The sequence below is a fragment of the Aureibaculum flavum genome, assembly GCF_016406085.1.
In the GTDB taxonomy this organism is placed as follows: domain Bacteria; phylum Bacteroidota; class Bacteroidia; order Flavobacteriales; family Flavobacteriaceae; genus Aureibaculum; species Aureibaculum flavum.
In genome coordinates this window covers 1-115343 of record NZ_JAEHFJ010000009.1, presented here as the reverse complement: position 1 = coordinate 115343, position 115343 = coordinate 1, and the positions used below count along the sequence as shown (strand labels likewise).

Annotated in this window: 103 protein-coding genes (1 of these 103 running past the window's edge); 59 read left to right on the top strand and 44 right to left on the bottom strand. The window is 31.7% G+C overall.

Annotation, left to right across the window (positions count from 1 at the left end; genetic code table 11):
- Positions 1 to 366, top strand: partial view of a M15 family metallopeptidase gene (locus JBL43_RS16305; protein WP_138949020.1) — the 3' portion only. The gene continues 333 nt to the left of window position 1, outside the view; 366 of the gene's 699 nt are visible here — the last part of the coding sequence; the start codon falls outside the window, past its left edge; its stop codon occupies positions 364 to 366.
- Positions 367 to 430: 64 nt separating this feature from the next.
- On the opposite strand, the gene JBL43_RS16300 is transcribed toward JBL43_RS16305, so the two are convergent.
- Positions 431 to 2680 (bottom strand): FUSC family protein, encoded by a 2250-nt coding sequence (locus JBL43_RS16300; RefSeq protein WP_198842471.1) that lies wholly within the window; start codon positions 2678 to 2680, stop codon positions 431 to 433.
- 282 nt (positions 2681 to 2962) lie between these two features.
- A complete protein-coding gene (htpG, locus tag JBL43_RS16295; RefSeq protein WP_198842470.1) occupies positions 2963 to 4891 on the bottom strand; it encodes a molecular chaperone HtpG in 1929 nt (642 codons plus the stop codon).
- 178 nt (positions 4892 to 5069) lie between these two features.
- Between htpG and JBL43_RS16290 the strand changes: the two genes are divergently transcribed.
- Entirely contained in the window at positions 5070 to 6074 is a 1005-nt protein-coding gene (locus tag JBL43_RS16290; RefSeq protein WP_198842469.1) for a 3-oxoacyl-ACP synthase III family protein, read from the top strand.
- A 103-nt stretch (positions 6075 to 6177) separates the two neighbouring features.
- Positions 6178 to 6576 carry a DUF6090 family protein gene (locus tag JBL43_RS16285; protein ID WP_198842468.1) on the top strand — a complete coding sequence of 133 codons (399 nt, stop codon included), beginning with the start codon at positions 6178 to 6180 and terminating at the stop codon, positions 6574 to 6576.
- A 275-nt stretch (positions 6577 to 6851) separates the two neighbouring features.
- Here JBL43_RS16285 and JBL43_RS16280 read toward each other — a convergent pair whose 3' ends face one another.
- The 4 genes from JBL43_RS16280 to JBL43_RS16265 all read right to left on the bottom strand — a co-directional run bounded on the left by JBL43_RS16280 (position 6852) and on the right by JBL43_RS16265 (position 11665).
- Entirely contained in the window at positions 6852 to 8870 is a 2019-nt protein-coding gene (locus JBL43_RS16280) for a DUF349 domain-containing protein (RefSeq protein WP_198842467.1), read from the bottom strand.
- 132 nt (positions 8871 to 9002) lie between these two features.
- Positions 9003 to 9749 carry a shikimate dehydrogenase family protein gene (locus tag JBL43_RS16275; RefSeq protein ID WP_198842466.1) on the bottom strand — a complete coding sequence of 249 codons (747 nt, stop codon included), beginning with the start codon at positions 9747 to 9749 and terminating at the stop codon, positions 9003 to 9005.
- Entirely contained in the window at positions 9706 to 10737 is a 1032-nt protein-coding gene (locus JBL43_RS16270; RefSeq protein ID WP_198842465.1) for a DUF368 domain-containing protein, read from the bottom strand. The genes JBL43_RS16275 and JBL43_RS16270 overlap by 44 nt, the downstream gene beginning before the upstream one ends.
- A gap of 1 nt (position 10738) precedes the next feature.
- A complete protein-coding gene (locus JBL43_RS16265; protein ID WP_198842464.1) occupies positions 10739 to 11665 on the bottom strand; it encodes a polyprenyl-phosphate transporter in 927 nt (308 codons plus the stop codon).
- 142 nt (positions 11666 to 11807) lie between these two features.
- Between JBL43_RS16265 and JBL43_RS16260 the strand changes: the two genes are divergently transcribed.
- From JBL43_RS16260 to JBL43_RS16250, 3 genes are read left to right on the top strand one after another with little or no spacing between them, the layout of a single operon-like run.
- Positions 11808 to 12530 carry a glycosyltransferase family 2 protein gene (locus JBL43_RS16260; RefSeq protein ID WP_198842463.1) on the top strand — a complete coding sequence of 241 codons (723 nt, stop codon included), beginning with the start codon at positions 11808 to 11810 and terminating at the stop codon, positions 12528 to 12530.
- On the top strand, positions 12527 to 13165 hold the full coding sequence (locus tag JBL43_RS16255) for a lipid-A-disaccharide synthase N-terminal domain-containing protein (RefSeq protein WP_198842462.1): 639 nt from the start codon (positions 12527 to 12529) through the stop codon (positions 13163 to 13165). Before JBL43_RS16260 ends, JBL43_RS16255 begins: the two co-directional genes overlap by 4 nt.
- A 51-nt stretch (positions 13166 to 13216) precedes the next feature.
- On the top strand, positions 13217 to 14845 hold the full coding sequence (locus tag JBL43_RS16250) for an ArnT family glycosyltransferase (protein ID WP_198842461.1): 1629 nt from the start codon (positions 13217 to 13219) through the stop codon (positions 14843 to 14845).
- On the opposite strand, the gene JBL43_RS16245 is transcribed toward JBL43_RS16250, so the two are convergent.
- Positions 14842 to 16227, bottom strand: coding sequence for a tetratricopeptide repeat protein (locus tag JBL43_RS16245; protein ID WP_233098811.1), 1386 nt, complete (start codon positions 16225 to 16227; stop codon positions 14842 to 14844). The two genes, JBL43_RS16250 and JBL43_RS16245, sit on opposite strands and share 4 nt — an antisense overlap.
- 161 nt (positions 16228 to 16388) lie before the next feature.
- Here JBL43_RS16245 and pyrR point away from each other — a divergent pair, with 161 nt between their 5' ends.
- From pyrR to JBL43_RS16220, 5 genes are read left to right on the top strand one after another with little or no spacing between them, the layout of a single operon-like run.
- Positions 16389 to 16931 (top strand): bifunctional pyr operon transcriptional regulator/uracil phosphoribosyltransferase PyrR, encoded by a 543-nt coding sequence (gene pyrR, locus JBL43_RS16240; protein ID WP_117884433.1) that lies wholly within the window; start codon positions 16389 to 16391, stop codon positions 16929 to 16931.
- A 1-nt stretch (position 16932) separates the two neighbouring features.
- Entirely contained in the window at positions 16933 to 17862 is a 930-nt protein-coding gene (locus tag JBL43_RS16235; RefSeq protein WP_198842460.1) for an aspartate carbamoyltransferase catalytic subunit, read from the top strand.
- Positions 17859 to 18191, top strand: a complete 333-nt coding sequence (locus JBL43_RS16230; protein ID WP_198842459.1) for a ribonuclease Z — start codon at positions 17859 to 17861, stop codon at positions 18189 to 18191. The genes JBL43_RS16235 and JBL43_RS16230 overlap by 4 nt, the downstream gene beginning before the upstream one ends.
- 39 nt (positions 18192 to 18230) lie before the next feature.
- Positions 18231 to 18587 carry a T9SS type A sorting domain-containing protein gene (locus tag JBL43_RS16225; protein WP_198842458.1) on the top strand — a complete coding sequence of 119 codons (357 nt, stop codon included), beginning with the start codon at positions 18231 to 18233 and terminating at the stop codon, positions 18585 to 18587.
- A gap of 2 nt (positions 18588 to 18589) precedes the next feature.
- Positions 18590 to 19540 carry a ribonuclease Z gene (locus tag JBL43_RS16220; RefSeq protein ID WP_198842535.1) on the top strand — a complete coding sequence of 317 codons (951 nt, stop codon included), beginning with the start codon at positions 18590 to 18592 and terminating at the stop codon, positions 19538 to 19540.
- Here JBL43_RS16220 and JBL43_RS16215 read toward each other — a convergent pair.
- The 7 genes from JBL43_RS16215 to JBL43_RS16185 all read right to left on the bottom strand — a co-directional run bounded on the left by JBL43_RS16215 (position 19521) and on the right by JBL43_RS16185 (position 26684).
- The gene (locus JBL43_RS16215; protein WP_198842457.1) at positions 19521 to 20156 is read right to left on the bottom strand and encodes a helix-turn-helix domain-containing protein; all 636 of its coding nucleotides are present in this window, start codon (positions 20154 to 20156) and stop codon (positions 19521 to 19523) included. The two genes, JBL43_RS16220 and JBL43_RS16215, sit on opposite strands and share 20 nt — an antisense overlap.
- 710 nt (positions 20157 to 20866) lie before the next feature.
- Positions 20867 to 21802 (bottom strand): T9SS type A sorting domain-containing protein, encoded by a 936-nt coding sequence (locus tag JBL43_RS16210; RefSeq protein WP_198842456.1) that lies wholly within the window; start codon positions 21800 to 21802, stop codon positions 20867 to 20869.
- Positions 21789 to 24110, bottom strand: a complete 2322-nt coding sequence (locus JBL43_RS16205) for a lipase family protein (protein WP_198842455.1) — start codon at positions 24108 to 24110, stop codon at positions 21789 to 21791. The genes JBL43_RS16210 and JBL43_RS16205 overlap by 14 nt, the downstream gene beginning before the upstream one ends.
- A gap of 82 nt (positions 24111 to 24192) precedes the next feature.
- Positions 24193 to 24795: a Riean_0653 family protein gene (locus tag JBL43_RS16200; protein WP_198842454.1), complete on the bottom strand. Its 603-nt coding sequence runs from the start codon at positions 24793 to 24795 to the stop codon at positions 24193 to 24195.
- Between the two features lie 90 nt (positions 24796 to 24885).
- Entirely contained in the window at positions 24886 to 25509 is a 624-nt protein-coding gene (locus JBL43_RS16195; protein WP_198842453.1) for a hypothetical protein, read from the bottom strand.
- On the bottom strand, positions 25506 to 26033 hold the full coding sequence (locus tag JBL43_RS16190) for a DUF481 domain-containing protein (protein WP_198842452.1): 528 nt from the start codon (positions 26031 to 26033) through the stop codon (positions 25506 to 25508). The genes JBL43_RS16195 and JBL43_RS16190 overlap by 4 nt, the downstream gene beginning before the upstream one ends.
- A gap of 288 nt (positions 26034 to 26321) precedes the next feature.
- The gene (locus JBL43_RS16185; RefSeq protein ID WP_198842451.1) at positions 26322 to 26684 is read right to left on the bottom strand and encodes a CoA-binding protein; all 363 of its coding nucleotides are present in this window, start codon (positions 26682 to 26684) and stop codon (positions 26322 to 26324) included.
- Positions 26685 to 26853: 169 nt separating this feature from the next.
- Between JBL43_RS16185 and JBL43_RS16180 the strand changes: the two genes are divergently transcribed.
- From JBL43_RS16180 to JBL43_RS16155, 6 genes are all read left to right on the top strand, one after another.
- Entirely contained in the window at positions 26854 to 28449 is a 1596-nt protein-coding gene (locus JBL43_RS16180) for an alanine/glycine:cation symporter family protein (RefSeq protein ID WP_198842450.1), read from the top strand.
- A gap of 20 nt (positions 28450 to 28469) precedes the next feature.
- Positions 28470 to 29387 carry a ComEA family DNA-binding protein gene (locus JBL43_RS16175; protein ID WP_198842449.1) on the top strand — a complete coding sequence of 306 codons (918 nt, stop codon included), beginning with the start codon at positions 28470 to 28472 and terminating at the stop codon, positions 29385 to 29387.
- Between the two features lie 181 nt (positions 29388 to 29568).
- Positions 29569 to 30393: a hypothetical protein gene (locus JBL43_RS16170; RefSeq protein ID WP_198842448.1), complete on the top strand. Its 825-nt coding sequence runs from the start codon at positions 29569 to 29571 to the stop codon at positions 30391 to 30393.
- A gap of 297 nt (positions 30394 to 30690) precedes the next feature.
- A complete protein-coding gene (locus JBL43_RS16165; RefSeq protein WP_198842447.1) occupies positions 30691 to 31830 on the top strand; it encodes an acyl-CoA dehydrogenase family protein in 1140 nt (379 codons plus the stop codon).
- A gap of 81 nt (positions 31831 to 31911) precedes the next feature.
- The gene (locus JBL43_RS16160) at positions 31912 to 33432 is read left to right on the top strand and encodes a bifunctional GNAT family N-acetyltransferase/carbon-nitrogen hydrolase family protein (RefSeq protein ID WP_198842446.1); all 1521 of its coding nucleotides are present in this window, start codon (positions 31912 to 31914) and stop codon (positions 33430 to 33432) included.
- Between the two features lie 68 nt (positions 33433 to 33500).
- Complete coding sequence (locus JBL43_RS16155; protein WP_198842445.1) at positions 33501 to 34061, top strand: pentapeptide repeat-containing protein; 561 nt, start codon at positions 33501 to 33503, stop codon at positions 34059 to 34061.
- Between the two features lie 44 nt (positions 34062 to 34105).
- Here the strand turns inward: JBL43_RS16155 and JBL43_RS16150 are convergent, their stop codons facing one another.
- The 9 genes from JBL43_RS16150 to JBL43_RS16110 all read right to left on the bottom strand — a co-directional run bounded on the left by JBL43_RS16150 (position 34106) and on the right by JBL43_RS16110 (position 45405).
- Complete coding sequence (locus JBL43_RS16150; RefSeq protein WP_198842444.1) at positions 34106 to 35503, bottom strand: M16 family metallopeptidase; 1398 nt, start codon at positions 35501 to 35503, stop codon at positions 34106 to 34108.
- Between the two features lie 29 nt (positions 35504 to 35532).
- The gene (locus JBL43_RS16145) at positions 35533 to 36843 is read right to left on the bottom strand and encodes a M16 family metallopeptidase (protein ID WP_198842443.1); all 1311 of its coding nucleotides are present in this window, start codon (positions 36841 to 36843) and stop codon (positions 35533 to 35535) included.
- Positions 36844 to 37154: 311 nt separating this feature from the next.
- Complete coding sequence (locus JBL43_RS16140) at positions 37155 to 38810, bottom strand: ArnT family glycosyltransferase (RefSeq protein ID WP_233098810.1); 1656 nt, start codon at positions 38808 to 38810, stop codon at positions 37155 to 37157.
- Between the two features lie 121 nt (positions 38811 to 38931).
- Positions 38932 to 40692, bottom strand: coding sequence for an APC family permease (locus tag JBL43_RS16135; protein WP_198842442.1), 1761 nt, complete (start codon positions 40690 to 40692; stop codon positions 38932 to 38934).
- Positions 40693 to 40721: 29 nt separating this feature from the next.
- Entirely contained in the window at positions 40722 to 42134 is a 1413-nt protein-coding gene (locus tag JBL43_RS16130) for a CCA tRNA nucleotidyltransferase (RefSeq protein WP_198842441.1), read from the bottom strand.
- A 5-nt stretch (positions 42135 to 42139) separates the two neighbouring features.
- Positions 42140 to 42700 carry an L-threonylcarbamoyladenylate synthase gene (locus JBL43_RS16125; protein WP_198842440.1) on the bottom strand — a complete coding sequence of 187 codons (561 nt, stop codon included), beginning with the start codon at positions 42698 to 42700 and terminating at the stop codon, positions 42140 to 42142.
- Entirely contained in the window at positions 42697 to 43596 is a 900-nt protein-coding gene (locus JBL43_RS16120; protein ID WP_198842439.1) for an ATP-grasp fold amidoligase family protein, read from the bottom strand. Before JBL43_RS16120 ends, JBL43_RS16125 begins: the two co-directional genes overlap by 4 nt.
- 5 nt (positions 43597 to 43601) lie before the next feature.
- On the bottom strand, positions 43602 to 44642 hold the full coding sequence (locus JBL43_RS16115) for a CDP-glycerol glycerophosphotransferase family protein (RefSeq protein WP_198842438.1): 1041 nt from the start codon (positions 44640 to 44642) through the stop codon (positions 43602 to 43604).
- Positions 44643 to 44646: 4 nt separating this feature from the next.
- A complete protein-coding gene (locus JBL43_RS16110; protein WP_198842437.1) occupies positions 44647 to 45405 on the bottom strand; it encodes a glycosyltransferase family 2 protein in 759 nt (252 codons plus the stop codon).
- Positions 45406 to 45484: 79 nt separating this feature from the next.
- On the opposite strand from JBL43_RS16110, the gene JBL43_RS16105 reads away from it, so the two are divergent.
- Positions 45485 to 46261: a Kdo domain containing protein gene (locus tag JBL43_RS16105; protein WP_198842436.1), complete on the top strand. Its 777-nt coding sequence runs from the start codon at positions 45485 to 45487 to the stop codon at positions 46259 to 46261.
- Here the strand turns inward: JBL43_RS16105 and JBL43_RS16100 are convergent.
- Positions 46258 to 47073 carry a 2,3,4,5-tetrahydropyridine-2,6-dicarboxylate N-succinyltransferase gene (locus JBL43_RS16100; RefSeq protein ID WP_198842435.1) on the bottom strand — a complete coding sequence of 272 codons (816 nt, stop codon included), beginning with the start codon at positions 47071 to 47073 and terminating at the stop codon, positions 46258 to 46260. The genes JBL43_RS16105 and JBL43_RS16100 overlap by 4 nt on opposite strands.
- A gap of 138 nt (positions 47074 to 47211) precedes the next feature.
- Between JBL43_RS16100 and ruvX the strand changes: the two genes are divergently transcribed.
- From ruvX to mazG, 4 genes are all read left to right on the top strand, one after another.
- Positions 47212 to 47628: a Holliday junction resolvase RuvX gene (gene ruvX, locus JBL43_RS16095; protein ID WP_198842434.1), complete on the top strand. Its 417-nt coding sequence runs from the start codon at positions 47212 to 47214 to the stop codon at positions 47626 to 47628.
- An 8-nt stretch (positions 47629 to 47636) separates the two neighbouring features.
- Entirely contained in the window at positions 47637 to 48215 is a 579-nt protein-coding gene (def, locus tag JBL43_RS16090; protein ID WP_198842433.1) for a peptide deformylase, read from the top strand.
- A gap of 6 nt (positions 48216 to 48221) precedes the next feature.
- Positions 48222 to 48641 carry a DUF5606 family protein gene (locus JBL43_RS16085; protein WP_198842432.1) on the top strand — a complete coding sequence of 140 codons (420 nt, stop codon included), beginning with the start codon at positions 48222 to 48224 and terminating at the stop codon, positions 48639 to 48641.
- A 142-nt stretch (positions 48642 to 48783) separates the two neighbouring features.
- Positions 48784 to 49560, top strand: a complete 777-nt coding sequence (gene mazG / locus JBL43_RS16080; protein WP_198842431.1) for a nucleoside triphosphate pyrophosphohydrolase — start codon at positions 48784 to 48786, stop codon at positions 49558 to 49560.
- A gap of 36 nt (positions 49561 to 49596) precedes the next feature.
- Here the strand turns inward: mazG and JBL43_RS16075 are convergent, their stop codons facing one another.
- Positions 49597 to 50739: a sialidase family protein gene (locus tag JBL43_RS16075; RefSeq protein ID WP_198842430.1), complete on the bottom strand. Its 1143-nt coding sequence runs from the start codon at positions 50737 to 50739 to the stop codon at positions 49597 to 49599.
- A 1-nt stretch (position 50740) separates the two neighbouring features.
- Positions 50741 to 53992 carry a S41 family peptidase gene (locus tag JBL43_RS16070; RefSeq protein ID WP_198842429.1) on the bottom strand — a complete coding sequence of 1084 codons (3252 nt, stop codon included), beginning with the start codon at positions 53990 to 53992 and terminating at the stop codon, positions 50741 to 50743.
- Positions 53993 to 54250: 258 nt separating this feature from the next.
- Between JBL43_RS16070 and JBL43_RS16065 the strand changes: the two genes are divergently transcribed.
- The 3 genes from JBL43_RS16065 (at position 54251) to rluF (ending at position 56936) form a co-directional block, all read left to right on the top strand.
- Entirely contained in the window at positions 54251 to 55345 is a 1095-nt protein-coding gene (locus tag JBL43_RS16065; protein WP_198842428.1) for a Nif3-like dinuclear metal center hexameric protein, read from the top strand.
- Between the two features lie 4 nt (positions 55346 to 55349).
- Positions 55350 to 56120, top strand: coding sequence for a zinc ribbon domain-containing protein (locus JBL43_RS16060; protein ID WP_198842427.1), 771 nt, complete (start codon positions 55350 to 55352; stop codon positions 56118 to 56120).
- A gap of 84 nt (positions 56121 to 56204) precedes the next feature.
- Positions 56205 to 56936 carry a 23S rRNA pseudouridine(2604) synthase RluF gene (gene rluF / locus JBL43_RS16055; protein WP_198842426.1) on the top strand — a complete coding sequence of 244 codons (732 nt, stop codon included), beginning with the start codon at positions 56205 to 56207 and terminating at the stop codon, positions 56934 to 56936.
- Between the two features lie 31 nt (positions 56937 to 56967).
- Here rluF and JBL43_RS16050 read toward each other — a convergent pair whose 3' ends face one another.
- Entirely contained in the window at positions 56968 to 57597 is a 630-nt protein-coding gene (locus JBL43_RS16050; RefSeq protein ID WP_317193460.1) for an RluA family pseudouridine synthase, read from the bottom strand.
- Between the two features lie 34 nt (positions 57598 to 57631).
- On the opposite strand from JBL43_RS16050, the gene JBL43_RS20410 reads away from it, so the two are divergent.
- Positions 57632 to 57874 carry a hypothetical protein gene (locus JBL43_RS20410; RefSeq protein WP_317193459.1) on the top strand — a complete coding sequence of 81 codons (243 nt, stop codon included), beginning with the start codon at positions 57632 to 57634 and terminating at the stop codon, positions 57872 to 57874.
- A gap of 47 nt (positions 57875 to 57921) precedes the next feature.
- Here the strand turns inward: JBL43_RS20410 and JBL43_RS16045 are convergent, their stop codons facing one another.
- Entirely contained in the window at positions 57922 to 58308 is a 387-nt protein-coding gene (locus tag JBL43_RS16045) for a hypothetical protein (protein ID WP_198842425.1), read from the bottom strand.
- 58 nt (positions 58309 to 58366) lie between these two features.
- Positions 58367 to 60994, bottom strand: coding sequence for a valine--tRNA ligase (locus tag JBL43_RS16040; protein ID WP_198842424.1), 2628 nt, complete (start codon positions 60992 to 60994; stop codon positions 58367 to 58369).
- A 114-nt stretch (positions 60995 to 61108) separates the two neighbouring features.
- Here JBL43_RS16040 and JBL43_RS16035 point away from each other — a divergent pair, with 114 nt between their 5' ends.
- Positions 61109 to 61570, top strand: coding sequence for a DUF1573 domain-containing protein (locus JBL43_RS16035; RefSeq protein WP_198842423.1), 462 nt, complete (start codon positions 61109 to 61111; stop codon positions 61568 to 61570).
- 87 nt (positions 61571 to 61657) lie between these two features.
- Here the strand turns inward: JBL43_RS16035 and JBL43_RS16030 are convergent, their stop codons facing one another.
- Complete coding sequence (locus JBL43_RS16030; protein ID WP_198842422.1) at positions 61658 to 62977, bottom strand: aspartyl protease family protein; 1320 nt, start codon at positions 62975 to 62977, stop codon at positions 61658 to 61660.
- A 246-nt stretch (positions 62978 to 63223) separates the two neighbouring features.
- Between JBL43_RS16030 and JBL43_RS16025 the strand changes: the two genes are divergently transcribed.
- From JBL43_RS16025 to JBL43_RS15945, 17 genes are all read left to right on the top strand, one after another.
- Positions 63224 to 64414 carry a pyridoxal phosphate-dependent aminotransferase gene (locus JBL43_RS16025; protein WP_198842421.1) on the top strand — a complete coding sequence of 397 codons (1191 nt, stop codon included), beginning with the start codon at positions 63224 to 63226 and terminating at the stop codon, positions 64412 to 64414.
- Positions 64414 to 65421: a UDP-N-acetylmuramate dehydrogenase gene (gene murB, locus JBL43_RS16020; RefSeq protein WP_198842420.1), complete on the top strand. Its 1008-nt coding sequence runs from the start codon at positions 64414 to 64416 to the stop codon at positions 65419 to 65421. The genes JBL43_RS16025 and murB overlap by 1 nt, the downstream gene beginning before the upstream one ends.
- Before the next feature lie 199 nt (positions 65422 to 65620).
- The gene (locus JBL43_RS16015) at positions 65621 to 66043 is read left to right on the top strand and encodes a hypothetical protein (RefSeq protein WP_198842419.1); all 423 of its coding nucleotides are present in this window, start codon (positions 65621 to 65623) and stop codon (positions 66041 to 66043) included.
- A gap of 126 nt (positions 66044 to 66169) precedes the next feature.
- Positions 66170 to 66691, top strand: coding sequence for a GNAT family N-acetyltransferase (locus JBL43_RS16010; RefSeq protein WP_233098809.1), 522 nt, complete (start codon positions 66170 to 66172; stop codon positions 66689 to 66691).
- Between the two features lie 398 nt (positions 66692 to 67089).
- Positions 67090 to 68394 carry an erythromycin esterase family protein gene (locus JBL43_RS16005; RefSeq protein ID WP_198842418.1) on the top strand — a complete coding sequence of 435 codons (1305 nt, stop codon included), beginning with the start codon at positions 67090 to 67092 and terminating at the stop codon, positions 68392 to 68394.
- Positions 68395 to 68814: 420 nt separating this feature from the next.
- Positions 68815 to 71112 (top strand): S41 family peptidase, encoded by a 2298-nt coding sequence (locus tag JBL43_RS16000; RefSeq protein WP_198842417.1) that lies wholly within the window; start codon positions 68815 to 68817, stop codon positions 71110 to 71112.
- 533 nt (positions 71113 to 71645) lie between these two features.
- Positions 71646 to 71897, top strand: coding sequence for a type II toxin-antitoxin system ParD family antitoxin (locus JBL43_RS15995; protein WP_198842416.1), 252 nt, complete (start codon positions 71646 to 71648; stop codon positions 71895 to 71897).
- The gene (locus tag JBL43_RS15990) at positions 71890 to 72189 is read left to right on the top strand and encodes a type II toxin-antitoxin system RelE/ParE family toxin (RefSeq protein WP_117884343.1); all 300 of its coding nucleotides are present in this window, start codon (positions 71890 to 71892) and stop codon (positions 72187 to 72189) included. Before JBL43_RS15995 ends, JBL43_RS15990 begins: the two co-directional genes overlap by 8 nt.
- 339 nt (positions 72190 to 72528) lie before the next feature.
- Positions 72529 to 72939, top strand: a complete 411-nt coding sequence (locus JBL43_RS15985; RefSeq protein WP_198842415.1) for a hypothetical protein — start codon at positions 72529 to 72531, stop codon at positions 72937 to 72939.
- Positions 72940 to 73108: 169 nt separating this feature from the next.
- Positions 73109 to 74680, top strand: coding sequence for a hypothetical protein (locus tag JBL43_RS15980; protein ID WP_198842414.1), 1572 nt, complete (start codon positions 73109 to 73111; stop codon positions 74678 to 74680).
- A 337-nt stretch (positions 74681 to 75017) separates the two neighbouring features.
- Positions 75018 to 76385: an SWIM zinc finger family protein gene (locus JBL43_RS15975; protein ID WP_198842413.1), complete on the top strand. Its 1368-nt coding sequence runs from the start codon at positions 75018 to 75020 to the stop codon at positions 76383 to 76385.
- Positions 76382 to 79147 (top strand): DUF6493 family protein, encoded by a 2766-nt coding sequence (locus tag JBL43_RS15970; RefSeq protein WP_198842412.1) that lies wholly within the window; start codon positions 76382 to 76384, stop codon positions 79145 to 79147. The genes JBL43_RS15975 and JBL43_RS15970 overlap by 4 nt, the downstream gene beginning before the upstream one ends.
- Before the next feature lie 146 nt (positions 79148 to 79293).
- Entirely contained in the window at positions 79294 to 81138 is a 1845-nt protein-coding gene (locus tag JBL43_RS15965) for a PLP-dependent aminotransferase family protein (RefSeq protein WP_198842411.1), read from the top strand.
- A gap of 102 nt (positions 81139 to 81240) precedes the next feature.
- Complete coding sequence (locus JBL43_RS15960) at positions 81241 to 82428, top strand: BaiN/RdsA family NAD(P)/FAD-dependent oxidoreductase (protein WP_198842410.1); 1188 nt, start codon at positions 81241 to 81243, stop codon at positions 82426 to 82428.
- A gap of 213 nt (positions 82429 to 82641) precedes the next feature.
- Complete coding sequence (locus JBL43_RS15955; protein ID WP_198842409.1) at positions 82642 to 82983, top strand: YciI family protein; 342 nt, start codon at positions 82642 to 82644, stop codon at positions 82981 to 82983.
- Between the two features lie 8 nt (positions 82984 to 82991).
- Positions 82992 to 83450: a DUF1569 domain-containing protein gene (locus JBL43_RS15950; RefSeq protein WP_198842408.1), complete on the top strand. Its 459-nt coding sequence runs from the start codon at positions 82992 to 82994 to the stop codon at positions 83448 to 83450.
- Between the two features lie 6 nt (positions 83451 to 83456).
- Complete coding sequence (locus tag JBL43_RS15945; protein WP_198842407.1) at positions 83457 to 84689, top strand: RNA polymerase sigma factor; 1233 nt, start codon at positions 83457 to 83459, stop codon at positions 84687 to 84689.
- 119 nt (positions 84690 to 84808) lie between these two features.
- Here JBL43_RS15945 and JBL43_RS15940 read toward each other — a convergent pair whose 3' ends face one another.
- From JBL43_RS15940 to JBL43_RS15925, 4 genes are all read right to left on the bottom strand, one after another.
- Positions 84809 to 85192: an HsmA family protein gene (locus tag JBL43_RS15940; protein WP_198842406.1), complete on the bottom strand. Its 384-nt coding sequence runs from the start codon at positions 85190 to 85192 to the stop codon at positions 84809 to 84811.
- An 11-nt stretch (positions 85193 to 85203) separates the two neighbouring features.
- Positions 85204 to 85644, bottom strand: a complete 441-nt coding sequence (locus JBL43_RS15935) for a hypothetical protein (protein ID WP_198842405.1) — start codon at positions 85642 to 85644, stop codon at positions 85204 to 85206.
- Positions 85645 to 85788: 144 nt separating this feature from the next.
- Positions 85789 to 86979: a winged helix-turn-helix domain-containing protein gene (locus tag JBL43_RS15930; RefSeq protein ID WP_198842404.1), complete on the bottom strand. Its 1191-nt coding sequence runs from the start codon at positions 86977 to 86979 to the stop codon at positions 85789 to 85791.
- 10 nt (positions 86980 to 86989) lie between these two features.
- Positions 86990 to 87568: a Crp/Fnr family transcriptional regulator gene (locus tag JBL43_RS15925; protein ID WP_198842403.1), complete on the bottom strand. Its 579-nt coding sequence runs from the start codon at positions 87566 to 87568 to the stop codon at positions 86990 to 86992.
- A 295-nt stretch (positions 87569 to 87863) separates the two neighbouring features.
- Here JBL43_RS15925 and JBL43_RS15920 point away from each other — a divergent pair, with 295 nt between their 5' ends.
- Positions 87864 to 89669, top strand: coding sequence for a glycoside hydrolase family 2 protein (locus JBL43_RS15920; protein ID WP_198842402.1), 1806 nt, complete (start codon positions 87864 to 87866; stop codon positions 89667 to 89669).
- Between the two features lie 63 nt (positions 89670 to 89732).
- Here JBL43_RS15920 and JBL43_RS15915 read toward each other — a convergent pair whose 3' ends face one another.
- Positions 89733 to 90056, bottom strand: a complete 324-nt coding sequence (locus JBL43_RS15915) for a winged helix-turn-helix transcriptional regulator (RefSeq protein ID WP_198842401.1) — start codon at positions 90054 to 90056, stop codon at positions 89733 to 89735.
- Positions 90057 to 90196: 140 nt separating this feature from the next.
- Between JBL43_RS15915 and JBL43_RS15910 the strand changes: the two genes are divergently transcribed.
- The 10 genes from JBL43_RS15910 to JBL43_RS15865 all read left to right on the top strand — a co-directional run bounded on the left by JBL43_RS15910 (position 90197) and on the right by JBL43_RS15865 (position 102279).
- Positions 90197 to 91195, top strand: coding sequence for a YhdH/YhfP family quinone oxidoreductase (locus JBL43_RS15910; protein ID WP_198842400.1), 999 nt, complete (start codon positions 90197 to 90199; stop codon positions 91193 to 91195).
- A gap of 348 nt (positions 91196 to 91543) precedes the next feature.
- Positions 91544 to 91963 carry a DUF1801 domain-containing protein gene (locus tag JBL43_RS15905; RefSeq protein WP_198842399.1) on the top strand — a complete coding sequence of 140 codons (420 nt, stop codon included), beginning with the start codon at positions 91544 to 91546 and terminating at the stop codon, positions 91961 to 91963.
- 358 nt (positions 91964 to 92321) lie between these two features.
- Positions 92322 to 93143 (top strand): CHRD domain-containing protein, encoded by an 822-nt coding sequence (locus JBL43_RS15900; RefSeq protein WP_198842398.1) that lies wholly within the window; start codon positions 92322 to 92324, stop codon positions 93141 to 93143.
- Between the two features lie 116 nt (positions 93144 to 93259).
- Positions 93260 to 94912 (top strand): N-acyl-D-amino-acid deacylase family protein, encoded by a 1653-nt coding sequence (locus tag JBL43_RS15895; protein ID WP_198842397.1) that lies wholly within the window; start codon positions 93260 to 93262, stop codon positions 94910 to 94912.
- A 21-nt stretch (positions 94913 to 94933) separates the two neighbouring features.
- Positions 94934 to 95842, top strand: coding sequence for a serine hydrolase (locus JBL43_RS15890; RefSeq protein ID WP_198842396.1), 909 nt, complete (start codon positions 94934 to 94936; stop codon positions 95840 to 95842).
- 42 nt (positions 95843 to 95884) lie between these two features.
- On the top strand, positions 95885 to 98059 hold the full coding sequence (locus tag JBL43_RS15885; RefSeq protein WP_198842395.1) for an acylase: 2175 nt from the start codon (positions 95885 to 95887) through the stop codon (positions 98057 to 98059).
- Positions 98060 to 98131: 72 nt separating this feature from the next.
- A complete protein-coding gene (locus JBL43_RS15880; RefSeq protein ID WP_198842394.1) occupies positions 98132 to 98746 on the top strand; it encodes a transposase in 615 nt (204 codons plus the stop codon).
- Entirely contained in the window at positions 98727 to 100382 is a 1656-nt protein-coding gene (locus JBL43_RS15875; RefSeq protein WP_198842393.1) for an N-acyl-D-amino-acid deacylase family protein, read from the top strand. The genes JBL43_RS15880 and JBL43_RS15875 overlap by 20 nt, the downstream gene beginning before the upstream one ends.
- A 59-nt stretch (positions 100383 to 100441) precedes the next feature.
- The gene (locus JBL43_RS15870) at positions 100442 to 101299 is read left to right on the top strand and encodes a CE1 family esterase (RefSeq protein ID WP_198842392.1); all 858 of its coding nucleotides are present in this window, start codon (positions 100442 to 100444) and stop codon (positions 101297 to 101299) included.
- 23 nt (positions 101300 to 101322) lie between these two features.
- Positions 101323 to 102279 carry a DUF4240 domain-containing protein gene (locus tag JBL43_RS15865; protein ID WP_198842391.1) on the top strand — a complete coding sequence of 319 codons (957 nt, stop codon included), beginning with the start codon at positions 101323 to 101325 and terminating at the stop codon, positions 102277 to 102279.
- A 10-nt stretch (positions 102280 to 102289) separates the two neighbouring features.
- Here JBL43_RS15865 and JBL43_RS15860 read toward each other — a convergent pair whose 3' ends face one another.
- The 8 genes from JBL43_RS15860 to tpx form a co-directional block, all read right to left on the bottom strand.
- On the bottom strand, positions 102290 to 103102 hold the full coding sequence (locus JBL43_RS15860) for a purine-nucleoside phosphorylase (RefSeq protein ID WP_198842390.1): 813 nt from the start codon (positions 103100 to 103102) through the stop codon (positions 102290 to 102292).
- Positions 103074 to 104117, bottom strand: a complete 1044-nt coding sequence (gene lpxK / locus JBL43_RS15855; RefSeq protein ID WP_198842389.1) for a tetraacyldisaccharide 4'-kinase — start codon at positions 104115 to 104117, stop codon at positions 103074 to 103076. The genes JBL43_RS15860 and lpxK overlap by 29 nt, the downstream gene beginning before the upstream one ends.
- Before the next feature lie 16 nt (positions 104118 to 104133).
- The gene (ribB, locus tag JBL43_RS15850) at positions 104134 to 105279 is read right to left on the bottom strand and encodes a 3,4-dihydroxy-2-butanone-4-phosphate synthase (RefSeq protein WP_198842531.1); all 1146 of its coding nucleotides are present in this window, start codon (positions 105277 to 105279) and stop codon (positions 104134 to 104136) included.
- 7 nt (positions 105280 to 105286) lie between these two features.
- A complete protein-coding gene (locus tag JBL43_RS15845) occupies positions 105287 to 106723 on the bottom strand; it encodes an LptF/LptG family permease (protein ID WP_198842388.1) in 1437 nt (478 codons plus the stop codon).
- Positions 106724 to 106872: 149 nt separating this feature from the next.
- The gene (gene lolA1 / locus JBL43_RS15840) at positions 106873 to 107514 is read right to left on the bottom strand and encodes an outer membrane lipoprotein periplasmic chaperone LolA1 (RefSeq protein WP_198842387.1); all 642 of its coding nucleotides are present in this window, start codon (positions 107512 to 107514) and stop codon (positions 106873 to 106875) included.
- Positions 107515 to 107553: 39 nt separating this feature from the next.
- Positions 107554 to 109956: a DNA translocase FtsK gene (locus JBL43_RS15835; RefSeq protein WP_198842386.1), complete on the bottom strand. Its 2403-nt coding sequence runs from the start codon at positions 109954 to 109956 to the stop codon at positions 107554 to 107556.
- A gap of 121 nt (positions 109957 to 110077) precedes the next feature.
- Positions 110078 to 110449 (bottom strand): diacylglycerol kinase, encoded by a 372-nt coding sequence (locus JBL43_RS15830; RefSeq protein WP_198842385.1) that lies wholly within the window; start codon positions 110447 to 110449, stop codon positions 110078 to 110080.
- A gap of 104 nt (positions 110450 to 110553) precedes the next feature.
- Entirely contained in the window at positions 110554 to 111057 is a 504-nt protein-coding gene (gene tpx, locus JBL43_RS15825) for a thiol peroxidase (protein WP_117884288.1), read from the bottom strand.
- 190 nt (positions 111058 to 111247) lie between these two features.
- Here tpx and JBL43_RS15820 point away from each other — a divergent pair, with 190 nt between their 5' ends.
- The 4 genes from JBL43_RS15820 to JBL43_RS15805 all read left to right on the top strand — a co-directional run bounded on the left by JBL43_RS15820 (position 111248) and on the right by JBL43_RS15805 (position 114013).
- Positions 111248 to 111952: a hypothetical protein gene (locus tag JBL43_RS15820; RefSeq protein WP_198842384.1), complete on the top strand. Its 705-nt coding sequence runs from the start codon at positions 111248 to 111250 to the stop codon at positions 111950 to 111952.
- 106 nt (positions 111953 to 112058) lie between these two features.
- Positions 112059 to 112469, top strand: coding sequence for a hypothetical protein (locus tag JBL43_RS15815; protein WP_198842383.1), 411 nt, complete (start codon positions 112059 to 112061; stop codon positions 112467 to 112469).
- Positions 112470 to 112491: 22 nt separating this feature from the next.
- Complete coding sequence (locus JBL43_RS15810) at positions 112492 to 113229, top strand: zinc-dependent peptidase (RefSeq protein ID WP_262896273.1); 738 nt, start codon at positions 112492 to 112494, stop codon at positions 113227 to 113229.
- Positions 113230 to 113341: 112 nt separating this feature from the next.
- Positions 113342 to 114013, top strand: coding sequence for a hypothetical protein (locus JBL43_RS15805; RefSeq protein WP_198842381.1), 672 nt, complete (start codon positions 113342 to 113344; stop codon positions 114011 to 114013).
- Here JBL43_RS15805 and JBL43_RS15800 read toward each other — a convergent pair.
- On the bottom strand, positions 113938 to 115005 hold the full coding sequence (locus JBL43_RS15800) for a DUF3829 domain-containing protein (RefSeq protein WP_198842380.1): 1068 nt from the start codon (positions 115003 to 115005) through the stop codon (positions 113938 to 113940). The two genes, JBL43_RS15805 and JBL43_RS15800, sit on opposite strands and share 76 nt — an antisense overlap.
- Between the last annotated feature and the right edge of the window lie 338 nt (positions 115006 to 115343).

The window sequence follows — 115343 nt, the reverse complement described above, 5'->3', positions numbered from 1 at the left end:
TGGGCACAAGACACTACAGATACTAAAATGAAAAATCAATATTATCCGAACATAGATAAAAAAGATTTATTTAAAGAGGAATATATTGCTGCTAAATCTGGTCATAGTAGAGGAAGTACGGTAGATTTAACGATTGTATCTTTAAAAACTGGACATATATTAGATTTAGGTAGCGACTTTGATTTATTTGATAAAAAATCTCATGTCAATTTTAAGAACGTAACCAAAAACCAACGGTCTATTCGATTGATGTTGCAACGCAGAATGGTAAAGCATGGATTTAAACCTCATGAAAAAGAATGGTGGCATTTTACATTGGCAAAAGAACCATACCCTGACACTTACTTTGATTTCTCAATAGAATAATAAAATAAAACAGCCGCTTTGTTAAAACGAAGCGGCTTTTTTTTATGACTAGACATAAGTATATTTATTTGACAAGCTCCTTATACTTAAATGTTGCTTTTTTAAGATTATCAGTCAAGTTCCTCAACCAAATTAGTTGATTGTATAATAAATGTGCTTCTTGCAAATTAATGAGCATCTCTTCCTTTACATCAAGTTGACCTGATTTTATTTCTTGATCTCTTTCATTAGCTAGATTTTTATAATTATCTAATAATTCTTCTTTTGCATTTTCAATATTATCGTCCTTATTAATTTTTAGTTTTTTATTCTTATCTAAAATATTACGAGCCTCTTTTAAATTATTACTTATATGTATAATAAAAACATCAAATTGTTCATTTAAAGAGGAAACTTTATGCTTTCGAATAAAACTACCTAAAGATGCAATAGCTGATATAATTGTATGATTTAAAGTAACTATATCATAAATAAGCTGATATTCTTTCTGCTTAGATTTCGGATCTTGTGTTACACGTTGAAATGCAGCATTTAATTCACTCATGGCTAAAAAAGCTTCCTTTCTTGGCATTTTATAATGTGTATTCAGTCCGTTTGTTTTGTTATATAGCTTTTGAGTTGCTAATAAATAATTATTATTTGCTTTTAAAACAGCCAAAATATCCTGATCTAAGTTCTTAAATTCCCAAAGAGGCCAAAGCACATAATTAGCAATAACTGCCAAAATTGCCCCAATTAAAGTATCTAAAACTCGGTAACCAATTACTGCAAATGCATTGGGCTGCAACAATGCATATACAAAAATGACATGGAGTGTAATAAAGGCTGCTCCAACTTTATAACTTTGTTGTATTAATGAGAATGCAAATGTTAATGATAAAACGGCTAATACCCCATAGACTATCATATTTTGGGTAGTGAAAATAATCAAAGCTGCAACAGCCGCTCCAATAATAGTTCCTATAATTCTATTCAAGGAACGCTCTTTGGTCAATCCATAATTAGGACGCATAATTACAATTAGCGTCAGAATTATCCAATACGCATTTTTTATATCTAATAAACTTCCCAATAGATAAGCAGCAACCACCGCTACACTTAACCTTAAGGCATGTCTGAATATGGTAGATTTAAAGCTTAAATGCTCTAAAATGATAGAAAACCGATATTCTTGAAGTGTAATAAACTGGCTTTCTTCTTGTTTTTTTACCGATAATTTAGAGGCGTTTTCTACATTTGCCATTACGCGTCTTATAGCCCTTATTTGATATAGCAGCTGTTGTTGATATGTGTAAATATTACGAAGTGTTAAGGCTCCTTCCCTAGCCTCAGGCAAACCTACTTCTGCAACATAATTATCAATCTCTTTATGTGCATTTGCAAAAACGTTTAGTAATTCGTTTTTTGTAGGTATTTTATCATTATTGATTATCGCTTTAGACAGCATTACTAAATGCTCCCCCATAACCACATTAACATTACTAAAGGTCTCTAAATAATTTTTTTTTGTATTGAATAAATCATCAATCTTCGAGTAATCTAACGTATTAGCAAGTGCCAACTCCAAAATATCTATCAATGAAATAAATATAAGTAGCCTTCTTTCTTCATAATGCGAACGCCCCGTTTTCCTTCTGTTAATTAAAAGAGATTCGCGAAGTGTTTCATGCTTCTCGCTAATTTTAGTCTGAAGTTCCAATATTTTCTTAAACAAATCATCATGTAAATTACGTTCCGTTAATAGTCGGCCTCGTAATTTTAAATATTCGCCTGTTAATTCTAGCGTATCTGATAATAACTTTTTTTGATCTTTTTTTGAAGAAATACGGCTTAATAGTAGCGAAATTACAAGGTACCACAAACCTCCTGTAACTAATAAACCTACATGAAACAAAATATCAATGCCATTTATATCCTTAACAGCCAAGGCCAGCACCATTGCTAACAAACCCGAAAAAGCAATTAACGAACCTCTAAAACCATAAACAGCGATCATGGCACTAAAAAAAGATAAAATTGCCAATGCTATTAATAGTACTAAAAAATAGGGTTTTGCAAATAGAATTAATAAGGTAATAATTGCAGTTAAGGAAATACTGATGAATATACCATTAACTTTTCGCTTTAAACTTCCTGGAATATCACTAGGTGCGTTTACAAAAGTACCAAAGACAATGGGAACTATTATAGCAGTCTGACCAATAGAATAAAGTATAGCGATTGGCAGTGTCACAGCAATAGTTAATACAATACCTCTGTAAAAACTAGCTCCTTTTAAAAATAACTCAATTGATTTTAACAAGTTGCCTACCATAATTAAGTGACACAAAGATAGTTTATTAGAGTGAGGATAGTTATATTCTATTTGCAAGATTGTATGCTTAAATACCCTCTGCTAACAAAATCAAGACTCTGGTTCTTTAATTTTTAATTTAGCCTAGCTACCCATAAAAAAAACCGCCTTCCGATGAATAGGAAAGCGGTTCAATATTTATAGGGTAAAACAATTATTTCATCAATTAGCTACGCTGATTAATTTCCTAAGTTCGTTTTTGTTTACGTTATTTTATTCCGAAAATACCGAACAAAAATCTACTTATTTCATCAATTCAAAACTACGTTTGATAAAACTTGTTAAATCCTTACCTTTTAATAAGTTTTGAGATAATTTTGCCAAATCTAAGGCCTGATTCACATATTCTTCTTTTTTACCTTTAGACTTAATAATCTTCTGCATTAGCTCATTATTGGTATTCACCACCAAATTATACATTTCAGGAAAATTACTCATTCCCATCATACCACCGCCACCAGTTTGGCTCATTTCTTTCATTCTACGTATAAACTCAGGTATGGTAATTATAAAAGGATTCGCATTAGAATCTAACGCTTCTAATTGCACTGTATATTTATCTTTAGGTACAATTCCTTCTACAATCTCTTTTAATTTTGTTTTCTCTTCGTCTGATAATTTTGAAATTTGTTCTTCATCTTTTTTAATCAAATTATCGACAAAATCAGAATCTACTCTTGCAAATTTTATAGGTTGTTTTTCTGCAGACAATTCAGAATTCTCACCTTCAATTTTTTGAATTAAATGAGAAATTATTGGAGAATCTAACAATAATACTTCGTAACCTTTTGCTTTTGCCTCCTCTATATAACCATGCTGCTCATCTACATTAGTAGCATAAAGCAATACAATGTTTTTATCTTTATCTGTTTGTGCTGGTTTTACTTTTTCAACCAACTCCTCAAAAGTAAAATACGTATCATCTACTGTTGGAAATAATGCAAATTTTTGAGCTTTCTCAAAGAATTTAGGCTCTGAAAGCATTCCATATTCAATAACAATTTTAATATCGTTCCATTTTTGCTCAAAACCTTTCCTATCATTTTTAAATAATGATTGTAATTTATCACCTACTTTTTTAGTGATATAGCTTGAAATCTTTTTTACAGCACCATCAGCTTGAAGATAACTACGAGATACATTTAATGGAATATCTGGAGAATCAATAACACCACGTAACATTTGTAAAAACTCAGGAACAATACCTTCTACATTATCCGTTACAAACACCTGATTTTGATACAATTGAATTCTATCTTTTTGCACATCTAAATTGGTAGTCAACTTAGGGAAATACAAAATACCTGTTAAATTAAAAGGATAATCTACGTTTAAATGAATGTGAAACAATGGTTCTTCAAATTGCATTGGATACAACTCTCTGTAAAAAGATTTGTAATCTTCATCTTTTAAATCGGCAGGTTGTTTTGTCCAAGCAGGGTTCGGGTTATTGATAATATTATCAACCGTAATTTGCTTATGTGGTTCAGTTGTTTCTTTACCGTCTTTATCCTTTATTGTTTTAGGTTCAAACGTAGGGTCATTTATTTCTTTGGTACCAAATTTAATTGGTACAGGCATAAACTTATTGTATTTCAATAACAATTCACTAATTCTGTTTTCTTCTAAAAATTCAGTAGAATCATCAGCTATATGCAATATAATTTCTGTTCCTCTGTCTTTTTTCTTAGATTTTGTCAATGTAAATTCAGGAGAACCATCACAAACCCAATGTATAGCACCTTCTTCCTCTACATGTGATTTTGTAATAATTTCTACTTTTTCTGCTACCATAAAAGCAGAATAAAATCCAAGTCCAAAGTGACCTATAATTCCTGAATCTTTGGCAGAATCTTTATATTTTTCTAAGAACTCTTCAGCCCCAGAAAAAGCAACTTGATTTATATACTTTTCAACCTCTTCTTTAGACATTCCCACCCCATGATCGATAATATGTAATTTCTTACCTTCTTTATCAATTTTAACTTCAATTAGCGGGTTATCATAATCAACTTTTGTTTCACCAATTGTAGAAAGGTGCTTAAGTTTTAGAGTTGCATCTGTAGCATTCGATATTAATTCTCGTAAAAATATTTCATGATCAGAATACAAGAATTTTTTAATTAACGGAAATATGTTTTCAACTGAAACATTAATTTTTCCTTTTGCCATAATATGTAAGTTTTAAATTATTTTTATAATAGTAGTTAGCTATAGTCAAAAAAAATACCAAGATCATTAAAATGACAAGATGGCAGGTGAAAAATTATAATTACCTAAATCTCGAATATTAAATAATTAATGATTCAATTAGATTACTTATCTTGCATAGTATTAAAAAACAATAAACATGTACAATTCAAAAATTACAGGACTAGGTTTTTACGTTCCTGAAAATATTGTCACCAATGACGATCTTTCAAAACTAATGGATACAAATGATGAATGGATTCAAGAAAGAACGGGTATAAAAAGAAGACGGTGGATTCCTGAAGACAGTGACCTTACCTCAGCAACAATGGGTGCTAAAGCTGCCAGAATCGCCATTGAACGTGCAGGTTTAACTAAAGATGATATTGATTTTATTGTATTTGCTACGTTAAGTCCTGATTACTATTTTCCTGGTTGTGGAGTTCAAATACAAGATATGCTAGACATGCCTACCATTGGTGCAATTGATATAAGAAATCAATGTTCAGGGTTTGTATATGCTCTATCAACTGCTGATCAGTTTATAAAAACAGGTATGTATAAAAACATATTGGTTATTGGATCTGAATACCATTCTAATGGTTTAGATAAATCTACTCGAGGAAGAGGGGTTTCTGTCATATTTGGAGATGGTGCCGGAGCTTGTGTTTTATCAAGAACAGAAGATAACACTAAAGGTATTTTGTCATCACATTTGCATAGTCAAGGAAAATATGCAGATAAATTAATAGTAAAATCACCGAGTATAAAACATTGGATACCTGAAATTTTAGCTTCTACTGAAGAGGATACTTCCTATTATCCATATATGGATGGTACTTTCGTTTTTAAAAATGCAGTAGTTCGCTTTAGTGAGGTAATTATGGAAGGTTTAACAGCTAACAATTTGACAGCTAAAGATATTGATATGTTTATTCCGCATCAAGCCAATTTACGTATTTCACAGTTTGTTCAGAAAAAATTTGCATTAAGTGATGATCAAGTCTATAACAATATAATGGAATACGGAAATACGACTGCCGCATCTATTATTATCGCCTTAGCTGAAGCCCATGAAAAAGGTAAAATTAAGGATAATGATTTAGTAGTATTAGCTGCCTTTGGTAGCGGGTTTACTTGGGGCAGTGTAATTATAAGATGGTAATAGAAAGTCAAAAATTAAATCTCAAACGACAAATTCCAAAAAATCGAAATACAGTTATTATTAATAAGGTTACCGAATTCTCGGGAATGACATATTAAACATTATGCCTAATTTTTTTAGAAAAAATATTCCAAAAACAATAACCTATGTTTTAGGTGAAATTTTGATAGTGGTACTAGGTATTTTTATAGCTGTTAATTTAAATAACTGGAATGAAAACAGAAAAGAGAAGCAAGAAGTAAATAAGGTTTTAAAGGCAGTTTATAACGATTTACAAACTGAAAAATACATAATGGTAATGTGGAAAAATTATTTAAACCACAGTATCGATTATCTTACTCAAGTTACTACAAAAGAAGCGATTCATTTAGATTCCTTAGCTATTTATCTTGATAGTGAATTCTATCATGCAAAAATGAACTCTGCATACATAAACTTAAAATCAGGTGGCAATTTAAACACTATATCCAGTGACACCTTAAGAAGTGCTCTAACAGGGTGATATGAAGCGGGCTATGATTCTTTCGATGCTTATTCAAAATCACATAAGGCTTTTATTTATAATAACGTTCGCCCTTATATTCTTTCAGAGTTTTTAATAGATAAAAATAATCTAGCAGATACAGTAATTGTAACACAAAAATTAAAAGACAACCTATTATTAAATTTAATAAACTCTCAAATATCTGCTAATCACAAAATAAATAATCAATTATTAGATACTGTTAATATAAGTACCGTCGTAAAATATGTAAAAAAAGAATTAGATAAATCCGATTAATAATCTAGACTGGTTATATAATTTAATTTAGTTTTCCAGATTTCTAATTGCTTGTTCGTATTTTCAATATTATCTTTTACCCCTTTTAAAAGCGGACTGTCAGCATCTGCATTTGCGAAAAAGCCCATGTTATTCTCCAATTGTTGAATTTCTCTAGTAACTTCATCTATTTTCTTTCTTACAAAAAGCTGCTCACTGTCAAGCTTTCTATAATTGTTTGTTTCTACATAACTATTCACCATATTCTTAAACTTTAACATGGCAATCTCTTTCTCATCTAGGTCTAACTTACCATAAAGTGAATTTAATGTTTTATTAAATTTCACTTCAATATGATGCATATTATGTGGTAAACTGTCTAACTTATTCCAATCTTCAATATAAGAGTTAATCACCGCTAAGCTTACTACTTCATTTTCATCGGCTTGACTTTTAAGATTATCAAGCATTTCTTTCTTTTTATTAAAAGCTTCTATTTGCTCTTTATTTGCTTCGTCTTGCTTACCGTGTAATCTGTCAAAATAATGATTACAAGCATCTTTAAATTGTTTCCAGATTTTATCAGAAAATTTTCTTGGTACATGTCCAATCGTTTTCCATTCCGCTTGAATCTCTTTCATAACTTCAGTGGTGGCATCAAAATCTTCACTATCTTTAAATGATTCTGCCTTCGCTACTAAAGCATTCTTTTTTTCTAGGTTACTATTTTGCTCGTTCTTTATATTTTTATAATAGCCATTCTTAAGCTTATTAAATTTTCTAGTTGAATCTTTAAATTCATTCCAAATCTTGTCATTTACATTTCTAGGTACTTTACCAATTTTAAAAAATTGCTGTCTTAGTTCCTCTAATTCTTTTATCTTTTGCTGCCAATACTTATGAGAAGTATTACTACTATCTTCTATTAAATTGGAAATTTTTTCAATAACTTCTCTTTTCTTATCTACATTTTCCTCATACTTAGACTCTAATACCTTCTGATGCTCATGTCTTTTCTCATGAATTTTCTTTGTTGCATTGCTAAAACGATCCCAAATTTCTTCACGATGTTCTCTGGCAACTGGGCCAACTTCTTCTTTCCATAGCCTATGTAATACCTGTAATTCTTTAAAGGCTACATTTAAATCAGTCATTTCTGCTAATTCCTCAGACCTTATCGCTAATTTTAGCTTTTCTTCTAAATTATGCTTAAAATCAAGATCTCTTAAGTCATTACTTAAATGTAATAAATCATAAAACCGCTCAACATGATGTTCATAAGTACGCCAAGTATCATTGTATTGGGCACTAGGAATTCTACCTACACCACGCCATTTTTCTTGAAGCTCCTTAAAATGAGCATACATTGTAGAGGGTTCTGCATTATCAATAAGTTCTTTTAAATCTTCAATTAAAGTCAATCGTTTTGCTAAATTGTCTTTTTGTTCACTCGCCTTATCGGCATAGAACGCTTCTCTTTTTGTTTTATACTCAAAAAGTAAATCATTATAGGCAGATTTTATAGGCGTGCTATAATAGAAATCAATTTCATTACCTCCATCTGCTATAAACGCTTCTTTCTTTTCAGCCAATAGTTGACCAAATTGTTTATTAAAATTCTTTTTTATGGTATCAACATCAGTTTTGATGCTTGTTATATTGTCAGTTTTTAATAGTTTCTGAAGTTCTTTAACCAGTTGCTCTAAATCTAATGTATCAAGACTTACTACTTCTTTTGCCTCTTCCTCTTCCTTATCTTTTGTAGTTTTAGACACCATAACCTCGTCATCTGAAACAGTTTCTTCTTCTAAAGCTTCCGTTTTCACCTCTTCAGATTCAACTTTTTTGTCTTCAATTTCTATTGACTCCGTTTTCTCATCAACAACTGTTGGGCTTTCTATTTTTTCAACTTCCTTTTCAGAAATAGCTTCTACAACTTCTTCTGTTTCCGGATTCTCTACATTTTCTGTAATTGCCTCGGTTTCTTTTTCCGTTGATTTATCGCCTTCTGTACTATTTGATTTATCGTCTAACATTATTTTAATGTTTAAGGGTTCCACTTTTAAAACTAAAAGTTTTTAAAGATAGTAATAGGATTGACAAAATGCAAACCTATTTATATATTTAGATACAATATTTTTTGTTTGGTTGCGTAAAGCACAGTGAACCTATAAGTTCCAGATCTCCCACGCTTTTTCAGCTTGTAATTCTAACATTTTAGATCCATTTACAATTTTAGCTCCTTTTTGCTCTCCTTTTGCTAAAAAAGTAGTTTTATCAGGATTGTAAATTAGGTCAAACAACAGATGCTTGTCGGTAAGGTATTCATAAGGAATATTGGGACATTTATCTACATCAGGAAATGTTCCTAAAGGTGTACTGTTTACGATCACTGTATAATCACGCATTACTTCCTCTGTTATTTGATCATATGAAATCTGACCAGCTACGGGTGTACGAGATACTACTGTATATTCAATATTTAGTTTTTTAAGCACATATAATATGGCTTTTGACGCCCCTCCAGTACCTAATACCAACGCATTTTTATGATGAGATTTTATCCAAGGCTTTATAGACTCTTGAAAGCCATAATAATCCGTATTGAATCCAATCAATTTATGATCATTAGTTATTTTAATAGTATTCACTGCTCCTATTTCTTGAGCTACACCATCAATCCTATCTAAATAAGTTATTATTTTTTCTTTGTAGGGAATTGTCACATTAAAACCTGAAACTCCTTTCAAATTGATTTCAGAAAACTCTTTAATGTTTTGAAAATCAAAATTACCATATTCGTGATTGACTAAATTTAATTCCTTAAATTTTTTAGTAAAATAATGTCTCGAAAAGGAATAGGAAATGTCTTTACCTATCAATCCGAATTTTCTTTTTTTTAGCATTTTTTCCATAAAAATCAATTAATAAAACAATTCCAATTCCTAATAACATAAAAGTAATGGCCAACCATGTTTCTGTTTCTGTAAAGTCTGGAATAAATCGTTTGTAGTTTTCTATTACTTTATGTCCTTTAGAATCAAGTAAAAAATGGCCGTTATCTAACTTATAAACTGCACGTTTCCATGGCCACACTATGCCCAAAGAACCACTAATAAACCCAATAATTACAGCAGTTACTAATTGATGCCATCGTTTTAATACGTACGCCAGTATTTGAGAGGTAAACACTAAGCCAAAGACAGAACCAGCTCCAAAAACGCCAACAATCTTTAAATAACGTATTCTAACTACATCTTTTAAAAATTGAAAATCTCCTTGAAAAATATCAATAATGGTTTTGTATAACATATTAACGGAATCCACCAACAGCAGTACATAGTTCCCTAACAATATTAAAATAAATGAGCCCGACAATCCCGGTAAGGTCATTCCTGTCACACCAATTATCCCACAAAAAAACACAAAAAACAAATTGTCATTTTCTTTTGCAGGGCTCATAAAGCTAATGGCGATACCCACTGAAATTCCGAAAAATATTCCTATGATATTCTTCGTAGACCAATCTTTGAACTGCTTACTGATATAATATATAGAGCCTATTATCATTCCAAAAAAAGAACTCCATACGAACAGCTCGTAATTTTTTATAAAATAATCAAGTACCTGAGAAACTGTAAAATAACTAAAAATACTACCCGAAAAAATTAAGATTAAGAATTGTGCATTGGTATATTTATAAAAACTTTTAAAACGTCCGTTTAACAATAATTTAAACGCTTTTCCATTAACCTTTTGTAATGAATAAATTAACTCTTCATAAAAACCACCGACAAAAGCTACTATACCTCCGGAAACACCTGGTACTTTATTTGCCGCACCCATAGCCAACCCTTTCAAAAAAAGGAAAAACCTATCCGAAATGGTACGCTCTCTAGACATATTATCCGACTTTCACTTTTGAAAATTTTTCTAATCCGTAAATTACTACAACCCCTAAAATTGCCAACAAGCACGCCCAAACAATCTCAGGATTTCCACCATAATTAAATGGTGAAATACTTTCTTCCATAAAAGGAACTTCCTCTCCATGAGAGTTTGTACGCCATGAAAGAATTTCTTTCCAAGGCCAAATTTTATTTAAGGAACCTGCAATAAATCCTGTTAACAACGCCAAAGTAACGTTTCTATATTTATCAAAAAGCCATTTCAATACTCTTGAAAAGGCTAACAAACCAACGATAGCACCTACAGCAACCGTAAATAGCGTTTTGAAGTCTCTTTCATCAATAGCGGTTATTACAGGTTTATAAGCACCGAGTAACAGCAAAATAAAGCCTCCAGAAATACCAGGTAATATCATCGCACATATAGCCAAAGCACCTGACATTAATAAAAACCATGTAGAGGTGTCATGAGCGGCAACAGGTGGCAAAATTGTAATATAGTAACCGATTGCTGTGCCTAAAAATAAAACCACCACTTTTAAAATATTCCATTCTTGAATTTGTTTTCCTACAAAAAACACAGATGCCAATACCAATCCGAAAAAGAAGGCCCATAATAAAACGGGTTCATTAATTAGTAAATATTTTATGAGTTTGGCTAAAGAAAGAATACTAATTCCTATTCCCAACAAAAGTGCAAACAAAAAATTTCCATTTATCACCTTCCATGCAGCTTTTACGCCTTCTTTTCTTAAAATTTTTAATGCATTCAAATTTATACCACTAATAGTATCTAACAACTCTTCATAAATACCAGAAATAAAAGCAATGGTACCACCCGATACTCCTGGCACAACATCCGCTGCCCCCATAGCAATTCCTTTTAAAGTAATTGCGATATATTCTCTTAGACTCCTTTGCATAAATAATAAAAATTAGCCCCAAATATAGTTAAATTGTTTGGAGCTATTTTTTAAGAAGTCCTGTTATTTCATTTTTTAAATATTTGTACATTTGCAAAATCTAACTGGTTTAAACCAGTCCACTATCTAAATCAATAAGCCTATGGAGTATAGAATGACTATTATCATTCCCGTTTTTAATGAAATTGACAATTTAGATAGGATATTCAGCACTTTTACTGATTATTTTTCAAAAAGTAAAACCAAAAGTAAAGTTCTCTTTATTGATGATGGATCAACAGATAAAAGTTTCGATAAAATTGTCGAAATATGTACTGACAATCCTGATTTTGAATTTCTTAAATTTAAGGAAAATTGTGGACTCAGTGCTGCAATTAAGGCAGGTATAGATCATATTGACACCCAGTTAATTGGTTATATTGATGCTGACCTTCAGACCACACCATACGATTTTGACATCTTGTTAGAAGACATAGATAATTACCAAGCTGTTATTGGATTTCGAGGTAAAAGAAAAGATACCTTAAATAAAAAAATACAATCGTTAATTGCCAATAGTATTAGACGTGGTTTAATTAATGACGGTATTACAGATACAGGTTGTCCTCTAAAAGTAATCCATACTGAATCTGCTAAAAGAATTCCGTTTTTTAAGGGAATGCATCGTTTTATACCCGCATTAATACTGCTACAAGATGGTAAAATAAAACAAATTAAAGTTCAGCATTTTGAGCGTATTGCAGGTCAATCTAAATTCAATATTTTTAACCGTTCTTTTAAAGCTCTTTGTGATACTTTCGGATATAGATGGATGCGTAGAAGGTATATTAATTATACCATAGAAAAGTCAAAAATCGGTTCATGAGCGATTTGCTTTCATATAAGTACGTCGTTTATAGTATAGGTTTTGCTGCTCAAATATTATTTTCAGCTCGCTTGTTATTACAATGGATTCAATCTGAAAAAGTTAAAAAAGTACTAACGCCGGAACTGTTTTGGCAATTAAGTTTAATTGCTTCTTTTTTATTGTTTATTTATGGCTGGTTGCGAGATGATTTTGCAATTATGCTCGGACAATGCTTAACCTATTTTATATACATCAGAAATATGCAATTGCAAGGTTCTTGGAAAAAATTACCTGCTTTTTTGCGTGGTTTTTTATTTGCTTTTCCTTTTTTAATTGCTGTTTATTCATTTAATAATGATCAAATAGATATAGAACGTTTATTTAGAAATGAAGACATACCTCTTAATTTATTAATATGGGGAAGCGTTGGGCAAATTATTTTCACGCTACGTTTTGTATATCAATGGATCTATTCTGAGCGTAAAAAAGAATCTACTTTACCTTTTGGATTTTGGCTTTTAAGTTTGGTAGGTTCGCTAATGATTTTAAGTTATGCCATTATCAGAAGAGACCCAGTATTGTTTATTGGCCAATTATTTGGGTTTGTTATTTATAGTAGAAATATCGTTTTACTGCTAAAACAAGATAAATAAAAATCCTTATTGGGTAATTCATTTTTAGAAGGTTAATTAAATTACATTTAGATGAAAAATAATTTCAATTTCAACATATTTATAATCATTGCTGCTGTTGCCCTTTTTATTAATGTGGGTTCATATGGTGTCTTAGAAAGTAGCGATGCTAGATACGCAGAAATTGGTAGAGCAATGTATGCCACTGGAGATTATGTTCATCCTAATCTATTAGATGTTCATCATTATCATAAACCTCCTTTTACCTATCAAATTACGGCATTGGGTTATGAAATATTTGGTGTTAATCCATTTGGAGCACGGTTCTTTTTGCAGTTGGCTGTTTTGTTGCAAATTCTATTAGTCTATAAATTGACCATTTTACTTTTCAATACTAAAAAAACGGCCTTGTGGGCCTCTATTATTTATTTTACGTTTCCCTTGGTTTTAATTTCCTCGCGAAACTTGACTACGGATGCTTTTTTAGCCACTTTTGCCTTACTGAGTATTTACAGTTGGGTGAATTACCGTAAAACGGGATTTTTAAAATGGTTGTATATATTCACCATAAGTTTAGCCTTAGGCTTTTTAACGAAAGGCCCCGTTATATTTATCGTCCCCGTTATATTTATTATATTTTATAATCGTACCGAAAAAGCAAAGCGAAAATTTTCTTTCCATCATATATTAGCATGGACCTTATTTCTAGGTATTGCATCTTCATGGTTTATCTATTTAGGTCTTCAAAACCCAGCTTTTGTAGATTATTTTTTAGGGAAACAAACTGCTGATCGCTTCTCTAAAAATGCCTTTGGAAGAACCGAACCGTTTTGGTATTTCTTAGCTTTTGCTCCAGTAGTGGGATTACCTTGGTTCTTAGCTCTACTCTATTTATTAAAAGACCAAAAGAGCCTATTTAAATTTAAAACATTGCATTTTGCCTTGTTAATTGCCGTGCTGATACCGTTAGTATTCTTTTCAATCTCCTCTTCAAAACGTATTTTATATATACTGCCACTATATAGTTTAATTGCTGTTCTAACAGCTCACTTATTTTCAAAAATTGAAATAGGAAAAGTTAAAGTTGTAAACGGAATTATTTTGGGGTTTTCTGGTCTTATCACCTTAGCGTTTATCGTTGCTCCATTTATTGATTTTGGTATTGATTTTCCGTTTTATTTAGCCATTGCTAGTGCCGTCATTTTAATACTAATTATTACTATCTATACTTCTAAAGTATTAGAAGTAAAATCAAAACCTATATTCACTTCCTTGTTGATTGCTTTATTGCTATTGATAAGTAGTTCTGTTATATTTTCTAAAAACGAGTTAAAGGTTAATGGTACTAGACCAATAACGGATTTTATACTTCAAGAAAACTTAAATAACAGATCAATTTTAGTGTATAATACAAGAAAATCAGCCATTGCATTTGGCTTGAATAAATCTATTATTTCTTTATATGATGGAGACGAATCTTTGAATAGAGAAACCCAATTTGAAGAAGATTTAAATTGGAAAAAACACCTTATCAACCTGCAAAACCCTGATGAGTTCAATAGTTTACATGAAATTACTAAAAATCCAACGGTACTGTTAGTCTACAAAAAACCATTACCAGAAAAGTTACTATGGTTAGAAAATAGTTATAACTCTAAAAAAGTGATTGGAAAATGGACGATTTATTATTCGAAGCGTTAAGAAGTCGCAATTAAAACCCGAACCGCTTCTAAATCATATACGGAAGGGTACAATTCTTTAATGATATAATGATAATCATAATCAATTTTTAAGGCCACTTTAAGTAATGCTAAGCCCTCATTTTCTTTTTGACTTAAGATATGTAGTCCAGCCAAACGATATTCAATTTCAGCAAAATCCTCATATAATTTCTTGGCCCTCAATAACACTGCAATAGCATCATCAAAATCGCCAATAAATTGCAATATATCTGCCAATGCTATAAAAATATCTAAGGTATAGTCTTCTAAATCTAAACATTTCTGAAAGCCTTTTGTAGCCTCTTCGTAAAAATTTAATTTCAGATTAATCTCAGCATACCGCATCCAATAAATTGAATTATCCTCATCTATTAATAATGCTTTATTAATGAAATAAAGTGCCTTTTGGTAATCCTTATTTTTAACATATAAATTAGTAAGGGCAAGCCATCCTTTATCTAACAAAGGATCTTCCTTTACGGTAATATTATAATATTTAAGGGCCTGTTTTGTAACCCCCATTTGCTCATAGCAATTGGCGATTCTAAGATAAGCAAATGATGTACCATCATCCAAGCTAATCGTCAATTGATAATTGGCTATAGCCTCTTCAAACCTACCTAATTCTTCAAGCGTTTTTGCTTTTTCCAGATAGGCTCCAATAAAATATTCGTCAATTAAAATGGAATAATCAAATGCACTTAGTGCCTCTAAAAAGTTATCCATCATAAAGTACTGTCGACCTAACTGATGCCAAGCAATTTCGCTATATGGATCTTTCTCTATATAATTTAATAAATAATCAATAGCTTCTTTATGCTGATCTAGCATATCAAAACAATAAATTACATTATACAAAGCTGAATAGTCATCAAATTCTACTTCCAAACATTTAGCAAAATTCAATCGAGCCGTATCAAAATCTTCCATATACAAATATTCCATGCCTATCATAGAATAAACATCCGCTTCATCTTCGGTATATAAAAGTGCTTGATTCAACGCCAAAATAGCATCTATATGTTTGTCCTTTTTAGACAACAAACTGGCTTTATGAAGAAAAACTTGATCGTTTAATGGCTCAATTTCTTCCAATTCAATTAATAACTCTTCCGCTTTATTAATTTTATCTTCATATAAGAGCACCTCAACAAAGGCCAATTTTAAAGCTACAGAATCAGGATGTTGTCTCAACCCTAAATCTAAAGCCTTTTTAGCCAATGACATCTTACCAACATTCATATAGTGTATAATAATTTCTTCAAATTCAGTTGAATCGAAAAAATATACGCTATTTGTTTTCAACATTGATTCAAATTTTGATAATGGAATTTCATCATCATCACTTTGAAATGCGTGCATATAATCAGGTTTTCTTATGAATTTAAAATTACTCTAAACTCTTTTTTTATCAGGCGTACAGCCTAAATGTTGTTAACAAATTAATTAACACGTTATAAACCGTTTTAATTATTAAAAAAAAATGTATTTTTGTCCTACAATCAAAGGCTCGCACTGCTCTAATGGCAAAGAAGACATTACTTAACGCAAAAGATATTCACATCATCCTACATCGCTTGGCTTGTCAGCTCATTGAAAATCATAACGATTTTAAGGACACAGTATTAATTGGTTTGCAACCAAGGGGTATTTTTCTTGCCAAGAGATTAAAAGAAATTTTACAGAATGATTATAACATCTCTAATATTAAACTGGGACAGCTAGATATTACTTTTTATCGTGATGATTTTAGACGTAGAGATGAACCTTTGGCTGCCAGCAATACAACTATTGACTTTATTGTTGAGGACAAAAATGTGGTTATTATTGATGATGTTTTGTTTTCAGGTAGAAGTGTACGATCAGCCTTAACGGCTCTACAGTCATTTGGACGACCAGAATCAATAGAATTGTTAGTATTAATAGACAGAAGATTTAGTAGACATTTACCAATTCAACCTAACTATAAAGGAAGACAAGTGGATGTTATTAATTCAGAAAAAGTAAAAGTATCTTGGCTCGAAAACGATAAAAAAGATGCCGTTTACTTATTAAGCAATAATTAAAATGAAAGCGTTAAGCACAGAGCATTTATTAGGAATCAAATATCTCAAAAATGAAGATATTAATCTAATTTTTGAAACAGCAGACCATTTTAAAGAAGTCATAAATAGACCCATTAAAAAAGTTCCTTCACTACGAGATATTACTATTGCCAACTTGTTTTTTGAAAATAGTACACGTACTAAATTATCTTTTGAACTTGCTGAAAAAAGGCTTTCTGCAGATATAATTAATTTTTCAGCAAGTCAATCTTCAGTAAAAAAAGGAGAAACGCTTATTGACACCGTAAACAACATTCTTTCCATGAAAGTTGATATTGTTGTAATGCGACATCCTAATGTTGGTGCAGGAGTATTTTTATCGAAACACGTTGATGCTCGAATTATAAATGCAGGTGATGGTGCTCACGAACATCCAACACAAGCCTTATTAGACAGTTACTCTATTAAAGAAAAACTAGGCACCGTTAAAGGTAAAAAAATAGTCATTATTGGTGATATCTTGCACTCAAGAGTGGCCTTATCAAATATTTTTGCCTTACAATTACAAGGAGCTCAAGTAAAAGTTTGTGGTCCCACAACATTAATACCTAAACATATTACAAGTTTAGGTGTAGAAGTTGAGACGAATTTAAGAAAGGCGTTAGAATGGTGCGATGTGGCTAACGTTTTACGTGTACAGCATGAGCGAATGGATATTAAATATTTCCCTTCTATCAGAGAGTACACACAGCTTTTCGGCATAAATAAGCAACTGCTAGACAGTCTTGGCAAGAAAATTGTAATAATGCATCCAGGACCTATTAACAGAGGTGTAGAAATTACAAGCGATGTTGCTGATTCAGATCAGTCAATCATCTTAAATCAAGTAGAAAATGGTGTTGCAATTCGCATGGCTGTTATCTATTTATTAGCTCAACAAATAAAAAAATGATTATAGAAAAAACAGAAATAGCGACTGTTATTAGAAATGAAAAATTATCAATTCTTGATTTTTTTTCGAATTTCTCAAAAAATTATGCTAAATTTAAAAATGAGAATCTCATTCTTGATTTTTCTAAGTCTAAAGGGGTAGATAAAGAAAATATCTTGTTATTTTTGCCGATTGTAAAACAACATAAAAATAATGGCATGTCTGTTGTTTTTATTTTAAATGAAATTGAGGCAGATAACTTCCCTGATGAAATAATTGTTGTGCCTACACTCGTTGAAGGCAATGATATTATAGAAATGGAAAATATTGAACGGGACTTAGGTTTTTAATACAAAATGGGAATAATTAAATAAAACTTTAAATAGCTTATGGTTAGAAAACTACTTTTATTACTTTTATTGGTTTCATTTTCTTCAGCGGTTGTAGCACAACAGCAGAAAAAAAATAGCAGTACCCAAGATTCGGTGACTGCTCTTAAAGAAATTGTGGCCTCACCCAACCCTTTTAGCGTTACAACTAAAATTAAATTTCAAGCAAGAGCTGTTTTTGAAATATTATTTTCAGTTAAAGACCTAATTGGAAACGTAGTTTATTCTCAAAAGTATACTACAAAAGTTGGTGCGAACTCAATTCCCTTCTATAGAGACAAATTAGATTCGGGAATTTACATCTATTCATTAAAAACAAACACTGAAATTAAATCTAAACGTATTGTTATAAAGTGAGCATTAGTTTGACCATATTAGGCTGTCATTCAGCCACACCAAGAACATTTGCACATCCAACATCACAGTATTTAGAAATTAATAACAGACGTTTTTTAATTGATTGTGGTGAAGGAACTCAGGTGCAATTGCGGAAATATAAAATTAAATTTTCGACCATTGGTCACATCTTTATATCTCATTTACATGGTGATCATTTTTTTGGATTAATAGGCTTAATTTCAACATTTGGACTGTTAAACCGTAAAAATGATTTACACATTTATGCCCCAACTGGGCTAAAAGAGATTATACTATTACAATTGAAAACGAGTAATTCTTGGCCTCAGTTTGATATAATATTTCATGAGCTTACTAGCTCTAAAAGTGAACTCATTTTTGAAGATGATAAAATGGAAGTATTCACAATTCCTTTAGAGCATCGCGTGTATACCAATGGCTATTTATTCAAAGAAAAAGTTGGCGAAAGAAAATTAAATATAAACGCCATTAAAAAATATTCTGAGATTGAAATTTGCGATTACCAGAATTTAAAAGATGGTAAAGATTTTGTAAAAGCGAATGGTCAGCTAATAACAAATGAGCAACTTACTTTTAACCCAAATAAACCACTCAGCTATGCATTTTGTAGCGATACTGTGTACAAACCAGAGATAACTTCAATAATAAAGAAGGTTGATTTGTTATATCATGAATCCACTTTTTTAAAAGACAGACAAGAAACTGCTGTTAGAACGAAACACTCCACTGCAGAAGAAGCAGCTAAAATAGCCAAAGAAGCAAAAGTAGGTCAATTGATACTAGGTCATTATTCCAGTAGATATGAAGACCTCAATCTATTTAAGAAGGAAGCTGAAACTGTTTTTGACAATGTTACATTAGCTAAAGAAGGCAAAACGATTAAAATTGATAGTAAAATTCCTGATGAGCTAATTATTGCTCATCAAAATTAAGCACTGACTTTTTATATTGCACTGGGGTTATACCAGTATGCTTTTTAAATGCCGAATAAAATGTAGATTTAGAATTAAAACCCGATTCCATCCCAATACTTAATATTTTATAGTTTGCATACGCTACATCTTTTAAAAGTTCTTTTGCTTGATTTACACGGTAATCATTGATATAATCGGTAAAACTGGTTTTATTTCCTTTATTAATAATTGACGACAGAAAACTAGTACTGATTTTTAACTCTTCGGCTAAAGATTCCAAACTCAACTTTGCATCTGTAAATTTTTTGGTATTATTAATATAACTATCGATTTCTATAAATTGAGCATGTTGTTTTTTGTCATCAATATCATCTTCATTACGTATTTTAACAGGTTGACTTACAGCTATCCTGCTTCTTATTTGGTTTCTAATGAATATTCGATTATTTACAAATCGCAGTTGATTAGTACCGTGATAGCCCAACCAATATATTAGAATTGATATACTAATTCTTATAGGGTCATAATATTTTGATGGATTAAACTTTGAAAGTTCGTGACTCTTATAAAGAGCAATTATCCACAATAAAACCAACCCCATAGAGAAAAAAAGAAAAAACTTAATCCAATTCAAATTGTCAAAATTTAATATAAAGAGAAGTTCTTTTTTATAAGTAAAAATGATATAAACCGAATAATAAAAAATTGAAATACTATATACGAATATGATAGTCTCTTCAATTAAATTGTATTGATTAATAAAACCATCAATATATTCTTGGCTATAATCATGAGTATTTAAATAGATCAATAAAACTAGCCTTGTTATTACGGCCACTGCAAATAGAACGATTGAAAATACAAGGAAAGATTTATACCTTTTGTTAAATTTCAAGTAATTGATCAAAAACAAATAAAACATGGGTACTAAAAAAAAGTACCAAGGAATTTGCATGTACTTTATATAAAAATTGTTGGAAATAAAATTCTTATTTATCAACCATGCCTGTAAATTATTAGCTGAAAGAAAAAAAATCGTCAGGTTTAAAAACAGTATTGCTTTGTTTGATAATTTATTTTTAAAAAAGGTAATAATATTAAATAAAAATCCCTGAATGACACCGGCAATAAGAAGTATATTCAACAAGTTAAAACCGTTGGATTGCATATTTTGATTGGTACCAAGGAACAATAAATTATTTCTTTCTAAGTTAGCGACAAATTAAAACTCCTAATTATAAGCATTAAAGATATACCAAATTCATTAAAAAACATACAAATCCCACAGAAAAAAACCGCTTCAACTATTGTAGCGGTTTTTAAATAATCACTTATTTTAGAGTTTTAATCAATAATAATTTGATGTGTTTCCTCTTTCTTACCTTGTATTATTTTTAAAATATACACCCCTGTTCTAAATCCTGAAATATTAATTGCTGTTAAATTCTCTAATTTTCCCTTAGCAATTTGTTTTTTACTTATATTATAGATTTCATAAGCATACATCTCTTTGGGCTTCCATGAAAAAGCAGCTTTTTCAATTGTATTTACTTTTTCTATTGTCAATATATCAGAAACAGGATTTGGATATACAGAAAATGCTTTATTACCGCAAGGCATAACACCAACACCCAAATCTACCCAATCTGACCATCCACAGGCATTATGGGCTTTTACTTTGATAATTGGGTTGCTTGATATTGGTCGAATCCTAACAACAGAATTGTTATTTGAATCATTAGAATTATAGGTTATAATTGCACCGCTTACATTCCATTGCCAATCATCTATACCCTCATCATAATCATGTTTTACTTGAACATAGTTGGGTTGAGCATCGCACAACACATATATTGGAGTATTAGTATTAGGAGTTCTTAGCCGAATATCTAAAGGTAAAATTACTTTTAAAGCTATACTCTTTGTAATACTCGTATATGGCATAACTGCTTTTACATAGGCACCTGAAGAATTTGGTGAATTAACTGGCTTTACGGTTACACTTGTATTGGTCGTTCTAATAACTTGTAATTGTGATGATACCTGCCAGTTAACTGTACCTGACACTTTACATGGGTCTATTGAATAAGTTTCCGTTTCACCTGCACATAAATTATTGCTTCCGCTGATATCACTGTTTTTTAAATAAACGGTTGGTGGCTGCGGATCATTATCTAATTCTTTAAAGAACCACTCCACGCTTTTATCATTAAAACTAGTGTGCTGCGTATTTTCAACTTCACCATAATAGCTGTCAAAATAAGTTTCATTTGTACACAAGATTACGATTTAATGGATTTTTCCAATTCTGATTTGGATTTTTATGTGCTATTGCTGAGAAAGTCGGGATAAAAGAACCAAATCTAGAATTTTTTCTGGATTCCAATCTTGTAGTTTTCTCATCGAAGAATAATCCAATGCCCCAATCATTAACATAAAAACCTAAGTTCATTCCCATAGTACTCACAGTCCAATCCGTATCGGAAGATTCACCCATTATAGCAGTGTGTATTTCATCATACGCATTGAAAAAACCTCCAGGGACAATATCCATATTTCCTCTTGAATTTATATTTGGTGAACGCGTGGTTCTATCATTAAAACCTTTTTTAAAACGTGCAATTCTTTCATCCCCTCCATTATATGGCATTGTATGAGATTCCATACTTGCTGTATGAACATCCCAACATCCAATAACACAGACCTTATTGAACCCTCTAATATTAACAGTCTGTGTACTGTTGGCGTCGTACGCACCAAAAACGTTTCCCGTTGCATTATCTTTAAGGGCCTTAGACCCAGTAAGCGAACCATTTACTAAAGCTATTTTCCTTAAGTTTTGTGGATAACCATCCGAACCTTCCAAACCATTATTTTGCAGGTTATTATAATATTTACGATAAAATTCCGAGCCATCATCTCTTGGAAAACCCTGACTGGCTACTCTTCCATTCAAGTTATCTTGATTGACCAGATGATAATTTCCCCCACGTTGTTGATGAAACTCAATTAGTTGTTGTCTAGCTGCTACTGAGCCCAATTGTTTTTCATAAAACTCAGTAGCTTTATCATTTCCATCTTCTTTTAATAAATTCAATAGAGCTTGGGCACCCATCGGTATGTTAGCCCCTAGATGTGGACTATCTACACTTACCCATAGTCGTGTGTTATGTGGTATTTGGTTCTTTTCCATGTATGCCAACGCATAACGACTTATTTGCCCTCCCATACTTGGACCAACAATAACCAACTCTTCATTACTACCATTAGTGGCCACGGCAGTATTTATATGCTGGATAAGACTAACCAAGTTTAAACCATTTCGCTCAATATAGTCAGCACCTCCATCAATAAGATTCCAACCCGGTTGTGTACAGCGGTTGTTTTCTTCGTCATAAAGGTCTGTGCTTATGGCGTGCGGTGCTGCTACTTCCACACAGTAGTTCGTATTATTAACGATGATAACGTCATATCCTTTTAATCTGAGTTGATTAATTAGGGGAATTTCTTCCAATTCACCTGCGTCATTCAAGTTATAATAGTTCATAACATCCTCAACCGCCCTATCTTTTCCTTCCCTGTAAAAATCATAATCGCAACGCAGTATTTTTCTTTTATCTTGCGGGTCAAAGCCATCAATAATGATAAGGGGCTTGTTTAATACTTTATCGTTTTTAATTTTATCATAAAAAATACGATAATCACTCCTACCATTAAACGCGAACGATTCTTCATAACCTTTAAAGGAATAGTCGGAAATAATAAAGTGGTCTTCTTTTAACCTGTCGGTATCGCAATTTACATTAGCTAACTTCTTAAACTGCCCTGAAGCGTATTTTAGTTTTAATTTAGCCTTAGTTGTTACAACATTATTGTCCTTATAGGTAATATTAAATATTAGGGTAAGCTCTCCTTCCTGCGATGGTCTATACGGTATGGATATCTGTTGTTTTTTTAGATTATATTCATTGATTAAAATATGCTGTTTACCGTTACCAAAATCAGCACTAAGGGTTTTTATTTGTTTATTTTCATTTACTTTATTATAAAACAGATCGTTTTTTATATTAAAGGTAATACTATTACCAACTACTTTGTTTTTCATAGCCGCTATAATCGTGGTGTGAAAAGGAAAAAAGGTGGGCTTCTCTTTTATTTGGCTAAATTTTTGGATATTTGCATCAAATAGCAATCCTCCTTTATGGGGTTCTTTTTCGTTATAATTCAATATGTCAAAGTCGGCATTTAGTATGGCAATATCGACTTCATTTATAGCTATGGTATTGTAGATGCGTTCTTTTAACCCGTTTGCAGACACAAACATAGTTTGGTTACTTGCCCGATGTAATTCACTCATGGCTTGTACCATATACGCTTTGGTTGCTGTGTTAAATTCCTTTGATTTATTGAAATTATATAAATTGGCATAGGGTGTAACACGTTCGTAAATTATGCCAGAGTTTACAGAAGATAGGTCAATGTTTGACAACCGATGGTCTAAGCTCTCTTTTTTATCAATTGGGACAATTTGTGCTTCTGATATTATCCCAATTAGAAATACGATACTGAGAAGTAGTTGTTTTTTCATAATTTTGTAATGTTTAAATGATTAATAATTAGATTTATTGATCTATTGAATTGGCGGTTGTTGGTAGCAACTGCCTTTTTTTTTACGGAAAGGGATAGTCAAATATTGTAAATGTATTTATGTCAAACCGGCCATTAGTTATTTCTACGGTATTTGTGCCTCCCTCTTCTGTTAGTATTCCTGAAAAAGTACCTGATACTATACCACCATCTCTTCTCGTAATAATTGTCTTCCCTGAGTTTTTTAATGAACCGTACCATTTAAAAATGCCTTCTTTATAATCATAGGCTCTGATAAATAAATGAGTATGATCATAACTATCTATTCCGTCCTCAAAATTTGACTTTTGCCATATATATTCTCCTAATAAATTTTCCGAAGAAGTTTGAAAATGCATAATAAAATTATTAATTGGCTTACCATCCTGAAAATTATTTACTTCTAATTCATTATATGTATTATCACCACTCCCTATCCAAGAAACTGTATGATTTGTAGAGGGACTGCCTAAAGTACCAGAACCATCCCTTGGGTAAAACAGCTTACCATCAATATAACAGCCAAAAGTGTTTTCGCCAGTTTGAGTAATGGTCGGGAGCATAAAATCTTCATCACCACTGCATGAGCCAGATGTGAACAAAACAACTGCTAATAATAGCATCATAAACTTTTTTAGATTCTTCATAATATTTATTTTAGAATTACATTATAAAATTAGTAAGGTGTATTTAAAAAATCCGTAAACATCCATTTTATATAATATCGGACAACCTTTTTATAATTTAAACCGAACCCCAATATTTATCAAGCCCTCATCTGTCTCCAGTCCTGATGAAAAAATAAACCCTACTACTTCTTCTGTTTTTTCATTTCCGAAACGGTAAGTTTCAAGGGAAAGATATACTTCTAACTTGGGACTTACATCACATAGTAAACCTAGAGATGTGTTTAAATTAATATAAGTTTTATGCTTACTAGCTGTTAAATTATAAACTTCGATAAATTCTTCTTTTAGTGTTATATTTAGGGCTGGACCAGCAGCCACAAAATAGTTTAACCCATTAAAAAATAGTTTACCTCCAAATTTGTAATTGATAGGTACTTTTAAAACCTCCCCTTCATACAAAAAGGTCGTGGAGGGCATACTAAAAAAACTACCAGAACCAGCTGCAAAATGGTCAATTCCAGTTTTAAAATATTTAACTCTAATGGTAAAGCTACTTTTCTTTGTTAAGGAATATTCAGCTCCAATTCCAAAATGAATTTGGATTTTTGAATTCACATCATTAATTCCAGATTCAAATAATAAAAACCAAGTTTTACTTGAATTAACAATACTATCTGATTGTGAATAGGAGTTGATCGAAAATACTAGTATAATAAAGAAGAATAGTTTCATCTTTTCCGCTTTTTAAAATTCCATTGCACTACAATACCAGTATTAAATAATAATTTTAATGAATTAAAATATTCTTCTCCTTTTATACCCAATGAAAAATTATCACTAAGCTGATACCTTAGTCTAATTGATACTGGAAATCCCACAGTATTTGAGCGTTCATACCCTGGATTATCATAATCACTATTGTATTTATAAGAAAAATATCCAGCACCTAAAAAAGTATCTAAAGTCAAGTTTTTATTTAACAAAAGTGATCTTCCATAAAGTAAGCTTACCGCAGAAAAGCTTTCAGAGTCGCCTCCTAAAACATTTAGTTCTCCTCCTAAAGTCGCGGATATTGTAAATAAATTATTTTTATATGCAAAACCAGTTTCTGCTCCTAAACTAAATCCACCAGTGTTTTGTCCCAAAAATAAACCTGGTGAAATTGCAACTGATTTAAAATGAAAAGATTCAATTTTGTTTTGAGACAATAACGATAAAGAAAATGTAAGAAATAACATTACTACTAAATACTTCATAAAGCTTTATTTAAAATTATATTATAAAGCTAAAGAACTGTATTTTAAAAAAGTCCGAAATTATCGTTTGTAGATAAATTCGGACATATTTATTGTTAGTAAAAAGAAAAAAAAAACGGGAGTGGATATGCTGAAGAATAAAACGGAATATTCAAAATTAAGTATGAAGAAACCTGAAGAACGAAGACTTAAACTTAAATTTGAAATAAGTTTGCTATTCAAAAGTTACGTTTAAATAAATCAACAAAGATAAAACTGAAACTACTTGACTCAAAACCTTCTAACCTCTTAATATGCATCAACAGACAACATTACTAAAGTACATGCCACCTCAGCTTTAATATTATTCTCTGTTAATAGTTCAACAAATTCGTCATTTTCGGCACCTGGGTTAAATATTACCCGTTTTGGTTTTAACGATATAATATAGTCGTAATACTCTGTTTGCCTTCTTGCATTAAGATATAATGTAACTGTATCTATGTCTTTAAAATCAGGCTTATCTGTTTCAATTGGAACGGACCCCACTGACCCATTTCTTAATCCGATTGCCCTTACTTCAATATCTTTTTCTAAAAATCTTTTAATAGCTACATAAGAGTACCTGCTGGGTTTGGTAGAAGCACCAAGAACTAAAGTTTTTTTACTCATAAATTAGATTTGGCATTTAGTTTAAATTTCATGCTATAATATACAACTTTTTTCCATATTCACATTGTTACCAGTTGAAGTAATAATAATTTTTACTCTTAAAACTTTCATTAACTCCATTTTTTTTAAGATATTGCAGATTAAATTATAAAAATCAACTCCATTTATTATGAATAAAAAGCTACTAAACTTTATATTTTTGTTAACTCCAATTGCCATTTTTGCACAAGAAGGTGTAGATGAGAAAATTGATCGCATTTTTGGTAATGCTACAGGTTGGTTTGTTGATTTCATTTTTTATCAAATCCCTTTTACTGATCAAATTTCAGTCTATTGGGTATTATTCCCACTTATACTTGGTGCTACTTATTTTACTTTTTATTTTAATCTTATAAGTTTCCGTGGTTTTTGGACTTCAATTAATATTGTTAGAGGGAAATATGATGATCTTGAAGAGAGAAAAAATCATAAGGTTGAAATGGCTAAACTAGAATTTACTGATGAAGAAGATAATCCTGATACCATAAGAGTTGAAGGACATGAAGGAGAAGTCTCTCACTTTCAAGCGTTAACTGCTGCTCTTTCAGCGACTGTTGGTTTAGGTAATATTGCAGGCGTAGCTATTGCCGTTTCTATTGGTGGTGCTGGTGCAACCTTTTGGATGATTGTTGCTGGTCTTTTAGGGATGGCTTCAAAATTTGTAGAATGTACACTTGGTGTAAAATATAGAGATATAGAAGCAGACGGTACCGTTTATGGTGGCCCCATGTATTATTTAACTAAAGGTCTCAAATCTAAAGGTCTTGGTGGCCTAGGTAAAGTATTGGCTGGAGTTTTTGCCGTTTTTGTAATTGGCGGATCTTTTGGTGGTGGTAATATGTTTCAAGTAAATCAAGCTTTTCAATTGGTAGAAAGTATAACTGGTGGTGACGCCTCTTTTTTACATGACAGAGGATGGATGTTTGGACTTGTAATGGCTGTTCTTGTAGGAATTGTAATTATAGGTGGTATTAAAAAAATAGCAAAGGTTACAGATAAAATTGTTCCTTTTATGGTTGTAATTTATGTTACAGCTTCTTTATTCGTTATCATCGCTAATTACGATATGATTGGTGCCGCATTTATGCAAATATTTAATGGTGCCTTTAGCCCTGAAGGTGTTGCTGGTGGTGCAGTAGGTGTTTTAGTACAAGGATTTAGACGTGCTGCATTCTCAAATGAAGCTGGTGTTGGTTCTGCTTCAATTGCTCATTCAGCTGTAAAAACAAAATATGCAGCATCTGAAGGTATGGTTGCATTATTAGAGCCTTTTATCGACACTGTAGTTGTGTGTACCATGACTGCTTTAGTGCTAATTATTACAGGAAATGTTACCGCCGAAAACGCCTCATTAAACGATGCTCAAGCAATTTTACTTACGTCGGGTGCATTTGAATCTGCAATTTCATGGTTTCCATATGTATTGACAATTGCCGTTGTCTTATTTGCTTTTAGTACCATGATATCATGGTCATATTATGGCTTTCAAGGTTGGGCTTATCTTTTCGGAAGATCAAAAAAAATGGAATATACCTACAAGCTTTTATTCTGTATTTTTGTGGTAATCGGTGCAGCTGCAAGTTTAGGATCAGTTATTGGATTTTCAGATGCAATGATATTTGCGATGATGGTTCCAAATATGATCGGACTAATAATTTTAGCTCCAAAAGTAAAACAAGAATTAAATAAATACCTTGCAGCAATCAAGGCAAGAAAAGAAAGTTAATAGTATAAAAACAATATCATATGAAATCTCATTTCTGGTTTAACAAAAGCCAACGGAATGGGATTTTCTTTTTGGTATTAATTATTATTACCCTTCAACTTATTTATTTTTTTGTTATCCCTAAATTTGAAAATAAGGATTCCATTGATACTATGGAAACCATTCAGATTCAACATAAAATTGATTCTATTAAAGAAATTAAAATAGCCGAAAAAGAAAACAAATCTATTCCGAAAATATATCCGTTTAATCCCAGTTATTTAAACGATGCTAAAGGGTATCAATTAGGTATGAATCCTAACGAAATTGACAGACTTTTAGCACACCGATCAGCGGGTAAATTTGTGAATTCTACCAAGCAATTTCAAGAAATAACAAAAATTTCAGACAGTTTACTGGGCGTAATCGCACCCTATTTTAAATTTCCAGATTGGATTACAAATCCTAAAAAAAACGCTAACCACTGGGAGAAAAAAGAGCCTGCTATTTCAAGTACAGCTGATAATTCAACACCAGAAAATAAAAATAAAGCAATTGTAATTAGCGATTTAAACTCAGTAACAGCTGAAGACCTAAGAAAAATTAGCGGTATAGGTGAAAAATTAGCAAAACGAATTATTGACTATCGTAAAAAATTAAGTGGATTTTCTTTTAACACTCAGCTCTACGAAGTTTATTACTTAGATAAGGAAGTTGCAGATAAGGTGTTGCTCAGATACAAAGTACTGTCAAAACCATCAATCGCAAAAATAGATGTAAATACGGCAACTTTTAAAGAGGTTTTGTCAATTGTCTATATTGATTATGAACTTACCAAAAAAATATTTGAATATAGAGATGAAGTTGCTGAGATTCAATTGTTAGAAGAACTCAAAAAAATACCTGACTTTCCCACTGATAAATTTGATAGAATAGCACTATACCTAGAGGTCAAATAAATAGGTTGAAGTCACACTTTCACACCACTAAAATAATCCATTTTCTTGGTAATCACTGAACTTCTATACACTAAAACAAACTCAAGCACTTCAATAATTTTAAAGCCGAATTTAAGAGATTCATCGAGACAATAAAAAACAGTAAATCGTGTTAATAATAAAAACTTAAAAAACAAAAATTATGGGATTAAAAGGTATGTTTTCAAAATTATTAAAAGGAATGACTCCGGCATTTGACACTGAAGATTATACATATGAGCAGCTAAAAGACATGGAAACAAAAGGTTATGATGTACAAGAACTTTTAGAAAAATATGAAAAAGGTGAAAACAAACACCAACTCTTAGAGCGTTTACGATTTGAAGATGTTACAATAGATATTAGTAAAATACCTAATGCGACCAATGCTAGTAGGCTAATCCCTTTTATGAATAAACGACTTAACCCCGATTCAGATTTAATTAAGAAAAGTATTTCAGCCCCATTAATGGGAAAAGATAAATGGAAAAAAAATGTAGAAGAAGGTGAAGTCATTCTATCCACAGTAGTGCAATGTGCACCACAATTATGGGAAGTAAATGAAGATATTGGTTATGCCATGTTAGTCTGTGCACTGGTTGAAAATAATGAGTTCAAAAACAATCCGTTGTTTTTAAAAACAATAAGTAAATTACTAAATGATTTCAGAGATGCCGAAGAATTACCAACTGGCTTGTCTGAGAAAATGATTCAACTTCATAAAGATTTAGATGATCCTGATTCTACCTTTGACCTTAAAATTGATCAAACACTATTAGATGCTTATAATGTGGAATTTGAAAACAAGAAAGTATCATCAAGTGATATTAGAGTAGCCACTATTGGTTTTTCTGATAGTCAAAATGAAAAATTACCAAGAAAAGCAGTTCCTTCTGACGGCTTACTTCCATTTATCGCCTTTAAAGATAGAAATGAATTTCATGTCAATAATTACAAAGTTGTGCACGGATCATTATATACTGCTTAATCCTAAAAAATCTAATTACTTTTAAGGTAATTTTATATAAATCCCGTTTTTGGTTTTTCGAAACCTAAATCGGGATTTTTATTTCTCCCAAACTTAGGGTTACCTTATAACGTCAAATGCCTTTTTAGCAAATTTTAAGAGGTTAAAACAGTTAAAAAAAATACCAGACTTTCCCATAGATAAATTTGATAGAATAGCACTATATTTGGAGGCTCGTTAGCTAGTAATTTTTAACTATTAATCTATTAGATTAATTCACAGAATTTCTTTAAACGAAAAAACAATTAAAACACTACTATGAATTTTGAATATTCTGAAGAACAAAACCATATAGCCGAAGCGGCTAAAGAATTTGCTGAAAAATATATTCGTCCACATATTATGGAATGGGATGAGGCACAAACATTTCCTGTTTCCTTGTTTAAAAAAGCTGGTGAACTAGGTTTTATGGGTGTTTTCATTTCTGAAGAATATGGTGGCTCAGGTTTAGGTTATCATGAATACATCGCTATTATTGAAGAAATATCGAAAGTTGATCCATCTATTGGATTATCCATTGCTGCACATAATTCATTATGTACAGGACATATTAATTACTTCGGTAATGAAGAACAAAAGAAAAAGTGGTTACCAAAATTAGCTTCTGCTGAATGGATTGGTGCCTGGGGATTAACAGAACACAATACGGGTTCTGATGCTGGCGGTATGAATACCACAGCGGTAAAAGATGGTGATTACTATGTACTTAATGGTGCAAAAAACTTTATCACCCATGCTATAAGTGGAGATGTTGCCGTTATTATGGCTAGAACAGGAGAAAAAGGAGATTCACGTGGCATGTCTGCCTTTGTAATTGAAAAAGGTACAAAAGGTTTTTCTTCTGGTAAAAAAGAAGATAAATTGGGAATGAGAGCTTCTGAAACAGCAGAACTTATTTTTGATAATTGCCGTGTTCATAAAGATAACTTATTAGGTATTGAAGGTAACGGTTTTGTCCAAGCATTGAAGGTACTTGATGGTGGTAGAATTTCTATCGGAGCACTAAGTCTAGGTATTGCAAAAGGTGCTTACGAAGCCGCATTAAAATACTCAAAGGAACGTGTTCAATTTGGAAAACCCATTAGTTCGTTTCAAGGTATTTCTTTTAAATTGGCAGATATGGCCACAGAAATTGAAGCCTCTGAACTCTTATTACACAAAGCTGCATATTTAAAAAACACGGGGAAAAGTGTTACCAAAATTGGAGCCATGGCAAAAATGTATTCCTCTGAAGTATGTGTTAAAGTAGCGAACGAAGCGGTTCAAATTCATGGTGGTTATGGTTATACCAAAGAATTTCCTGTAGAGAAATTTTATAGAGATTCTAAATTATGTACTATTGGTGAAGGTACTACCGAAATTCAAAAACTGGTTATTGCCAGAAATATTTTAAAATAAAAATTACTCGTCACTCCACGTAAAAAAAGTGGAACTCGAAAATATCAATACTGTTTTATCTTAAATTTTTATTCTTCGTTTATGCAAGATATAGAAAACATTGAGTTAACCTATTTAAGTTTAGATGACTATCAAGAACTTAAAGAAGTAATGATTGCTTCTTACACCAATATGCCAGACAGCTATTGGAAAGAATCACAAATAAATACCTTAATTAGACTATTCCCTGAAGGGCAAGTCGTTATTAAAATTAACAATCAAATTGCCGGTTGTGCATTATCAATTATTATTGACTATGCTCAATTTGATGAAAAGAACACCTATAAAGAACTTACAGGTAACTATACCTTTAGCACGCATACTAAGAAGGGCGATGTTTTATATGGTATTGAGGTTTTTATAAAACCTGAATTTAGAGGAATGCGTTTAGGTAGACGCTTGTATGATTACCGAAAAGAGCTTTGTGAACGTTTAAATTTAAGAGGGGTTGCTTTTGGTGGTCGCATTCCAAATTATCATAAATATAAGGAAGAATTAACTCCAAAAGAGTATTTAAATAAAGTGAAGAGGAAAGAGATTCATGATCCTGTTTTAAATTTTCAGATTTCAAATGATTTCCATCCCACAAAAATTTTAAAAAATTATTTAGAGGATGATAAAGCCTCTGACGCTTATGCAGTTTTATTAGAATGGGATAATATCTATTTTGAAAAACAACAAAAAAAAGCGAGTATAGTCAAAAAAATTGTCCGTCTTGGGCTGATTCAATGGCAAATGCGTCCTTATAAAAATCTAGACGAACTATTGCAGCAAGCTGAATTCTTTATTGATGCCGTATCTGGTTACAGATCAGATTTTGCTTTGTTCCCTGAGTTTTTTAATGCTCCGTTAATGGCGGGTAACAACCACTTACCCACTCCTGATGCTATCAGAGAATTGGCAGGATATACCGAAGCTATTGTTCAAAAATTTTCTTCACTAGCAATTTCTTATAACATCAATATTATTTCTGGTAGTTTACCTGAAATGAGAGATGATAGACTCTATAACGTAGGTTATTTGTGCCGTAGAGATGGTACTGTTGAACGTTATGAAAAATTACATGTTACCCCCGATGAAGCAAAAGTTTGGGGAATGGTTGGTGGTAATCAATTAAAAACTTTTGATACCGACTGTGGTAAAATAGGTATCTTAATTTGTTACGATGTAGAGTTTCCTGAGTTAAGTAGGTTATTAGCAGATGAAGGTATGGACATTTTGTTTGTCCCTTTTTTAACAGATACACAAAATGGCTATTCAAGGGTGCGTAATTGTGCTCAAGCCAGAGCTATTGAAAACGAATGTTACGTAGCCATTGCAGGTAGTGTTGGTAATTTACCAAAGGTGCATAATATGGATATCCAGTTTGCTCAATCAATGGTATTTACACCTTGTGATTTTGCTTTTCCAACCAATGGAATAAAAGCAGAGGCAACGCAAAACTCCGAAATGATTTTAATAGCAGACGTAGACATTGATTTGTTACGTGAACTCCACCAATTTGGAAGTGTTAAAAACTTAAAGGACAGACGAAAAGACCTTTTTGAGTTGAGAAAAAAGTAATCCAGTTAAAATGCCACATGTTCATGTGGCATTTTTTTATTTTGACCTTGAGTAATATTTAATTCACAATGATTGAAAGTCAAACCTTTAAGAAAAAAAATTACACGACAAGTCCTTTACCTGTAGACGAGTATGAAGATTGTACTTTTATAGATTGTATCTTTTCAAATACAGACCTTTCCTCTATTTCCTTTGTGGATTGCTCATTTGCAGATTGCGACTTAAGCTCTGCTAAAATTTATGAAACCATATTTAATGAAGTTGAGTTTACCAATTGTAAGCTTTTAGGACTACCTTTTGACAGTGCGAACCAATTTACTTTTATTGCATCCTTTACCGATTGTCAATTAGATTTTGCCTCTTTTTACCAACGTAAATTAAAAAATCAACACTTTATAGATTGTAGTTTAAAAGAAGTTGATTTTTCAGGTGCTGAGCTTTCTAATGCTCAATTTAAGAATTGCAACCTAGAAAATGCCAATTTTGAAAACACAAACCTAGAGAAAGCTGATTTTACTACCGCTTATAATTTTAGTATTGACCCTGAGAATAACAAGATAAAAGGAGGGCAATTTTCAGTCAACCAACTGGAAGGGTTATTAAAAAAATATCACTTAAAAATAAATTAAAATGATTTCACTTAGATAATAACCCTTATTTTCTTAGATACTGACTAATACTCCCCAGTAATTTCCTCTTTTATTTCCACATTAATTACCTTTCCATATTTTTTGGCGATATCCTTAATGGCTTCAGTTTTTCCTATTAGGACAAATTGTAATTTATCTTTTGGAAAATAGGTTTTAATAATTTCATTCGCTTTCGTTAAGTTTATGGCATCCACATTTTTTTCAAAATCATTAATAAATGATTTGTCAAAATCAAACCAAAACATTTCAGATAGTAATCCTGCTAACTGACCTGTAGTCTCATAATCAGGTGGGAATTGTCCTTTTACATAATTTTTAGCAGAAGTCAACCCCTTTTCATCCAATCCGTTTTCATGTAAATTATGTAAGACTTCTAGCGTTTTATCAATGGCCTGTTCTGTAGTTTCAAGAGCTGTAAACGTACTGATGTAAAAAGTACCATTATATCGATACGAATTAAATCGACTACCTGCTCCATAAGTTAAACCAGAATTTACCCTCAACTCATCATTTAACATGGAAGTAAATCTACCTCCGAAAAGCGTATTCACGATATCAATACCAATATAATCAGCGTTGTTTCTACTAATTCCCTTACCTCCAATGTAGAAGGTAGTTTCCTTGGCATCCTCTTTATTTACTAATAATACGTTAGCTTCGTTATAGGGAACTACTGGTTGAGATGCTAAATTTTCAATGGACTTACCTTTTTTCCAACTTGAAAACAATTTCGAAATCGCTTTTTTCATTGCTTTTGTAGAAAAATCTCCAACAATACTAATAGCCGCATTATTTGGTAAATAATGTGTTTTGTAAAAGTCTTTCACATCATTAACCGTTAATTGGCTCACTGTAGATTCTAATCCATTGATTTTATTACTGTAAACATGATTACCATATATTAATTTATTGTTATAATCTCCTATTACAGAACGAGGACTTTCCTTTTCTTGAGTTAAAGAAACTAAAGTTCTTGCCTTTGCTTTTTCAAATTCAGTAACATCAAAAGTGGGTGTAATTAAAATTTCCTTTATTAGATTTAAAACCAACTCCTCATCCTTGGTTGCAAATTTTGATGACAAGCCTGCATATTCTTTCCCTGAATAGGTAGAGATCGTTGCACCAACATAATCTAACGCTTCATCTAATTTGCTTTTAGTATAATTTTTAGTTCCATGTTTTAGGGCATTGGCTGTTAACGAAGCAATACCCGATTGGCTATTGTCGTAAATAGCTCCCCCAGGAAATATTACTGACACACTTATTACAGGCACGTCATGTTGCTCCATTAAATTAACGGTAAGTCCGTTAGACAATGTAAATGTTGTATAATCAGGTAATTTATATGATTGTGCTTCTATATTTAAAGCCATTACAATTAATGAACAAAATAAAATCGTTGTTTTTCGAATTGCTTTCATTATTCAGATTTTGATTTTTTTAAAACTAATTATTCTTCAACATTGGCTTTTAAAACACCAACTGTTCTGTTACTTTTAGTAAAATATTTTTTTGTTACACGTTTAACATCATCAATTGTAACTTTATTAAAATTGGCTGGAGCGTCAAACATTTTTTTATAGTCTCCAAAAAAGAGTTCATACGTCCCAATATTATTTGATTTACCATCAATGGTTTCTACTTGATTATAGAACTCCATTAATTTCTGATTTTTAATTTTTTGAAGTTCCTTTTCAGTAATTCCTTCTTCTTTTATCGTATCAAGAACATCATAAATAGTTTTTTCAACAGTATCGGTCGAAACTTCTTGATTAGACACAACATAAAAATTAAAGAGATAAGGATCAAAGCTTAAGCCATAATCTGTAAAAATTCCATTCGCCAATTGACTATCAACCAAAGCTTTGTATAATCTAGAAGAATTACCACTGGTTAAAATAGAACTTAAAATATCTAAGGCGTAATAATCGTCATTCTTCGCTTCGGGTGTACGATACCCTATCATCATATATGGTGCAGCTACATCTTTTTGAACTGTAATTCGTCTTTCACCTGTTTGAGCAGGTTCTACAATAAAAACTTTAGGTGGTTCTGGTTGAGCAGGTATTGATTCCATATACTTTTTCGCCAAACGTTTTACCTCTTCTGTTTTAACGGCACCTGAAATGACTACCACACAATTGTTAGGAGCATAATAGGTTTTAAAATATCGTTCTAAATCACCTTGAGTCCAATGTTTCATATCATCTTGGTATCCAATAACTGGCCAATGATAAGGATGCTCTTGAAAAGCAGTTGCTTGAACGGCTTCACCTAATGATCTCCATGGCGAATTTTCAAGTCCGGTACGTCGTTCACTTAAAACCACTCCTCGTTCACTTTCCACCATGTTCGGATCAATACTTAAGTTTGCGATACGATCACTTTCTAAATCAAAAATAGTTTCGAGGGCTGAAACAGGGAACCAATCGGTATAAACCGTTACATTCTCAGTGGTATATGCATTATTTGAACCTCCATTAAACTCCATGGTTTGATCAAATAACTTCGGTCCGTACTTCTTTGCTCCATTGAACATCATGTGTTCAAAGAAATGAGAAAGTCCAGTAATTCCCTGATGTTCATTACGACTGCCCACTTTATAGAATGAGTACATATTAGCATTGGGTATTGAAAAGTCTTCTACTACTAAAAATTTCATACCATTTTCTAGCGTAAATGTTTTTACATCATCAACCTTCATTTGAGCAAAAGTGATTGACATACAAAAAAGCAGCATCGGGAAAATTATTTTTTTCATATCTATTAAAGCCTATTTATTAATAATCAATTATATTCAAAGATAAGTGAAAACATATAATGTTTCTGTGGAGTTTATTAAAAAATGTGTACAAACCTAACCAAACAAGATTTACAACAAATGACATGCTAATAAGCTACTGATAATCAATTCAAAACACTTCTAAGTTTACAATTTAAAAAATCATCATTTATTTGATGAATTTAAAAAATAGCAAGAACCAATTTATTAATTGTAGGTATGAATATTAAATATGGAGTAAACGAACTGAATAATTATTCTTTTGATTTCTAAGAACATAACAAGAACATTTACATTCTTCTTTCAAAAATATAATAAACATTCAATAGTCTATTCTTATATTTTTTAGATTTTTCTGAAACTCTATTTAAATTATACGTTGTTATTTTATGTATCATAAAACTACTTCCTAAGTTCAGTAAAACCTGTTCATCTATAGGCTCTGTAGTCAACAACCCAAATTTATGTTCAATTGGTAACTTATCTATACCTTCATCTAAAGAAATAAAAGGTATTTTCCCACCAAAATACCAAATCATTTCTGGCGAAATATAATTATTCCCATAAATTTTAAACCCCTGCCTTTCTGCTTCGGTTTTAAGATCAGAAATGGAATTGTAGCTCCTGTTCTTAAAACTTTGGGCAAGCGGTAAAGCTGTCAATAATATACTCGCAAAAAATAGGACAGTAAATCTAAACACCATATTTATATTTTTCCTTTTTAAATAAAAAACAATTAGAACACTAAGCGTAAATAGAACTATGGAAGCAAAAATGTAAGTAAACCAATGATTTGAAATATTATCTTTTAAAAAGAAATATGCTAGTACTGGGAATGTAACTCCAATGCTAGCTATTAAACCAAAATTAAAATAAACGGGAAATGTTTCTCGCTTATCGGTCATTGTTTTAAAACACCTCATCAAATAATCAATATAAAACCCAATATTTATAGCTAATGGAATTAACATTGGCATTAAATATCTTGATTTCTTTTCTGGAATAATTGACAATAGCACCACGGCTAAAAGTGTCCAACCTAAACTAAATTGATAGGCTTTTAAATGATTTACTCTTGATTTCAAATAGGGGTACAACAAACTGATAAACGCAATAATAGTCCAAATTCCACTTTGTGTAAAAAAGCTCCAATAATAATAAAAGGGCTTAACATTGTAACTAGACCAATTATTCGTTTCATTTTCAGCAATAGCATTAAACGTATCAACATCTTGTAATCGTATATATAAATACCACCGACCACCTAGAATTAATGCTAGTAGAATAACACTTAAATAGGGTAAAACTTTCGCTTTAAAATGTTTAAATTTATAGGTAAAACCGTAAGCCAATAAAAAAGGAAGCATTAATGCATATAGGGAAACTGGACCTTTGCTTACTATTGAAAATCCGATAAAACACCCAGCTATTATCGCATGTTTCCAATATTCCTTTTCCTTTTCAAATAACAGAAATAATTGATAAATGGCATAACACATAAACCCATGTGCAAAAATATCCCATGGTTCTTCAATTGTAATTCCAATAATATAGAAAGATGTTATCGCAATAAAACTATTTTGTAAACTTTGTTTAGTGTCCAAAACTAATAACTGCGATATTTTAAAAATGCCAATAGCAACTAGCATTACAAACATAATGGACGGTAGCCGCAAGGCAAAAACACTTTTAATTCCGAAAAGTATTCCTGAAAAAGCTGCAAGCCATGTTGGCAATGGTGGTTTTTGATAACGTGGTACTCCGTTCATTGTAGTTAGGAACCAGTTGCCATCATTTACCATTTCTCGAGCTGTGATAAAATTTCTAGCTTCCATTATAGAAACATCTATAACATCTAAATTTGGTATAAGCATAATTGCCGTAAACAAACAAATACTTAAAACAGGATATTTTTTAATAAGGTCTATCAGTTTAATTGGTTTCATAAATAAGATTTAAACTTAATTACCAATCCTAAAATTCTAATTCTAAAATTTGAAAATAAATTTCAGAAAATAAGTTTAAGACTTCATGTACCTATTGGAAACAAGTATCAGCGTTTAACTTTTAAATGATAAGTCGAACGCCTCCTAATTGTTCAATTCTGTATGGAAATTTATCACCAGGAGAACCGATAAACATAAAATTCACGGGTACATTCCATTTTTTGGATAATTCTTGGATTAATTTCGGTGTAAACTCCCCCTCTATTTTCACAAAATCAATATTTATTTCAGGATACTCTCTATCTAAAAAATCAATTTCCATCTCCAGGTTTGGAGGTAAACTTTCACCTTTTTCTAAAATGGTTACAATTTTTATACGTTTTGTATGTTCGTTTTTACCAACATAAATCATTACTTTATTTAAACTGGCAATATTATCCCCTCTTGTAAAAAAAACAAACTCTTGATCGTTAATTTTATTTATTACTTCTCTAATTTTTCGATCGGATGAAATTACAAACCTACGTATCGGAGAGAATAAGTAATCAATTGATATCAAGACAAATTTCAACAACAACGTTCTATTTAACATTGCCATTACAAATAAAATTGTAGGTATAAAATAATACAAAAACACCGAAACATTACTCGGAGAATTGTCTTTAGGTGGTATTGAAATATTTCCAACTAAAGCTATGATAACCGCTGCAATTGCAACTAACACACCTAGCCAAGAAGCTCTTTCTGGCCTGGGTAACTCACTCCTTTTGACCTTTAAAAGAATATTACCAATGCCAAATAACGCCATAACAGATAAAAATGAAATTGTATAAACACCAGCCAAAAGCTGCACTTCTCCTTTCGTAAATAACAATACTGATATTGACAAAATTAGAAATACAATAATGATTCTGTAAGAGCTACCTTTTTTATTTTTCTTTAGAAAAAAGGGTGGCATAATACGATCTAAAGCCAATCTTTCTAACAACCCTGTAACTCCAACAAAAGAGGTTAAAACAGCACCACTCAATACCAAAAAGGCATCAACCGCAATTAAATCTGCGATCCACTCCCCTCCTACGTGGCTGCCCATTTCTATTAATAATGTATTTTGATAATCAGGACTTTGCAACACTGGCAATGCAAATAAAGCTAATGCAAACACCGCCATTAGTGGGTTAATAACACTTACTATAATCCACATATTTTTTAGCGTTTTTGGAAAAACCCCTTTTTTCTGTTCTTCAACAAAATTTGCAGAACTTTCAAAACCTGAAACGCCAAGCATGGAGGCAGAAAACCCTAAAAATATAGCATTGGTAATGCTCCCATGTTCAAGTGGCCAATTCCAATTTTCAATAAATGTTTCTATACCATTCTGAAATAAGTAGAAAACAATAAATCCGACAAGTATTACTAATGATCCTAAATGAAAGATAAAAATACCTATGGCTACTTTAGCAGACTCAGAAATACCACCAATTACTAAAAAGGCGAATACACTTAGTAAAGCAATAGTGGCTATGATAATTGGCATCGGTGGAACGATATGGTGCAAATAATGAATGGCTTCATTTGCAGAGATAACTGCTGTCGCCATATACGATAATAAGGTAAGTGTTGCTGCGAAAGAAGCTGTTCGCTTACTTGTGGTATTTAATAAAGCATTATAGGCTCCACCATTTAAGGGTAATGCCCCTACAACTTCTCCATATATTTTCCTGAATAGAAAAAGTACAAATGAAACTATTAATAAAGTTATCCATGCATACTGTCCTGCAAAAGCGATGGACAATGCAGATACATATAAAACGGAAGAACTTATATCATTTCCGCTAATAGCTGTAGCTGCTAATTCACTTAATTTATTTACTTTCTTCATCTCTAAAGATTTATTGGTAAATAGATTTTTTACATACCTATTTCCTTAGCCTTTTTTAACATAAATTGATACGCCTCATCGTAATCATTTTTAATTTCTCCCTCGAGTATCGCCTCTTTAATAGCCTCTTTTAAGGTACCTATTTGTCGGCAAGGTTTTAAATTAAAAGTTTCCATAATCAGCTCGCCGGTAATTGGTGGTTGAAAATTACGAACTTGGTCACGCTCTTCTACATCAGCTATCTTCTCACGTACCATTCTAAAATTATTGAGGTATTGTTTTCTCTTTTTAGCATTCTGTGTAGTAATATCAGCTTCACAATGTGTCATTAAATCTTCAATATCCTCACCGGCATCAAAAATTAAACGGCGTACCGCAGAATCAGTCACATCTTCAGCCAAAATTACTGGTCTAGAACTCAACAGCACTAATTTCTGAACGTATTTCATCTTTTCGTTCAATGGCATTTTTAAACGTTTAAATAATTTATATACCATTTTTGAACCTACAAATTCGTGTCCATGAAATGTCCAACCTATCTTTTTATCAAAACGTTTTGTAGGTGCTTTACCAATATCATGCAATAAGGCAGTCCACCGCAGCCATAAGTTATCTGTTTTTTCAGAAATATTATCAACCACCTGCAACGTATGGTAAAAATTATCTTTATGCGATTGTCCCTTTTCTTCTTCTACGCCTTTTAAGGCCGTTAATTCTGGTAAAAACCGTCCTAAAAGATGTGTTTTTTCTAAAAGCTTAAATCCAATCGATGGCTTTGCTGATAATAATATTTTATGTAACTCATCTACAATACGTTCTCTAGTAATAATATCTAACCTATCTGCATTTTTTGTAATCGCATTTAGAGAATTTTTTTCAATAGTAAAATTCAGCTGCGTTGCAAAACGAATGGCACGCATCATACGTAAAGGATCATCAGAATAGGTAATATCGGGATCTAAAGGTGTTTTTATAATACCATTAGATAAATCTTCCATACCATTAAATGGATCTAACAAATCACCAAAACTACCTTCGTTCAAGCTTAATGCCATTGCATTTATAGTGAAATCTCTTCGATTTTGGTCATCTTGTAACGTGCCTTCAACCACAATAGGGTTTCGACTCTCTCTAGCATATGATTCTTTTCTTGCCCCTACAAACTCTACCTCAACCTCTTTATAGCGTAGCATAGCTGTACCATACGTTTTAAAAACTTGTACTTCTGGCTTATTTGGTAATAAATTGGCAACATGTTTTGCCAATTCAATACCACTACCTACGGTCACAATATCAATATCTTTGGCTCCACTGTCTCTTTTCAATAAAAAATCACGCACAAAACCACCAATAACATAACTCTCTAAACCGAGTAATTTAGAAGCTTTTGCGATGTATTCAAATATTTCAGAAGTAAGTGCTTTTTTGTAGTTCTCTGGCATAAATATTAATCTCTAATTACTACGATCGCTCCATTATCAGAAATTTTTATTATTCTAGAAGGAATAGTAGTAATTTTCTCAAGTTGCAAATTTACCACATAATCAACCGCCTCCAAAATAGATTGATCAATTTCTTCAAAAGAATTAGGGGTAGGCATGCCACTAATATTTGCTGATGTAGAAACTAGAGGATTACCGAGTGTCGAAATTATATTCTGGCAAAAATCATGTTTAACAATTCTAATGGCCACCGTATTATCTTTGGCGATGACGTTTTTTGCTAACCCGACGGGATGGTTATAAATAATTGTAGTTGGTCTTTCAGAAGTATTGAGTATTTCGACAACTTTCTCAGGTATATCACTAACGTATTTTTTAAGCATTTCGATGCCATCAACCAGAATGACTAAACTCTTACTTTCGTTACGCTTCTTAATTTCAAATATTCTGGAAACTGCTTTTTCATTTGTAGCATCGCATCCCAAGCCCCAAACGGTATCCGTCGGGTAAAGGATTGTTCCACCCAATTTCAATTTAGCTAAACTATTTTTAATTTCTTGTTTCACGAAATAGAGGTTATCACTTTTTGACCTTTGGGTATTTTTGGTAATTCCAGATAATCTCCAATAATTTTATTGTACTTCTCAGGTGTAAACTCTTTTTTGCAATCTTTAGGATAAAATGTTAACTCTCCATAATAAGTAACACCTTCAATAGCATAAAAATCTACTCTAATGAATGGTAGTTTATCAGCCAATATTATGGCCAATTTCTTCATCTCCTCAAAATTTGAAGGTATATCTACATCCTCCTCTAAAAATGCCATATCAATAGATTTAAAGGGAAGTTTATTCCAGTCCATATCATAATAACATCTCATGTGTTCTGCAGATCTATCAATATCTATTTGAATAAATTTTGGCACTCCATTAAAACAAAAAAACTTATAATCTGAGATAGCATCTTTGCCTGGTTCTTCCAAATATTTTTCACAAATAATTCTGGGCTTTATATTCTTGTATGCCCATTCATAACCAACTCTGCTATACTGACAATGCTGCATCCATTTTTGCATCTTTATCTTTACGGCTTCAATATCTAACGTCGATTTATCTTTTACAATAATATTTAAACTACTTCCATGAACCCCTTTTAATACAAATTGTTCTGGAAATTTATCAAATTCAACTTTATCTGGAGCGTCATAAACGCCATATAATTTATTCAAGTATTGTGCTCCTATTTTTTCTTCAACATTAGCCCTAGACTCATATTTACAAGCTAACTGAGTTAGTAAAGGAACATGATAATACATTTTTAACCATTGAATTTTTTCATTAAACTCAACTGGGTTTTTAAGATTTAGCTTTTTACCTGTATAATATTTATATCTTAATTTCAGCACCGTGGCCTTGGGTAAGAATTTAAAATTTTTTAATATTCTGTAAATTATTCTTGGCATATGGACTATAACTTGAAATATTTAAATTTTTTACACATTTTATATTTCCTAATGAAATTTAATGGCTTTGACTTTAATCGTTTCTTCCTATTCTCTCTTATAAATAAAAGAGTTGCATCAATAACTCTAGCACTCGATTTACCATCATTATATGGATGAATTTCATCTACATAACTCTTTATATTTCCCATTAACTCTTTAGGTAACTTTAAAGCTGTTAATATACTTTGTTTTATTTCATCTGCTGCCTTTATATTTATTAAATGATTTTTAGGATTCTTATTCTTATAGGTAACCACTGGTTTATGTTGAATTAAAAATTCAGTTATCACTGAAGAAGTATCAGAAAGCATTACATCAGCAATTTTCAAAGGCTCTAAATCATTTAAATTTTCTATATAAGTAACATTTTTTTCTTTTATAGATTTAAATTTATCAACAATTTCAGCATCCATTTTAGGATGGAGTGTAATTAACCAATCCCAATTATTTAATTTAATTATTCTCTTTACCTCTTCAAACACCTCATCATCATGAGCTAAACTCATAGATTTGGTAAACGTAGAGGCTAAAAGTATTATTGGCCTTATATTCTCTTTTTTTTGTATTGGAAATAAATCATCCACCTTTGACCATCCTGTTTCTATAACATCAAAGTGTTTATGTTTATAGGATAACTTTTTAAATTCTCTGGTAGTTGAAGGACCTTGCGTGCAATACAAATCAAATAAGCCTCGAATTCTAAAATGCCCTTTTTTATGACTCCTTTTATCAACACTAAACCCATGAAACACCTGTACTTTTATTCCCGGAAAAAAATGTGGAATTTCATTTGACGATACTAAATTTATATCGGCATCATATTCTAAAACCTCTTCTATAGAATTTAATAAGTAGTCATTTGTTTTTAAAAACTTCTTGTTTTCCTCTATTTCTATAAACCAAGCTACTTCATACCCCCTTTTTATCAATTCATCTTGTAAGGGTCTCACGATAGGAAAACCATATTTATAAGATACATATAATAAAAATTTTGGTTGTAGCATAGTATTATAATTTACTCCTTAAAATCCACAATTTAATATACCTCGTTAAAACGCCATTGGCATGAACTGTAGAGATCACAAAGCCAGGAAACCCATCTAAAAAGCCCAATCTTATTATATAATGTATCATAAATCGAGTAGGTGGTTTTATTAAGATATGATACAAGGTAACTTTTTTTCCCTTTTCAAACAGCGATTTCGCTTTTAGTGCTGAATAATGGTTTAATTTATTTACATAATGATCGTAACCACGATATGAATAATGCTCTAATTTACTCTTTAAATATCCAACATTTCCCTTCGCTTCGATGGTTTCATGCACCAATTTACCATCATACCTACAAAATTCCCTATTAAAAAGTCGAATTACTTTATCGCGTTGCCAACCACTATAATTTAGTTTTTTACCTAAAAAATAAAACGTTCTAAACACAAAAAAACCAACAAATTCATTGGGTTGATTTAGTGTGGCTATAATTTCTTCTCTCAGTACGTCTGTTACACGCTCGTCAGCATCTAATATATAGATCCAATTATGGGTTGCCTGCTCTATAGCATAGTTTTTTTGGGAAGAAAAATCATCAAATTCGCGTTGTAAAACACGAACTTTATTTTTTTCGGTAATTTCAATAGTCTTATCTCGACTAAACGAATCTATGATGATAATTTCATCGGCAAAGCTCACAGAATCTATAGCAGCCTGTATATGAATCTCTTCATTTAGCGTAGGGATAATGGCTGTTATTTTATTTTTTGTATTCAAGCTCTGTTAGTTACAGCAAATTTAATATTTGTTTTATAATTCTTAGTACTAATTTAATTTATTGTAATAATTTTGCAAAATGAAAATTCAGATTGATCAAAAACACAAAGCATTAAAAGCAGATTTATTTGAAACCATTTCAAATTTTGATTCCTTTGAAAATGGTTTTGGAACTGGGAACAGAAATAGCGTAAAAAAAATTGATTTACCCAATTTAACAGTGGTAGTAAAATCATTTAAGATTCCGGTTTTAATGAATCAAATAGCATATAAATATATTCGAAAATCGAAAGCCAAAAGATCCTATGAATATACAAAAAAGCTTTCCAGTTTAAATATACTTTCGCCATCTCCAATTGCATATATTGAATATTTTTCTTGGTTTGGATTGAAGAAAAGCTTTTATATCAGTGAGTTCTTGGATTATGATTTAACAATAAAAGATCTTTTACAACAACGAAACCACCCAGAATTTGATGAAATTTTAACAGCGTTTACACGATTTACGTTTAAGTTACATGAAAAAGGAATTCATTTTTTAGATCATTCTGGCGGAAATACTTTAGTGGTAAAAAATAATGATAACTATGACTTTTATTTAGTCGATTTAAATAGAATGAAATTTGAGCCCCTTTCTTTTGAACAAAGAATGGAAAATTTTTCACGTTTAACTCCTAAAAAAGAAATGGTTGAAATAATGAGCAGAGAATATGCTACATTGATAGATCAACCATTTGAACAAGTATTTGAAAAGATGTGGCATTACACCCATCTTTTTTTCAATAAATCAAATCATAAAAAGCAACTTAAAAAAATTTTACATCTTAAAAAAGAACGTAAAATTTGCCATAATTAAACAGCTACATCATATTCACGTAACGCATCATTCAATGATGTTTTTTTATTAGTACTTTCTTTTCTTTTACCAATTATTAATGCACATGGTACATTATAATCACCTGCTTTAAAAGATTTGGTATAACTTCCTGGAATTACTACAGAACCTGCAGGTACCACTCCTTTTGTAATAACCGGCTCATCGCCAGTTACATCAATAATTTTAGTACTCATTGTTAATACTACATTTGCTCCTAACACCGCTTCTTTTTCCACTCTTACGCCTTCAACTACAATACAACGTGAGCCAATAAAACAATTGTCTTCAATAATAACTGGGGCTGCTTGTAATGGTTCTAATACACCACCAATACCAACGCCGCCACTTAAATGTACATTTTTACCAATTTGAGCACAACTACCCACGGTAGCCCAAGTATCAACCATAGTTCCTTCATCTACGTAAGCTCCAATATTTACATAACTAGGCATTAAAATTGTACCGCTAGAAATATAGGCTCCATGACGTGCTACTGCGTTTGGTACAACACGAATTCCTTTTTCTTTATAGCCTTTCTTCAATGGTATTTTATCGTGATATTCAAAAATACCCGCTTCCAATACTTCCATTTTTTGAATAGGAAAATACAATACTACTGCTTTTTTAACCCATTCGTTCACTTGCCATCCAGATGATGTAGGCTCAGCTACACGTAATTTACCTTCGTCTAATAAGGCAACCACTTCTCTTATATTTTTTTGCGTAGATTCCTCTTTAAGCAATTCACGATTATCCCATGCTGCTTCAATATTTTTCTGTAATTCGGTCATTTTATTTAAGTGTAATTTTCAGAGACGCTATTTTATTACGTCATTATTAAAACACAAATATAAACCCTTCATTTAAAATCGACATAATTTTAGTTGTTTATAACATAAAAGCTATTTTTGTATAAAATTTAACCACATATGGCTCGTATTTTAGCAATAGATTTTGGTAAAAAAAGAACAGGTGTTGCCGTCACTGACGAATTGCAATTGATTGCATCTGGACTTACAACCGTTGCTACACATGATTTTTTTGACTTTTTAGCCGATTATTTGAAGCAAGAAAAAGTAGAGCTTTTCTTGGTAGGTGAACCCAAACAAATGAACAACGAAGTTTCGGAAAGTGAAGCACTTATCATTCCGTTTATCAATAGATTAACTAAAGTGCATCCTACAATACCTATAAAAAGAGTAGATGAGCGTTTTACTTCAAAAATGGCTTTCCAAACCATGATTGAAGGTGGTCTCAAAAAAAAACAACGTCAAAATAAAGCATTAATTGACGAAATTAGTGCGACAATTATTTTACAATCGTATCTTTACAACCTTAAAAATTAAATTTACAAATGGTATTACCCATAGTTGCATACGGAGATCCTGTTTTGAGAAAAGTAGGAACAGAAATAGATAAAGAGTATCCCGATTTAAAGGAGCTCATTGAGAACATGAAAGCCACCATGAAAAATGCTCGTGGTGTAGGTTTGGCGGCTCCACAAATTGGTAAAGCCATTCGTTTGTTTATTGTTGACACATCTCCATTTGCTGAAGATGATGACTTAAGCATAGAAGAGCAAGACTTTCTAAAAAGTTTCAATAAAGTATTTATAAATGCTAAAATCACTTCTGAAGAAGGAAATGAATGGGCATTTAGTGAAGGCTGTTTAAGCATTCCCAATATTAATGAAGATGTTTTTAGAAATGAAAAACTCACGATTGAGTATTTTGATGAAAAATTTAAAAAACATACTGAACAATTGGACGGATTAGCCGCTAGAGTTGTTCAGCATGAGTACGACCATATTGAAGGTATTTTATTTACAGATAAGTTATCTTCATTAAAAAAACGATTATTAAAGAAAAAATTAAATAACATAAGTAAAGGGAATATTGACGTTGATTATCGAATGAAATTTCCTAAAAAATAATATTATATGACATTAGAGAAAATTGTTGCTATTACTGGCAAACCAGGATTATACGAAATTGTATCACAAACAAAAGGCGGATTATTAGTACAGTCTTTAATTGATAAAAAAAGGATTCCGGTAAGTGCAATGCAAAATGTAAGTGTGTTAAATGATATTGCCATTTACACCTATGAAGATGAAATGCCTTTGCGTATCATTTTTAAAAATATGGCCGAAAAGCTGAGTAATGAAGAAGCTCTTAGCCATAAAGAAAGTAACGATAAATTAAAATCATTTTTTAGCGAAGTACTTCCTAACTATGATGAGGAAAGAGTATATGCCTCTAACATAAAAAAAGTGGTACAATGGTACAATGTACTCGCTACTAACAAATTTGATTTCTCTTCGATTAAAGAGGATAGTAATGACGAGGAAGAAGAATAGTAGTAAGTTCAGTTTTTAGTTTGCAAGTCACTTCTATTATTTTTATTGAGCAATAGCAACATAAAAATGTTTGAGAAGTGCTTTTAGCTAGAAATTAAACTGCTTTCTACAAGTTTGAGATCTAATTCCCAAATTTTATAATATGTCTAGAAAAGAACATTTAGCAGCTTTTAACCGTCTATTAGACATAATGGATGAGTTGCGACAAAAATGTCCTTGGGACAAAAAACAAACCTTAGAATCTCTAAGGCATCTTACTATTGAAGAAACCTACGAGTTGGGTGACGCCATTCTCGATAACGACCTTGAAGAAGTTAAAAAAGAGTTGGGTGACCTTTTATTGCACATTGTTTTTTACGCAAAAATCGGCTCTGAAACCAATGCTTTTGATATAGCTGATGTTGCCAATAGTATTTCTGATAAATTGATTTACAGACATCCACATATCTATGGTGATGTTGACGTAAAAGATGAAGAAGAAGTAAAACAAAATTGGGAAAAACTCAAACTCAAAGAAGGTAAAACGAGTGTCTTAGAAGGTGTACCAAAAAGTTTACCTGCATTGGTTAAAGCAAGTAGAATTCAGGAAAAAGTAGCTGGTGTCGGTTTTGATTGGGAAGAACCTCATCAGGTTTTTGATAAGGTAAAAGAAGAAATTTTTGAACTGGAAGCCGAAATAGAAAAAGGAAATACCGAAAACATTGAAAGTGAATTTGGCGATGTTCTTTTCTCGCTTATAAACTATGCACGGTTTATAAAGGTGAATCCTGAAAATGCCTTAGAAAAAACCAATAAAAAGTTTATCAATCGCTTCCAATTCTTAGAAAAAGCCGCAAAAAAGGAAGGTAAAGAGCTTTCTGAGATGACTTTGGCAGAAATGGATGTGTATTGGGAAAAGTCTAAATACTATTTCAAATAAATCAATTGAAACAATTAGAAAAAATTCTATTGACAACTATAATTTGACAACCTCAAAGACTATTCCTTCATATGGACTTTCATTCCCTGCTTCATAAAACAAGCCTAAGTTTCCGTTAAGTAATAATGTTAAATCCGAGTACGCCGAGGCTCCCAAATATATTGTTTTAACAACTGACCAAGTTTCTCCATTATCTCGACTCATTTTAAGGGTCATATTCTCACGTTTGTTTTCGTCAGCAGGATTTAAAAAATAGAGATCTGACTCCTTATTTTTTGATACTTTTAAAAGACTTGCCTGGCAAATAGGTTCAACTAAGTAATTGTCTGAATATATATCCTCCCACGAAGCTCCTCCATCCGTACTAATTGCAATTTTTCTAGCTTTTTGTGTACGATCATAATTCCGCATATTAAGCATCAAAGTACCATCAGATAACTCAACGATAGTACACTCGTTTACTTGATCTTGATTAGTACGCCCTCCCAGTTGCCACGTCATACCATGATCATCTGAATAGATAACATGAGAGTAGTATTTCTTTGATTCTCCTTCAATATGGTCACTCGGAATTATCAGTCTGCCTTTATTTTTTCCATACTCTAGCTGAATCCCGTGAACTGGTCCAGTTGCGTACCACGTCCAGTCTTGCTTTTTAACCGATTTTGTAATCTCATTTGGCATTGACCAGCTTTTGCCATCATCAATAGAATTGAAAGAAAAAATACGTCTAGTATCCTTACTTTTTCCTGCAATTATTTCACTCTCGTGGTCTTCCCCCAAATTCCATGTAGAAAGTAAATGTATAGCTCCTGTAACTTTATCAACTACTGGAGCCGGATTTCCACAAACATTATCGCCATCATCCCAAATTACCGTTAGTTTACTCCAAGTATTTCCATTATCTTCAGACCTTTTCATTACCAAATCAATATTTCCTGTATCAGAACAGCCTTTTTTTCGCCCTTCTGCAAAGGCCAATAAAGTTCCTTCATTTGTGGTCACAATTGCAGGAATTCTAAAGCACTTATAGTCTTCTGAATCGCTTTTGAAAAGATAATTTAAAATTTTATTTTCCTGTGCATTATTGAATTCTTTATCTGAAGTTATTTGCCCCCAAGAATTTGATATAATAATGAATAGTAAGATATTGATAAATATTTTGTTTGATCTGCTCATTCTAATTCTTTACCTTATTTGGATACGCTGGTGTTTGCATTTCTTCGGGTGGATTTTGCTTTAATTGTTCTAACGCTACCTCAATGGCTTTTTCTAATTGTGGGTCATGACCCTTTACGATTAACTCTGGTAATTGCTCAACTTCAATATCTGGTGCTACACCTTCATTTTCAACCCTAAACCCGTCTTTTGTGTAAAAAGCAACATTAGGAGCTGTAACAATACCTCCATCAATAAACTCAGGATACCCCAATACTCCAACTAAACCTCCCCAAGTACGTTTTCCTACAATAGTTCCCAACTTAAATTTTCTAAACATCCAAGGTAAATAATCACCACCTGAACCTGCGGTTTCATCTGTAATCATCACTTTTGGACCTTGAATTGAAGCACTGGGCGATTTTAAATCTTTACCATATCTAAAATTCCAATAGGCTTGTTCGGGACGCTTTAAAATATCGATATAATAATCGGCTAAAGAACCTCCACCATTGTAACGTTCGTCAATAATAATGGCCTTCTTTGTTGCTTGAGGGAAAAAGTAACGTTTAAAATACTCATGACCTGCACCTGCCGTATTGGGCACATACACATACGCTACTTGACCATTCGTTGCTTTATCTACTTTTTTAATATTTCCTTCCACCCATTCTCTATTGCGTAAATCAAGGTCATATGCGATAGGTGTAACATTCACAACTCTTGCATTGGATCCATTGGCAGTTTTACTTATGGTTAGCTCTGTGATTTTATTCGCTGTATTTTCAAAAAAGCTATAAAAATTAGCATCAGACGTAATGTTTTTTCCATTTACCGCAATGATATAATCCCCTTCTTCAACATTTACACCCGGTTCTGTTAAAGGTGAACGTAAATCAGGTGTCCAATTTAATCCGCCATATATTTTTTTTATTTGATACCTATTATTGCTAATTTGATAATCGGCACCTAACAATCCTCCTTGAATACGTTCTGAACTATTCAAATGATCTCCCCTACTTGAAAAACGATGATGCCCGACTGCAATTTCACTAAACATCCATTCCATTACTCGATATACATCTCCTTTAGTACTTGCATATTCTATAAATGGTTTATACTTTTCTTTCATGGCATTCCAATCCGCCCCATGCATATTTGGATCATAAAAATAATCACGGTTTACACGCCAAGCTTCATTAAAAATATTTAACCATTCTTCTTTGGGATTTATCTTTACACTTATGGCTCCAAAATTAACAGGAGCTTCTTTCGCTTTTTCACCAATATCTGCTACAAACCAAGCCCCTTTATTTTGATACAGCATTTTTTTGCCATTGGTGGAAATCTGAAAATCTCCCGCTTCAAATAATTCTTTTGATGCTCTGTCTTTAAAATCAAATTTTTGTAAGGAAGACTTGTCGGAATGATACGAGGAAGCCACATAATACAATTCTCCTTCAGTTGGCGATTGCAGGTTGTGATAATAGCCTTTACCAATTGGCAAACTAATGATGCGTTGTTGTAATCCTTCCCAGTCAATTTTTAAAACAGGCTCCGCTTCTTTTTCTTTTTTACCTTTTTTATCTTTACCCTTTGTGCTTTCCTCTTCTACTGCCACTGCTATTTCTTCAACGTCATTTTCTTTTGCTAATGGAGAAACTACTTCCTTTTGAAGTGTGACCAAATAAATAGAATAGTTCATTTCCATATCAATGTTAGACTGATCAAACCAATTGACAACGGGACCGGCATCTGTAGAGGCTAACATATATAAATACTTACCACTAGGATCAAAAATTGGTTCTGAAACGCTTGAAAGTCCATCAGACACAGCATACGATTTATTAGATTCTATAGAATACAAAAAAGCTTGCTCAAAGCTCGTTTCAATAACCTTGGTATATGATACCCAATTAGAATCATGTGACCAACTACCAAAAAGCTCTCGTAAATCACCAGGAACAAACCTATCATCTTGGGCAATTTTAACCACTTTTTTATTAGAAGTTTCTGCTACATATAAATTCCGACCATTGTCTATAAAACACAATTTATCACTATCAGGAGACCAATGAATATTGGCATAAAATCCCGTACCACTTAATGGAATTTTGGTAATTGTATTCGTTTTTATGTTTTGAATATGTAGGCCGTATTCGCCAGAATCATCAGAAAAATAAGCGATAAACTTTCCATTAGGTGACCATTCCGGGAATTTCTCATGCGTTCCTGCCGTGTTCGTCAAGTTTTTTACATCTCCTTTATTTGCAGGCACCGTAACAATTTCACCTCTAAAATCGGCAACCACTCGTGCCCCAGAAGGCGAAATTGATAAAGATCGTATATAATCGCTCCCAGATACAAAACGAGGACGTAATTCTAACAAATCTGTTGAAATATTTATGGTTAGCGTATTTACTTTATTAGAACTGACATCATAGAGATGTAATAATCCCGCTTGTTCAAAAATAACGGCTCCGTTATGAGCACTAATATCCAACACAGGGAAATCTTTATAGTCAGTGAGTTGTTTAATTTCTTTGGTGGTCGTTTGGTAACTATACAAGTTGAATTCACCTTTTCTATCACTTTTAAAATATACCACATTATTCATCCATTGTGGTTTAGTATCATTACTTCCTCCTTCAGGTTTTGCAATTTCTTCAACCTTATGGCTAGTGGTATCATAAAGCCAAATTCTTGAAACTCTTCCACCACGATAATGTTTCCATTGGGTAAACGCTTCGGATAATGGTGTATATGCAATCGACTTTCCATCATCAGCATAAGACGCATGATAAGCGGTTGGTATAGGCAGTTCCGTAACCTGTCCGCCATTTATGGGAATTGTATAAAGTTGTGCAAAACGGTTGGTATGTGTATTACGTTGTGAGATAAACAATACACTTTTTCCATCTGGCGTAAAATCTCTCACCAACTCACTATATGGATGATATGTCAACCTTTTAGGAACGCCACCACTAGAAGGAATGATAAAAACATCGCTATTACCATCATATTCGGCATTAAAAGCAATCATAGTTCCATCAGGCGAAAAAACTGGGTTAGACTCAATACCATGATCTATCGTTAATCTTCTCGGCTCAGAACCATCTCGGTTAGCTACCCATAGGTCTTCCGCATAAACAAATGCAATGTGTTTATCGCTTAAAGCGGGATTGGTCATTAGTTTTGTTTGTTGGGCATAACTGCTTAATACAGCACCCAAAACAACAATTATAAATAAAGGTAATTGGAGTAAATTTTTCATTTGGAAGGTTCGTGAAATTAGAAACACTAAAATAGTAAAAAAAATATACGCATCTCGTATGACTGAGTAAAGATTTGAAACTTCATAAACCCAGAACCAAAAAGGATAACAGTTAACAAACTAAATTGAAGCAACCTAAATCAGATACTCAAATTTTTTCTTACAACTACTTTATTGCTTTGTAACTTAACAGTATAATTTCTTCGTCTTTATTTAGTAACTTTGACTTTGAACTAACATTTAGAAACACTTTTGAATATGACCATAAAAGAAATTACCAATTCACTTGAAGAAATTGCACCACTGCAGTATGCCGAAGATTTTGATAATGTAGGTCTGTTGGTTGGTAATTATCAAACCGAAGTAACAGGTGTTTTAGTTACTTTAGATACGTTAGAGACTGTGGTTGATGAGGCTATCGCAAAAAAGTGTAATCTAATTGTGAGCTTCCACCCGATTATCTTTTCGGGATTAAAAAAAATAAATGGTGCTAATTATGTTGAACGTGTTGTAGTAAAAGCCATAAAAAATGATATCGCTATTTATAGCATGCATACAGCGTTAGATAATTCCGTAAAAGGGGTTTCTGCCATGATGGCTAAAAAATTGAATTTAACAAAGACTAAAATTTTACTACCAAAATCAGGATTCATAAAAAAACTAACCACCTATGTTCCTGATCAGGTCGCTGATAGAGTACGTAGAGCCTTATTTGATGCTGGTGCTGGAGATATTGGTAATTATTCAAATTGCAGCTATAACATCCGTGGATTAGGTACTTATAAAGGAAATGAAAATTCAAATCCTGCTATTGGTAAAAAAGGTATTTTACAGCAAGAAAAAGAAACATTTATTGGCGTTATTTTTGAAAAACATCTAGAAAGTGCTGTTTTAAAAGCACTTTTAAATACACACCCTTACGAAGAAGTAGCTTATGATATTATTACTACGGATAATAGCCATCAACATATTGGTATGGGTATGATCGGTGAACTTTCAGAAGCTATGAATGAAGCCGACTTTTTATCACTATTAAAAGAAAACTTTCATTTAAAGGCACTTAGACATTCAAATCTATTAAATAAACCCATAAAAAGAGTGGCCGTTTTAGGTGGATCTGGCAGTTTCGCTATTGAGGCCGCAAAACACTCTAGTGCAGACATATACGTTTCGGCAGACTTTAAGTATCACGATTTTTACAAGGCTGAAAATCAGATAATTTTAGCCGACATTGGACATTATGAGAGTGAACAGTTCACAAAAAATCTTTTGGTAGATTATCTTACAAAAAAATTCCGTAATTTTGCAGTCGTTTTATCAGGAACAAATACAAATCCTATCAATTACATATAAACAAATGGCAAAAAAAGAATTAACAGCAGAAGATAAATTAAGAGCTTTATACGATCTACAATTGATTGATTCTAGAATTGATGAAATTAAGAACACTCGTGGTGAATTACCATTAGAAGTTGAAGATTTAGAAGATGAAATTGAAGGTTTAAATACGAGATTAACAAATTTCAATAATGATATTGAAAATTTGGAGACAAGTATTAAAAACAGAAAAAATACGATTGAAGAAGCTAAGACTGCTATTAAAAAATATACTACGCAGCAAAAAAATGTTAGAAATAACAGAGAGTTTGATTCCATCAGTAAAGAAATTGAATTTCAAGAACTTGAAATTGAATTAGCTGAAAAACACATTAAAGAATTTTCAGTAAAAATTGAGCACAAAAATGTAATTATTGATGGTGCTAAAGAAAAATTAAAAGATAAAAATTCACATTTAAAGCATAAAAAAGGAGAGTTGGATGCTATTTTAGCTGAAACAGAAAAAGAAGAGAAAATGTTAGGCAAAAAATTTGCTGAATATAGTGAATTGATAGAAGAGCGTCTTTTAAATGCATATAAGAGAATTAGAACCAATGTAAAAAATGGTTTAGCAGTAGTAGCTGTCGAAAGAGGTGCTTCTGGTGGATCTTTCTTTACAATACCACCTCAGCAAATTGTAGAAATAGCTACACGTAAAAAAATTACTACTGACGAACATAGTGGTAGAATTTTAGTAGATGCTCAATTAGCAGCTGAAGAAAAACAAAAAATGGAAAAGTTATTTTCTTAATAACATCCGCAACTCAATATTTAAGAACCCATTGACTTTGCTCAATGGGTTTTTTCTTTTTATTTTGCAGTCAAATACAATCAAGTGAGCGAAAATACAGGAACACGCATAAACAAATACCTAAGCGAAGTAGGTTATTGCTCTAGAAGAGCAGCGGATAAGTTAATCAATGAAGGTAGAGTTACCATTAATGGTAGCGTACCTGAATTGGGTACTAAAATTAACCCTGAAGATGAAGTTAGAGTAAATGGAGAACTCATTTCGGAGCCCAAAGAAAAACCCGTTTATATTGCTTTTAATAAGCCCATTGGTATCGTTTGTACAACTGATTCGCGTGTAGAAAAAGACAATATTATAGATTATATTAAATATCCTTCTCGCATTTTCCCTATTGGTAGATTAGACAAACCTAGTGAAGGCCTTATCTTTTTAACAAACGATGGTGATATCGTAAATAAAATATTACGTGCTAGAAACAATCACGAAAAAGAGTATATCGTCACGGTTAATAAACCCATTACCAAAGATTTTATTCAAAAAATGAGTAATGGTATTCCAATCTTAGATACGGTTACTCGTAAATGTAAGATTGTACAATTGAACAAGAATCAATTCAACATTATTTTAACGCAAGGTTTGAACCGACAAATTCGTAGAATGTGTGAGCATTTAGACTATAGAGTAACTAAATTAAAGCGTGTAAGAATAATGAATATTACGTTAGACACGCCCGTTGGTGAATGGCGTTATTTAACAGATAAAGAGCTGAAAGAGATTAATCGATTGGTAGCTGACTCTGCTAAAACGATTGATTAACTATTTTTATAAGTCAAACTGGACTTCTAATTTAGTTGCTGTTGTTTCCAACAACAATTTCTGAAATTTTAGAACTGAATATTTTTTGAAACCGTTCTGGAAATTCATCTTTAAAATAGACCTGTTTATTTGTAAAAGGATGCGTAAAACGCAACGAATACGCATGTAAATACATTCCTTTACCTGTTAAAATTAAATTTTCAATTCCATAAGTTGCATCTCCAAGAATCGGATTATCAATACTTGCTAGGTGTTTACGTAATTGATGTCTTCTACCTGTTTTAGGCTCCAATTGCACCAGATTAAGTTTTTTAAACCTTTCTGATGGTACAGAATAAAGCATTTTATAATTCGATTGTGATATTTTGCCATCAATTGTAGTCGTAATTTTCCCATCACTATTCATTTCACCAATAGTAACGGCATAATAGGTTTTCTCAACTTTTTTATCTTCAAACATTCTATTTAAAGCACGAATACTACTGCTCGTTTTTCCTACCAATAAAATACCTGTGGTTGCATAATCTAAGCGATGAACGGGTTGTGGTGTAGTAGCATCAGCTAAGTTACTGTATTTAATATTTTCTGGTAATGCATTGGCAACCGTTTTAAAACTATTACCACTGACTAAAATACCTGCAGGCTTATGAAGTACAGCCAAGTGTTCATCTTCAAATAAAACGGTAAGCGGAAAGATGAGTTTCTTAATCGGAGTAACTTCCTTTGGTATGGTTAAACGAATGGACTCACCTCCATGTATGAGTGTAGCTGTGGTTGCAATAACATCATTAACCGTGACATACTTTTTCTTAATTACTTTCTTTAAAGCCGATTTCGTTAATGCAGTAATAAAAATACCAACACCATATTCCTGTAACCTTATTGGAGTAGGAAGTTCAGGTACAATATGTATTTCTGTTGGATTGATTTTGTTTTAAATTTAACTTAGAATAGCTGTGTTTTATACACCGAAAAAAACTTGCTTTTATTCTGTTTGTAACAGCTCAGCTGCAATCGAAGTTACTTTTAATGTTTTAAACAACTCCTTATCAGAATTGTATATATTTATAACTTTATCTTTTTCAATGTATTCCCAAAAACCTTTTTCAACATAATGAGCGTCTACTGGAGATAGCACTAAGTATTCACATTCATTATTTATCATAAATGCATAGGACTGTCGATACATTGATTCTGGAAATGTTTTATAATCTGAGGGTCTATAAATTCCATACGATTCTTCATAGGACTCTAACCAGGTATTGATAAACTCATTAGGATAATTTGGATTCAAATCGACATCATCTGAGCTACAAGATATTGTTATAAAAATTAATCCAAATATTAAGGGTAATAACTTTTCTCTTTTCATTCTTGATAATTTCAATAATAAAATATACTAAAACCTACCTCAACATATTTATGCTAACCTACTTCAAACTCGCTAAACTCGCTTTTAATGTTTCAATTTTAGCAACAGCATCGGCTTCTTTTTGCTTTTCACTTGCTACTACTTGATCTGGTGCATTAGAAACAAAACGTTCATTCGATAATTTTTTCTGTACCGATTTTAAAAACCCTTCCGTATAATTTAACTCTTCGGTTAGTTTTTTAATTTCATCTTCAACATTTACAGCTCCAGCTATTGGAATAAAATACTCATTCGATTTTACTCTAAAGGTTAATGCTCCTTGCACAGCTTCATTTACAGTTTCTATACTTTCTAAATTTCCCAATTTCTGAATAACATCATCAAAAATAGTTGCAGAATTTTCGTTATTTAATATCGAAAATCCAATTTTTTCTTTGAAAGAAATATTTTTCTCTTTTCGGATATTTCTAATACCCGAAACCACCTCTTTAGTAAAATCAAACTGTTTTATTAAATCCGTATTTATAATTGCATTCTTAGGCCATTCGGCAACAATTAATGCATCCTCAGGATTTCTTTCCTCTATAAATTGCCAAATTTCTTCCGTTAAAAACGGCATAAACGGATGCAATATTTTTAAATTATTTTCAAAAATAGCAATAATACTTTTATAAGTTTCAGCATCAATAGGTGCACCATAATTTGGTTTTACCATCTCTAGCAACCATGAGCAGAAATCATCCCAAATTAATTTATAGGTTGCCATTAAGGCATCTGAAAGTCTATATTTACTAAAATGATCTTCAATTTCTACCAACGTATTTTGGAAAGTAGCTTCATACCATTCAACCGCTATTTTACTAGAATTAGGTTGCTCAATAGTTGCATCAACTTCCCAACCTGTTACCAACCTAAAGGCATTCCAAATTTTATTAGCAAATTGTTTTCCTTGTTGGCATAATGCCTCATCAAACATTAAATCGTTTCCTGCTGCTGCACTTAACAACAAACCAACGCGAACACCATCAGCACCATAATCTTCAATAAGCTTTAACGCATCAGGCGAATTACCTAACGATTTACTCATTTTACGACGTTGTTTATCTCGTACTAATCCTGTAAAATAAACATTTTCAAACGGTCTTTCATTTTTAAACTCATAACCAGCAACAATCATACGAGCTACCCAAAAGAATAAAATATCTGGACCTGTTACTAAATCATTGGTTGGATAATAGTATTGAATATCTTCATTTTCAGGATTACGAATACCATCAAAAACACTCATTGGCCATAACCAAGAAGAAAACCAAGTATCTAAAACATCATTGTCTTGTCTTAAGTCTTCAATGTTTAGATTTGGATTTTGGGATTTCGCCTTTTCAAGTGCTTCTTCCCTACTCTCAGCCACTACAAAATCTTCTTTACCATCACCAAAATAGTAGGCAGGAATTCGTTGGCCCCACCATAACTGTCTAGAAATATTCCAATCGCGAATATTTTCCATCCAATGTCTGTAGGTATTTTCAAATTTTTGTGGAAAAAACTTAACCTCATCATTTTCTAACACCGCTTTTATCGCTGGCTTGGCTAATTCTTCCATTTTTAAGAACCATTGATCAGACAAACGTGGTTCAATAACCGCTTTTGTACGCTCAGATGTTCCTACTTTATGTAAATGACTTTCTATTTTAACCAAAAAGCCTTTTTCCTCTAATTCTTTAGAAATTTCTTTTCTTACTACAAACCTATCTTTACCTTGATAATGCAGTCCGAAACTATTTAAGGTAGCATCTTCATTAAAAATATCAATAACTTCTAAGTTGTGCTTATCTCCTAAATTTTTATCATTTTCGTCATGTGCAGGGGTTACTTTTAAACACCCCGTACCAAACTCTATATCTACATATTCATCTTCAATAATCGGTATGATACGATCACACAAGGGTACAATTACTTTTTTTCCTCTTAAATGCGTAAAACGTTCGTCATTCGGATTAATACAAATTGCGGTATCCCCTAAAATGGTTTCCGGACGTGTAGTAGCTATAGTTACTTTTTCATCACTATCAACAATTTTATACTCTAAATAATATAAGTTTCCTTGACGTTCTTCGTAGTGTACTTCTTCATCTGACAAAGTAGTTTTAGCTTCAGGATCCCAATTCACCATTCTAAAACCTCTGTATATCATGCCTTTATTGTATAAATCAATAAAAACTTTAATAACAGATTCACTCATGTCATCATCTAATGTGAATTTGGTTCTATCCCAATCACAAGAACAACCTAACTTTTTTAATTGCTCTAAAATAACACCACCATATTCATCAGTCCAATCCCAAGCATGCTTTAAAAATTCTTCACGAGATAGGTCATTTTTTTGAATGCCATTTTCTTTTAGTTTGGCAACTACTTTTGCTTCTGTAGCAATAGAAGCATGATCTGTACCAGGTACCCAACACGCATTTTTACCTTGTAAACGTGCACGTCTTACCAATACATCTTGAATTGTATTGTTTAACATATGCCCCATGTGCAAAATTCCAGTTACATTTGGAGGTGGAATTACTATAGTATATGGTTCCTTTTCATTAGGCGTTGAATGAAAATAATTGTGTTTCATCCAGTAATTGTACCATTTACTTTCTACTTGGCTAGCATCATATTTAGAGGGAATACTCATATTTTGGTATAGTTTTTGAAAACAATTAGCAAAGTTACAATTTCTAAACAATACAAAAATAAATTAGTCGTTATAATTTTATATCTTTGATTCTTTAATAAATTACAAATAAAAATGAAGAAATTAGCAGTATTATTATTTATCGGGTGTATCAGTTTATCAATAAACGCCCAAGAGGAAACTACAGCAACAAAAGTAGATCCTAATGCCCCAAAGTTTAAATTTGCAACAAAAAATGTTGACTACGGTTCTATTGAAAAGAATGCCGATGGAGTGAGATTATTAAAATTTACCAATGTTGGTAAATCTCCTTTAATCATATCTAGAGTAACAGGAAGTTGTGGTTGTACAGTACCTTCTACTCCAAAAGAACCTATTATGCCAGGTCAAACTGGTGAAATAGCTGTAAAGTATGACACCAATAGAGTTGGTCAAATAGCCAAATCAATTACAATTACCTCAAATGCTGATAGACCTAAAATAGTTATACCAGTACGTGGAAATGTAAAAAAAGAAAGTAGCTTAACCAAGTTAGAAAACCATGAAAAAAGTATGGTTGCTACACCAGAACAATAAAATATTATAGTTTTAAATTTAGAGTTTTATATACTATAAAAGCGACCATTTTGGTCGCTTTTTTAATTTTACAGGAAAAAAAATATTTTAGATGAGTTTTTTAAGTTTGAATTCGAAGTTTAATGTTACGCCATTCCGTTCAACTAACAATTTTATCTTTTTACCTTCTTTACTCGAAAACAAATAGGTAATTTCTTGAAGTTTGTAGTTGTAAGAAGCCTTTCCATTAATTTCTAAAATAATATCATCTTCTTGTAAACCTGCTTGATAGGCTGGTGAATCTTTTCTTAGTTCTGCAATTTTATATGAGGGTTTCAAAGAATACACATAACTATACACCATCTGAACCGTTGCACGGTCACTACCTTCAGAATTAGACTTTAAGAGGTCTGATTGCCTTTGCTTTACCATCTTACTTCCATTATGCATCAACTCTATACCGCTCATATTATATAAGAAAGGATCTTTAAAATATTTAGATGGTTTTTTAATAGTTAATCTTTTGTTTGGATAATCATAAACAATTCTAAAACGCTTTAAGATCTCTGAACCTAATGAACCATTTCGCTCTACATGCCGATATGCTTTTTCAATAGAATTATAATTGGGATACGCTACGTTAGCATCTTTAAGAATATAAGTACCCAACATTATTTTTTTAATCTTACTCCGCTTACCATATACATTACCGCTCAACCCTCTTCCTAAGTAATCATTAAAGTGTTTTTCTGGAATAGAAATATCTAAACTAGATTCATCAAAAAGCCATAAGGCATCGCTACCTCCTGAATCTATTAACAATTTAACAGGTATTTCCTTATCCACATCAACCGATGCATAGATGTAGGGTTTGTTTTTATAAAAATGCAATTCAAAATCTTCACAGCGTCTACAATCTTTATAGGTATATGTATCTGGATTATAAAACTTTACGCGTTGGGTAGCATAATTAATTTCAACAATAAAATCTCTGAATAAATCGCCACCAATAATCCCATGAATGTCAATGCCCAAACGCGAAGAAAGGTTTAAATTTTCACTTTGTATGGCATAGACCATATGATCATCATTAAAAATTTTACCCAATTTAAAGGTATTATTTTCAGATTTTACTGCACTCACATGATCTCCTTCTCCGAGCCCTCTTAAACGTATCTCTTCAACATTATTAAGGTTTATTGAATCTTCTAATTTCAGATTGATCAGTAACGAATTATCAACACCCGTATCTAATAAAAAATTCAGCTTTACGTCATTCACTTCAATGGGAATAATAATTAAATTATTAACCATTTTAAAAGACAAGGCATAACTATCCTTATTACCCAGAATATTAAATTTATCTTGGGCAAAACTGTTACTAACAACAAACAGTAGTAAAATAATATGTAAAAACCTGACTCTCAAATTTGTAAAATGAATTGATGTGTTTCTAAATTTAGTGAATTATTCAATAATAATCCAATTTTTTTGAGACTTTAACTTTTTAAACCACTTATTTTTAACAATTTGACGATTACTTTCTCCACTTAAAACTTTAATTTTAGTAGCTATTCAACATTGAAAATAGGATCGTTTAATATTTTATTTTCTAAGGTAGAAATTGAATAAAATTTCGCAATTTTGTTCTATAAACAGTTTTTAATTATAGTTATGCCAATAGTATCAAAAAAAGGAAGCCTAATGCCGCAATCTCCAATTCGAAAATTGGTGCCTTACGCTGAGAAAGCTCAAAAAGCAGGTAAAATCATTTATCATTTAAATATTGGTCAACCCGATATAAAAACACCCAAAATAGCTTTAGACGCTGTAAAAAATAACACATTAGAAATTTTAGCCTATTCTAGATCTGAAGGTTCTGAAGTGTATCGTCAAAAAATAGCGGATTATTATGCTAAAAATGATATTCATGTTAAACATGACGATATTATTGTAACTACTGGTGGTAGTGAGGCTCTTCTTTTTGCGTTTGGTAGCATTATGGATGTGGATGATGAAGTAATTATACCCGAACCTTTTTATGCCAACTATAACGGATTTTCAACCTCATCAGGGGTTACTATTGTACCCGTGGTTTCTAAAATTGATGATAATTTTGCCCTACCTCCTATTGAGGAATTTGAGAAATTAATTACGCCAAAAACAAAGGCTATTTTAATTTGTAACCCTGGCAATCCGACAGGATATTTATATTCAAAAGAAGAAATAAAAAAATTGGCTGCAATTGTAAAAAAGCATGATCTCTTTTTAATTGCCGATGAAGTGTATAGAGAATTTACGTATGATGGTTTAGAACATTATTCGATACTACAAGAAGAAGGTTTAGAAGAAAATGCTATTGTAATTGACTCCGTATCTAAACGCTATAGTATGTGCGGTGCACGTATTGGTTGTTTAGTTTCTAAAAACAAGACCTTAATACAAACGGCTTTAAAATTTGCTCAAGCACGTTTAAGCCCACCTACATTCGCTCAAATTGCCAGTGAAGCAGCCTTAGAAACACCACAAAGTTATTTTGATGCTGTTATTACAGAATATGTAGATCGAAGAAATACATTAGTATCTGAATTACAAAAAATAGAAGGCGTAAAAGTAGGGACTCCAAAAGGAGCCTTTTATTGTATTGCTGAATTGCCTGTAAAAAACACGGATCGTTTTGCACAATGGCTTTTAGAAGATTTTGATGTTAACGGTGAAACCATTATGGTAGCACCTGCAGCGGGCTTCTATTCTACTCCTGGGGTGGGTCTAAACCAAGTAAGAATTGCATATGTACTGAATAAAGAGAGTTTAATAAAATCTGTTCAAATATTAAAAGAAGCTTTAAAAGTATACAAAGACTAATGCAAATTCAACAAAACATTTCTTTACAGCCGTATAACACTTTTGGTATTGATGTAAATGCCAAACAATTTGTTTCTATAGAAAGTACAGAAGCTTTGCATAACCTATTAGAACAAGAAAAAGATTTTTTTATACTTGGCGGTGGTAGTAATGTTTTGCTTACAAACAATATTGATAAATTAGTTGTTCACATTGCCTTTAAAGGGATAGAAATTGTTGAGCAAAGTGACCACGATGTAATTGTAAAAGTTGCTGCTGGTGAAAACTGGCACCAATTTGTATTGTGGTGTATTGCTCATAATTTTGGAGGTGTTGAAAACATGTCACTCATACCGGGTAATGTGGGTACGGCTCCTATTCAAAATATTGGTGCATATGGTGTTGAACTAAAAGACACGTGTTTAACTGTTGAAGCCGTAGCCATTAAAACTGGTAAAACAAGAACCTTTACCAATGCGGAGTGTGCCTTTGGCTACAGAAACTCCGTTTTTAAAAACCAATTAAAAGGTAACTATATTATAACCAATGTATTTTTTAAACTTACCAAAAACAAACATCAATTAAATAGTTCTTATGGAGCTATTCAGGCGGAATTGAAAAAAAACGGAGTTGAAAATCCCACTATAAAAAATATTTCAGATGCTGTTATTGCCATCAGAAAAAGTAAATTACCTGACCCAGCAGATTTGGGTAACAGTGGTAGTTTTTTTAAGAACCCTGTTATTTTAGCTTCTGAGTTTAAGAAACTTCAAGAAAAATTTCCAGATGTACCTCATTATAAGGTATCTGATACTGAAATTAAAGTGCCTGCAGGTTGGTTGGTAGAACAATCGGGATTTAAAGGCAAACGAATTGGAAATACAGGAAGCCACAAAAACCAAGCTTTGGTATTGGTTAATTATGGTAATGCTACCGGAAAAGAAGTATTGGCTCTCTCAAAATTAATTCAGAAAACCGTTTTTGACAAATTTAATATTGCTATTGAAGCCGAAGTAAATATTATTTAAGTCTCTTTGACCTTTTATAATATATGTTCTCTTTTTTTTATTTATTTTCTTATTATTAAAAGCTCATCATCTGAAAACCATTACCTTTAAACCATCGCTTGGTTTTATCGAGATAAACCTCCTTGCCTTGAGCCTGACAGCTTATTCAATTTCACAACAAAATCATAGATACCCCTGTAAACCATTTTAATACAATACTATGTCTTATTTAAAACAAACTTTATATTTATTGCTACTTGTAACATTTTTTTCTTGTAATATGAATAACGGAATTCAAGGAAAATGGATGCACAAAAGAGATAATGGAATAAAAGTAATCCTAACTTTCCAGAAAAACAATGAATTAAATTATGAAATATTTCGAGGTGAGCATGACATAACTGATGAAGTTTTTAGATTAAAAAAAGAATACAGAAAAGTTACATACAAATATGATGAAAACACTAAGCCAAAAAACTTAGATTATATAGTACACAATTTGGCTGATAGTACTCAAAAAAAAATGTTTGGAATTATGAAACTTATTAGTAAGGATTCAATAGAAATAAAAACATCTATTTTTCCAACTAGACCAACTTTTTTTGACCCTAATAATGCCGAAATATTTATTCGAATTGAATAAAAACGAATTTACAACAATAACGATAATTCAATGCGGCGGAAAAGAGTGATACGTTGTCAAATAGTAAGCGTATTGATAATAGTGATATTACAGATGATGCGTAAAAAATTATGAAAGTTTACACCAATGATTAAAATAGTAAAAGCAAGTATTGAGGATTCTGAATTAATTGCTGAAATTGGAAAAAAATCATTTTTAGAATCTCACGGAAACAGTGCATCTGCAGAAGAGATTAATAGTTTTATTTCTAAAACTTACACTACAAAGAATATATCTAAAGAGTTTGAAAATACGAAAATTCAATATCATATCATCTATTTGAGCGACAAAGCTGCGGGATTTTCAAAAATAGAATTGAATACGCCTAACAAAGACATCAATGCGTTAAAAGTAACTAAATTGGACCGGTTATATCTTTTAAAAGAATTTTATGGACAAAAATTAGGCAATAAATTTTTTGATTTTATTATTCAATTATCAAAAAAGAACAATCAAAAAGGTATTTGGCTCGCCGTTTGGGAAGAAAATGAAAGAGCTATACATTTTTATACGAAAATAGGATTTAAGATTGCGGGAAAATATGACTTCAAAATATCGGAAACACGATCAAATCCAAATCATATCATGTTTCTTAAGTACGCATTATAGTAGTCAATCAAGAAATATGCTTAAACAAATAATACGCACTTGATTTTTCAACTGCATTTACACCATATGTACTCCCTAAATTTTCCATTTGCTTTATTTCCATTTTATGACTACATTTGGTAGGCAGTCGCTAAATAAAACCCTACTCCAACCCAATTGAAGTGCTGTTGATTTTAGCTACGTAATTACAAGAAAAAACCTTTATTAATTATAACGGGGATAAACGCTCCGGATACTTCGGGAGCGTTTATCCAACAACGATGTAAAACATTTGGCTGAACTTCCAACTTAAAAGCTAATTGAATTATTTTATGTTTAAATTAACTTGAATTAATATTTCTTTAACATTTTAGATAACAAAATACGATATGTTTGAATTAAACAATCAATTTCATATTATGAAAAAAAAATATTTAATACTTGTATTGTTATTTTCCTTATTCAATGTAAATGGCCAAAATAATAAAACTGTAAAATGTATTAATGAAAATGCAATTGAAATTGAAAATGCAAACCCTGATTCTGAACTAACAGTTTTTAAAGATAATACACCTAACAAATTTGCAAATGCTAAAATTTTTGGATTCGGAGAAGCTTCTCATAACACAAAAGAATTTTTCGACATAAAGGCAAAATTTTTTAAACATTTAGTAAAAACTCAAGGTCTAAAAACTTTCATAATGGAAGAGTCTTATCAAGCTGAATCTGGAATAAACGAATGGATAAGTGGTGGAAAAGGAGATATTAAAACAATTGCTAAGAATTTTAATATCGGTTTTTGGTATACTAAAGAAATTGTAAACTTATTACGATGGATGAGAAACTATAACTTAAATAAAGCGAAAGAAAATCAAATTCGATTTTACGGAATGGATATTCAAATAGGAAAAAACATTAGTCAAGAAATACGTGAATTTGTTAATACACATAAAATTACTATTGACGAAAAGCTTCTAATGATTGCAGATAGTTGTTCAATCAAAAAAATAGATTATAGTAAATCTGACATTTGGTGGCAAATTCAACTTCCAAAATTAAATAAACTGAAAAAACAAATACTGAATTCACAAATAAAAGATGAAGACTACAAACCTGTAATCAGAAGTTTAGATTATTTAATAAACTATACTCAATATGCATCAAAGATTAAAACTAAATATCCAGAAAATACTGAATTTAGAGATTTACAAATGTTTGAAAACGTCAAATGGATAGTAGAAAACGAATCTAAAAATGGAAAAGCTTTTATTTGGGCTCATAACGAACATATTAATAAAAAGGAAATGTATTATACTGGAAGCGATATAATAAATTTAGGTCGTCATTTGAAAGATCATTATAAAGATAATTACTATAGTGTAGGTTTTGACTTTGGAATCGGTAATATAAATGGTTTTATTATTGATAAAAAAAAGGGAAATCATTGGAAAACTTATAACATAGAAAAACCGTTCAAAAGAACATATGCTAAAACTCTAATGTCTATCAATAAAGATATTTATTTTATTGATTTACAAAAAGCAATTGAAAGTGATTCCTCAAACTTTTTTAGTGAGAAAAACAAACATTTATTAATAGGAGGTGGAGGATATAAACCTAAACCACTTCACAAAATTATGATAAGTAAAATTTACACAGAAACATATGACGGATTAATTTTTGTTAAAGAAATATCTAAACCCGAAAATATTTTGGATAAATAAAAAATGTTTTACAACAACAAACCTATATACCATTAATTTGGGCATATTTATTAGGTTTTAGGCAAGTGCTTTTAAAATAGTTGCACTTCAAACAACTCATGCTCTTAGTAGGTATTGTTTAGGGAAACGCAAGGGCAACGTAAAAAAATATTTTAAAAGCGAAATGGTCTGTGTTTTATCTGTTAACTTTAGTGCTTTATCAAAGAAAATTAACGGCACATAGCCAAACGTTGGCAACAAGCTAAAGAAACTTCCGAACTTAAAATTGAGACAAGGAAATAGAACAAAAATATTGTCTTAAATAGAGTATTAACAATTGGTAGCTATTGAATAATAATCAACAACACTTTCAGTATAACTAAATTTTTAGTTTAAACTAAAAATTTAGTTATATTTGTTGTTCACTTAATATTCCATTCTATGAAGCATTTCCTTTTAACAATAGTTTTTTTATCGTGTAGTTTACTTACGAAAGCTCAAACAGCAAAATATTTTAAACACCTCGTTTTTCATGAAACACCTTATTCTGAAACAAAAGGAAGAATACTATTAACAGAAAAGGAAGCCCAAAATGTAAACCACTTTAAACTGGATTATGATTCATCGAATAGATTAATATTAGTTGAATACAAATACAAGAATAACCTTATCGAGTTAAATAGAAGTGGATTACTTGATGGTAAAAGAGCATTAGCCCCAAAAACTCAAATAATATATACCGAAAATACAGAAACACGAATATTTTTTAACGTTGATAATAAACCAACAACGAATGGAATGGGAGTATTTAAGGAGGTGTATTCCTATAATAAAAAAGGAAAAAGAGTTGGTTTAAAGTTTTATGACAAAAATGAAGAACCTATAAATAATAGTTGGAATATTTTTGAATATACTTGGAAACACATTAAAAATAATTCTGTATTTGAAACAAGAAAAGATAAAAATGGAGCAAATGTAACTATGCGACCATATTATAAGTTTCATAACGTACTATACAAATTCAATGATAAAGGATTATTACTTTCAATGAATAATGTAGATAAGAGGTTGAAATTAATAAACGATGAAACTGGAATAGCCACAGATAAAGCCAAATACGATAAAAATGACAACCTCATTAATTTTAAGTTTTTTAATGCAGAAAATGAACAAGCAGTTGGTTCGTTTCTTGGAACTGCTGGCGGTTTTGCGACGTATGATAAAAATGGAAATTGTTTAAAATATGCTACAGTTGGTTTAGATGGAAACTATCAAGTTGATAAAAGAAGTAATGATGCATATTCAAAATATAAGTTTGATAGTATTGGTAATTTAATAGAACGTAGTAATTACGATATAAATAACAAAATACTAAAAAGACGAGGAGTTACAAGCGTAAAATATACTTATGACAAAGATAATCCAGTACAGCTTTTAAAAACCGAATTATACCATACACTACCTAATAAAAAGGTTGAGGACTCTATTCTTAAAAATCTCAATAACCAGATTGGAAAAGATAAGTTAGTTGAAGATTTTAATCAATTATTAGAAACACTAAAAGAACATCCATCACAGTTTGAATTTATTGACAAAAAATCTTATGAAAAGCTTGTGAATATGCAACGAGATAAATTAAAAGATTCTATGACTGTTCAGGAATTTTATCAATTAACCTCGCCAATAGTTACAAGTTTAGGTTGTTTACATACACGCATAGTTGATACTCGCTTTTTTAGAACACCTCAAAAATATTGGTTACCATTAATTGTATGGTTTGAAAACGAAAAAATGTATGCAATAAACAATTGTGTAGAAAATATAGAAATGGATGCAGGTTCTGAAATATTAGAAATTAACGGAAACTCATCAAGTGAAATTTTACAAACTTTAAAATCAACAATTTCTGCTGATACTTTTAATCAAAGTTTTTATAGAGGAGATTTGAATGTGAATTTTTTATATTACTACCACAGTTATTTTGGTTTTGATTCTGAATACAAAATAAAATTTAAACCTTACAATTCTGAAAAAATAATTGCAACATCCTTTCTTATTGATGAACCAGCCCCTAATTATAAAGAAGAAATAAACAATAAGTCAAGATTGGGCATAGAGTTTAATAAAGAAAAGAAAACTGCTATAATCAAAATTAAGAATTTCAATTTTATCCCAAGAGGAAGGCAGAAAATAGACTTTTTTAGAAATACTATTGATACTTATATGAAAAAAATAAAAGATGAAAATATAAGCAAAGTAGCTTTTGATTTAAGAGGAAATAGAGGAGGAAACCCAGAATGCACAGAATATATATTGTCTTATATTATTGACAAAGAGATTAATTTCAATGAAAATAATGATTTAAATAAAAGACGAAATAGACCAATAACCGTAAAACCAAAAACAACAAATAATATTAGTAAAGCAAATATTTATATGCTTACAGATGGTCGTTGTGCATCTGTAACAACACAAATGTTATCGGTTATAAAGCATAATCAATTAGCAACCATAATCGGAGAAGAAACAGGAGGAACTTACAGTACGCATCCAGGTAGAGGAACAGCATCGTTAAAAAACACAAAACTTGGTTTGCAAATAGGTACAGAAAGAGAATCTGTCAACGTACCTAAATTAGAACTGAACAAAGGTATAATTCCAGATAAAGAAATTAAGTTAGAGTTATCTGATTTAATAAATGGCGATGACTCATTATTGAACTATATTTTGGAGGAATAATCAATCGGAAATAAAGCCAATTGCCAACAAAGAACTGAGCTAAAAAACAAACCATTTCTTCATTAAATTTGAGCACTATTATTCTAAGCTCAAAATACGATTAATAGCTATTTTGAGCTTTAATTTTTCATATTATTACCCCTTATTTTGACAAAACAGAAACATAGGTTTCATCATAGAGGATTCCAGATTTTACTATTGCAAAACTTTGCTTTATCAACTTATTTGAAACCATAATTAAAACCAGCTTTACAAACTACATTTTCACCACATATACTCCCCAAATTTTCCATTTGCTTTATTACAATTTTATGGCTACATTTGGTAGGCTGTCGCTAAATAAAACACTACTCCAACCCCATTGAAGTGCTGTTGGTTTTAGCTACGTAATTACAAGAATAAAACCTATAATAATTATAACGGATATAAACGCTCCCGATACTTCGGAAGCGTTTATACAATTGTTGTGTGCAATTTGGGGAATTTGGTAATTATACCAATTTTTGGTATATTTGATTTGAATTAGTACTCAAATGAATAAAAACACATCAATATCACTCGGAAATCATTTCGACCAATTTGTGCAAACTAGCATAAGCCAAGGAAGATTTAAAAACGTTAGCGAAGTTATTCGTGCAGGATTAAGACTTTTAGAAGAAGAAGAAAGTAAAGTCATTGCATTGAAAAAAGCAATTCAAGAAGGAATTGACAGTGGAATAGCTCACGACTTTGACCAAAAAAAACATCTTGAATCTCTAAAAGCGAAAAAGCACTCGAATGGCTGAATATAAGTTAACCAATAAAGCTGTTGAGGATTTATCAAAGATTTGGGATTATACATTTGAGATTTGGTCGGAAAAACAAGCTGACAAATATTATGCTGATCTGATTTCTAATTGTCAAGAAATTGCAGAAAGCCCAGACATAGGGAAATTCTACGATGGAATATCAAAGCAACTTCTCGGAATGAGTGCAAATCGACATATAATATTCTACAGAACTTTGAACGAAAATTATGTTGAAATAACGAGAATATTGCACGAAAGAATGGATTTGAAGAAAAGAATAGCTGAATAAAAACTGCACACAACAAAGAACTTTGGTAAAAAACAAGTAAAAACTCATTAATTTACCAATAAAGCCTGTCTATAATTATGGTTGTAAGGTAACCTCGAAGTAGCAACAGCCAAAGTCTATTTTAACATCTTATTACAAACAATAATTAAGAGTAGTTTTTCATTTGTGTTATTGCCATTTTATTTATATATTTGAAAGGATGTCGCTAAATAAAACCCCTACTCCAACCTATTTAAAGTGCTGTTGGTTTTAGCTACGTAATTCATGAAAAACATAATTGTAACTATAGGCAATATAACTGCAATAGAGTTATACATATGTTAGGTGCAATTAAATAAGATGAGTAAAATAAATTATTTTGAATTTTCTGATGCATGGGTTTTTATGGCACTTTCTAATTATGAATTGGAATGGAAAAAAATTGAACTGACTAATATAATTGCTCGAGGTGACATGCTGAATCATGCGATTTTCACTTTAGAAGAACTCTCAAATGGATTTCAAAAACTACAAGTAAAAGGATTGATTAAAATAAAAGAAGATCAAATAGCATTATCGAACTTAGGGCTTGGGATAATGAAAAAAGTAGTGGACTCAAAGAGTGGTCTTTTTACAATGGTGGATTACGCGTTAAAAAGAATCAATACGGAAAAAATATACATTGAAAATATCTCTGGAAATTTAATATCGTCATGTGAGTTTTTAACGGAAAATAATCTGTCAAAGGCCTATAAAATATATTCAAAATAAAAGCGTCTAACAACGGCTATAATTCATTGCGGCGGAATTTTCCTCCGGAAATTTCTATATTGCAATGAAGGCTTGGTCATATCGGAATAGTCCTCGCGGACGATTCCGCAACGAAAACCATAGCCCAACCGTTGGCAACAAGGCAAAAAAAAGACACACTTATAGATTTATGGAAAAAGATTATTTTCTTTTGGAAGATGGAAAAAAAAGAATTGAAACAAAATTTTCCGAAAATGGTTGGCTGACTATTTATGAAAGTAATTCAGAGGATATAGACGACCAGTCAACTGTCTTTTGCACCTTAATTTCAAATAAAAAACTAGAAGAAACCGAAGACAAATACAGTTGGCCATTTCTAATGGGTAGTGAAGGAAAACCTTCAGTTTTTGGTGACAACTCATATAAAGTTAATGCAGAAGAAGGAATTGAGCCTTTCATATTTTACAGAAGTTTTAATCTTCCCGAAAAATATGTTACATATTTTGATATTTCAGAAGAATTCATTCTTTATTTTAATCTTTACGAAAAAGCTAAGGATAAAAAGAATAGAAAATTTTACTTTATAGATGAACTTGGTCATTTAGATGAAGTTTTAATAGTAGAACCAAAATCAATCAAAGTTAAACTTCGATATTTAAAAGAATACATCACTCTAAAAGAAATGCATTTCGTTGTTTGTTTTGAATTTATGCGTTTATCCACAGAACTTCCTACCGAATGGAAAATTACGAATATTGACAAAACAACAAAATCTTCGAATCATACATACAATCATCTTATTAGGCACGTCTCTGAAAAGAAACAAAGCTGGATACTTGGAAAAGTATTTATTCATCCAAATAAAGAAAAGAAATCTCACTTTGATTTTGGAGACTCAAAAAATGAAGAATTCATTATTGGTTTTGATAATGACGGTGAAGAAATTCTAGAAGATTGCTCAGAAACTGACGGAAATCATTTTAAAGTTACTTATTTCAAAAAAGAAGTACTAAATAAATATTACAATGAACCAACTATTTATGATGTTGATGGTTTTAGTGTTGGTTGTAAATATTTTAGGCTAAAAATAGATAATAACGTTAAAGATTATGTTCCTGTATTTCTGACTAACCTAAGGGTACTACCTCATAAGGAGCAACTTCATTGGAAACAATATAATATCCAACCTCAAAATAATATGAATATTAGTGGAACTTATTATAAAACTATGATTGAAGGTAATTGGGCTGAACATCCAGAGACTGCCGATTTATTTTTTAAATCAAAATATGAAGAATTTAATAAAAAATGGGAGAAAAAGTTCGGATGGAGATTATATAAACCATTATCAGAAAAGGATAAATATTTATTTACTTCTCTTCATAAAATAACAACAAACAACGTCAAGGCATTTTGTGAACAAACACATACTGTCGTGAAACTTACAATTGAGAGATTAAACGAAAAGGAATTAGTGAGAAACATTGATTCTGGTGTAAAAGGAAGTATAGCAAAATTTGAAAAATTTCTTGAATCGAATAGTATGGTTATTCCTGACCTATTTGAATTTTTGAGAAACCTTCAAAGTCTAAGGTCAGGTTTAATAGCTCATAGTTTTAGTGATTCAAATAAGGAATGCAGAAAAGCATTAAAATATTTTGAAATAACAGACGAAAACTATGCTGATGTTTTGGAGGAAATATTCGTAAAATCCTTTTATACATTCAACACATTGGAAAAGCATTTTAAACTGGATGAATAAAACCCAGTTGCCAACAAAGAACTGAGCTAAAAAACAAACCATTTCTTCATTAAATTTACACACTATTATTCTAGGCTCAAAATACGATTAATAGGTGTATTGAGCTTTTATTTTTCTATGCAACCTCTATTTGTTTCAGCAGTACTGAAACATACGTGGCATCATATACTACCAAACAACAACTTCTTAGTTTTAAAAATAGATTGTGCACCATAAAAAACTATCAAATACCTTTTATCAAAAAATGTCGTTAAAAATAAATGGAATTGATATTTTTGAGTATAAAAATATAATGCACACACGTTCTGAATAACAAAAGCATAAAACCAACGTTTTAATGGACATTACCTATCAATACAACGAGCCTTCTACAATTACAAAAGGAAAGAACGGAAGCGAAATCTTTTTATCTCACTATAACGAGTCTTTTGAAGAAAAAGAAGTGCCTTGTTTCTTTTGGGGAAAACTTAAAGAACCTTATACCATAGCCAGAAGCCTACTTACGTTATCTAAAATTGTAGCTTCTAATTTTATGCCTCTTGGTAGTGCATTACGAGATCCTGTTATTACCGCTGGAGGTGAAAAACTTCGTTTAGAAGGTTTTTCATCATGTTGTAGTGTTTACGGAAAAGTAACTATTTTACCTGAGGCTTTAGATGGTGAGTTTTTGCAACAAGGCACTACCAACGTAGACTTCAATACCGAAATGATTGCTGCATTAAGCAAAATTAATAAAGGTGAACATGTTTTTTTTTCAATAGGAAAAAAAGAGTTTGTCATGCAAAAACAAGATCATAAGGTTATTGAGAAAAAAGTTTCGCTCCCTATTCGATGGATTAAAGGTATGGCAACCGTACAGCTGTTAAGTGCAGCCATGAAGGAAGTAGCCGTGCTAGATAAATTACAAATACAATTACTTTTTAGAGCTATACCCAAAGGAGATGTTAAAGATGATTACTACTTAAGCTTTAGAGGTAAAAAACCGGCTCTATCTCCAATAAACACAAAGGGAAGCATCTGCATTGGTGGTATTCATCGGTTGCGACTCTTAGAAAATTTACGTCCACTTGCTCAGAAACTTATAATTTATACTACCGCGTCAGAACAAGCTACCGCTTTTCAATTTGAACTCTCTAAGGTTCGTTTTACAGCCATACTGTCAAGAAGTTTTTGGAGAGGATTTTCTGGAGAAGGAAATACATTAGAAAATTTGATAGAAGATATACCTGAAGAATGGATGCAAAAACTAAATACCTATGCTCATATTAATGAAGAGTTTTCGCCAGATGATCCTATATTAAAAGACCTTCCTTCTATCGAATTTAAAAGTGTAGCTACACGTCTTTCGGCCATGGGCTTGCTTGGTTTTGATTTAAAGGAAGGTAACTACTATTACCGAAAACTACCTTTTAAAATGAGTAGCGTAGAAAGTTTAAATCCGCGATACAAAAATGCACTCAAACTGATAAAAAAGGGGGACTATGAGTGGGTGAAAAATTCAGATGAAGAAACAGAAACTAAAATAAAAGGCAGTGGTCTTTTTCATAAAGTAATTATTACACCTCATAAAACGTTGTGTACCTGCACATGGTTTGCCACCCATCAGACCAATAGAGGTGCGTGTAAACATATTCTGGCAACACAAATATTAAAGAACAATACTGAAAAAGAATTAAAACAATTACTTGAAGAATTTGAATTATGAAAAAAATTTGTAAAGACTATGAACTCCGCATAAAAAATGAAGAAGTAACAGGTACCTGTAATTGGATTAAAGGAAAAGAGTGGGAAGAACGGAAATATCTTGATGAACATCTGCTAAAGTTGTCAACCGAGAATTATACAGCAAAACAAAGTCTAATACTTCGTATTGTGGCTAGAATACACACCAGTGTTTTAAATATAAAAGAACTAGACATAGATTTACAAGTACTTGATGATGTTGATATTGCAGAATTAATTGTGTTTTATAATTTAGAAAATCCCGAAAAACGATATCAAGAAATAAAAGCTGATATCGCATCTCCGGAAAGTTTTTTAACAAGAATTCCGTACAGCGTAATAAGAGAATTATACAACAGAGGAAAAGTCCCTTTTGATCGTCAAATATTTGTGGCTTGCTTAACACGATTCAATGTATGGCATGGAGCCAGTTACAGCAAGGATTTTAAAGAAGGCATCAAAGAAAAATTTTATGCTTTCTTTCCTCAAGACGATTTTACAATAGACATATTAATGGCTGTTTTTGAAATGGAATTGGGTGTAGATAGTGCTTTCTTTTTAGATAGAGAATTTAATATAGCTGCCATTATTATAGAATTAGTAACTAGTGGTCGCATACCTCGAGCCACTATTCAGCAAAAGCTATTTGAAGCCTTTAATAACCCAACGCTTAAACAGACCACGCATGGTTGGGCAAAAAACATTTATAGAGATTTAGCGTTTACCGCTGAAGAAAATAGTGTTTGCCAAAATCAATTGATACAACTGTTATATAATGATAGAAATTTACTTGTTAATTTTGGATTACAAGAGTTAAAGAAAATTGCGAGCCACAAATCATTTGACTGGAAACTTTTTATAAATTCGTTAGACGGAATTGTCTATTCAGAGAAATTAACTGGCGGACTAAAAACGGCTTTGGCAATTCTTTACAAAGGATTAAAAAAAGACAAAAATCTCGTTGAACTATGCTGTATTAATTTAGCCCCAATTTTTCTTCAAGAAGATAATAAAGTACAATTGGCTGCACAAAAATGTTATGAACTTTTACCTGAACCAAATGAAGAAGTAAAAGAAGCTTTACTTCCTTTTATAGACACAATGCATTCTGAAGTAAAGTCGGCGTTGAGTGCTTTATTAGGAGAAAGCGAAGTTGCTGTTTCTTATGACACTTATCACCAGAAAGCATATATTCCAAAACCATGTAATGCCAAAAACAAGATACAATATATAGATAATGAAGATGATTTCATTTTTCTAACCTCTAAAGTGCTTAAAAGTAATGATGTGTTAGATTACGAATTATTTTTAGAAGGTATTCTTAGATACTATAATCTCAAAGACACCCATTATAAAACCTTACAACCTGCATTAAAACAAGCCAAAAGAATTGCAGAAGAACAATATTTAGATATTACAGCTCGTGTAGGTGTACATCATGTTATGGTGGCTGAACTTATTTGTATGTGGCTCTCGCCTACGCTATCAAATTTCAGTACGGAAAAACAGGAATGGGAGCAAAAAGTAAAAAAAGAAGATCGTTTTTTATATACAGCAAATAGATGGTATGCTTTGTATTATCGATTTAAAAGAGTGGTCTATGTCTTAGATCAAATTCAGCATAAAAAAGTACTTCCATTGTTGAGTACACCAACCCATAACCATTTTGAAATTGATCCTGTTGTCTTTTTTGAACGCTTAGAACTTTATAAAAAAGCTAATAAAATACCTGATGAAACCGATTTCTGTTCTGCAATTTGTAGGTTAAACAGAGGGTCTCCGATACCAAAAGAAAGACCTTCTATATCTCAGGAACATGATGACATTCTTGCATTTTTATTAGACGATAAGGCCAGTTTCAATCCAAAACAAATAAAAAATCTTCATTCCATTTGGCTAACAGCTTACGCTCTAAAAAATCCAAACAAAGCGATTGAAGCCACTAAATCAAAACATGAAAACCAAGATTGGTATAAAACGCCTATCGAATGGGACTGGAACGTTGCACGAAGATATTCTGATAATCGAAAATATAGCTGGGCATATTTAGTACAAAATATAGAACATACAGATATTTATACCGTAAACGTAACTCAAAACAGTTACTTAGAACATCACCTAACCAATACAGAATTTATTATTGCAGATGTAAGCCATTGGTTTTCTAGAGATGGATATTTACAAGACCCCTTATATGTAAATCTTATTTTAAACACATTTAACTACCTGTCAGATATAGAAGCCAGCGAAACAAAGTCTATTTTAGAAGTAGTAAAATATAACGCAGAATACCCAGTACCACTTTATAAAGGAGGTTATTTATTTCTTACTTTATCTTTATTTTGTAGCAAAACACCTATACGTACTGGTGCTTTTGATTGGTTAGATTTACTTATAACGCATCAATATTTAAATTTGGATGAATTCACACTGGCCACATCGAAATTGGTTGCCAATGAAGCAAATGCTATTCCTATGACACGTGTTGCAGAACAGTTTGATCGTTTATTCCAATTAAAAGGTGTGTTTATAGATGTTTTACATCAAACCATTGAAGTAATTCTTACCAATATTAACCTTGAAAACATCCCCAAAGGTTTTAGTAAAATTATGCATTACTATTATGAAGTCTTGCAGATTGTAAATAAACCCATACCTAAAAATATAACTGCAACACTACAGAAAATGCTACAGATAAATTCTATTAAAAAAGAAGTTAAAAAAATATTGAGTTTATATGAATAAATAATAGTTAATTTCTTTAATTATTCATTCGGTGTACAGAAAAAATAATGCTAAAAAATTTTGACGAGGCACAATAATACACGATGAAATAACTTAAAAAAAATCTAATTAATTGTACCTTGGCAGTCTATTTAATGGTGAAAATTATGGAAGAAAATAAAATATTCAATTTTATAAAAGATGTATTAGAAAATATGCCAACGGGCTGGCTGAGTATGACAACTCATCGATTAGATATTTATGATGAAAAATTGGCGAAAACTCAATTTTTAGAGCAGTTTGAAACGTTGTTTAATGACAATAATTCTGAAGCTGCGGCACTGAATAATTTACCTACTGCGTATGATTATATTCGCTTAGGTCATCCATTATCTTGTGTACTAGAATGGGCTATTGCTAAATTACATGATTTAAAATCAGAAAATGTAATCAGCTTTTCGTCTAAGTCAGTTCCCATTTTGGCTGTGCTAAGAAAGAATCTATTCACTAATAAAAATACTCAAATCGTTTATACGGATGCTTTACCAGCCTTTTTTGATGCTGAAATCATAAAACGCGTGTATGGTTACAACTTTGAGCTAAAGCAAGTAGAAAATGCAGATGAAATTTCTGAGTTTAATGGAAGCACTATTTTTATTTCAGAACAAGATAAAATTGATGCTATTGATACGAATCCATTGATTGACTTTTTTATAGGTCTTCATGGTCAATTGGGTAGTATTTTAGTTGTAAATGGTAAAGAAAATGAAAGTTATGTCTCCGATATTCAACATGTAAGAAGAAGAGAAACCATCGCAATGACGCCTGCTAATTCTTTAGCCGCTTTAAAGTCGCTTATAGGGCAATCATTTATTGAGACGGAGAGAAATAATATTGAGGCTAATAAAACTAGTGTATTAGATTCCATTGTAAAAATTACAAATACAAATACGAAACCACTCGTAGCTTCAAGTGGACTATCTATTCAATATGCAATTATGATGGGTCTTATTCATGATGCCTTAGAAAATCATAAAGGCAAAGCAATCAAATTTATTGTTCCTCCAAACTGTTATGGTGGTACAAATGATCAAGCCAGACGTGTTGCTGCGTGTATTGACAATGTTGAAATTGTAGATTTACCTGTAGATGGTGATAATGATATGGTACAAAGTATTACTATCGTTTTAGATAAAATTGCCAAAGAAGATGCTATTCCATACATCATCGCTGAAATTCCAACAAACCCGAGAGTTGAAGTTCCTGATTTAAAAAAATTAAAAGAAGCTTTACGTAAAGAAAGAAAAACTCCAACGGGTAATATAGCCATTGATCCTGTATTTATTTTAGATCAAACATTTTGTCCAAATGTCCACTTTTTAGGCGAAAGTGACATCCTATCAACAGTGAGAACTGTTTCATTTGCTAGTGGCTCAAAATTCCCTAGTGGCGGAAAATGTACTGCTGGCTATTGTGTAAGTAACACAAAAACGGCAGCATTGATGGAGAAAATAGAATTGCATCTAACAATTTGCGATAATGAAGCTACAGCTTTGCAATATGAGATATTAGCAAAACAATTGCCTTCTATGAACCAAAGAATAATCGATGCTTATAAAAACACACGTGAATTTGTAAACTTTATCCATAAAGTATTACCAGATGCGAAAATTAATTTTGTTTCAAAAGAATTGGCAGCACAAGGATTTACGCCATCTGTGTTTTCATTAGACCTTCCTACAACAGGAAATACTGATGAAGAAAAGGAAGCCCATAAAAGAGCATTGAATTTGAAATTAATCAATTTAATGATTACGGAGATTCCTAATGAGAGTAAATTCTGTGTGAGCTACGGTCAGTTAAAAGGATGTTATTGGACAATACCGGCTACCTCAACACAAGGAACAACCAAAGAAGGTGATAAAGATTATATTGTACGTGCCTCACTTTCTCCAAATATGGATCTGGACCTTCATAAAAAAGTCTTTTTAAAATTTGTAGAAGGTATTTAGGTATTATAGAAGTAAAGTCCAATTAAAAAATAAGTCAACCGAAGAAAGTATACTATTAACGATAAGTGATTTAAATTTTTAAACAACAACCATTTTTGTTTCATGAAAAAACAAATTGCAATTATAGGTGGCGGCCCCTCAGCTTTAGTATTGGCTGCTTTTTTAGATGCTGAAAAATTTGCGATTACTGTCTATGAAAAAAACAAAACGGCTGGGCGTAAATTTTTAGTTGCTGGTAAAGGTGGTTTTAATTTAACACATTCAAAAGCGATTGATAAATTTATTAAACGGTATACTCCAACTAATTTCTTAGACAAAGCCTTACTCGATTTTACGAATACTGATTTTAGAAATTGGCTTGATCAACTTGAGATTTCAACCTATGTCGGAAGTAGTAAAAGAGTGTATCCTACGGAAGGAATTAAACCTATTGAAGTACTGAATGCAATTCTCAATACCCTCAAAGAAAAAGGCGTTGTTATCAAATATGAACAAACTTTTTCTGGTTGGGATGATGATAACAATCCGATTATTAATAATAAAACGATAGCAACAGATTACACCGTGTTTTCACTAGGCGGTGGAAGTTGGAAAATTACGGGATCTGACGGGATTTGGTTAGATACTTTTTCTAAAAAAGGAATCAAAACAAAAGCATTTCAAGCCTCAAACTGTGGATATCAAATTGATTGGAAACCTGATTTTATTAAAAAGCATGAAGGAACTCCATTAAAGAATATTGCTATTTCTTGTAATTCTAAAGTTCAGAAAGGAGAAGCGGTTATTACCAAATTAGGATTGGAAGGAAATTCCATTTACGGACTGAGTCCACAAATTAGAGACCAGTTGAATGTACATTCAAAAGCATTTATTTTCATTGATTTCAAACCCTCGTTAACATTTGAAAATATACATTCTAAACTAACATTATCTACTTATAGGAATACTACTGAGGTCTTAAAAAAGGAATTAAAACTAAGTACATCTCAAATTGATCTGCTAAAAACATATCTGCCTAAAGCATCCTATTTAAATATAGATATATTAACCAAAAACATCAAAGAATTTCCATTAGAAATAATAAATACGGCCCCCATTGACGAAGCAATTTCTACCGTTGGAGGAATAGATTTAAAGGCTCTTTCTAAAAATTTTGAACTTGCTAATTTACCCCATCAATTTTGTATTGGCGAAATGGTAGATTGGGATGCTCCTACTGGTGGATATCTATTGCAAGCCTGTGCTAGCATGGGCGTATCTTTAGCTAAACATCTAAACAGCAGAAAATAAAACGCTTTCACATCCTTTGTTATCATTTATAAGCTTACAGAAAAGTCCAGATTTTATATTCATTTTATATTTGTTAAATTAGAGGCTTAACGATATTGCAATATAAAATTACGGTAAGCTTAAAAATACGTAAACTAAAAAAAAAGAACGAATGATGTCCTATTTATAATAACACAATCGTCATATAGATATAAACTAAAAATAGTAGAAATTATGAAAGATTTTATGATGATTTTCAGAAATGAAAAAACAGATCAACCAAAACCTTCGCCAGAACAAATGCAAGCTATGATTAAACAATGGCAAGACTGGATTGGCGGAATTGCAGCCCAAGGAAAATTTGTAAGCACCAATGCTCTTGGTTATGAAGGACAAACTGTAAATTCAAATGGAGTTGTAAGCGATGGACCCTATGCAGAAATAAAAGAAATAGTTGGAGGTTATATTATTGTGAAAGCTGATACTCTTTCCGATGCTGTAAAACTTTCAGAAGGTTGTCCAACATTATTAATGGGTGGCAAAGTTGAAGTTAGAGATGTAATGATAATTAATTAAAAATTCAAATGGCATTACCAAATATATTTAATAAGGACATTTCAGAAAATGTAATTCAAAGAATTAACAACTTGAAACCAGAAACTCAACCCAATTGGGGAAAGATGAATGTTTCTGAAATGTTAGCACATTGCAATGTTACCTATGAAATGGTCTATGAAAATAAACACCCGAAGCCAAATCTATTTATGAAAGTTATAATGAAATCTTTTATAAAGAAAATTGTGACAAGCGAAACACCTTATAAGCAAAATGGACAAACCGCACCTGCATTCAAAATTAAAGATTCTAGAAATTTTGAAATAGAGAAAAATCGCTTGATTGCATATATTAACAAAACGCAACAATTAGGTGCGAGTAGCTTTGATAATAAAGATTCCCTTTCATTTGGAAAATTGAATACTGTCGAGTGGAACAATATGTTTTATAAACATTTAGACCATCACTTAAATCAATTTTCAGTGTAGTTTTTTATGAAAGAAAAGGAACTTATTCCTCAATTATTTAAAACAGAGTACAGAAAAATTATTTCTGTACTCTGTAAATTATTTGGAATAGTGCACATAGAAATTGCTGAAGATATTGCAAACGATACTTTTCTATTGGCTTCCGAAACCTGGGGATTAAAAGGAATACCAGAAAACCCTACCGCTTGGTTGTATACTGTGGCCAAAAACAAAACAAGAGACTATTTTAAAAGAATAAAAATATTTAACGAGAAGGTTCAAATAGAGCTAAGAAATACACAGTCACTTTCCCATGAAATGGAACTTGATCTGTCAGATAAAAATATTAATGACAGTCAATTGCAAATGCTATTTGCCATTTGCAACCCTATTAATAGCAATGAATCACAAATTGCTCTTGCTTTAAGAATTCTCTGTGGTTTTGGTATTGATGAAATTGCCAACGCACTCTTAAGCACTAAAGAAACAATAAATAAAAGACTATATAGAGCAAAATTAATATTAAGGAAGAATAATGTTGCTTTATCTTTTCCTTCAAATATAGATTTGGAAAAAAGGTTAGACAATGTTCTATCCATTTTGTACCTACTCTTTAACGAGGGTTATTATTCGTCTACGGCAACAAATACAATAAGTAGAGAACTATGTTTTGAAGCCATGCGTCTACTCTATATTTTAACCGAAAACGATAAAACAAATACTCCGAAAGTAAATGCCCTGATGGCACTATTCTGCTTTCATTCTTCAAGATTTGATGCTAGATTTGACCACATTGGTCAACAAGTTATCTATGAAAAACAAGACAAAACCCAATGGAATTTTGAACTGATTAAAAAAGGTGAGACCTATCTTAACATTTCTGCAAAAAGAAAACAAATATCAAAATACCATTTAGAGGCTGGAATTGCTTTTTGGCACACAAGAACAAAAGTATCGGAAAATGAAAAATGGAATAACATTTTACAACTATACAACCGACTATTACAAATTGAATATTCACCTATTGCTGCTTTAAACAGGACTTTTGCTTTAGCCATGGCCGATAATAAAAAAACGGCACTGAAACAGGCATTAAAAATAAATTTAAAACATAACCACCTATACCACTCGCTTTTGGCAGAATTATATACAGGAATAGATAAGCAGAAAGTAATTGAACATTTAGATTTAGCTATAAAACTAACAAAAAGCGAAAATGATAGGCTATTACTAAAAAACAAAAGAGATGCAATGAACTAATTCCTCTTTATAGAGAGCAGCACCACCAAACATCTGTTTTACGTATACATTACCCCAACTTGATAATTGATCAAGAACAAACTGAACAAAATTATTAGATACAGCCATATAATTTTGGGTTATAAGTTAGACAAAATACGTGACGAGATATTTATAAACATGGGACTTAAATAGGGAATCAACCATAAAATCCAAACGAACAAACTAAATTTATGGAATTTCAAAATCGCTTTTTCATCATTATTAATAAGTACATCGGCTGCCCAAATTACATGAATAAACATAAGAATAATTGCAATTATCCCAACAATTCCATGAAAACTAAATGAAATACCATCGCTAATACCAAACATTATTCCTGTACCCCAAGAATCGCAAATTAAACCAAGAATAAAAAACAGTAAATGCCAAAGCTTCAGTCTTCCCTGAAATTTTTCTGACCAAACTCCAATTGTATAAAGTATTAAGGCAACTCCCATAATAATACTAGCAGTTCCATTCATAATTTATTCATTTATCTTTTTTGCTTTCTTGAATACAATTTTGACGCAATCCATGCTCCTATTATCATTTCTAGCCAAGCAATAGAGAATAAAATAGCTGCAGTACTCCACGTACCTAAGCCAGTATTTACAGTAGCAATCCAAAAAATGCCAATAGTGGCAATAGCTGTAGTAGTTCCTGCAATAAAAATTGCTTTAAAATTGTTCCCAAATACTTCACTACAAAGCCAAAAGATAAATACTAGAACAATTGCTAATAGTGTGTCCCAGACACCCCAAATTAAGGCGTTGCTCACTTCCATAGCTCCGATTGGAATTCTACCTGCAAAAAATTCTTCCATTAGAGGGAATGCTACCAATATGGCTCTTGCTACTTCTGCAATATGTATCCAGATACTTGTAATTAATGTGATTATTACAAATTGTTTGAGATTGAATTTTGTCGTTTCCATGCTGTAGTTTTTAATATACCTTACAAAGGTACAACTCGCTAAAAGAATATGACGTTGACATTTGCTAAGAAAAGCTTTCTGCTATTTCGATTTATTGTTTAAAAATATGTAAAAAAGGGTGACAAAAAAATCTGTTGAATAACACTAGCTCACATTAAGAGTCTCCTGTAACACAACTTTAAAATTGTCCGGTGTTGTTTTATGTAAACGAATTTCAGTACAATTATTAAAACATTTAAAATTATCAATCTCTTCACAAAAAGCAATTGTAAAAGCATCCAGATCCAAAAGTTGTTTTTCTAATACCAAATGATTTATATGCAAAACAGCTGTTTTTCTTTCTGCTTTACAATCCATTCGAGCAACCAATTTACCAGCCCACAAAATGGGTAAAGAAAAGTAGCCATACTTACGTTTTTCCTTTGGAACGTAACACTCAATTTGATAATCAAAACCAAACAACATCTGCATTCGTTTGCGTTGAATAAGTAAATTATCGAAAGGAGAAAGTATTTTTAACGGATTGCTAGGTAAAGGATTATTCAACAAATCAATAAAGTCTGGCAATACATAATAATGATGATTATCAACATTTAGCTTAACCAATTCACCATTTGCATGCATATCTTTTAATCCTGTTGATACCAATCCTTTTGTTTTTTTAAGTAAATAAGAAATCTCACTCGCCTGTCCGATTCCATTTGCTCTCAAGTAACTTTTTATTAAAAAACGGATGTATTCTTCTTGTGTTGGCATATTTACATCGATACCTTTTGGTAATACCCGTTCTGTTAAGTCGTAAACTTTATGGAAATTTTTCCGGGACTTAATCATCAATTCACCTTGCATAAACAAATTTTCTAAAGCCTGTTTTGACGGCTTACTCCCCCACGCTAAAACTTTTCCTGTATGTACAAAATCCTTAGCCATTAATGGACCTTCACTTTCAATACGTTTCAATACAGTTTTCATTAAAGGAGTGTCGCGTTCATACCAATGCTTTTGTTCCCCTTTTAAAATCGCATTTTTACGTGGTAGTGTATATTTATAATCTTGCATGGGTAGATAAGCAGCTGCATGTGACCAATATTCAAATACCTTTTTCTTTTCCAACAATTCATCAAGATGGTTGTTTTGATATTCCGAGTTTCTATTCCATAAAGTATGATGGTGTGCACGTTCTATAGCAGAAATGGTGTCAATTTGAATATAACCGAGATGCTCAATGGTTGATAAGGTTTTTTCTATCGCTGTTTCTTTGCCTTCAGAAGTTAAAATATGTTGAGACAATAGTACCAGCTTTTGTGCTTCTTGAATAGAAAGTGATTTTGACATTTAGGTACAATTAAAATTTAGAATTACGTATGCCATTCCGAATTCGGCTTAAATGTTCCGCAGAAATTCCAATGTATGAAGCTATTTGATGTTGTGGAACGTATGAAATGATTTGTTTATTATTTTTCAATAGGTTTAAATACCTTTCTTTTGGAGTTTTAGTAATAAAATCTTTTCGTTCATTTTCCATTCTTATATAATTCATTTTAAACATATTAAAACTCATTCTATGAAACCCAATAATTTTGGTATTTAAAAATTCCAAAGCTTCCATAGTCATCTCAATTGCTTTTATTGAATCTAATGCCTGAATATGCATCTGAGCCTTTTGTTGCAATAAATAATTTACATAATCATATGTATGGTCATTTTCAAAAAAAAAATTTGTAGTTATTTCTTTTCCATCAACAGATACGAAACCTCGTGCACAGCCTTTTAAAATAATAACCACTCTATTACAGGTCTCTCCTTCCTTAAGTAAAGATTCACCTTTTTTATATTCAATTATTTCAAAACGCGAAAGAAATAAATCTGCATCGGCATCAGTCATTTCCAGTTCCTCTATAAGATATCTTTTATAACTTTCCATCTTGTAAATTTAACAAAAATAGAAATGTTTTTTTCAGATAATATACAGTGAAATAAGAAAACTATTATGACACCCGACATAATTAGCAACCCATTATTTACAAACAGAAAATCATACTTTATTTTTCCTCTAATTCGTTTTCTTTTATTAACTTAGTTCAGTAAAAAAACAACTAAAAAGAACACTTTCATCAACACATTTATTACTGTTTTCAACAACATTAGCCCTATTAAAAAATAAGGTAACCATTAAAAAAAATGAATGTTGAACAGAATAACTTGAACAAAAACCAATCATGAAATTAATTAAAACCATCCTTATTGTATTTGTAATTATTTCAAATACACCACTTACAGCTCAAGAAACCGGATTTTCTGACTTATTACAAAATATTGACTCAAGAGAAAAAATAGAATTAAATGGCATGTGGGACATTATTGTTGATCCTCTTGAAAATGGATATTACAACCATAGATTGCAGGTAAAAGATGATGGTTACTTTAAAAATGCTAAGATGGAATCTCCTTCTGACCTCATTGAATATAACTTTGATACCAGTTTGCAATTGATGGTTCCTGGTGATTGGAACACGCAAATGGATAAATTATACTATTATGAAGGAACCGTTTGGTACAAAAAGGATTTTAATTATACCATTGATAGTAATGAATTGGCTTTTTTATATTTTGAAGCTGTTAATTATGAATCTATCGTTTATCTAAATGGTGAACGCATTGGTTCGCATGTAGGTGGTTATACTCCATTTCAATTTGACGTTACTGATAAATTGAAAGAAGGAACTAATTTTGTAGTAGTAAAAGTAGATAATAAACGAAAAAAAGAAAATGTACCTACTGTGAATCAAGATTGGTGGAACTATGGTGGAATTACAAGATCAGTGCATTTGGTTAAAACACCAATATCACATATAGCTGATTATTCAATTCAGTTACCAAAAGGAAATACCAAAACAATTGAAGGTTGGGTGTCAGTTAAAAATGGAAAAGATGGTGATGCTGTAAACGTAAGCATCCCTGAACTTAAAAAGAATGTAGATGCTGTTGTAAAAAATGGTCTCGCTAAATTTTCTATAAAGGCTAAGCCCGTGCTTTGGGAACCTAAAAACCCGAAAACATATGAAGTAATTTTAAAAACAGCAACGGATAAAATTACAGACCACATTGGATTTAGAACCATTGAAACCAAAGGCTCTAAAATTTTATTAAATGGAAAAGATATCTTTTTAAAAGGGATCAGTATTCATGAAGAAGCCCCTTTCAAAACTGGACGTGTTGTTTCTAAAGAAGAATGTAAAATACTGTTGCAATGGGCAAAAGAATTGGGCTGTAATTTTATACGATTGGCACACTACCCTCATAGTGAAGCAATGGTACGTGAGGCAGAAAAAATGGGCTTTATAATTTGGTCTGAAATACCTGTGTATTGGACCATACAATTTGAAAATAAAGATACCTATGCGAACGCGAAGAATCAACTTACGGAAATGATTTCTCGTGATAAAAACCGAGCGTCAGTTGTTTTATGGTCTATGGCTAATGAAACACCTGAAGGTGAGGCACGATTATCTTTTATAGAAAATCTAGCTAAACAGGCTAGAGAGCTTGATAATACCCGATTAATTACTGCTGCGTTGGATACACAAGGATATGGTGATGATGGTAACTTAATAGAAGACCCACTTGGAAAAGTTGTAGATGTAATTGGAATAAATAATTATTGTGGATGGTATGCTGGATCAACTGAAAGTTGTTCAAAATTAAAATGGGCTAGTGCCTATAACAAGCCTATGATTATGAGTGAAGTTGGTGGTGGTGCATTATACGGTTTACATGGTGAAAAGAATGAACGTTGGACAGAAGAATATCAAGCAGAGGTATATAGAACCAATATTGAAATGATGAGAAACATTGATTTTTTAGCAGGTTTATCTCCTTGGATTTTAATGGACTTCCGTTCTTCAAGACGTCCTTTAAGAAGAATTCAAGATGATTTTAATAGAAAAGGATTAATATCTGAACAAGGAATGAAAAAACAAGCCTTTTTTATCCTTCGTGATTATTATCTAAACGAAAATAATTAAAACCTTGTCATGTTTGTTTTAGAGATTAAAAGTCAATTTTGTAACTGAGGTATTATTTAATAATTAATCCACGGTTTCAATACTATTTTCAAAAAGCAAGCCACCTTTATACATTCCTTTTAAAACAGGATGTATATTTTTTCCCAGTTCTGTCAAGCTATACTCTACTCTAGGTGGCACTTCTGGGAATACTTCCCTGTGAATCAAACTATCTTTCTCCAACTCCTTAAGTTGTTTAGAAATCATACGCTCACTAATATCAGGCATTAGTCTAACCAATTCACTATACCTCTTATCTCCTTGAAAAAGATGTAAAATGATGGTACCTTTTCTTTTTCCTTTAATTGTATTTATAAAAGTATCAATAGGACAATAACTTTTTTTCATTTTTTTTTATGCTTAGACGCCTCATAATAGTCAAAACAGAACAAAATGTTCGTAAGTGAACCATTTGTAAGCTCTTGTATATCAGAATATTTTGACCGAAATTTGCTGTAAAAGTAAGTAAAACAGATAAAACAGCAACTATGAATAAGCAATCAAAATACAAAGCGTACAGAGTAGAAGAGAAAGATGGAAACTATATTTCTTCTATTAAGGAAATTCCTTTTACACCCCTAGAACAAGGTGAGTTACTAATAAAAGTACACTATAGTTCTTTAAACTATAAAGATGCCTTGTCTAGTATTGGTAATAAAGGAGTAACGCGGAATTATCCACACACTCCAGGAATTGATGCTGCCGGAACGATTGTATCTTCTAAATCAAATAAGTTTTCGGTGTCAGACCAAGTTATTGTTACTAGTTATGATTTAGGTATGAATACAGATGGTGGATTTGCTCAATATGTTAAGGTACCAGAAGATTGGGCTGTTAAGCTACCCGAAAATCTTACGATGAAGGAAGCAATGACTATTGGAACGGCAGGATTAACCGCAGGTATGTCTGTACTTAGATTAAGCGAAATGGTAAAGCCCGAAGATGGACCTATCATAGTTTCTGGTGCTACCGGAGGTGTAGGTTCTTTAAGTGTCGTTATACTAAAAAAACTTGGCTATAAAACTGTGGCAATTACAGGCAAAGCACCTGAAATGGAATTTTTAAAGAAACTTGGAGTTGATGAAATTATTTTGCGAAAAGACTTTGAAGCAATGGACAATAAACCGCTTTTGAAGCCAATTTTTGCAGGTGGTATTGATACTGTAGGTGGCGTAATTCTAGAAAACATTATTAAATCTACGCGTCCAATGGGTGTTGTAACTTGTTGTGGAAATGTTGCTTCTCCTAAACTTGATTTAACTGTATTTCCTTTTATTTTAAGAGGTGTTACGTTAATTGGTATAGACTCTCAAAACTATCCGATGACTTACAGAGAGAAGGTATGGAATAAATTATCTAACGAATGGAAAAATGACCGATTAACCGAAGCTTCTGCTGAAATATCTTTAAAAGAATTAAATGAAAAGATTGCCTTAATGCTAAAAGGAAAATTAAAAGGAAGAACAGTAGTGACATTAGAGGTATAAAAATACACCCTCATTATTACAACTAAAAAATAAAAACTTAATTTAAGCATTGAGAAGTTACGTTTATCCAAGCGTAACTTTTCATTTTTTAGTCATCATTTTAATATCATCATAAAAATTGAAGAAATAAAATTAACCGCAGAGTCGTTAAAGGTTATGCAAAATAATCAGTTCTTCTACAGATACTAATAATTAACCACTCCTCTATTAACCAGTCTTTTATCGTTAAACACAAGAGTACGCATATTTCAATTGACCTCAACTTTTATTGTTATCTTTGAATAATTCTTTTACTAATATCAGAAATTGTATTAGTATGTTGGAAATTAAAATAACGTTTAGAATACGATGAAACTAACCACTAACCCAAAAACCGAAGAAGTTTTTGAAAACTATCCTAAAACAGTACAAAGTCAAATGAATCAATTAAGAGCGTTAGTTTTAGAAGCTGCTTCTGAAATTGAAGGCCTTCAAAATTTAGAAGAAACATTAAAATGGGGAGAGCCAAGTTATTTAACAAAAAATGGAAGTACGGTCAGAATGGATTGGAAAACAAAAACGCCAGAACAATTTGCCATTTACTTCAAATGCACTTCTAAATTAGTAACTACTTTTAAAACAATTTATAAAGACACTTTTCATTATGAAGGCAATAGAGCAATAATTTTTAATCTTAATGACAACATCCCTGAAACCGAATTAAAGCATTGCATTACAATGGCTTTAACTTACCATAAAATTAAACATTTACCATTGTTAGGTGCTTAAAACTCCTTTCTCTTATTATATTAAATTTTAAAATAATCTTTACTTTTTTAAATTAAAGATTTTAACTTTTCTATTATTACCAAACATTAAAGCAGATGTCAAAATAAGTTAGCACTAAATCTAATTGATACATCTAAATGATGGTAATTTCAAAAAAAAAGGCCAAATATTTTGCATTTGAGCTAACAACTATTGGAAATACGTCAAATAAACTTCTCATTTATAGCGTATTTTATATTTGTAAAAAAATAATTCATTTTTATACACAACCCTTCAGTAACTAATGCATCATTACTAAGGTCGGAACTAGCCGAAAAAAGACTCAAAACTGAAGTAGGTAAAACTTAACTATATCTCAATGAAAAAAGCACTTTTATTAATATGTTGTATGGCTTTAATTGGTGTTACAACAAGTTGCAATGACACTGATGATTCAGGACTATCAATTATTGCGTCAGGAAATATTAACTTAACTACAGAAAATGAAATTCCAATTGTCGAAAACAGAGAAGAAACTGGAACATTTTTATTGGTTTTAAATTCAGAAAATCAAATTGAATTTTCAATTGTAGTCAATAATCTTTCATCGAGCGATGAATTGACAGTGGCACACTTGCATACTGGCGATCCTGTTTCTACTGGTGCACCGGCTATTTCCTTAGTAAATGGTACTGATATTGTGTTTCAAGGCAATGAAGCCACTGGAATTGTACAATTAACTGAGGCTCAAGTGGAAACACTACTTGGCGATGACGTGTATGTTAATGTCCATTCAACTGAAAACCCAAATGGATTGGTTCGCGGTCAATTAGACCAAGTAATTGATGAAGCCTATAATGTAATGTTATCCCCAACCAACGAAATTCCATCCATCACAGATAGAAACGATAGCGGAACTGCAATTTTCAGAATTGTAGGAGACAAAGTTTATTATAATGTATCAGTTATGGATTTGCAAGCGGGAGATGCTATTACTGCTGGTCATATTCATAGCGGAGATGCTAATGTAAACGGTGACGTTCAAATTAACCTTGAGTTGACTGACGATACACAGTTGGGAGTGACAAAAACCATGATATTAGATGCCGATATGCTTTCTACATTAAAAACTGATGCTCTTTACGTTAATGTGCACTCAACTGATTATGCTGGAGGTTTAATGCGTGGACAAATAAGATAATATAGTATTTTTATACTGAAGAAAAGACTGTCAGAAATGATAGTCTTTTTTTTTACCCTCAATTTCCATAATAATTGTAACTTCGTTAATCTTAAACCTAAACTACGCTCTTACAGATGAATATACTAAAAATAACTGTGATTTTTTTCTGCTCTTTGTCTATCTCAAGTTGCACAAAGCAACCTGAATTTGACATTCTTATACTAAATGGTAAAATAGTCGATGGCTCTGGAGAATCTGCAGTTAACGCCGACATAGGCATTAACGCAGATACCATTGCCGCCATAGGTGATTTAAAAAATAAAACGGCTAAGCAAGAAATTGATGCACAAGGATTAGTTATTGCTCCTGGCTTTATAAATATGTTAAGTTGGGCCTCAGCTGCATTAAATACAGACGGAAGATCTCTTGGTGATATAAAGCAAGGTGTTACCCTTGAAGTTTTTGGAGAAGGCACTTCCATGGGACCAACAAAGAAAGTAGATACAGTCAATAATACCATAGAATGGATTTCTTTAAGTGACAAATTAAATGCCTTGGTTGATAAGGGAGTTTCTCCCAATATTGCTTCTTTTATCGGTGCCACTACCTTGCGTATTAATACTGTGGGTTATGAAGATAGAGCTCCTACAGAAGAAGAATTAGACTCCATGAAAATAATGGTAATACAAGCGATGGAAGAAGGTGCCATGGGTATCGGTTCTTCATTGATTTATGCTCCTGCCTTTTACTCATCCACCGAAGAATTAATTGAAATCTCTAAAGTTGCTGCAAAATATGATGGGTTGTATACCTCCCATATTCGAAGCGAAGGAAATAAACTTTTAGAGAGTATCAATGAGCTACTTCGTATTGCTAAAGAAGCAAACATTAGAGCTGAAATTTACCATTTAAAAATGAGTGGAAAAGACAACTGGTACAAATTTGATAACGTTGTCTCCAAGATTGATTCCGCCAGAAAAGCAGGGTTAACCATAACCGCCAACATGTACAGTTATATTGCAGGTTCAACAGGTCTAGATGCAGCTATGCCACCTTGGGTTCAAGAAGGTGGTTATAAGAAATGGGCAGAACGTTTGCAAGACCCTAAAATTCGTAAAAAAGTATTGCAAGATATGCGTAAACCTGCCATCGAATGGGAAAGCTTAATGCAAGCTGCTGGCTCTGCGGATAAAATGATATTGGCTGGTTTCAACAATGATAGTCTTAGATATTTAACCGGAAAAACCTTAGCTGAGGTCGCTAAAATGAGAAATACTTCACCAGAAGAAACCGCAATGGATTTGGTAGTACAAAACGGAAGCGATGTAAGCACTGTATACTTTATGATGTCTGAAGAAAATGTAAAAAAACAAGTGGCTCTACCTTGGATGAGTTTTTGTTCTGATGCTGGCTCTTATGCGGCAGAAGGTGACTTTTTAAAATACAGTACACATCCTCGTGCTTACGGAAATTTCGCAAGAGTAATAGGTAAATATACCAGAGATGAAAAAGTTATCTCTTTAGAGGAAGCCATCCGAAAACTAACTTCATTACCTGCTTCTAATCTTAAAATTAAACAACGTGGTAGCCTTAAGGTGGGTAATTATGCCGACATTGTTGTTTTTGATTTCGATAAAGTTCAAGATCATGCCACTTTTGAAAAACCACATCAATATGCAAGTGGAATGGTGCATGTTTTTGTAAACGGTATACAAGTGTTAAAAGGAGGTGAACATACCAATAAAAAACCAGGAAGAGTTGTGCACGGTCCTGGTTATATCAAATAAACTTCTAATATTTCATTTATTATGACTTTCAAAAATTTATTTACAACAAGTTTATGTATACTTTTCTTAGTTTCATTTAGCTCTTGTAAAAAGGAAGTATCCAAAAAAGATAATTTAATAACCAGCATCCAATCTCAAATTGATTCCATAGACGGCTCTGTAGCCGTAGCTTTTTACAATCTAGCAGAACCAAAAGACAGTCTATTCATAAATGTTGATGAAAAATTTCATGCGGCCAGTACCATGAAAGTTCCTGTAATGATTGAACTTTTTAAACAAGCCGCTGAAGGAAAGCTAAATCTAAATGATTCTATACTTTTAAAAAATGAATTTAAAAGTATTGTTGACAGTAGTTTGTATAGTATGGATATCAGTGTAGATAGTGACGATGTTATCTACAACAAAATTAACACAAAAGTTGCTATTAAAGACTTAATGTACAGTATGATAACCGTAAGTAGTAATTTAGCTACCAACGTTCTAATTGAATTGGTAAATGCTCAAAAAGTAACCGCAACCATGCGAAAACTAGGAGCTAAAAACATAGAAGTATTGCGAGGTGTTGAAGATCAAAAAGCATACGATAAAGGCTTAAGCAATTCCACAACAGCCAGAGATTTAATGATTATAATGAAATCCATTGCTAATGAAAAAGCAGGTGCCCCAAAAGATTGTGCTGCAATGCTTACTATTTTAAAGGACCAAAAGTTTAATGATATGATTCCTTTGTATTTACCTAAAAATGTAAAAGTTGCACATAAAACAGGTTCTATAACTGGTGTTCATCATGATGCGGGAATTGTATATTTATCTGATGGTAATCCATATGTATTGGTGATCCTATCTAAAGATTTAAGAGATTTTGACAAAACAACCGAACAGTTGGCAAAAATTTCTAAGACCATTTATGACTATGTGATTTCTAATTAAAATAACTACATTTACTACCATACGCTAAAATAAAAACTCACAATGAATAAACTTTCCATCCTCCTTTTACTGCTTTTTATAGGTTGTAAACAGTCTCCCAAAGTTTCAGAAGAAGTACAACGTTGGCAAAAACAAGCTGTAACTGTTGAAATTATCCGTGACAATTTTGGGGTACCACATATTTATGGAAAAACGGATGCTGATGCTGTTTTTGGCCTATTATATGCTCAGTGTGAAGATGATTTTAACCGAGTGGAACAAAATTATATTTGGGCTACAGGTCGCTTGGCAGAAGTTGAAGGCGAAGAAGCTTTATATAGTGATTTACGTGCAAAATTATATATGACCAAAGATGAAGCCATTGCTAACTATGAAAAAAGTCCGGAGTGGTTAAAAAAGTTATGTAACGCTTTTGCGGATGGAATCAATTATTATTTATTTACTCATCCTGAAGTTACACCGAGATTATTAACCCGTTTTGAACCTTGGATGCCCATGTATTTTAGTGAAGGCTCGATTGGTGGCGATATTGAAGGTATTTCAACTAAAAAAATTGGAGCGTTTTATGGAAACGAAAATGCCACTGATGAGATTGCATTTAATGAAACTGAAGAACCTTTCTTAGAAAAAGAACCAGCAGGGTCTAACGGTTTTGCCATTTCAGGTAAGCGTACAGCATCTGGTAATGCTATGTTATTAATTAACCCACATACTTCATTCTTTTTTCGCGGTGAAGTTCATATGGTTAGTGAAGAAGGTTTAAATGCTTATGGTGCCGTTACTTGGGGTCAGTTTTTTATCTATCAAGGTTTCAACGAAAAAACAGGATGGATGCACACCTCAACCTATACCGATATTAAAGATGAATTTTTAGAAGACGTTACTAAAACAGATAATGGTTATACCTATACATATGGAGATGAACAACGTCCTGTTAAAGAGCTTGAAGTAGCGTTGAAATATAAGGTTGGCGATTCGTTAACGGAGAAAAAATTCAACATGTTTAGAACACATCGCGGTCCAATAACACATGCCATTGATTCTAATTGGGTAACAACCGCCATTATGTGGGATCCCGTAAAAGCTTTAGAACAATCCTTTACGCGTACCAAATTAAATGGACATCAAGAGTTTAGAGAAATGATGAATATTCGTACCAATTCTTCTAACAATACAGTCTATGCCGATGCTGGTGGAAATATTGCGTATTATCATGGGAATTTTATTCCAAAGCGTAATGTAAAATTTGATTATACCAATCCTGTCGATGGTAGTGATCCTGAAACCGATTGGAACGGGTTACATACTGTTGATGAAAATATTACGGTGATAAATCCTGAAGTGGGTTGGATTCAAAATTGTAACTCAACTCCTTTTACAAGTGCGGGAGAGAATAGTCCTAAAATAGAAGATTATCCAAATTACATGTCCAAAAATCGCGAGAATTTCAGAGGTGTACATGCAATCCGATTATTAGAAAAAAGTAAGGATTTAACGATTGATAAACTGATAACCATGGCTTACGATCCTTATTTGCCAGCTTTCGAAATTTCTATACCAGGTTTGATTCAAGCTTATGACAAATCTTCACCAAAAGACCCTGAACTTACAGAAGCCATTGATGTACTACGAAAATGGGATTTTTCTGTTTCCAAAGAAAGCGTTGCCATGTCTTTGGCTCATTTTTATGGTCAATTTTATCTCCGTGAAGGTAATTTTCCTAATGGATTGAATGAAATGGAAAAAGTTGCTTTTATGGGAACAAAATCTCCTAAAGCTGAAAAATTAACTATGTTGAAGAAAAGTATTTCTCATCTTACCAATGATTTTGGATCATGGAACACTCCTTGGGGTGAAATTAATAGATACCAACGTCTAAATGGTGACATTGATCAAAAATTTGATGATGATGCACCAAGTATTGCTGTTGGCTTAGCGACTTCTAGATGGGGAGCATTAGCTGCATTCGGAATGCGTTCTAGACAAAAAACAAAACGTATTTATGGTACTAGAGGAAACAGTTTTGTGGCTGTAGTTGAATTTGGAGATAAGGTAAAAGCAAAATCGATGTTGGCGGGTGGACAAAGTGGAGACCCAGACTCTCCTCATTTTGACGATCAAGCTCAACGCTATGCTGACGTTGAATTTAAAAATGTACCCTATTACCGTGAAGATGTAGAAGCAAGAGCTGAAAAAACATATCATCCCGGAGAGTAAATACATGGCAATGCAACGCTTACATATTATCAATGCATCGTAATGTTTACAACATAACTAAAGAACCTGAAATTGACAGACAAATTCAAAAATAAATATAGAACAAAATCCATAAGGCTACAAAATTGGGATTACAGATGGAGTTCATCATATTTTATAACTATAATTACTCAAAAGCGATGTCATTTTTTCGGTAATAATCCAAAAGACGAAATGAATCTATCAGAAATAGGAAAATTAGCAAATGATTATTGGATTGAAATACCCAAACATTTTCCATTTATCGAATTAGGGGCTTATGTTATTATGCCAAATCATATGCACGGAATTATAACAATTAATAACATGGATACGTTGCATTCCCAAAAGCCAATAACAACCATACAACCAAATGTTATAGATTTTTTAAAACAAGGCAAAGCTTCAATCTCAAATAACCCAGAAATTGAAGGCATTGATAAAAGTTCAAAAATGTCAAATATTTCGCCAAAGCAAGGGTCAATTTCAACAATTATTCGTTCTTACAAATCCATTGTTACAAAAAGTGCAAGAAAGATAAATTCAAGTTTTGGTTGGCAGGCACGATTTCATGACAATATTATAAGAAATAAAAAAGCATATTATAAAATTGAAAACTACATTATCAATAATCCAAAAAAATGGAATAATGACAAATTTAATGGATAAAAAAAACGTTACTACAAACCAAATCCGCCATAACATCGGCAAAAACGTTGCAATGCAACGTTTCAACAAAAAAACAACGCAATTAGTTATAGGCATTGGATTAATTCTATTGACAGCATGTAATAACAGGCAATCCAAAACGACATCGCAAACCGAAATAAAACCAACTATCGTTCAACCAAATATTGATTCTGTAGCTATCGCCATAATCAACGGAAAAATTATAGATGGAACCGGAAAACAAGCATATAATGCTAACATTTACATAAATGCAGATAGTATTGTTTATATAGGAAATCTTACGAATTCTGAATTAAAAATTGGACAAACTATTGATGCTAAAGGAAAAAATGTGAGTCCTGGTTTTATAGATCTACATGCTCATGGCAACCCGTTAAGCACACCTGATTTTGAGAACTTTTTAGCCATGGGCGTTACTACTATAACCTTAGGTCAAGATGGTTCAAGTGCCAATGTTAGAGATTTAAAACCGTATTTAGATAAGGTTAATCAACAAAATTTAGGCGTTAATATTGTTGAATTTGTCGGTCATGGAACGTTGCGGAATTTAGCGGGTATTGGCGTAAAGTCAAAAATTACAGAGGCGGAATTAGAAAAATTAAAGGAAATACTGAAAGAGCAGTTACAATATACATTTGGACTTTCTTCTGGATTAGAATATGCACCTGGTTTATATGCCGAAGAAAGTGAATTAATTGCCTTAGCTGAAATAGTGGGCAATGAAAACAAGATGATTATGAGCCATATGCGTAATGAAGATGATGATGCCGTAATAGAATCTATTAAAGAGTTAAGCAGACAAGGATCAAATGCACGTGTACATATTTCACATTTAAAATCAGTGTATGGTAAAGGTACAGCACGAGCCAATGAAATTTTAGATACCATTAAAAAAATTAGAAAATCAGGAATTCAATTAACTGCCGATATGTATCCGTATATGGCAAGTTATACAGGCATTGCAATTGTTTTTCCTGATTGGTCTAAAACACCTCAACAATTTGAAATCGCTAAAAAAACGAGAAGAAAAGAGCTGGAAGAATTTATTAGAAACAAAGTGAATTTACGAAATGGACCAGAAGCAACGTTGTTAGGCTCTGCTCCTTATACGGGAAAAACATTAGCAGAGGCAGCTGCTTCAAAAAACAAACCTTTTGAACAGTTTTTAATTGATGATTTAGGTCCACAAGGTTCCTCTGGGGCTTATTTTGTAATGAATAAAGAATTACAAGAAGCCTTTTTAAAAGACCCGATTATTGGTATTTGTTCAGATGGTAGTAAAACAGGACATCACCCGCGTGGGCATGGTACTTTTGCTAAAACAATTGAAACCTATGTGGTAAAAGACAGTATTTTAAGCCTAGAAGAAGCAGTACGTAAAATGACTTCGTATGCCGCTGAAATTTTACAACTAGAAAAACGTGGTACGCTAGCTATCGGTAACAAAGCAGACATTCTTATTTTTGATTCAAAAAACATAAAAGCCCAAGCGGATTATGTGAATCCACATCAATTAGCAAAAGGATTTGAAAAAGTATTGGTTAACGGAAAATTGGTAAGAAATAATGAGAAATTAATGAGTGAGTTAAGTGGTGAGGTCTTGTTTCCTGAGTAACTTCCTTAAATTCAGTATATTTGTTTGTATTTTACCATTGATTTAAATCATTGATGAAAATGAGAAATTTGAAACCTAACTTACTTAGTATTATCATAATGGTTTCTCTATTAATGTCTTCATGTACAAATACCGTTAAGGATTCAACTTTTTATCATGACAATTTAGAAAGAACATATGTGCTCTATAAACCGATAAACGTACCAGAAAACGCACCGTTAGTTTTTGTACTCCATAGTTACGGTCGATATGCGAATGAACATATGCAAAGCTTACAATTAAATAGTCTGGCAGAGACTAACAAATTTGTAGTTTGTTATCCACAAGGAACGCTAGATGTAAATACCGGAAAACCGTATTGGACAGGTGGTTTGTCAAATAGTTCAATTGATGATGTTGGCTACTTAACGGAGCTAGCGAAGTATCTACAGACTAAATATAATCTAGATTCAAATAGAACTTTTGTTTGCGGTATTTCTAATGGTGGTTTTATGAGCTATGCATTGGCCTGTGAATCTCCAGACGTTTTTAAAGCGATGGCTTCTGTTACAGGTACTATGACTGGTCACTTATGGAAAAACAGAAACGCAATAAAATTGCCAATACCGATACTACAAATATCTGGAATGAAGGATGATGTTGTACCTATTGATGGTAGTATGTCAATAGAATATGGATGGGGAGGAGCTCCACATATGGATAGCATAATGAATTATTGGAGCAGATTTAATCAATGTAAGGAAACTGATACCCTCTTTATATCAAAAGTTATAAACGCATACCATTATAAAAATGGCATACACGGAAACGAGGTTTGGTACTATAAATTAAATAATTTCGGCCACGACTTGCCCACATTAGATAATTCTGGCCTTGCTAGTAATGAATTAATATGGGATTTTTTTAGTAAATATTAAAAAAACAATTCTAATTATAAAAAATGAAAGTAAAAGAAGGAGATATATTTATAGCAAAACTAGAACGAGATTTTTTTGGAGCATTTAAAATACTTCAAATAAATAAACTTAAAAACTTTGGAGAAGATGATAAGTTACTAGTTGGTGTTTTAGATTTTGTTTCAAAAAACAAGCCCCAATTACCTGAATTAAAAGATTGTACACTACTATACCAAGAAAAGTTCTCACAAAATTATTGGAATGTAAAATTCTTATCTTCTGATTCTAAATATAATGAACTCGATAAATATGAATATTTAGGAAATTTACCTATCAATGATTTTGAGAAAAGTATCCCATTTAAACTAGGTGACAAAAGCGAATATCATATAGGATTAGCTGGCTCTATGCATTCAAATTACCCAAATCAAGCATTTTTAGAATGGAGATGGAGAAACGAACGAGAAGCCTACGAAAAAGAATTTAAAGAGCGTAAAGAAGCTTCAAGAATAGCACAAGAGGCATATCGTAAAAGAAAGATGAAACCTAAAAAAATGATTGATGATATCCTATTTTGGGAAATTATAAGTAAAATAGATTGGACAAAAGAAGGTGACGAAGAAAGAATGCATCCTGCTATCGATTTCTTAGCTAAAAGAAAAGTCTCAGAAATAAAACAATTTCAGGAAAACTTTAGCTTTAAACTTTATTTATTAGATACGAAAGAACATGCGAAAAACATAGGAGAAGAATCTTATGTAGATAAAGATTCTTTTTTTTCAGTGGATTATTTTTTATATGTCCGCTGCTGTGTTGTAGCAAACGGCAAAACCTATTATGAAGATGCTCTTAACAATCCGGTAGAAATGCCTAAAAACTTGGATTTCGAAGCTTTATTGTACCTAGCACAAGAAGCCTATGAGCAAAAAATGAACAAAGAATTAAATTACGAAACAGGCTGTGATTACGAAACATTCTCTAACATTAAAGGTTGGGAGTAAAAGCTTCTGTCTATTGCAACTCTACAAATTTCTCTACCAATAAGCTCAAAGTTTTTCCCGCTTTCTTTGCCACATCTTGAACTTCTTCATGCGAAACGGCAACTACCTGACCTTCTACCCCTAAATCTGTAACTATAGATACGCCAAGGCAATGCATCCCCATATGTTTGGCTACGATTACTTCAGGTACGGTGCTCATTCCAACAGCATCTGCTCCCATTAATTTCACCATTTTATATTCTGCTGGAGTTTCGAAGGTTGGACCTTGTAAACCTAAATAAACACCTTCTTGCAAAGTGATGTCTTCTTTTAAAGCAACCTCTTTAAGCTTCGCTATCATTTTTAAACTATATGCCTCGTGCATATCTACAAAGCGTTGACCAAAACGATCATCATTCTGTCCACGCAAAGGATGCTCTGGCATCATATTTATATGATCTTTGATAATCATAATATCACCAACTTTATAATTGGAGTTCACTCCTCCAGAGGCATTTGAAAGTATTAAGTTTTCAATACCCAAATATTTCAATACTCGAATTGGAAAAACGACCTCTTGCATAGACCAACCTTCATAATAATGAAATCTTCCTTGCATGGCAATTACCTTTTTACCTGCCAAGGTTCCATATATTAAAAATCCAGAGTGCCCAGGTGTTGTAGATCTAGAAAAATGAGGAATTTCTGAATAGGATAGTTTTTGTTCAACTGATATACTATCAACCAAACCTCCCAATCCCGAACCTAAAACAATTCCGAAATCTGCATTTAAAAATCCTTTTTCCTTTAAAAAGCTAACTGTTTCTTGTACTTTGTTCCACATAATCTGTAATAATCCTATTAAAATCTCCTTGATGCTCTATAAAACTGGTCTCAATGGGTAAGTAATACACCTCAAATTTGGTATCTATAAAACTCCTGACATAATCTTTTTCAGTAGTTAAAATTATTTTCTTATCCGATTGAATACCTTCAAACGTAGTGCTTATTTTTTGAATATCCTTCTCTGTAAAATTGTAATGATCTGCAAACTTTAAGTGCTGAACATTAACCTTTTTCAAATTTAAAAAATCAAGTAACGGTTCCGTTTTCGCAATCCCCGTAACTAATAACACCTTGTACAAAGATAAAGTATCTAAAGTAATTGTAGCCGTTTTTGAAATGATAGTCTCGCTATATTTAATCCTAGAAAAAAAAACCGTTTGATGAACCTTTGCTTTTAATTTTTTAGTGATTTCGAATTGTTCCGTTTCATTTAATTCAGAGGGACATTTGGTAACCACAATCAATTTTGCACGTTCCGCCCCACGCACCTTTTCTCTTAGATTACCTGTGGGTAACATTTTATCATCAACATACAAATCGTTATACGGAGTTAGTAAAACATTTAGACCTGCTTCTACTTTTCTGTGCTGAAAAGCGTCGTCTAATAAAATGACATCGGGCTTATCTTCGTATTGCGTTAATTGTTGAATGCCATGCACTCTATTTGCATCTACTGCAACAATAACCTTTGAGAATTTCTTATAATACTGTAGTGGCTCGTCCCCTATTTCAGATGCGGTACTTTTTGTACTTGCAATAATAAATCCTTTAGTACTTCTTTTATACCCTCTACTTAATATTGCAACCTTATATGTATCTTGTAATAGTCGCACTAAATATTCCACTTGCGGTGTTTTTCCAGTACCTCCTACACTTAAATTACCAACAACAATTGTTGGAATATCAAACTGTGTTGATTTTAGAATTCCTTTATCATAAAAAATATTTCTTGCGGATGTAATCTCCCCGTATACTAAAGAAAAAGGATATAATAATTTTCGCAAGAAACTCATAATTAACAAGTAATAATTAATACCCTACATTTTCAACAATTTCTAAACCATAACCAATAATTCCTACTCGTTTTTTAATTTGATCATCATTAGATATTATTCTTAATTTAGAAATACCTATATCATGTAGAATTTGTGCACCAATACCAAAATCTTTAGTATCAGGTTTAATTTTTGGTACTCTAGTTGTATTGTCTTCTTGTACATCTTTAATCATGTTTAACCTACTCAATAAGTTAAAAGATTGATTTTCTTGGTTTATAAAAACAATTGCCCCTTTACCTTCATCATTAATCATTTTAAACATGCGGCTAAACATATCATCTGGCTTACTTGTTAATAATCTAATAATATCATTATTAATTAATGTTGAGTTTACGCGAACCAATACAGGCTCATTTTCATCCCAGTTTCCTTTCGTTAATGCCAAATGTACTTGACTATTTGTAGTTTGTTTATAAGCTCTAAGCCTGAACTCACCAAAACGTGTTTTTAAAGGGAAATCTTCTACTTTTTCAATTAAAGAATCGTGAAGCATTCGATAGGCAACTAAATCTTCAATTGAAATAATTTTTAAATCAAATTTCTTAGCAACTTTCAATAATTGAGGCAATCTTGCCATTGACCCGTCTTCATTTAAAATTTCAACGAGTATACCAGCCGGTTTTAAACCTGCTAACCTTGCCAAATCCACAGCAGCTTCTGTATGTCCAGTTCTTCTTAAAACCCCTCCATTTTTAGCTCTTAACGGGAAAATATGCCCTGGTCTACCCAAATCGTGAGGTTTTATATCATCCTTAACTAAAGCTTTTATCGTTTTCGCTCTATCATGAACAGAGATACCTGTGGTACAACCGTCTCCAATTAAGTCAACTGAAACTGTAAATGGCGTTTGATGCAAAACAGTATTATCTTGAACCATCATCTCTAAACCTAACTCCTCACATCTACTACCAATAATTGGAGCACAAATTAACCCTCTTCCTTCAGCGGACATAAAGTTAATCATTTCAGGAGTAACCATTTCTGCAGCCGCAATAAAATCACCTTCATTTTCACGATCTTCATCATCAACTACGATAATTACCTTTCCTTTTTTAATATCAGCAATTGCCTCTTTTATCGAATTCAATTGCACTTTATTTTCTTGTGTTGAAATCATCACTTAATTATTTTTTATCTTTACTATTAAAGAGATTTTTAAAAAAATTGGTAATTGGATTTAAAAATGTATCTAAATTAAAAATACCTTTTTCTTTGGTAGCTCTTACCATTAAGAAAATACCAAAAGGTAATAATATAATTGTAGCCATCCAACCTCCTAATGGAGCCGTTACCGTACTTGCCCATGCCATATTTCTACCTAATGTAGAAATAAAGAAATAGATTACAAAGATTAAAATTGCCATTATCATTGGAAACCCAAACCCTCCTTTACGGATAATTGAACCCAAAGGAGCTCCAATAAAAAACAATACTAAACAAGCGAAAGAAAATGCCAATCTTCTGTGGTATTCCGTATCATAAACATTTAAAAACTTACGTTTGTTTTTTAAAACACTATTAAACCCGTCAATATCATCTATAGTATTTTTAGAAAGCTCAACAGCATTATTAAATAATTGTCCTTTACCTTCATCGTCAAAATTCTCTAAAACATTTTTATTTAGTTTAGAAAAATCAGTGGTATCCTTGGCCATATCTTTTATACCCGCTCTAACCATAAAAACTTTTGCTTTAGACGCTATATAATCATCATAGGGTACTTTCAACGAGTCAGAATAATAGTTGAGTTGCTTTAAACTCAGCATTTCTCTATCTTGTTTATAATCTTTAGAGTCTACATTACTCATATCCTCTATATCTATATTAATCAGAGCTTCTGTAAAAGTTGTTTTGGTACCTGGTAATGCTGCCCCATTTTTATAATCTGGTCTCTTTTCTGGTAACTCTTCGTAACGATGTCCATTTTTTAAAATAAGCGTCATATACTTACTTCCTTTCTCCGTTGTAATTTCTCCAGTTTCTGCTGTAATTACTTTTACATTGGGTTGATTCTGATCCAAATCAGTATAAATGAGAACATTTTTAAGAAGGTTATCATCTTCACCATACTTTTCATCAAATTTTATACTATACCCCGGAATTTCATCATTAAAAGTACCTGGTATTAAGGCCAGTGCAGGTTCCGTTTTTTTCAAATCGGATAACATGTTTTTAAATTTAAAAGCAGCCCTAGGAAAGGCATAGTTTAAAAATAAAAAATTTAAACCACTTAATACAACCATAAGGATTACAAGCGGTCTAATAAAGCGTTGTAGAGAAATACCAGCAGATTTTACCGCCGCAAATTCATAATTTTCTGCCAATGATCCCAATGCCATAATTGAAGATAGCAAAATAGCAATGGGTAACGCCAATGGAATTTGCATTTGAGCGATATAACCCAAAAACTGAATAATATGACCAATGCCAATACCTTTTCCAGCAATTTTGTCGAACTGTAACCAAAGTACTTGCATTACAAGTACAAACAGTATGATAAAAAAGGTTGCTAAAAAAGGTACTAAAAAACTTTTAAGTATGTATCTATTTAAGATCTTCACATAAAATGTTTTACTGAATTACAAAAGTAAAGCTTAATTGGGAATAACACATGCGAAACATCGGCGTACTTATAAACTTATATAAATTCTAATTTTTCACGAACTATAAGCAATGAAAAATTCTAATTAATTCTAGTTAAAAAAGAATCTTAAAGATCATTTATAATGTAATTTTCATATTTAGATTTATCAAAAGTAAAAAGTGTTTTTGAAATTGCCTGATTTGTTTTAAATTCAGAAACAGTTAATGTTGTAACTGTTCCGTTATTTCCTGTTTCAATCAATTTATAAATATGATTTGTATTAATATCAACACCTAATAAGATTTGTTTTATATCAGAATTACTATCAATAGGTATTAATTTTACATATTGTATTTTTCTACCACTCATGTTTTGTAAAATGTCCCATTTATAATTGAATCCATTTTTATAAAATGTAAAGAATTTTGAAGGTGTAATTGTGCCTTCTTCATTATCTTCAGCATCAGAAATGTTCACTTCTTCATCTTCTGTAATAATAGTGTAGGTTTTTTTTCCATCAAAAAATTGATTGGTCCCTAAAAAATTAACATTGTATAAATCACCTTTCATTGTTACATCACCCCTTGTTTCTTGATGTACCTTTTCCTTTGTATTGTCTAAGTTATACTTAAACTGAACATAAATATTTTCATATTTACTAATTTTATTCGAAACATCATCCAATAACTTTTTTGCTTTTGCATCATCTTGTGCAAATGCAAATGAAATACTTAAAATTAATATAACGGTTGTAATTATCTTTCTCATTTTATTATAATCTTATCTATTTAAATCTTTTTTTTTAGCCTATAGCCCTTTTTCGTCCTTTAGTAATTGTTCTAGAGCTAAAATATCTGCCACTAAAACTTGTCTCGCCTTACTTCCTTCAAATTTACCTACAATACCTGCGGCCTCTAATTGATCTATGATCCGCCCCGCTCTATTGTAACCTAATTTCAATTTTCTTTGTAATAAAGAAGCTGAACCTTGTTGTGCATTTACAATAACATGACACGCATCTTCAAACAATTCATCTCTATCTGACATGTCTATATCAATACCTGTGCCACTTTCTTCACCAACATACTCAGGTAACAAATGTGCACTGGCATATGCTCTTTGCGAACCTATAAAATCAGTTATTCTATCTACTTCTGGAGTATCTACAAAAGCACATTGTAATCTTGTAACTTCATTACCTGTAGAGATTAACATATCTCCTTTACCAATCAATTGATCTGCTCCTTGAGCATCTAAAATAGTTCTAGAATCTATTTTAGAAGTTACTCTAAAGGCTACCCGAACTGGGAAATTCGCTTTAATGATACCGGTAATAACATTTACTGATGGTCTTTGCGTTGCCACAATCAAATGAATACCAACTGCCCTTGCCAACTGTGCCAAACGAGCAATAGGTGTTTCAACCTCTTTACCTGCTGTCATAATTAAATCTGCAAACTCATCAATTACCAATACAATATAGGGTAAGAACGCATGTCCATTTTCAGGATTTAATTTTCTTGTCTTAAACTTTACGTTATATTCTTTGATATTTCTTACATATGCATCCTTAAGCATATCGTAGCGATTATCCATCTCAATACACAACGAATTCAATGTATGAATAACTTTAGTGGTATCCGTAATAATCGCATCTTCACTGTCTGGTAATTTGGCTAAATAATGACGCTCTATTTTATTAAACAGGGTCAATTCTACTTTTTTGGGATCTACCAATACAAACTTAACCTCTGCTGGATGTTTTTTATACAGTAAAGAAGTTAATACCGCATTTAAACCAACTGATTTACCTTGCCCTGTTGCACCCGCCATTAGCAAGTGAGGCATTTTGGCTAAATCTATTACAAAAGTTTCATTCGAAATTGTTTTACCTAACGCCAATGGTAATTCCATTTTAGAAGTTTGAAATTTCTGCGTTGATAAAACTGATTTCATCGATACAATAGTCGAATTTTTATTTGGAACCTCAATTCCAATTGTTCCTTTACCAGGAATTGGTGCAACAATACGAATACCTAAAGCGGCCAATGACAAAGCGATGTCATCTTCTAAATTTTTAATTTTAGAAATTCTTACTCCAGCTTCTGGAACAATTTCATATAAGGTAACTGTAGGCCCAATAGTGGCTTTAATATTTGCAATACCAATTTTATAATTATTTAAAGTCTCAACAATTTTGTCCTTATTGGCCTCTAGTTCTTCTTGGTCAATGGTTATATTCTCATTGCCATAATCCTTTAATAAGTCTAAGCTTGGAAATTTAAATTCTGAAAGTTCTAAAGTTGGGTCAAACTCACCAAAGTCATCTACTAATTTATTGGAAAGACTTTCTACCAAATGATCTTCTTCAAATGATTTTTCAACTTCAATTTTCACCTCTTCATGTACAGTAGGAGTAACTTCCAACTTATTAGGTGCTATTTTGACCTCTTCCTTAACCACTATTTTAGGTTCTTGTTTTTGAACAGGATCTACTTTCTTTTTCGTTACTTTTAATTCTAATTCCGAAAGTGGTTTTTCAGGAATCGTTTCTGCGATATAGCCTTCATCTGTTATATCATCGATACCAACACTTTTAGAAGTTTTTATAATCCTTTTCGGAAGCTTTTCCTTTAAACTTTCTGGTGTTACTTTAAATTTAGAAATTACATAGGCCAAGGCAGTAAAAAGTAAAATTAAGAAAATACCTATTTTACCAATAAAATCGATGAGATAATCGTTAAGTTCAAAACCGATAACACCAGATAACAGAGCGTTTTTCGGAAAAAAGAATCCTACTGCAACCGCCAACCAAATCATAAATACAACTCCCCAGAACCATGCCGTTCTCATCGCCTTAAACGAAATATTAAATAAGATATAAAGCCCAGAGAAAAACATTAAAAAAGGAAGAATAAATGCGGAAATACCAAAACCTTTATAAATAAAAAAGTGGCTAATATTCGCACCAATCTTTCCCAATAAGTTTCGGGTCTCTGCCAAGCGATCAGAAAATAAATGCAATTGACTTTGATCTGCCTTCCAAGTATTAAAAAAGGATAGAAAAGATACGAGTAAGAAGATACCAAAAAGTGCTAAGAAAATACCAAAAACAAGGTGTGTTTGTTTACTCTTAAAAAAACTAACAATACCGTTTTTTTTCTTGGTCTTTGATGCTGTTTTAGTTGTAGTCTTTTTCTTTTTTGCCATTTGTAGTTAAATAGTCTGTAGTCTTTGATTATAAGCACATTAACTTAAACAAAAATTGATTGAGCTAATTGAGCGACAAAAGTACACAAAATAATAGAGTTATTAATTTTGTTGCTAAAGTTTAAGAAAACTTTGGAATATAAATTATTAAACCAATAATTACGGCTATAATTGCAGCAAAGGTTGCTGCTCCAGCAGAAATATCTTTTATAAACCCTATCCTTTTATGATAGTCTGGATGTACAAAATCGGAAAGCTTTTCAATTCCTGTATTTAAGGACTCCGCAACTAAAACCATTCCTATAGCCAACAGTTGAAACATCCATTCAGTAGCAGAAATTTGCATTACAAATCCAAAAATGGTTATTAATACTGCAATAGAAAACTGCACCATTATACTATGTTCTGTAGTAATCAGTAAAAAGGCCCCTCTTAGAGCAAATTTCAAACTCCTTAGCCTGCCCTTTAAAAAACTATCGTTTGGATTTTTCATTGGATACATATTTCTACATCAATATAAAGTTTCGCCTAAACACAAAGGGTATACTGATTTTATGTGTAGGCGAAAATTATTTTTGATACTAATAATATAAATTATTAGCTATGTAAAGCTTCTAATGCTGCCTTATAATTTGGTTCGTCAACTATTTCTGGTACTTGCTCTTCATATATTACCTTACCTGATGCATCCAAAATAATAACAGCTCTTGAATGTAAATGAGCTAAAGGTCCATCAGAAATTGTTAATCCATAGTCCTTACCAAAATCACCTGTGGCAAAATCCGATAAATTAATTACATTTTCAATTCCTTCAGCACCACAAAAGCGTGCTTGTGCAAAAGGTAAATCTCTTGAAATACATAAAACTTTTGTATTCTTTAATTCTGATGCTTCCTTATTAAAATGTCTTACTGATGCTGCACATGTGCCTGTATCAACGCTTGGAAAAATATTTAATATTACATTAGAACCTTTATAATCTGATAAAGTAGATTCTGACAAATCCGTTTTTACCAACTTAAAATCAGGAGCTTGTGCTCCAACTTTTGGTAATTCACCTGTTGTGTGTATACTATTTCCTTTTAAAGTTATTGCTGCCATAATTATTGTTTTATCTTTTTCCAAAAATACATTAAAAATTAAATAATTTTGACCTTTCCTAAGGTTTTAAATGACATTACTACAAGTATTAATTAATTTTTAACAAAATTACGGATAATTTTTATCTACTTTTGGCAACTAATGTAGCCGATAATCTAATCTTCGGTATAACTATTGATATAAAGTAGTAATGTATCTAAATCGTTTTATACAACCTCTCTTTTGCCTAATCCTATTTATAGGAAGTGGCTGTCAATTAATTGCACAACTAGATTCTGTTCCAAGAAAAACAATTCTTTTAATAAATGATAATCAGAAAGTATTAAAAACAATCGATTTATCTATTTTGGACACTTCTGAAAAAGAATCCATTTTTAATGTCGAAAAAAAGCCTTATTTACTAGGGTTTAAGTCAAATGTTGATAAATATTTTAATCCTCCTGAAATTTCAAAGAAAAAAGTCTCTAATTTTATGACGAGTACTGGACCAGAAGAAGATGAAGATGATATACTCACAAAAAAATACTTTAACGGAAAAGATGTTAGTAACGTAAAACGTTCTAGCGACTTTAGTTTAGGAACCTTGCATAGTAGTTCTAATACAGTTAGAATTGAAGTGAGAGACCATAGTCTAGTTGATGGAGATAGAATACGTGTTTTCTTAAATGAGAAAATGTTAAAATCTAGTGTAAGTTTAAAGGGACTCTATTACATTATTAATATTGACCTTATAAAAGGTTATAATCGAATAGACATTGAAGCCCTTAATGAAGGTTTTTCTGGACCTAATACGGCAGAAATTAGAATCTTCGACGAAAAAGGATATTTACTATCTGAAAAAGATTGGAATATTAGAATGGGACAAATAGCAACATTGGGTGTTGTAAAGGAATAAAAAACACTATGCACCTATGGTAGTATAGTTATAAAAAATTTAATATAAATTATTAAATAATCTAACCAACTATTTATTAATATAATAATTAAAATAAACCTAGGTCATGACCGAAAAGCACCAACTATTAACCGACCAACAATTTGAGCAGCAATTCGAAAATTGCACTTTACCACCAGTACTTGTAACCTATGAAGCCCATTTAAGATTGGCATATATTCATGTAAAAAAACATGGCATAAAAAAGGCAGCAATTACCCTTTACTCACAACTTACTGCTTTTAACACTAATTTTGGTAACATTCTAATTGTTAGCAAAGCATCTATTAAATCTTTTGTCAAATTAATTAGCGATTTTATATCAAAAACAGCCACTACTAGTTTTAGAGAATTGATGTTAGAATTTCCAGATTTAAAAACACATTTTCTCACTTTATTAGGTCAACCTAATCAAACAGAAAACAACTTTGAAGAAACAGAAACTAGGAATGATATAGCTGGATTTAGTTCTTTATAATTCTACTAATTTCTAGATTAACTTGAAACTAATTTACAAATCGCTTAGTTACCTTTTTAAATCATCTACAAAAGACGAGTGTCATAATATATTAATGAATTCTAATATTTATTATGAAGGTTTGTCTCAGAAAAAGAAAGAAACCTTTCTTGTTAGAACCTTAATTTTTCGCTTTAGAACTAATTTCGACTCTAAACCTGATTTTATATTGACGCAAAAAATGAAAACTATTATTTCAAGTGCTTTTGCTCAAATAACATTTGGATTAAACATGCATACCTTATCCAAATTCAATCATGTATTTATTACTCCTTCATCATATACTTATAAGCATAATAATGTGCTTTTAGATGGCGATGTAAACTTGCGTACAAAACGTGTTAACATGTCATGGCCTACCGTCAAAAAAGGGTTTGAAATAAATGATGATGCATTAAATTTGGCCATTCATGAGTTTGGTCATTGTTTGATTTTTGAAAATACTGCAAGGTCTTATCCGAGTAGAATTTTTAAAGAAAGTGCTTTTGAAAAATGGAAAAAACATGCCCATTTCAAGTATTTGAAAATAAAAAATAAAGAAAATGTAGTTTTAAGAGATTATGCTGGAAGTAATTTAATTGAACTCTTTTCTGTTTCATTAGAAACATTTTTTGAAAAACCGCATCATTTTTATGATAATGAACCTGAGTTATTTTTAAGTATGGTTATGTTGTTAAATCAAGACCCTAGAAATAGACCAAACCCATTAAATTTAAGATAATAGTATAGCCATTCACATTTATTAATGACTCAATATTCTTTAAAACCATTCATTTACACTATCTGAAAGTTCACTGCGTTATTTAATAACGTCATAAGAAGCTTACTAATAAATGAAAAGTATTTCCAATTTTATTTTCAATCTTTCTTCAAAAAAATTAGCCATTTTAGTGGTGATACTTCCTGTGATATTAATGATTCTATACACAACTCTTTCAGTAATATATCAAAATATAGAGACTTCTGGTAACACTATTCAAAATTTTATTTCAACGTTAACTATAACCACTAATTATCTCTTTTTAATTCCCGTTTTAATTATAACAATTTGGTTAAAAGAAGCTGTACTGTCTGTAGATCAAAAGGATTTAGGTATTCCATTGAAATGGTTTCGTATTGCATATCTGTTTTTCTTGTTTTATATAATTTTTAATATCGGCCTATCTTATGTTCCCCTAATAAAAGAAGATTTAAGATATGTTTTTTATGCTCTATCCGAGTGGGTTAATAGTGTTGGGCTCTTAATTTCGTATCCCGTAATTTGCCATTATGCAGCAAGAGCAATCTATATTAAAAAAGCTAATGACACACCAACAATTACAAAAACTATAGGCTATACCCTACTGCTTATATTTATGCCGGTCAGTATTCCTTTTGCACATCATTACTTTAGCTCTATAAGATCAGAAAACCGTCAATTGGTGCTAATTTATTTAATTGCACTTGGTATTTTAACACTATTGGCAATTTTGTTTTTCGTACTCGCTATTATAGGGTTGGTATAAGCTTTATCTGATTTATAATCCTTAAAAGAATCCGTTAATTTTTCACAGGAAAGCAATACCGCTTCTATTGAGCCATTTACAGAACTAGCAGCAATTTTATTTTCATTTAGCTTTTTCAATTCGTCTTTAGAGAACTTCTTCTTATCATTTTTACGTTGAATAAGTTCATTAAAAGAGTGATTCAATTGTTCTAAATTTGAATAATAAACTGTAGTATTATGGTTGAATTGCTTGAGATCAGATTGCTTTAATTCCGTTAACTTGTTAAAAGTAGTTTCAATTTTGTTATGTAAACTGGCAAGTTTTTCTACTTTTAAATCATTATAAGTACTAGAACTAAGTAAGGTGTTTAAATTATCCACATCCTTTTTACCAACTATTGCTAAATACTCAACTTCTAATCCTGCTTCATTCAAGGAATACAAATATTCGTTTTCTAAACTTTTAGCTATTTTTTTGCTTTTTATTCTTAAAATACTATCTGCTTTTTTAAATTTAGAATAGATATCTATTGTTAGCTTATGTAATACAACTGCCTGATCATATTTATCTTTTTTATATTCCTTCTTCGTAAAATAAGACTTACAGCTATTAATGGTTACCGCAAAAGCTCTTGCATTTATTTTATAAGATCTTATCAATGGATTTAGCTCTTTCAAAACGGGTAAAGTAATAGCACTATCTAAAAGCTTTAAAGAATGAATTTGAGAATCGTCAATTTGAGAAAAATTAACAATTTTATCTAATTCCATTTTATCAGGATTACTACCAAACAAACTGACATAATCATTGTAAACTTCAAACGCTCTAACCGAATAATTAGCAAAGCTTTTATCAATAGAAGCAATTTTTATTAATTTTTGATCATAAGCTGATGGTTTCTTGATAGAAATGCTATTTACTTGATTACTCAAATTTTCATCAGCGTTATTATTACAAGCATAAAATACAATTGAAAAAAGGGAGAGTACAATTATTCTTTTTAGTGTCATGGTATAGTCTTTATAGTTTAAATGATTTCAATCACAAAACTAAAGGAGCTAACACTACATAACACCCCTGTATTAAGGGTTTTTAGGATAAGGTAATCCGTAAGGACAAATTACCAAAGAATAAAAAAAAAGCTTCTTAAAAGCAAAAAAACCCAAAGCAAAATGCTTTGGGTTTTTATTATTAAATTTCTGTCCCGTCCTGAAATAGCGATGCACTAAAACTATAGTGTAATGAAAACAATAGCAAAGACGGGTTACGTAAAGCGTAGCCAAAAAGATTATTCGCTTTCTTTCAAGCTTCAGTTGGTTGAAGAAATTGAATCTGGCCAACTTAATAG

Coding starts and splice junctions, on each gene's coding strand:
- JBL43_RS16300 (WP_198842471.1), bottom strand. CDS start 2,680: ATGGTAGGCAACTTGTTAAAATCAATTGAGTTATTTTTAAAAGGAGCT.
- htpG (WP_198842470.1), bottom strand. CDS start 4,891: ATGGCAAAAGGAAAAATTAATGTTTCAGTTGAAAACATATTTCCGTTA.
- JBL43_RS16290 (WP_198842469.1), top strand. CDS start 5,070: ATGTACAATTCAAAAATTACAGGACTAGGTTTTTACGTTCCTGAAAAT.
- JBL43_RS16285 (WP_198842468.1), top strand. CDS start 6,178: ATGCCTAATTTTTTTAGAAAAAATATTCCAAAAACAATAACCTATGTT.
- JBL43_RS16280 (WP_198842467.1), bottom strand. CDS start 8,870: ATGTTAGACGATAAATCAAATAGTACAGAAGGCGATAAATCAACGGAA.
- JBL43_RS16275 (WP_198842466.1), bottom strand. CDS start 9,749: ATGGAAAAAATGCTAAAAAAAAGAAAATTCGGATTGATAGGTAAAGAC.
- JBL43_RS16270 (WP_198842465.1), bottom strand. CDS start 10,737: ATGTCTAGAGAGCGTACCATTTCGGATAGGTTTTTCCTTTTTTTGAAA.
- JBL43_RS16265 (WP_198842464.1), bottom strand. CDS start 11,665: ATGCAAAGGAGTCTAAGAGAATATATCGCAATTACTTTAAAAGGAATT.
- JBL43_RS16260 (WP_198842463.1), top strand. CDS start 11,808: ATGGAGTATAGAATGACTATTATCATTCCCGTTTTTAATGAAATTGAC.
- JBL43_RS16255 (WP_198842462.1), top strand. CDS start 12,527: ATGAGCGATTTGCTTTCATATAAGTACGTCGTTTATAGTATAGGTTTT.
- JBL43_RS16250 (WP_198842461.1), top strand. CDS start 13,217: ATGAAAAATAATTTCAATTTCAACATATTTATAATCATTGCTGCTGTT.
- JBL43_RS16245 (WP_233098811.1), bottom strand. CDS start 16,227: ATGCACGCATTTCAAAGTGATGATGATGAAATTCCATTATCAAAATTT.
- pyrR (WP_117884433.1), top strand. CDS start 16,389: ATGGCAAAGAAGACATTACTTAACGCAAAAGATATTCACATCATCCTA.
- JBL43_RS16235 (WP_198842460.1), top strand. CDS start 16,933: ATGAAAGCGTTAAGCACAGAGCATTTATTAGGAATCAAATATCTCAAA.
- JBL43_RS16230 (WP_198842459.1), top strand. CDS start 17,859: ATGATTATAGAAAAAACAGAAATAGCGACTGTTATTAGAAATGAAAAA.
- JBL43_RS16225 (WP_198842458.1), top strand. CDS start 18,231: ATGGTTAGAAAACTACTTTTATTACTTTTATTGGTTTCATTTTCTTCA.
- JBL43_RS16205 (WP_198842455.1), bottom strand. CDS start 24,110: ATGAAAAAACAACTACTTCTCAGTATCGTATTTCTAATTGGGATAATA.
- JBL43_RS16200 (WP_198842454.1), bottom strand. CDS start 24,795: ATGAAGAATCTAAAAAAGTTTATGATGCTATTATTAGCAGTTGTTTTG.
- JBL43_RS16195 (WP_198842453.1), bottom strand. CDS start 25,509: ATGAAACTATTCTTCTTTATTATACTAGTATTTTCGATCAACTCCTAT.
- JBL43_RS16190 (WP_198842452.1), bottom strand. CDS start 26,033: ATGAAGTATTTAGTAGTAATGTTATTTCTTACATTTTCTTTATCGTTA.
- JBL43_RS16185 (WP_198842451.1), bottom strand. CDS start 26,684: ATGAGTAAAAAAACTTTAGTTCTTGGTGCTTCTACCAAACCCAGCAGG.
- JBL43_RS16180 (WP_198842450.1), top strand. CDS start 26,854: ATGAATAAAAAGCTACTAAACTTTATATTTTTGTTAACTCCAATTGCC.
- JBL43_RS16175 (WP_198842449.1), top strand. CDS start 28,470: ATGAAATCTCATTTCTGGTTTAACAAAAGCCAACGGAATGGGATTTTC.
- JBL43_RS16170 (WP_198842448.1), top strand. CDS start 29,569: ATGGGATTAAAAGGTATGTTTTCAAAATTATTAAAAGGAATGACTCCG.
- JBL43_RS16165 (WP_198842447.1), top strand. CDS start 30,691: ATGAATTTTGAATATTCTGAAGAACAAAACCATATAGCCGAAGCGGCT.
- JBL43_RS16160 (WP_198842446.1), top strand. CDS start 31,912: ATGCAAGATATAGAAAACATTGAGTTAACCTATTTAAGTTTAGATGAC.
- JBL43_RS16155 (WP_198842445.1), top strand. CDS start 33,501: ATGATTGAAAGTCAAACCTTTAAGAAAAAAAATTACACGACAAGTCCT.
- JBL43_RS16150 (WP_198842444.1), bottom strand. CDS start 35,503: ATGAAAGCAATTCGAAAAACAACGATTTTATTTTGTTCATTAATTGTA.
- JBL43_RS16145 (WP_198842443.1), bottom strand. CDS start 36,843: ATGAAAAAAATAATTTTCCCGATGCTGCTTTTTTGTATGTCAATCACT.
- JBL43_RS16140 (WP_233098810.1), bottom strand. CDS start 38,810: ATGAAACCAATTAAACTGATAGACCTTATTAAAAAATATCCTGTTTTA.
- JBL43_RS16135 (WP_198842442.1), bottom strand. CDS start 40,692: ATGAAGAAAGTAAATAAATTAAGTGAATTAGCAGCTACAGCTATTAGC.
- JBL43_RS16130 (WP_198842441.1), bottom strand. CDS start 42,134: ATGCCAGAGAACTACAAAAAAGCACTTACTTCTGAAATATTTGAATAC.
- JBL43_RS16120 (WP_198842439.1), bottom strand. CDS start 43,596: ATGCCAAGAATAATTTACAGAATATTAAAAAATTTTAAATTCTTACCC.
- JBL43_RS16115 (WP_198842438.1), bottom strand. CDS start 44,642: ATGCTACAACCAAAATTTTTATTATATGTATCTTATAAATATGGTTTT.
- JBL43_RS16105 (WP_198842436.1), top strand. CDS start 45,485: ATGAAAATTCAGATTGATCAAAAACACAAAGCATTAAAAGCAGATTTA.
- JBL43_RS16100 (WP_198842435.1), bottom strand. CDS start 47,073: ATGACCGAATTACAGAAAAATATTGAAGCAGCATGGGATAATCGTGAA.
- ruvX (WP_198842434.1), top strand. CDS start 47,212: ATGGCTCGTATTTTAGCAATAGATTTTGGTAAAAAAAGAACAGGTGTT.
- def (WP_198842433.1), top strand. CDS start 47,637: ATGGTATTACCCATAGTTGCATACGGAGATCCTGTTTTGAGAAAAGTA.
- JBL43_RS16085 (WP_198842432.1), top strand. CDS start 48,222: ATGACATTAGAGAAAATTGTTGCTATTACTGGCAAACCAGGATTATAC.
- mazG (WP_198842431.1), top strand. CDS start 48,784: ATGTCTAGAAAAGAACATTTAGCAGCTTTTAACCGTCTATTAGACATA.
- JBL43_RS16075 (WP_198842430.1), bottom strand. CDS start 50,739: ATGAGCAGATCAAACAAAATATTTATCAATATCTTACTATTCATTATT.
- JBL43_RS16070 (WP_198842429.1), bottom strand. CDS start 53,992: ATGAAAAATTTACTCCAATTACCTTTATTTATAATTGTTGTTTTGGGT.
- JBL43_RS16065 (WP_198842428.1), top strand. CDS start 54,251: ATGACCATAAAAGAAATTACCAATTCACTTGAAGAAATTGCACCACTG.
- JBL43_RS16060 (WP_198842427.1), top strand. CDS start 55,350: ATGGCAAAAAAAGAATTAACAGCAGAAGATAAATTAAGAGCTTTATAC.
- JBL43_RS20410 (WP_317193459.1), top strand. CDS start 57,632: ATGAGTTTCTTAATCGGAGTAACTTCCTTTGGTATGGTTAAACGAATG.
- JBL43_RS16045 (WP_198842425.1), bottom strand. CDS start 58,308: ATGAAAAGAGAAAAGTTATTACCCTTAATATTTGGATTAATTTTTATA.
- JBL43_RS16040 (WP_198842424.1), bottom strand. CDS start 60,994: ATGAGTATTCCCTCTAAATATGATGCTAGCCAAGTAGAAAGTAAATGG.
- JBL43_RS16035 (WP_198842423.1), top strand. CDS start 61,109: ATGAAGAAATTAGCAGTATTATTATTTATCGGGTGTATCAGTTTATCA.
- JBL43_RS16025 (WP_198842421.1), top strand. CDS start 63,224: ATGCCAATAGTATCAAAAAAAGGAAGCCTAATGCCGCAATCTCCAATT.
- murB (WP_198842420.1), top strand. CDS start 64,414: ATGCAAATTCAACAAAACATTTCTTTACAGCCGTATAACACTTTTGGT.
- JBL43_RS16015 (WP_198842419.1), top strand. CDS start 65,621: ATGTCTTATTTAAAACAAACTTTATATTTATTGCTACTTGTAACATTT.
- JBL43_RS16010 (WP_233098809.1), top strand. CDS start 66,170: ATGATTAAAATAGTAAAAGCAAGTATTGAGGATTCTGAATTAATTGCT.
- JBL43_RS16005 (WP_198842418.1), top strand. CDS start 67,090: ATGAAAAAAAAATATTTAATACTTGTATTGTTATTTTCCTTATTCAAT.
- JBL43_RS16000 (WP_198842417.1), top strand. CDS start 68,815: ATGAAGCATTTCCTTTTAACAATAGTTTTTTTATCGTGTAGTTTACTT.
- JBL43_RS15995 (WP_198842416.1), top strand. CDS start 71,646: ATGAATAAAAACACATCAATATCACTCGGAAATCATTTCGACCAATTT.
- JBL43_RS15990 (WP_117884343.1), top strand. CDS start 71,890: ATGGCTGAATATAAGTTAACCAATAAAGCTGTTGAGGATTTATCAAAG.
- JBL43_RS15985 (WP_198842415.1), top strand. CDS start 72,529: ATGAGTAAAATAAATTATTTTGAATTTTCTGATGCATGGGTTTTTATG.
- JBL43_RS15980 (WP_198842414.1), top strand. CDS start 73,109: ATGGAAAAAGATTATTTTCTTTTGGAAGATGGAAAAAAAAGAATTGAA.
- JBL43_RS15975 (WP_198842413.1), top strand. CDS start 75,018: ATGGACATTACCTATCAATACAACGAGCCTTCTACAATTACAAAAGGA.
- JBL43_RS15970 (WP_198842412.1), top strand. CDS start 76,382: ATGAAAAAAATTTGTAAAGACTATGAACTCCGCATAAAAAATGAAGAA.
- JBL43_RS15965 (WP_198842411.1), top strand. CDS start 79,294: ATGGAAGAAAATAAAATATTCAATTTTATAAAAGATGTATTAGAAAAT.
- JBL43_RS15960 (WP_198842410.1), top strand. CDS start 81,241: ATGAAAAAACAAATTGCAATTATAGGTGGCGGCCCCTCAGCTTTAGTA.
- JBL43_RS15955 (WP_198842409.1), top strand. CDS start 82,642: ATGAAAGATTTTATGATGATTTTCAGAAATGAAAAAACAGATCAACCA.
- JBL43_RS15950 (WP_198842408.1), top strand. CDS start 82,992: ATGGCATTACCAAATATATTTAATAAGGACATTTCAGAAAATGTAATT.
- JBL43_RS15945 (WP_198842407.1), top strand. CDS start 83,457: ATGAAAGAAAAGGAACTTATTCCTCAATTATTTAAAACAGAGTACAGA.
- JBL43_RS15940 (WP_198842406.1), bottom strand. CDS start 85,192: ATGAATGGAACTGCTAGTATTATTATGGGAGTTGCCTTAATACTTTAT.
- JBL43_RS15935 (WP_198842405.1), bottom strand. CDS start 85,644: ATGGAAACGACAAAATTCAATCTCAAACAATTTGTAATAATCACATTA.
- JBL43_RS15930 (WP_198842404.1), bottom strand. CDS start 86,979: ATGTCAAAATCACTTTCTATTCAAGAAGCACAAAAGCTGGTACTATTG.
- JBL43_RS15925 (WP_198842403.1), bottom strand. CDS start 87,568: ATGGAAAGTTATAAAAGATATCTTATAGAGGAACTGGAAATGACTGAT.
- JBL43_RS15920 (WP_198842402.1), top strand. CDS start 87,864: ATGAAATTAATTAAAACCATCCTTATTGTATTTGTAATTATTTCAAAT.
- JBL43_RS15915 (WP_198842401.1), bottom strand. CDS start 90,056: ATGAAAAAAAGTTATTGTCCTATTGATACTTTTATAAATACAATTAAA.
- JBL43_RS15910 (WP_198842400.1), top strand. CDS start 90,197: ATGAATAAGCAATCAAAATACAAAGCGTACAGAGTAGAAGAGAAAGAT.
- JBL43_RS15905 (WP_198842399.1), top strand. CDS start 91,544: ATGAAACTAACCACTAACCCAAAAACCGAAGAAGTTTTTGAAAACTAT.
- JBL43_RS15900 (WP_198842398.1), top strand. CDS start 92,322: ATGAAAAAAGCACTTTTATTAATATGTTGTATGGCTTTAATTGGTGTT.
- JBL43_RS15895 (WP_198842397.1), top strand. CDS start 93,260: ATGAATATACTAAAAATAACTGTGATTTTTTTCTGCTCTTTGTCTATC.
- JBL43_RS15890 (WP_198842396.1), top strand. CDS start 94,934: ATGACTTTCAAAAATTTATTTACAACAAGTTTATGTATACTTTTCTTA.
- JBL43_RS15885 (WP_198842395.1), top strand. CDS start 95,885: ATGAATAAACTTTCCATCCTCCTTTTACTGCTTTTTATAGGTTGTAAA.
- JBL43_RS15875 (WP_198842393.1), top strand. CDS start 98,727: ATGACAAATTTAATGGATAAAAAAAACGTTACTACAAACCAAATCCGC.
- JBL43_RS15870 (WP_198842392.1), top strand. CDS start 100,442: ATGAGAAATTTGAAACCTAACTTACTTAGTATTATCATAATGGTTTCT.
- JBL43_RS15865 (WP_198842391.1), top strand. CDS start 101,323: ATGAAAGTAAAAGAAGGAGATATATTTATAGCAAAACTAGAACGAGAT.
- JBL43_RS15860 (WP_198842390.1), bottom strand. CDS start 103,102: ATGTGGAACAAAGTACAAGAAACAGTTAGCTTTTTAAAGGAAAAAGGA.
- lpxK (WP_198842389.1), bottom strand. CDS start 104,117: ATGAGTTTCTTGCGAAAATTATTATATCCTTTTTCTTTAGTATACGGG.
- ribB (WP_198842531.1), bottom strand. CDS start 105,279: ATGATTTCAACACAAGAAAATAAAGTGCAATTGAATTCGATAAAAGAG.
- lolA1 (WP_198842387.1), bottom strand. CDS start 107,514: ATGAGAAAGATAATTACAACCGTTATATTAATTTTAAGTATTTCATTT.
- JBL43_RS15835 (WP_198842386.1), bottom strand. CDS start 109,956: ATGGCAAAAAAGAAAAAGACTACAACTAAAACAGCATCAAAGACCAAG.
- JBL43_RS15830 (WP_198842385.1), bottom strand. CDS start 110,449: ATGAAAAATCCAAACGATAGTTTTTTAAAGGGCAGGCTAAGGAGTTTG.
- tpx (WP_117884288.1), bottom strand. CDS start 111,057: ATGGCAGCAATAACTTTAAAAGGAAATAGTATACACACAACAGGTGAA.
- JBL43_RS15820 (WP_198842384.1), top strand. CDS start 111,248: ATGTATCTAAATCGTTTTATACAACCTCTCTTTTGCCTAATCCTATTT.
- JBL43_RS15815 (WP_198842383.1), top strand. CDS start 112,059: ATGACCGAAAAGCACCAACTATTAACCGACCAACAATTTGAGCAGCAA.
- JBL43_RS15805 (WP_198842381.1), top strand. CDS start 113,342: ATGAAAAGTATTTCCAATTTTATTTTCAATCTTTCTTCAAAAAAATTA.
- JBL43_RS15800 (WP_198842380.1), bottom strand. CDS start 115,005: ATGACACTAAAAAGAATAATTGTACTCTCCCTTTTTTCAATTGTATTT.